Raw genomic sequence first — 115,343 nt, 5'->3', positions numbered from 1 at the left:
TTAACCTGCGGCATGGGCGTGATGACCAAGGGTTTCCTGGCACTCGCCGTTCCTGTGCTCAGCGTACTGCCGTGGGTTTTCGTACAAAAGCGCTGGAAAGATCTCATTATCTACGGTCTGCTGGCAGTAGTCGGTTGCATCGTGACTGTGCTGCCTTGGGGAATAGCGATTGCCCGGCGTGAGCCGGATTTCTGGCATTACTTCTTCTGGGTCGAACATATTCAACGCTTCGCGCAGGAGGATGCCCAACATAAGGCCCCCGTCTGGTACTACATTCCGGTATTGGTGGCTGGCGCATTACCGTGGCTCGGGCTGCTCCCCGGCGCGCTGCGTACGGGCTGGCGTGAACGGGATGTTCCGCGCAGCGCACTGTACCTGCTAAGCTGGATTATCATGCCAATCCTGTTTTTCAGCATCGCGAAAGGAAAACTGCCGACCTATATTCTTTCCTGCTTCGCGCCGCTGGCAATATTGACGGCGCGTTTCGGCCTGCAGGCCGCGCAAAAAGGCGCAACCGCGCTGCGCGTGAATGGCTGGATCAACGTTCTGTTCGGTGTAACCGGCATTGTCGCCACGTTTATTGTTTCTACACTGGGTCCATTAAAGACGCCGGTCTGGTCGCATATCGAAACGTATAAGGTGTTTTGTGCGTGGGGCATTTTTATCATCTGGACACTCTTTGGCTGGTATACGCTAAATAACCGCGAGAAGAACTGGACGTTCGCAGCGCTGTGTCCATTAGGACTGGCACTGTTGTTTGGCTTCTCCATTCCTGACCGGGTGATGGAATCTAAACAGCCACAATTTTTTGTCGAGATGACCAAAGAGTCGCTGGAGTCGAGCCGTTATATTCTCACCGACAGCGTTGGCGTCGCCGCGGGGCTGGCCTGGAGCCTGAAGCGTGACGACATCATAATGTACGGACAAACGGGCGAGTTAAAATATGGCCTTAACTACCCGGATGCCCAAGGGCGTTTTGTCGGGCGGGGGAACTTTGCCGAGTGGTTAGCGCAACATCGTCAGCAAGGAAACATTACGCTCGTGCTTTCAGTCGATAAGGATGAAGATATTAATCGACTTGCTATCCCTCCCGCTGACTATATCGATAATCAGGGGCGTCTGGTCCTGATTCAGTATCGGCCGAAATGATCTGGATAGCCTTAGTTCTCGCCAGCCTGCTCAGCGTCTGCGGTCAGTTATGTCAGAAGCAGGCGTCGCGACCCGTTCCCATTCGAGCGCGAAAACGCCACATTACGCTATGGATTGGGCTTGCTCTGGCAAGTCTCGGTCTGGCCATGCTGCTATGGCTGGCGGTGCTGCAGAACATTCCGGTCAGCATCGCCTACCCCATGCTGAGTCTTAATTTTGTATGGGTGACTCTGGCTGCCTGGAAAATCTGGCGCGAACCCGTCACCCCGCGCCACTGGCTGGGTGTGGGGTTAATCATCACCGGCATCTTTATTCTTGGGAGCGCGGTGTAATGGGCATCTTTTGGGGATTATGCAGCGTTATTATCACTTCAGCCGCCCAGTTGAGTCTCGGCTTTGCGATGGATAATCTGCCGCCAATGCTGCAGCCGCAGCAATTCATTTCTGCCGTATTCTCTCTTAGCGTCAGCGCATTTGCTCTGTATGCCGGACTGGCAGGGTATTTACTGTCGGTGATTTGCTGGCATAAAGCGCTGCACCAGCTCGCACTGAGCAAAGCGTATGCCCTGCTCAGCCTGAGCTATGTACTGGTGTGGGTTGCATCAATGATCCTGCCCGGCTGGCAGGGAATATTGTCAGCGAAAGCGCTCGCTGGAGTGCTGTGCATCATGGCAGGGCTACTGACGATTTTTTTACCTTCACACCAGCGCCAACCCTGAGATTATTTATCTTCAGACAGTCGTAACAGGCGTTCCCATTCGTCGCACATGTACTGTCTGGCATCAATTATTTTGATTAACCGTGAGGTATCGCGATTAATGCAATACAGGGCATCTTTCAGCGGTGAAAGGAGGTCTCCGGGCTTAACCCACTCGGAAGATTGAGCCTCAGCCAGCATCTTTAGCGAACCGCCGCCATCACAAAGTACGATATAGAGCCTGCCTGCTTTTTTGTGACAGCAAGACTTCTTCACATGCCATTCCATAGCGCACCTTTTGTTAAAAGATTTCACAACAGGTTACACTTAAGCAGATAAACAAAATGACAATAGCGACGCAATGGCGAAAGTGAGAAATGTAATTACTGTTTGCTTAATTTTAACAATGAAGTACTTACCCAATCTGACAGCGCACGACGAGAGATTTTAATCCCTCCGGATTTTAGTTCGGGTGGCAATGTCAGCCAGCATACCGGTTGCTGAAAGCGGGCCAGCTTATCTTTCACCCATTCTGCCAGATTGGTGTCACCCGCATTGGTGTCATACTCAACGACCGCCACCGGGCGATGACCAAACTCTTTGTCTTCTATCGGCACAATGAAAGCTTGCAGAACATGCGGATGCGCAGCAATCACGCGTTCCACCTCTTCCGGCTGTATGCCTTCCCCGCCGCTAAAGAACAGATTGTCCATCCGACCGACAATGGTTAACTTGCCGTCCTTCAACACCCCGCGATCGCGGGTGGCAAACCAGCCTTCCGCATTTACTAAAGGAATCAGTTGCCCGTTACGCCAGTAACCTTGTGCCATGCTGGCGGCACGCAGCCAGACTTCACCACCAACGATTCTGACTTCTCTGCCTGCCAGGGGTGACCCCACATCCGCCAGGCCATCCGCTTCTTTCGCACAGACCGTAGAAGCAAACTCCGTTAAACCGTAACCGCACCAGCAGCGAATCCTTTGCTCGCGCGCCTGTTCCGTCAATTCAACAGGAATTGCCGCGCCACCCAAGAGCACTGCTTTGAGCGTTACCGCCGTTTTGTTGACCAGCAGGCGCCACAGCTGCGTGGGCACCAGCGAAGCATGAGTGCATCCAGCCAGCATTTGCTCCAACGGTTGCTTGTCGCGCACGGTCATTCGTGCCCCGGCAAACAACCAACGCCACAAAATACCCTGGCCGGAAACATGAAACAGCGGCAGCGAGAGCAGCCAGTCATCTTCAGCGTCAAACGGCATTAATGACAGCACGCCCTGCGCGCTTGCCAGATGAGCCTGACAGGTATGCACCGCCGCCTTTGGCAATCCGGTAGAACCTGAGGTTAACGTCATCGTACTCAAACGCTGGGGTAACCACGCGGCGGCATGCTTGCCTGGCACTGCCTGCATCTGCAACGGATGGAGTCCCGCGAGAACATTAGCGGTCTCCAGATCCATCGCAAAACGCAGCGTTAAGTCCGGGACCAGCGCGTCAAGCAGCGATTGAGGCAGCTGTGGGTTCACAGGTAAAACCCGCGCCCCACATTGCAACAATGCCAGCCAGGCCAGCAAAGCACGCGGATGATTCCAGGCGCGAAGCAGGACGCCATCGCCCTCTTCCACGCCCTGAGCGGCAAAACCGCTGGCCAGATGGTCAACGCGCGTGCAGAGCTCGCTCCAGCTTAATACTTCATCGTTGAGGCGTAGAGCAGGCACCTCTGCACGAACCTGTCGCCAGTGACGCCACGGCCAGTCATCGAGTTGTACCAGGCCCGATATGCTTACGCTATCGGGCATTTCCCGCTGGGTCATAACAGGCGTTCCAGCGCATCAACATCGATACACGGCAATGCGCTACCCGGCCAGGTGCGTACCTGCTGGCACTGCATCAGGCTCAGGGTATCCAGCCCCGGAATGGTCTGCGGCGTCAGCCAGGCGGCAATTCGCGCCAGTTGGGTTAAGCCCAGGCTCGACTCGATCGACGAACTAATAACAGCGGTGAGACCAAGTGCATGCGCCGCTGCCACCTGTTCGCGCACTTTATCGAGACTGCCCGTCAGCGTAGGTTTGATAACCACTGCCTTGACGCCCTCTTCGGCTTCGAAGATGAAATCCGCTTCACGCAGGCTTTCATCCCAGGCAATGGCAATGCCGGTTTCACGCGCAAAAGCACGAGAGTCATCGCGGGTTTTGCATGGCTCTTCGAGAAAAGCGATGCGCCCGCGGTACTCTGGATTAACGTACTTCGCGAACTGCTGGGCTTTCAACGGCGTCCAGGCTCGGTTGGCGTCAAGTCGCAAATGCAGCTCCGGGATAGCCTCAAGCAGCAGGTTGGCGACCATACCGTCGCGAACCGCTTCATACAGTCCGACCTTAATCTTCGCTACTTTTTCACCCGGCATGTCCGCCAGTTGCAGTACCAGATCATCAGGATCACCCGTACACAGCGGTGCCGCACGGTAGTCTGCGTCTTCTGGCAATACGCCAGCCAGTTCGGCCAGCGCACAGCTTGCGCCAAAGGCGACCGAAGGCTGCTGCGGTAAGGAAGAATCCCCCTGTAGCCAGCCGTTGACCCAGGCCAGCAGCTCGGTTTGCGCCTCTTCCCAGCTCTCCTGACTGAAGCCCGGCAGCGGGGAGATCTCTCCCCACCCTTCGCGCTCGCCGTCACAAAGGCGAACGTACAGCCCGTCACGCGTTTTTAACCGCCTGTCGCGCAGAATCACCCCCGCGTCCATGGGGATCTGCCAGCGGTATACCTGCGCGCTACGCATTACGGATTCCGTTTAAATTTGCTGAAATCCGGCTGACGTTTCTGGTTAAAGGCGTTACGGCCTTCCTGACCTTCTTCCGTCATGTAGAACAGCATGGTGGCGTTACCCGCCAGCTCTTGCAGACCAGCCTGACCATCGCAGTCGGCGTTCAGTGCAGCTTTCAGGCAGCGCAGCGCCATCGGGCTGTTTTGCAGCATTTCACGACACCAGCGTACGGTCTCTTTTTCCAGATCGGCCAGCGGAACCACGGTGTTTACCAGGCCCATATCCAGCGCTTGCTTCGCATCGTACTGACGGCACAGGAACCAGATTTCACGCGCTTTTTTCTGACCGACAATACGCGCCATGTAAGAGGCACCCCAACCGCCATCGAAGGAACCGACTTTCGGACCGGTCTGGCCGAAGATGGCGTTTTCAGCCGCAATGGTCAGGTCACACATCATGTGCAGCACATGGCCGCCGCCGATGGAAAAGCCTGCAACCATCGCCACTACCGGCTTCGGACAGGTACGAATCTGGCGCTGGAAGTCCAGTACGTTCAGGTGATGCACACCGGAATCATCCTGGTATCCGCCGTAGTCACCGCGCACTTTCTGATCGCCACCTGCGCAGAACGCTTTGTCGCCAGCACCGGTCAGAATAATCACGCCAATGTTGTCATCATAGCGAGCATCCGCCAGCGCCTGGATCATCTCTTTCACGGTGACCGGACGGAAGGCATTGCGTACCTGCGGACGATTAATGGTGATTTTTGCGATACCGTCGGTGGATTTCTCGTAGAGAATGTCGGTGTAGCCTTCAGAGCAATCGTGCCATTCTACCGGTGCGTAAAGCATTGTTTCATCAGGATAGATCATAAAATGTCCTATAGTCAGCGATGCAGAATCTGAGCCAGACAGTCCACCACGCCAGCGGGATTGTCCCGATGCGCGTTGTGTCCGGCATTACGAATCACATGGCTTGGTACGGATATTTCCGCCGCCAGAGCGCGGAATTTATCGTCACGTTCACCACATAAATAATAAAACGGAAATGTGCGCGTAGTGAGTTGCGCACGTAAATCAGGTTGTACGGCTAGCGAGGTGGCCTCCAGCATCGCTGCCAGCGTATGCCCGTTATTCTGGCTACGCAGTGCGACCAGCGCTTCTCTTTGCGCCGCATTCAGCGAGGAAAAAACCGGCTGTTGATACCAGTCAATAAACACCTCGCACAACGGCTCAGCGCGAAAACGCGCAGCCCAGCGACCATCAGAGAGACGACGCTGAACGCGCGCCTCCTCACTTTGCAAGCCTGGATGTCCACCTTCAACCACCAGACCGCACAGTCCTGGCATCTCCTGACAAGCCGCCATCATCGCGACTCTGCCGCCAAGAGAGTAACCTACCAACCAGTATTTAAGTATGTTGTAACTAAGCAGCGTGTTACGCAGCAAAGCGCTTACGTCGTCGAATCCGCTCACGCTGATGTCAGCGGAGCCACCGTGTCCCGGCAGGTCGATATACAGCCGCGAATAATGCTTAAACGCTTCGCCAACCGTCTGCCATTCCCGACAATCACCGGAAAAACCGTGCAGGAAAACCAGCCAGGGAAATCCCGTCTGGCCCACTTTCGCCTGCGCGTGCAGGATCATAGATGGCTTACCTGCGCCAGCAGTTGCTGCAGGGTTTGCGCCCCATCAGTTTCGTTTACCACCAGCTCAATCACCGTTGCCGCCGGAGTACGCCAGGCGTTAGTCAGCGCGCTCTCCAGTTGCTCCCAGTTTTCCGGGCGCTGGTATTTAAGGTTAAACATGGCGGCAGCATGCTCAAAATGCACGTTCTGCGGCATCAGGTAGAACCGTTCGCGTTCGCTTGCTGGCGTCGGCAACAGGGAAAAAATTTGCCCGCCGTTATTATTGACCACTATCAGGACAAACGGCGCGGAAACCTGGCGCAATAACGCCAGCGCATTGAGGTCATACAGCGCAGATAAATCGCCGACGATAGCCAGCGTCGATTTCGCGCTGGCGCGCTGTACGCCTGCTGCCGTTGACAGCAGGCCGTCAATGCCGCTCGCGCCACGGTTGCTATAGACCGGGTAACCCGCCGGAAGCTGCGACAGCGCATCAATCAGGCGCACCACCAGACTGTTGCCCACGAACAGTTGTCCCTGCTCCGGCAAGTATTCGCGGATACGGTGGGCTAATTGCGCTTCACCAAACGCGTCGCGACGGGCTTCTACCGCCTTCCAGGCCAGTTGCGCCAGGCGTGGGATCTCCACGCACCAGGGCTGACGTTTCTCCGCCGGATGCAGCTCCAGCCAGTCGCCAACCGTCGCTACCAGCCTGCGCCCACGATGGTGAGCCGGATCAAGGCGGCCTTCGATATTATCGACAATCCAGTATTCCTGCGGATCACAGCTGGCCTGCCATTGCAGGAGCCGTTTTCCGGTCAGGCTACTGCCAAGCTGCACCACAATCTGCGCCTGCTGTAATTCAGTGACCGCTTTCGCATTCCCCAACCACAGGTCGGCGCACGGCAAAGGTTGTCCGGTTTGTGACAGAACATCGCCAATCAGCGGCCAGCCTAGCATCTGCGCCCACTGCGCAACCTTTTTGCCCTCTTCCGCGCTCATGCGGCCTGCAACAACAACGCCGCGTTTTTGTCGCCAGAAAAACCAGTCACGCTGTTTGTCGCTTTCCAGCCGACGCGCCTCACGCAGCCAGGGTTTATCATCCTGCCACCAGTCGCCAAGGCGCTGCTGCCAGTCAATCCCCGTTTCATCCATGTCGCCATACAGCGGTTCCGCAAATGGGCAATTGATATGAACCGCCCCGCTATGCAGCGCAGCTAAGGCGTTATCAATGGTGGATACCAGCCAACTAGCCGGAATGTTCTGGGTCGGGCGCGGTAAAGAGAGCGTTTGCGATGGATGCGAGGCAAACATTCCGGCCTGACGAATCGCCTGGTTAGCGCCGCAGTCGATAAGCTCAGGAGGTCTGTCAGCCGTGAGTAGAATCAGCTTTTCACCGGTCAGGCCCGCTTCAATCAACGCGGGATACAAATTTGCCACCGCCGTACCGGACGTCACAATCACAGCGACAGGCTGCCGGCTGACTTTTGCCAGACCTAAGGCCAGATGCCCAAGGCCACGCTCATCAAAATGAGTATGGTGAATAAAAGCGGGGTTTTCCGCAGCCGCCAGAGTCAACGGTGTAGAACGAGAGCCAGGGGCAATGCAGACATGCCTGACGCCGTGGCGAGTGAGTGCTTCCAGAATGACCGCCGCCCAGCGTCGGTTAAATGCGCTTACTGACATGAGATTGTCCGGTATCAATATTGCGACACAGTATAAAGAATCGAATAAATGGATTTTTGATATGAGTCGGTAATATACAACTCATTACCCTTCCATCTGTAATAAAGTGCGCAGTCCTGCCGCTTTATTGTCTATTTCTTGCCATTCCTGTTCAGGATCTGAACCACGCACGATCCCTGCCCCGGCATACAGGCGTATCACATTTTCACTAATTTTCGCCGACCGTAATGACACGCAAAACTCGCTTTGGCGCAGAGAAAGGTAACCCGCAGAACCGGCATACCACTCGCGTTCAAACGGTTCATTTTGTTGGATAAATTCACGCGCCAGCTCACGCGGAATACCTGCGACTGCCGCCGTGGGCTGGAGCTGCATCAGACAAAGCGTATCATCGGCCTGATTCAGTTCCGTCCAGATACAGCGGCGCAGGTGCTGCACTTTGCGCAGTCTAAGCACCTGCGGCGGCAGCACATCAAGAGTTTGCGTACAGCCTTGCAGACGCTGGCAAATATCTTCGACCACCAGCATATTCTCGCGCTGGTTTTTATCATCTTTCATTAGCCATTCCCCCAATTGCCAGGCCCGATGATCCTCAGGGTGGTTGGCAACGGTTCCCGCCAGCGCCTCGGTGCGCAGCGCCGTGTCACGCCGCCGATACAGACGTTCAGGGGAAGAACCAAGAAACGCACACTTTGCGGAGAACGCCATAAAGAAATGGTAGCAGTTCAGGTTTAGACGACGACTGGAAGCCATCACGGCCGCGGCGTTAACCGACTGAGAAAACTGTAAATCGGTCGCCCGCGCCAGCACGACCTTATCGAGTTGTTCCCCATTGATTGTTTGCGTGGCAAGTTTTATCAGGTCTGTCCAGCCAGTTTTATCCGGCCAGTTCTGTTCTCCCGTCAAACGCAGACGCAATGCGGGCAGCGGCTTTACGTTGGCGAGCGATGAGATAAACGCCACCGCCTTCGCGGCGTCTTCACGCAGCGACACGTCGCTAAAGAGATGTAAGCGTAAGCTCGCCACCCCAGCGCAACGTCGCCACTCCAGCCGTGGCAATAACAAATGGCCGCGCTGAGGCTCAAAGGCATTCAGGCCCCAGATACGCAGGTCAGGATTATCCTTATGCTGATGTAAAAAATGCTGGGCTAATTCGAGCGAGGAAAATGTAGCAACAGCGCCCAGTACGGCGGCTTCTTCATCGCCATTACGCTGTTGCCAGTAAAACTGGGGCCAGACGGGTTGACTGGCCAGCCATCCTAAAGCGTCAAACGCATCATTCAGTGGGAAAGGGATATCGTAAATACGAATTCCAGGTGCTGCTGGTATCTCTTGCGACAAATGACGCATCAGACTTTCCAGCGCAGTAGTGATTGAATGCACGCGGACCTCTCCCTGTTAAAAACCTCACATTATACGGGGTACTGAGCAGAAAAAGCAGTACCCCCAGTTAGGGAGTACGTACAAATGCGCTGACGGAATGGAATTTATCGCCGTGCTAACAATAATCCCATCACTAAACCGACCGTGGCGCCAACGCCGATTCCGCGCCAGGGTTTTTCATGCACATAATCATCCGCCCGGCAAACGGCTTTCTTCGCGCGGTAATAGTAGCTGTCAGAGGCGTGGCTGACGCGATTTCTCACCTCTTCTAACGCCCGCTCTGCCCGCGCTTTTAACTCAAGGTATTTTTGATCGGCTGGATCGCCGGAAGAACGCAGCACCTCCTCCAGCGTTTCACTCAATAATTCCAGATCGTCATCGATACGTGATTCATAAGAATGAAAAGACATTTTATTCTCCCTTTCTATTGACGTACCCGCTAACTATAGACAATCAGGCGTGTTTGCGCCTGTTTACGCCTGATGTGTTTCCCGCGCCATTCCGACGTGTGGAATACCGTCTTCGTCATAAATATCCGTGACCGGCACAAAGCCAAAGCGCGCATAGAATGATTGCAAATGTGCCTGCGCCCCCAGATACAGCGCCTTGTGCGGCCAATGCTGCGTACAGGAGGCCAACGTCTGAGTCATTAGCTGTTGCCCCAATTTTTCACCCCGCAGCGCTTCGCTTACAATCACCCGACCAATGACGACCGGCTCAAGCTCATCATCGCTTTTCAGAATCCTCGCATACGCCACCAGTTCATCGTTATGCCAACCCAGAATGTGCCGGTTTTCACCACTCAGGTCATCACCATCCACATCCTGATACGGACACCGTTGCTCAACAACAAATACCGCACAGCGAAGCTCAAGAATAGCGTACAGCTGCTGTGTATTGAGCTTTGCATGGTGGAGATCTTGCCAGTGAATCATAGTCTGCCCCTTTGTTGTGATAACCTGAACACCCTGCCTTATTGATGGCGAAAAGTGTAACGCGAAGATGGAATTACTATTTTTAGGCACGTCTGCGGGAGTCCCCACGCGCTCACGCAATGTAACGGCAATTTTACTGAATCTGCAACACCCGACTCAGGCGGGGCTGTGGCTTTTCGATTGTGGTGAAGGAACGCAGCATCAGATGCTGACCACGCCATTTAACCCTGGAAAACTCGAACGTATTTTTATCAGCCATCTACACGGCGATCACCTGTTTGGTTTACCGGGGCTGCTGTGCAGTCGCTCAATGGCCGGGAACGTCCAGCCACTGACGCTTTACGGACCAAAGGGATTGCGAGAGTTTACCGAAACGGCTTTGCGTTTGAGCGGCTCCTGGACCGATTATCCGCTGGATATTGTCGAAATCACCGCGGGTGAAATTGTTGATGACGGCCTGCGTAAAGTAACGGCATACCCGCTGGAGCATCCGCTGGAGTGCTACGGTTTTCGTGTTGAAGAGCACGACAAACCGGGGGCACTTGACGCCAGCGCCTTGAAGGCGGCTGGTGTTAAAGCGGGCCCGTGGTTCCAGGATTTGAAAGCCGGGAAAACCATCGTGCTGGAGGATGGTCGAGCGATTAACGGTGCCGATTTTCTCGCCCCTGCCACCAGAGGAAAATCTGTGGCTATTTTCGGCGACACAGGACCTTGCGCGTCCGCCATTGAACTGGCACGCGGTGTGGATGTGATGGTACATGAAACCACACTGGACTCCTCAATGGAGGAAAAAGCCAACAGCCGCGGTCACAGCTCGACCCGACAAGCCGCCCAGCTGGCGCTTGAGGCCGGAGTGAGACGCCTGATCATGACCCACGTTAGCTCACGCTACGATGAAAAAGGCTGTCAGCGGTTACTCGAAGAGTGCAAAGCGATATTTCCAGACACTGAACTGGCTCACGATTTCGCCATTTTCACCGTTTAATGCTCCATTTTTCCGCCTCAGTGCCGATAACAGTGGAAAGGCTGGCTTTCACACTGAGGACAGGATGAACAATTTCCAGAAAGATATTGATGACAGGACAAACCTAACCCTGTCTAACCGTTTTGAACTGCTGCTGTTTCGCCTTGGCAAATCCGTCGAGGAGCAGAAATCAGAACTGTTTGGCATCAACGTATTCAAACTGCGTGAAATCGTACCGATGCCGACATTTACGCGTCCCGCAGGTATGAAAGCCCCGTTGCTGGGTATGGTTAACATTCGCGATCAGGTGATCCCGGTGATTGATCTGCCTGCCGTCGCGGGCTGTAAGCCAGAGACCGGACTCAACATCCTGTTGATCACGGAATATGCCCGCAGCGTTCAGGCGTTTGCGGTGGAGTCGGTAGAAAACATTATGCGTCTGGACTGGCAACAGGTGCATACCGCCGAGAAAGCCGTCAATGGTCGCTACATTACCAGTATCGCCTGTCTGGACGACAACAAAGAGACTAACAATCTGGCGCTGGTGCTCGATGTCGAACAGATCCTGTACGATATTGTACCGTCGAACCACGACCTGCGCGCAACAGAGCTGAAAACCAATAAGTTCAACATTACGCCGGGTGCGGTGGCGATTGTGGCTGATGATTCCAAAGTGGCTCGCGCGATGCTGGAAAAAGGGCTTAACGCCATGGAGATCCCACACTTGATGCATGTGACGGGCCAGGATGCGTGGGAAAATATACAACAGCTATCTGAAGAAGCAGAAGCGGAAGGTAAACCAATCAGCGAGAAGATTGCGCTGGTGCTCACCGATCTGGAAATGCCGGAGATGGACGGTTTTACGCTTACCCGTAAGATAAAAACCGACGAACGCCTGAAGAAGATCCCGGTCGTTATCCACTCCTCACTTTCCGGTAGCGCCAATGAAGATCACGTACGCCGAGTGAAAGCTGATGGTTACGTGGCCAAATTCGAAGTCAATGAGCTGTCTTCAGTCATTCAGGAAGTGATGGATCGCACAGCGAAAGGCATCAGCGGCCCGCTGGTGAGCCGTCAACTTTCGGCCTGACGCCCCAGCAACTTGAAGTATGACGAGTATAGACAGGTAAAAAAAAAGAGTCTGGACATTGTCCAGACTCTTTTTCGATCACAGCATGATGAATTACATCAGCGGAGCCGCTAACTGCACGATGCTGATCAACGGTTGCGGGTAGATACCCAGCACCAGTACCAGCAGGGCAGAAATCAGCACCACAATACCGCCCGCGCTGTACTGCCAGTTGGACGGCGCATCGCGATTCAGTTGCTGCGGTGCGCTCAGGTACAGGCTCACGGCAACGCGCAGGTAGTAGTACAAACCAATCGCGGAACCCACCACCACGGCGGCAACCAACCACCACAGATTAGCCTGCACACCCACCGCCAGTACGTAGAACTTACCGATAAAGCCCAGCGTCATCGGAATACCCGCCAGAGACAGCATCATCACCGTCATCACCGCCGCGAGGATTGGACGATGCCAGAACAGACCACGGTAGGAGAACAGAGAGTCTGCATCCGGGCCGCGGTACGGGCTGGACATCAGGCTGACCACACCGAACGCACCGAGGCTGCTGAACAGATAACCGGCCAGGTAAACGCCAACCGCTTCCATCGACATCTCGCCGCTCTGCAGGGCAATCAGCGCCACCAGCAGGTAACCGAGGTGAGAGATAGATGAGTAACCAAGTAGACGTTTGATGTTGGTCTGGCTCAGCGCCATCAGGTTACCGAAGATAATAGAAGCAAAGGCAATCACACCCAGCACGATACGTACCGCTTCGCTATCACCTACCGGTGCGTACAGGAACAGACGCATCACCACGCCGAAGATAGCGATTTTGCTCGCCGTCGCCAGGAAGGTGGAAACCGGAGCCGGAGCGCCCTGGTATACGTCTGGCGTCCACAGGTGGAATGGAACCAGCGAGAGTTTAAAGCCGAGGCCAACAATCATCAGACCGAAGCCCGCCAGCAGCAGCGGTTCTTGCAGCATACCGTCGCCGAGGCTCTTACCGAGCGCGACAAACGACAGGTTGCCAGACTGCGCGTATACCAGCGCCATACCAAACAGCAGGAAGGAAGACGCTGCGGCAGACAGAATGGTGTATTTGATACTGGCTTCCAGCGAACGTTTCTGACGGAACGCATAGCCAACCAGACCAAACAGCGGAAGAGAGATAAGCTCAATACCAAGGAACAGCGCCGCCAGATGGTTAGCGTTAGCCAGCAGAATACCGCCGAGCGCGGCAATCAGCACCAGCAGATAGAACTCTTCCCGGTTGTCGTCGTAGCCTTCCAGCCACGGGTAAGCGAAGGTACAGGTGGCAAGACTCGCCAGCAGCACCAGCCCGGTGTAGAGCATGGCGAAACCGTCAACCCGCATCAGCGGGGTGACGTCCATAGCGCCCGCCTGGCCAACAAACCAGAGCGAAACCAGTGCGGCGTTAAGCCCAATGACCGACAGCGTGGCATTGAGGAAGTGATTGCGTCGCCACGCAATGGAGAGCATCACAACCACCACCGTCAAGCCGACGATCAGCAGCGGTAGCAGCGCAATCAGGTGTTGTGGAGTTATTGTCATGGCGATTTACGGCCTTGTAGTAGTAACGGAATTAACAAACCACTGCTGGATGTTGCTCATCGCAGAATGCGAGGTATCCAGAATCGGCTGCGGATAGAAGCCAAGCAGTACCAGAAGCACGACCAGCAACAGGATGATAAACAGCTCACGCAGCGACATCCCTGGCAGTTCAACACTGGCAATCTGGCTCTTCGCCTTACCAAAGTAAGCGCGATGCAGCATCGCCAGCGAGTAAACAGAAGCAAACACCAGACCAAATGTCGAGATCACGGTAATAACCGGAACCACCTGGTAGCTGCCGAACAGAATCATAAATTCGCCAACGAAGTTACCTGTACCCGGCATACCCAGCGTACACACTGCAAAGAACATTGACAGCGCAGGCAACCATTTCATTTTGCCCCACAGGCCGCCCATCATACGCATATCACGCGTGTGCAGACGTTCGTACAGCTGACCACACAGGATGAACAGACCGGCTGCGGACAGGCCGTGCGCGATCATCTGAATCACCGCACCCTGGTATGCCAGCTGGCTGCCGGTGTAGATAGCAATCAGTACGAAGCCCATGTGGGATACGGAGGTGTAAGCAATCAGACGTTTGATGTCGTACTGATTAAAGGCCATCCACGCGCCGTAGAAGATGCCGATGACGCCAAGCCACATTGCGATAGGCGCAAACTCCGCTGACGCATTCGGGAACAGCGGCAGGGAGAAGCGCAGCAGACCGTAGGCTGCGGTTTTCAGCAAGATACCTGCCAGGTCAACGGAACCTGCGGTCGGTGCCTGGGAGTGAGCATCCGGCAACCAGCCGTGCAGCGGAACCACCGGCATTTTCACCGCGAAAGCGATGAAGAAGCCCAGCATCAGCAGGTATTCCACGCCGTGGGACATCGGAGTATTCAGCAATTCTTCATAGTTGAAAGTCCACACGCCGGTCGCTTTGTAGTGCACAAACACCAGCGCCAGGATGGCAATCAACATCACCAGACCACTCGCCTGGGTATAAATGAAGAACTTGGTTGCTGCCGTGATACGCGTTTTACCGTCAGAGGCTTTATGCCCCCATAGCGCGATCAGGAAGTACATCGGCACCAACATCATTTCCCAGAAGAAGAAGAACAGGAACATGTCGATGGCAAGGAACACGCCGATTACGCCGCCTAAGATCCACATCAGGTTCAGGTGGAAAAAGCCCTGGTATTTTTCGATTTCATTCCAGGAGCAAAGTACCGCCAGAACACCGAGCAGGCCGGTCAGCACCACCATCAGCAGCGACAGACCGTCGATAGCAAGATGAATCGAGATGCCAAAGCGTGGGATCCACGGCAGGACAAACTCAGACTGCCACTGCGGAATGCCAGTGGATTGCGTCAGTGAATAGCCGCCCTGCAACCAAAGTTGCAGGCCAAGCGCCAGCGTCAGTCCCATGGTAATCAGCGCGATCCAACGCGGCACCTTCACGCCAAAGCGTTCGGTCTGCCAGCACAGAAAGCCACCGATAAAGGGAATCAATATTAGCCAGGGTAGTAACATGGCGATTTTTATTCCTTTTTAAGGCCCCTAATAGAGGCCTGATTTTCAACGAATTTGGATAAAATTCACTTTACGATCAACGCAGTACCATCAACAGAGCCAGCACAACGACGGCACCGATGCTCATTGATGCTACATACCAACGCAGATAGCCGTTCTCGCTTAACAACAGGCCTTTACCTGCAAAGCGGGAAAGGATCGCCGGAATGTTCATCATTGCGTTCAGCGGATCGCGTTTCAGCAGCCATGCAACGCCCAGGAACGGCTTGACGAACACTTTGTCGTACAGCCAGTCGAAGCCCCAGGCGTTATACCACCAGGTACCCAGCAGACGGCCTGGCGCACTGTTGGCAATCGACGTCACCAGAGTACGTTTACCCAGCCACAGCCATGCTGCGATCAGAATGCCTGCTATCGCGACGATACCGGAGGTAATTTCCAGGGTCATCACGCGACCATGTTCAAGCTCGGTCGTCGCAGGCAGTACACCCTGCAGCGGTGGCACAATCAGTGCGCCAACGAAGGTGGACAGGATCATCAGCACAATCAGCGGCAGATGATGTGTAATCCCCTTCCCTGCGTGAGCGTGAATTTGCTCTTTACCGTGGAACACGATGAAAATCATACGGAAGGTGTACAGAGAGGTCATGAACGCACCGACCAGACCTGCAACCATCAGATTAATATGACCGTTCGCCATCGCACCGGCCAGAATCTCATCCTTACTGAAGAAGCCTGCGGTAATCAGCGGCAGAGCCGACAGCGCCGCGCCACCGATCAGGAAGCAGAGATACACCAGCGGAATAGACTTACGCAGGCCGCCCATCTTGAAGATGTTCTGTTCGTGGTGACAGGCCAGGATAACCGAGCCGGATGCCAGGAACAGCAGCGCTTTAAAGAAGGCGTGCGTCATCAGGTGGAAAATCGCCGCGTCCCACGCCTGAACCCCGAGAGCCAGGAACATATAACCAATCTGGCTCATGGTGGAGTATGCGAGAACGCGTTTAATGTCGGTCTGTACCAGCGCGGCGAAACCAGCCAGTACCAGAGTGATAGCCCCGATAATCCCCACCAGATGCAGGATTTCCGGCGTCATCAGGAACAGGCCGTGAGTACGTGCAATCAGGTAGACACCGGCGGTAACCATCGTCGCGGCGTGGATCAGCGCGGAGACAGGCGTCGGACCTGCCATCGCGTCAGCAAGCCATGTCTGCAACGGCAGCTGCGCGGATTTACCCACCGCACCGCCCAGCAGCATCAGGGTTGCCCACATCAGCATGTTGTTACCATCTGCAAAGTGAGCAGGTGCCAGTTCCACCATTTCGCGGAAGTTCAGCGTGCCCAGCTCGTTGTAGAGGATAAACAATGCGAAGGCGAGGAACACGTCACCCACACGGGTCACCACGAAGGCTTTCATTGCCGCAGCGCCATTCTTCGGATCGGTGTAATAGAAACCGATCAGCAGATAGGAGCACAGGCCCACGCCTTCCCAGCCGAGGTACATCAGCAGCAGGTTATCCGCCAGTACCAGAACCACCATGCTGGCGATAAACAGGTTGGTGTAGGCGAAGAAACGGGAGTATCCCTCTTCACCGCGCATATACCAGGAGGCGAACATGTGGATCAGGAAACCCACACCGGTCACCACACTGAGCATGGTCAGCGACAGGCCGTCCAGCACCAGGTTAAAACCGATATTGAAGTCACCGACAGACATCCACGTCCACAGCGGCTGGCTGTAGGCCTGTTGACCATTAGCAAAGAAGTCAACGCCAACAAACGCGGTCACCAGCGCCGCCAGGCCAATCGACCCGACGCCCACGGTCGCGGACAGATTTTCTGACCAACGACCGCGAGAGAACGCCAGTAATACAAAGCCAATAAATGGCAGAATAATGGTTAAGGCAAGCATGTTCATCCACGCATCTCACTTACTGAATCGATGTTCAGGTTCTGGCGACGGCGATGAAGTTGCAGCAACAGCGCAAGTCCAATGCTCGCTTCCGCAGCCGCAAGGCTGATGGCGAGAATATACATCACCTGACCATCGGTCTGGCCCCAGTAGCTTCCGGCGACCACGAAGGCCAGCGCGGAGGCGTTAATCATGATTTCCAGCCCGATCAGCATAAACAGCAGATTGCGGCGGATAACCAGACCGGTTAAGCCCAGTACGAATAAGACAGCCGCGAGGATCAGTCCATGTTGTAAGGGGATCATGCGTGCTCCTCCGTTTTTCTTTTCGCGCGGTCATCGGTGCGATTGCTCAGCACTTCACCAGAACGCTCTTCGCGCCCTACGTGGAAGGCTACAACCAGACCTGCCAGCAGCAGCATCGAAGCCAGCTCGACCGCCAGTACATACGGTCCGAACAGGGAAATACCGACAGCTTTCGCGCTAATTGGCGTCCCGTCGATGCCCTGATCGTTAACACCCAGAATGGCATAAACAATAACCGCCAGCATGATGGCCGACAGAATCGCCGGTCCAATCCACACCTGCGGTTTCAGCCACTGGCGTTCCTGTTCAATTTCAGAACCACCGAGGTTGAGCATCATGACCACGAACACGAACAACACCATGATGGCGCCCGCGTAGACGATTATTTCCAGCGCCCCCGCGAAGTAAGCACCTAACGAGAAGAACACACCGGAAATCGCCAGCAGCGAAATAATCAGGTACAGCAGTGCGTGTACCGGATTGGTATGGGTGATCACCCGCAAGGTTGCGAGAATGGCTATCAGGCCACAGATATAAAAAGCGAACTCCATTGCCCCTCTCCTTACGGTAACAGGCTCTTGACGTCGATAGGCTTGGCTTCGTTCTCTGCTTCGCCCTTATCTTTGCCGTCGATTGCCATACCTGCCATCCGGTAGAAGTTATATTCCGGGTATTTACCCGGACCGGAGATCAGCAGATCCTCTTTCTCGTAAACCAGGTCCTGGCGCTTGTACTCACCCAGCTCGAAATCTGGAGTCAGCTGAATAGCCGTTGTCGGACAGGCTTCTTCGCACAGGCCGCAGAAAATGCAGCGTGAGAAGTTAATGCGGAAAAACTCCGGATACCAGCGGCCATCTTTGGTCTCTGCTTTTTGCAAAGAGATACAGCCTACCGGACACGCTACCGCACACAGGTTACAGGCAACGCAGCGCTCTTCGCCGTCTGGGTCACGGGTCAGAACGATACGACCACGAAAACGGGGCGGTAGATAGACCGGCTCTTCCGGGTACATCTGCGTTTCGCGTTTCGCGAACGCATGCAGGCCGATCATCCAGATACTGCGTACCTGGGTGCCGAAACCTACTAACAATTCTTTTAAGGTCATGGTCTTTGTGTCCCTTATTGCGCCTGCCAGAGAATGACAGCCGCCGTTACCAGCAAGTTGACGAGCGTCAGCGGCAGACAGACTTTCCAGCCGAAGGACATTACCTGGTCATAACGAGGACGCGGTAACGACGCACGAATCAAAATGAACATCATCATGAAGAACGCGGTTTTCAGCGCGAACCAGACGAATGGCGGTAAGAACGGACCATGCCAGCCACCGAAGAACAGGGTAACCATCAGTGCAGAAATGGTGACGATGCCGATGTACTCACCCACGAAGAACAGACCGAATTTCATACCGGAGTATTCAATGTGGTAACCGTCGGCCAGTTCCTGCTCGGCTTCTGGCTGGTCAAACGGGTGACGGTGACACACCGCCACGCCCGCGATGGCAAAGGTGACAAAACCAAAGAACTGCGGAATAACGTTCCAGATATCAGCCTGGTTGTTGACGATGTCGGTCATGTTAAATGAACCGGCCTGCGCCACCACGCCCATCAGGGAAAGTCCGAGGAACACTTCGTAGCTCAGCGTCTGCGCAGACGCACGCATCGCACCGAGCAGCGAGTATTTGTTGTTACTGGACCAGCCTGCGAACAGCACCGCGTATACCGCGAGGCCTGCCATCATCAGGAAGAACAGGATCCCGATGTTCAGGTCAGCAACCACCCAGTTCGGGCTCACCGGCACGATGGCGAAAGCCAGCAGCAGCGAGGTAAAGGCGATCATCGGTGCCAGGGTAAAGATGACGCGATCCGAGAATTTCGGGATCCAGTCTTCTTTAAAGAACATCTTGATCATGTCCGCAACCAGCTGGAGCGAACCGCCCCAGCCAACACGGTTCGGTCCGTAACGGTTCTGGAACAGACCGAGCAGACGACGTTCGCCAAAGCTCATGAATGCCCCGCAGGTGACCACCACCAGCAGAATCACGACCGCTTTGAGAACGCTCAGCAGGATCTCAATCAGATCGGGTGTAATCCAACTCATTGTTGTGCCTCCTGCAGATCCTCAAGACGTGCACCAGCCAGAACCGGCGCGATGCCAGGCATACCCATTGGCAAACCAACCTGCCCTGCCGTTAATCCTTCAGCGATTTCAACCGGCAGCGTAACCGTGTTGCCATCGTAGCTAAAAGATACGCGCGTACCGGCATTCACACCCAACTTCGCGGCATCAGCCGGGTTGAGTTTGATGTACGGCTGCGGCATACGGGTCTGGAAGACAGGCGCACGCTGGGACATTTCGTCACTACCAAACAGATGATAGTAAGGCGCGACACGCCACTGACCATCCTGAGCCTGGAAGCTCGCCGGAACGGTTGTGAAGTAATCCAGACCATCTGCAGAAGCTTCGATCAGACGCACGCCCGGATCGCCATGACGCAGTTTACCGCCCACTTCATCCTGGAACTTGTTCCACGCCTGTGGGGAGTTCCAGCCCGGAGCCCAGGCAAACGGAATTTGTGAACGCGGCGCAGACGGTTGGTTGTTCCCTTCCATAGAGAAAGCGAACATGGTGTCTTTGTCCTGCGGCTGACGCGGTTCGTGAACGCTGATGTTGGCGCGCATTGCGGTACGACCACTGTAGCGGTGCGGTTCACGTGCCAGTTTCTGTCCACGGATACGGAAGCTTGCATCCGGCGCGGCATCTTTAATACCCGCCAACTGCGGTAACTTCTCAACGACCGCGTCGATAACATGGTCGAGCTGCGTCCAGTCCACTTCACGACTCTGCACGGTACTGTGCAGCGAGTGCAACCAGCGCCAGCTTTCCAGCATTACGGTGTTGCTGTCGTAGTAGGATGGGTCATAGACCTGGAAGAAACGCTGGGCGCGACCTTCGTTGTTAATTACCGTACCATCGCTTTCGGCGAAGCTAGCGGCGGAAAGCACCAGATGGGCGTTTTCCATAATAGCCGTGCGCTGATGGTCAACAACCAGTACCAGCGGCGCTTTCGCCAGCGCGGCGTTCACACGCGTTGCTGAAGCATGGCGATGCAGGTCATTTTCCAACACCACAACGGCGTCAGCACGACCGGTTTCCAGCTCGGTCAGCGCGTCGTCGAGGGAACCACCGCCAATCATACCCAGCCCCATACTGTTGACAGAGCGAGCAATCATGGTGATCCCGACGTCTGCGCCACGGCCTTTCAGCGCCTTCGCCACGTTGGCAGCAGCCTGAATCACGTCGGCGCTACCGGCGTTGGTACCGGAAATAATCAGTGGTTTCTTCGCCCCGGCCAGAGCCTGAACGATGACGTCAATTTTGTTCTGCAGGTCACGGTCGATACCGTCAACCGCCGGTGCGTTGTTATCCAGTGCATGGGCGATAGCGAAACCTAAACGCGCCTGATCTTCAACCGGCGCACGGTAGGTCCATGCCGCGATATCATCCAGACGGGTGTTATCGACGTTGGTAACGAACAGCGGGTGCTTGGCGCGCTGGCCAATATTGAGGATTGCCGCAATCTGCCAGTCGGCCACTTTCTGCGCCGCCGCCATTTCACGCGCTTTACCTTTCACCGCCTGACGCACTGCCAGCGCAACGCGCGCGCCGGTTTGGGTGACATCTTCGCCCAGGACCAGAACCGCATCGTATGACTCGATTTCGCGCAGTGCCGGGGTATGAATACCGCCGTCACGCAGCACGCTCAGAGCCAGTTGCAGACGTTCCTGCTCGCCCTGGGCAATACCGGTATAGAAGTTATCCGCACCGACCAGTTCACGCAGCGCGAAGTTACTTTCAACGCTGGCACGCGGAGAGCCGATACCAATCACTTTCTTCGACTGACGCAGAATATCTGCCGCGCCCTGCATCGCCTGTTCGGCGTTCAGCGTGATCAGGTCATCGCCACGACGCTGTACCGGCTGACGCGGACGGTCTTTCAGGTTCACGTAACCATAGCCAAAACGACCACGGTCGCAGAGGAAGTAGTGGTTAACGGTACCGTTGTAGCGGTTTTCGATACGACGCAGTTCACCGTAGCGCTCGCCCGGGCTGATGTTACAACCGATAGAACACTGCTGGCAGATGCTCGGCGCAAACTGCATGTCCCATTTACGGTTATAACGCTCGGAGTGCGTTTTATCGGTGAAGACGCCGGTCGGGCAAATTTCCACCAGGTTACCGGAGAATTCGCTTTCGAGCGTACCGTCTTCCGGACGACCAAAGTAGACGTTGTCATGTGCGCCATAGACGCCCAGATCCGCACCATCGGCGTAATCTTTGTAGTAACGTACGCAGCGATAGCAGGCGATGCAGCGGTTCATTTCGTGAGAGATGAACGGCCCCAGGTCCTGGTTGCGGTGAGTACGCTTCGTGAAGCGGTAGCGACGGAAGCTATGACCGGTCATGACGGTCATATCCTGAAGGTGGCAGTTACCGCCCTCTTCACAGACCGGACAGTCGTGCGGGTGGTTAGTCATCAACCACTCCACTACGCTTTCGCGGAACTGCTTCGCTTCTTCGTCATCAATTGAAATAAAGGTGCCTTCGGTGGCCGGTGTCATACAAGACATCACCAGGCGACCACGCGTGTCTTCCGCGTTTTGATATTGCTTCACCGCACACTGGCGGCAAGCACCGACGCTTCCCAGCGCCGGGTGCCAGCAAAAGTACGGAATATCAAGGCCGAGAGACAGACAAGCTTCCAGCAGGTTGTCCGCTCCGTTGACCTCATATTCTTTGCCGTCTACATGAATCGTAGCCATAGTCAGCATGCTTCCAGTTGGCTCGGTCTAAAACCGAGCGTTAATCGAATTTCTGATCGCGATTCAGGGTTACCCTGCTATTACCAGCGCTCTTTCAGCAGGTTCGGCTGAATACCACCAATCTGATGGGTATTGCTGAAGGACTGCTTGATGCCAGCTTCGAATTCTTCGCGGAAATATTTAATGGCGCTCTGCAGCGGCTCCACCGCACCCGGTGCGTGTGCACAGAAGGTTTTACCCGGGCCGAGGAAACGACACAGTTGCTCAAGCGTCTCGATATCCCCAGGCTGGCCTTCGCCACGCTCCAGCGCGCGCAGAATTTTCACACTCCACGGCAGACCGTCACGGCACGGCGTACACCAGCCACAGGACTCGCGGGCAAAGAACTCTTCCAGGTTACGCACCAGAGGAACCATGCCAATCTCGTGATCGACGGCCATTGCCAGCGCGGTGCCCAAACGGCTACCGGCTTTACCAATGCTTTCGAATTCCATCGGCAGATCGAGGTGCGCTTCAGTCAGGAAGTCAGTACCCGCGCCGCCCGGCTGCCAGGCTTTGAACTTCAGGCCATCACGCATGCCGCCCGCGTAATCTTCGAGGATCTCGCGCGCGGTAGTACCGAAAGGCAGTTCCCACAGGCCAGGGTTCTTCACGCGACCTGAGAAGCCCATCAGCTTGGTGCCCGCGTCTTTGCTCTGCGAAATGTTCTGGTACCACTCCACGCCGTTCGCGAGGATAGCTGGTACGTTACACAGGGTTTCGACGTTGTTAACGCAGGTCGGCTTACCCCAAGCGCCAGAGCTTGCCGGGAACGGCGGCTTGGAACGTGGGTTAGCACGACGACCTTCAAGGGAGTTAATCAGCGCCGTCTCTTCACCGCAGATATAGCGCCCTGCCCCGGTGTGGACAAACAGTTCGAAGTCGAAACCGGTGCCCATGATGTTTTTGCCAAGCAAGCCGGCTTCGGTTGCTTCGGCAATCGCGCGACGCAGATGCACAGCCGCTTCGATATACTCACCGCGCAGGAAGATGTAACCACGGTACGCTTTCAGCGCAAACGCGGAGATCAGCATGCCTTCCACTAGCAGGTGCGGCAGCTGTTCCATCAGCAGACGGTCTTTATAGGTACCCGGCTCCATTTCATCGGCGTTACACAGCAGGTAACGGATGTTCATGGATTCGTCTTTCGGCATCAGGCTCCACTTCAGACCGGTGGAAAAGCCCGCACCACCGCGCCCTTTCAGGCCAGCGTCTTTTACCTGATTAACGATTTCGTCCGGTGACAGCCCGGTCAGGGCCTTACGTGCACCTTCGTAGCCGTTCTTGCTACGGTATTCGTCCAGCCAGACCGGCTGTTTGTCATCACGCAGACGCCAGGTCAGCGGATGCGTTTCGGGAGTACGGATAATGTCTTTCATTTATACCGCTCCAGCAGTTCGGGAATGCCTTCCGGGGTCAGGTGAGCATGAGTATCCTCATCGATCATCATGTTCGGCCCTTTATCGCAGTTCCCCAGGCAACAGGTCGGGAGCAGCGTAAAACGACCGTCAAAGGTCGTCTGCCCCGGCTTGATGTTGAGTTTTTTCTCAAGCGCAGCCTGGATCCCCTGATAGCCGTTGATATGGCACACCACGCTGTCGCAATAGCGGATCACGTGGCGACCTACCGGCTGGCGGAAGATCTGGCTATAGAACGTGGCAACACCTTCTACGTCGCTTGCCGGGATCCCCAGCACATCAGCGATCGCATAGATCGCCCCATCCGGCACCCAGCCACGCTGTTTCTGAACGATTTTCAGCGCTTCAATGGACGCCGCACGCGGGTCTTCGTAGTGGTGCTTCTCGTGCTCAATCGCTTCACGCTCAGCCGCACTCAGCTCAAAAGCCTCGGTTTGTGGTTGTTGATTCTCGTGCATAATTAGCGGTCCACATCTGACATAACAAAATCGATACTACCCAGGTGGACGATAAGGTCGGACACCAGGCTGCCACGTACCGCTACCGGGATCTGCTGCAGGTGCGCATAGCTCGGGGTACGGATACGGGTACGGTAACTCATGGTGCTGCCATCGCTGGTCAGGTAGTAACTGTTAATACCCTTGGTCGCTTCCACCATCTGGAAGGACTCGTTTGCCGGCATAACCGGTCCCCACGAAACCTGCAGGAAGTGGGTGATCAGGGTTTCGATATGTTGCAACGTGCGCTCTTTCGGCGGCGGCGTAGTCAGCGGGTGATCCGCTTTGAACGGGCCTTCCGGCATGTTGTTGAGGCACTGCTCAAGGATGCGCAGACTCTGGCGCAGCTCTTCAACTTTCAGCATCACGCGGGTATAGCAGTCGGACACGCCGCCGCCAACCGGGACTTCAAAGTCAAAGTTTTCGTAGCCAGAGTATGGACGCGCTTTACGCACGTCAAAATCAATACCGGTCGCACGCAGCGCAGCACCGGTACAACCCCAGTCCAGCGCTTCTTTCTTACCGTAAGCGGCAACGCCCTGCGAACGGCCTTTCAGGATGGTGTTACGCAGTGCGGCTTTCTCGTAGGAATCCAGACGTTTTGGCATCCAGTCGAGGAAGTCACGCAGCAGTTTGTCCCAACCACGCGGCAGATCGTGTGCCACACCGCCGATACGGAACCAGGCCGGGTGCATACGGAAACCGGTGATCGCTTCCACTACGTCATAGATTTTCTGACGGTCGGTAAAGGCGAAGAAGACCGGCGTCATCGCGCCGACGTCCTGGATGAACGTGGAGATGTACAGCAGGTGGCTGTTGATACGGAACAGTTCAGACAACATAACGCGAATCACGTTGACGCGATCCGGCGTGGTGATGCCAGCCAGTTTCTCAACGGCCAGTACGTAAGGCATTTCGTTAACGCAGCCGCCGAGGTACTCGATACGGTCGGTGTACGGAATGTAGCTGTGCCAGGACTGACGTTCACCCATCTTTTCAGCGCCACGGTGGTGGTAGCCGATGTCAGGCACGCAGTCGACGATTTCTTCGCCATCAAGCTGCAGCACAATACGGAACGCACCGTGAGAAGACGGGTGGTTAGGACCGAGGTTGAGGAACATGAAGTCCTCGTTTTCGGAACTACGCTTCATACCCCATTCTTCTGGTTTGAAGGTCAGTGATTCCATTTCCAGATCCTGTTTGGCTTTGGTCAGCTCAAACGGATCGAATTCGGTCGCACGCGCCGGGTAGTCTTTACGCAGCGGATGACCTTCCCAGGTATGCGGCATCAGCAGACGCGTCAGGTGCGGGTGACCTTCGATGTCGATGCCAAACATTTCCCAGGTTTCACGCTCATACCAGTTGGCGTTCGGGAACAGTTTGGTGAACGTCGGTACGCGCAGGTCGTTTTCAGACAATGCCACCTTGAGCATGATATCGCGATTGCGTTCAATGGAGATCAGGTGATAGAAAACGGAAAAATCCGCGGCAGGTAACCCTTCGCGGTGCGTACGCAGACGTTCGTCCATGCCGTGTAAGTCAAACAGCATGACGTAAGGTTTCGGCAGTCTCTTTAAGAAATCGCCAACTTCCAGTAATTGTTCACGCTTGACCCAAACAACAGGTACCCCGGTGCGAGTCGCCTGAACGGTAAAGGCATCCGGCCCAAAACGGTTGCGCAGTTCGCCAATGACCGGGTCATCAAGGTGATCCCGTGTTTGCCATACAGCGTCTTGCGCGGTTAAGTCGGTCATATTGTTCACCATTGCAAATGGTCCGTGGTGGTCGGCAGTGCTTCGCGCTATTTATGTAGTGATAAGCGAAGGAAGTGCTGCTGCCGACAGGCGCAAATTAAATCTCGTCTGGTGTACGAAGATTCGTTACAGCAATACGTTCGCCGCGTTTACGCTCGCGTTCTGACTGCATATTGGCGCGATAAACGCCCTGATCGCCAACCACCCAGGAGAGCGGACGGCGTTCTTTGCCAATGGAATCTTGCAGCAGCATCAGAGCCTGCATATACGCTTCCGGACGCGGCGGGCATCCCGGGATGTACACATCGACCGGAATAAATTTATCAACGCCCTGCACCACAGAATAGATGTCGTACATACCGCCGGAGTTGGCGCATGCGCCCATGGAAATAACCCATTTCGGTTCCAGCATCTGATCGTAGAGGCGCTGAATAACCGGCGCCATTTTGGTAAAGCAGGTTCCGGCGACGACCATCAGGTCAGCCTGACGCGGCGATGCACGCAGTACTTCCGCACCAAAACGGGCCACATCGTGCACGGCGGTAAACGAGGTCACCATCTCAACGTAGCAGCAGGAAAGGCCAAAGTTATATGGCCAAATTGAGTTTTTACGGCCCCAGTTAACCATGTCATGCAGCTTGCCCATGAACACGTTTTTGTTAACTTCTTGCTCCAGGGGGTCGGTTACGATCTCCTGTTTTTGCAGGGGGTAACGGTCGTTCTCACCGTTAGGATCTATGCGGGTGAGCGTATAATCCATCTTAATGCCTCGCGGTTAGCGTTGACGATTAGCGATACTGTTCGTTTCCGGGTTCATACGCTCGCGGCGTGAACGCGCGGGCGTCCAGTCCAGCGCGCCAATACGCACCAGATAAACCAGACCTGCCAGTAACACAAAAATAAAAATTGCAGCTTCCACAAAGCCAATCCAGCCGCTTTCACGGATAGAAGTTGACCATGCGAACAGATACAGCGCTTCAACGTCGAAGATAACGAAGAACATGGCTACCAGATAAAACTTGGCAGACAGGCGCAAGCGGGCGGTGCCGACCGAGTCGATACCTGATTCAAACGGCACGTTTTTAGATCTCGCGCGCGCGCGACCACCTAAAAACCAGCCGCCGACGAGCATCAGGCAGCACAGGCCAATGGCAACAATAAGAAAGATAGCGAATGCCCAGTGATGAGCGATGATTTCAGTGGATGTTGACATACTCATTGCTTACTCATCAAAAGTAGCGCCAAATTCTCTGCTCTTTTCGGCAGATGAACGCCACATCGATTCATGGGGAGGAATAAAAAAAACCTTACAATCACTGTGAAAAACCATTTTATACAGCTAATTGATGGGGTTTTTTACTCCTTTCTATAACCTTTTGTCAACTTTAACAAAAGTTTCCTCACATTATTTTACACCGCTCCAACTTCATTAACATAAAGTGCTATTTAGACCAATTTCGATCGCATCATCGGTCATTTTTAATGTTGTTGAATCGTGTCCGTAGTGAAGTAAAAAAGATAATACTCACCTATTTTGACAGGAATTCACCCAGATGCCTCCCCCTAAATGGGAGTATTTTCTTGATCTGTGACACGCTTTTGTTAATTCACCATAAAAAACAGCAACAATTTCTCTAGTTTTTTAACATGGAAACAATTAGTAACGCTGCTGCTTATTTTTCAGCCAGGTGTCAGGCCGTTTTTTTACCTTCTGATTTTGTTAAGTTTTAGTATAGCAAATGACATAAAGCGGCAATATTTACATAAAAAAAGAGCCACTGGATGTTTTTTCATCACCAGTGGCTCTTTTTTACACTAACATTTTAAAACGATTTTTTGTGACGAATTACTCAAAGTCGCCTTCAACAATCAGCGAGTCATCTCCCCCTTCCGGGGTAAACTGATTGTATTGCCAAGGATTTTGATACGTTTGCATCGACTTAAAGATAACTTCTGCCAACTCATTTTGCGTGGACGGATCGCAGCACAACAAATACTCAGTATCAGGCAATGGCGGTAATCCGTCGGCGGCGCCCAGTACGCGTAAATCCGGACTCATCATTTCAACAGGTCGCGCAGTGACGCCGAGCCCTGCTTTTACCGCCGCGCGAACCGCAGGTAAGGTTGAAGCAACATAAGCCAGGCGCCACGGGATCTGAGCAGCATTTAATGTCGCCAGCACGATATCGCGAAACGGGCTCGGATCGTCCAGCAGAACCAACGGTACCGGCTCACCTTTTTGCAGAATATATTCGGCAGCACAGTACCAATGCGTTGGCGAGGTACGCAGATTCAGACATTCAAAATCGCCAGGACGGTTGGTAGTCACAACCAAGTCCACTTCTTGCGACTTCAGCATATCCACCATGTAGGCGTTACGCTTGACCCTCACATCCAGCGCAAGCTTCGGATAAACCGAACTTATTCGGTTGAGCAGGAAAGGCAGTATGGTATCGGCTGATTCATCAGAAGCACCGATAGTTAACACTCCCTGAAGATTATTAAACATTAATGATGAGCATGCCTCATCATTAAAGCGCAGTATTTTTCTGGCGTAACCCAACAGTTGTATACCATGTTCGGTCAGTAGTTTGTTGCGTCCATGGCGCGCGAACAACTCTTTCCCCACGAGTTGCTCAAGACGCTGCATTTGCTGACTCACCGCAGACTGAGTTCGACATACCGCAGCTGCCGCAGCCGCAAAGGTATTCAGGTCGGCAACAGCAACGAAGGTTCTCAGCAGATCGAGGTCGAGGTTAATTATCGGACGATTTGCATTTATCATAGTTTTTCACTTACTCGCGGGTCATACCGGGTTAATGCTGTGCATTTGGAATCAAACAACTCCATTTGTAATGTGCCTCCCTCGCAGTTTCGCTTAGTGTAACCAAGTGAAAATAAGGATGTATTTGGTTTAACAAACGAAACAATTCTCTTTCCTGGCTATTTTAATTCCCGTGACATTCATCGGAATATAGCAACGAGAAAGAGCCGAATTTTTAGCTGCTGGATGATTCTGACTTAGGGAAAACATGTAAATTTTGTAAATTTAAAAAAAAAGTTAACGAACAATAATTTACACATTAAAAACTAACTTTTCAGTGTGTTAGGAACAACCAACAAACATTTGAATTATCTTAAAATTCAGACTACTTACCATTTCATGAGACTTATCTTAACCTAAAACCACTATATTTATAAGTGTTATCGTGAATAATTCCAGGCTACCAGGTGTTATGTCAGAGCAGCGGTTTTGCTATTATTGGCCCATTCAATTTAATGTCGTTTAAATATTAAATAATAATTAATTAAGAATTCTTCAATTCATTAATTCTGCTTAACAATGAATTCACACCGTATCACGTACGGATCAGGCCGATAACAGGTCCCGCAGTTAAAACCTCAGTATTTTCGAATTACCTCATCCAGCTTAGACACCCGTGACATTTCGCTTTACAGGTTTAACTTTTTTTGACCAAACAATTCACCACAACCAAACCAATAAAACAAAACATACTACCAACAAAACACATCTAGATAGATTATTATCTCATAATATTTACATTATTTAGTTGTTAACAGTTAATTATCACTTCATAGCTTTTCAAAATCTTCTACTAAAGACCCTTCAAAACTCACCGCCGTGGGAGTACATTGTGCTGGGCTGACTTCCATGGCAGGGAGTGGCATTCACAGCTAAAAAGGTCAACGTTCATGTCCCCCATTGAAAAATCCAGCAAATTAGAAAACGTCTGTTATGACATTCGCGGCCCGGTTCTGAAGGAAGCAAAGCGCCTGGAAGAAGAAGGCAATAAGGTTCTGAAACTGAACATCGGCAACCCGGCGCCATTCGGGTTTGAAGCGCCAGATGAAATACTGGTGGATGTGATCCGCAATTTGCCAACAGCGCAAGGATATTGCGACTCCAAAGGCCTTTATTCCGCCCGTAAAGCGATTATGCAGCATTACCAGGCCCGTGGTATGCGCGACGTAACCGTGGAAGATATTTATATCGGCAACGGCGTTTCTGAATTAATTGTGCAGGCTATGCAGGCATTGCTGAACAGTGGGGACGAAATGCTGGTTCCTGCTCCTGATTATCCGCTGTGGACGGCGGCGGTATCGCTCTCCGGCGGTAATGCCGTGCACTACCTGTGTGACGAATCATCAGACTGGTTCCCGGACCTGGATGATATCCGCGCCAAAATCACGCCGCGTACGCGTGGGATCGTCATCATCAACCCAAACAACCCAACCGGCGCTGTTTACTCTAAAGAGCTGCTGATGGAAATTGTTGAGATTGCTCGCCAGAACAACCTCATTATCTTTGCGGATGAGATTTACGACAAAATTCTCTACGACGACGCTGAACACCACTCCATTGCTGCAATGGCGCCGGATCTGCTGACCATCACCTTCAATGGCCTGTCAAAAACCTATCGCGTTGCCGGTTTCCGTCAGGGCTGGATGGTGCTGAACGGGCCGAAGAAACATGCTAAAGGATATATTGAAGGTCTTGAGATGCTGGCCTCTATGCGCCTGTGTGCCAACGTTCCGGCGCAACATGCCATTCAGACCGCACTGGGCGGATACCAGAGCATCAGCGAATTTATCATGCCTGGTGGGCGTCTGTATGAACAACGCAACCGCGCCTGGGAACTGCTCAATGACATTCCTGGTGTCTCCTGCGTAAAACCGCGCGGCGCGCTGTATATGTTCCCGAAAATTGATGCTAAACGCTTCAACATTCATGACGACCAGAAGATGGTGCTCGACTTCCTGCTGCAGGAAAAAGTACTGCTGGTTCAGGGAACAGCGTTCAACTGGCCGTGGCCGGATCATTTCCGCATCGTCACGCTGCCGCGTATTGACGATATTGAAATGTCGTTGAGTAAATTTGAGCGTTTCCTGTCAGGGTATCACCAGTTGTAATTAAACAAAGGCTGTCGGATGGATGACGAGTATTTGCATCTGACAGCCTTCTCTGCGCAAAATGACTCTTAGGTTGCCATCATATAAGGGTCGTTATGAAGCAGAGCCATTTTTTTGCCCACCTCTCCCGTCTGAAGCTCATTAATCGCTGGCCGCTGATGCGCAACGTGCGCACCGAAAACGTGTCTGAACACAGTCTGCAGGTTGCCATGGTTGCCCATGCGCTGGCCGCGATCAAAAACCGTAAATTTGGTGGTCAGGTTAATGCTGAGCGTATTGCTCTGTTGGCGATGTATCACGATGCGTCAGAAGTGCTGACCGGTGATCTCCCTACCCCGGTGAAATATTTCAACTCGCAGATTGCGCAGGAATATAAAGCGATAGAGAAAATTGCTCAGCAAAAGCTGGTCGATATGGTACCTGATGAACTGCGCGATATTTTTGCGCCACTCATTGATGAACATGCCTTAAGTGAGGAAGAGAGATCGATTGTTAAACAGGCCGATGCCCTGTGTGCGTATCTGAAGTGTCTGGAGGAACTCTCTGCCGGTAATAACGAATTTCTGCTTGCCAAGACGCGTCTGGAAAAAACGCTGGAGTCGCGACGCAGCGAAGAGATGGACTACTTTATGGACGTGTTTGTCCCGAGCTTTCACCTCTCATTAGATGAAATCAGCCAGGATTCTCCGCTATAAACGCATGGCCCGGTGGCGGCGAAGACATCCCCGTCGCCATCCGCCAACAACATCAAAACGGAAACAGCATCGGGATCATCACCACGCACACCGCCATCACAATGATGGTAAACGGTACGCCAATCTTCACGAAATCGCTAAAGCTGTAGTTGCCAGGTCCGAGCACCAGAGTGTTTACCGGCGAAGAGACCGGTGTCATAAAGGCTGCGGATGCTGCCATCGCAATCCCCATCGCAAAAGGATACGGTGAAACGCCCATCGACTTTGCAGCCGCCAGCGCGATTGGCGCCATCAGCACCGCCGTCGCGGTGTTGGAGATAAATAACCCGATAGTCGCACACAGCACGAACAGGCAGCCCAACATCACATACGGGCCATACCCGCCACCGACATCCATCAGCCCTTTCACCACCAAGTCGACACCGCCGGTTTTTTGTAAAGCCAGCGCGAAGGGCATCATCCCGACAATCAAAATAATGCTTGGCCAGTGAATCGCTTTATAGGCACTTTCGGCATCAATACAGCGAAATTTCCCCATCAGTAGACAAGCGATGATCGCAGCCACCGTATTGGGAATTTCATCAGTGAGCATCAGAGCAACCATCAGCACCAGACAGAAAATCGCATGCGGTGCCTGGCTATGCGCCGGAGAAGCTTCACTGACTTCCTCTGGCATATTCAGCACGACAAAATCACGCCCTTTTTGTCCCAACAGTGTGATGAGCTTCCAGTTGCCCACCACTAATATGATATCGCCCATCAGCAATGGCTCATCCACCACCGCTCCAGCCAGAGCCGTGCCATCGCGCTTCAGCCCAACGACATTCAGCCCGTAACGGGTACGAAAAGCGATTTCCCGTACCGTTTTGCCGATCAATTCCGATTCAGGGATCAGAGAGATCTCGGCCATCCCCACATCAAGCGCCTGCTCGGAGAAGTATTCGCCGCGCAGTACCATTGGTTCCAGAAACTGTTCACTGCAAAATTCACGCAGGTCGACATCGGCCGCGGACATATCAATCAGCAATACATCACGGGCGCGAAACTCAGAAACCCCGTTAACGTCGACTATTACGCGACGAAAGCGACGCCAGCGTTCCACGCCAATCACGTTTGCCCCGTAGCGCTCACGCAGCTTCAGATCATCCAGACGCTGGCCAATCATAGGAGAACCGGGACGAATCGCCAGGCGACGCGCGCGCCCGGTCAGACGATATTCTTTAATCAGATCGCGAAAGGTCCGGCGTTTCCAGCCGTCTCCCGGCTGTCTGGAATCTTCTCCCTTGAGCATAAAGCGCATCAGCAGCATATAAATTATGCCGAGAACCAGAACCACCAGCCCCAGCGGGGTAACGCTAAAAAAGCTGAACCCGTTAAGTCCTTCACGTAACAGTTCACTGTTGACGACCAGGTTCGGCGGCGTCGCCACCAGCGTCATCATGCCGCTTATCAGGCCGGCAAAGCTCAGCGGCATCATCAGGCGTGAAGGGGAAATTTCCATGCGCATGGAAACGCTTAAGACCACCGGAATAAAGATGGCGACCACGCCGGTCGAACTCATAAACGCCCCGAGCCCGGCAACGGTAATCATCAGCAACACCAGCATTTTGACTTCACTGCTGCCAGCCACCTTCACCAGCCAGGCACCCATTACCGTCGCCACCCCGGTACGCACCAGGCCGTCGCCGATAATGAATAATGCCGCTATCAAAATAACGTTAGGATCGCTGAATCCGGAAAAGGCTTCTGTGATGCTCAATGTTCCGCTCAGAACAAAGGCAATGATGACCAGCAAAGCGACCGCGTCCATACGCACTCTGCCAGTGACAAACAAGACGACGGCAATCGCCAGCAATGAGAGAACCCATATCAATTCACCGTTCACAACATATCCTTGTTAAATGAGAGGGATGGATCGATTCTGCCATAAAAAAGCCCCAACAATCTGGGGCTAAATCATGTTCAGGTATTTCTTACAACGACCACATTGCCGTTGGGCTGTTTGGTCACAGAAATATGTTCCAGACTGGTCAGCGAAAAATCGACCTCATCCAGACGCGGCGTGTCCACTGGCGCGTTGACCGCTATCACATGACACCCTGCAGCCAGTCCTGAAAGCACCCCAGCGGGCGCATCTTCCACCACCGCGCATTCCTGTGGCGCAAGACCCAGAAGCTGGGCGCCTAACAGATAGGCGTCAGGCTCGGGCTTGCCTGTTTTTACCCGCTCGGCGGTGACAAACACTTCAGGAGCAGGCAGACCCGCGACACGATGACGCGCTCGTGCGACCGGCATGGATCCGGAGGTCACAATCGCCCATGGAATACCCGCTTTATTGAGGTGGTTGAGTAAATCAACCGCTCCCGGCAGCGCTGTGATCCCCGCGGTTTCCGTCGCTTCGATCTGCTCCAGGCGGGTGAATTCCGCGGCGATCTCAGCCTCAGATTTGCCCACCATAAAGTGTCGCAGGGAGGTAATGGCCTGCTTGCCATGAATAAAGCCGAGCACCTCGGCGTGATCGAGGCCAAAACGATCGGCCCAGTTGCACCACGCGCGTTCTACTGCGGGTAAGGAATCGACCAGCGTTCCATCCAGATCAAACAGAAAACCTTTGCACTGCACGCTCGCCCCCTCAGGCATTAATGATTTGGTTAATTTCATTCGCACTCAGGTGATACTGGCGCGGGCAAGAGTGCCAGACATTTAGCATACGCTGATATTTTTCCCACATCGGGGTCTGGGCGTTGAAGCCATGCGTACCCGCATCAAAGTGGGTATAACGACCTTCGACATTAACCATAAAACGTACGTACCCGAGGTAACGGGCTTCCGTTGCGGCGTCAAAGCCAAGGAAGGTCACGCGGCGCTCATCAATAGCCTGCGCGTCCTTAAGATTAGTCCAGGACACATGTAATGCGTGATACATCTCCATAATATCGATAATCGTACGACAGGTTTCTTCCGTCAGCTCACCGAACTCACGATCCAGCTCGCGCATCTGCAAGCCGTAACCGCGTTCAATAATCGTCTGCAAACGACGATAACGCTCGGCGTTAGTGGGATCGAGCATAGTCATCATTTTGTACTGATTAGACAAAATCAGACGTTGAGCGTTGGTCATTTCCATTTGGGACTCCTGTATCACTACTACTGCGATGAAAAAAAAGAAGGCATCTTGTGCCTTCTTTTATATGCGTAATCAGGGGTCAATTACAAATCATCAAGGAAAGTTTTATCCAGTTGTTTGAAGGCGCGCTTAAGCGTGTCAGCCAGCGCCTGATAATCAGGCTTTCCTTCTACCGGAGTGAGCGCCTGCCCGGCTTCTTGCAATTTACCCCGTACTTCGTAGAACCAGTTGAGTATTGAAGGCGGCAGCGGCGTTACAGAACGTTTACCCAGCCACCACATGCCCTGCATCGGCAGGCTGAGCGCAAACAGCGCAGTCGCCACGGCCGGTCCCAACTGCCCCCCTAACGCAATTTGCCAGCATAAGGTGAAGACGGCGATAGGCGGCATAAAACGGATCGCGTAACGCGTCATGCGGATCACGCGGTTCTCTACAAACACAGGTGCGAGGCGCTTTTCCATTGGCCACGTCTTCGCATAGTGCTGCCCCCGGCGAAACAAGCTAAAAAAATTGACGGAACGATTATCCGGTGTCGACATGGCGGTTACCTCAACTTCACATATAAAAATTAAAAAATTTGTGCAAAACAACAACTACAAGGGACATCGTTCAAAACATTTTGTCTTTGATACCCACATTCAGGTATCCTGTGCCGGCCTGTAAGGCCTTTAGTCCAAAATCATTGAGTCGTCAAATTGACACATAGTATGCCATTGGCTGAAAAATACGCAAAATGACATAGACTCAAAGGTATTTATTCCATCGTGCCCAAAAAGACTATGGCGCATGATGTTAATCATAAACGTCGGTGTCATCATGCGCTACGCTCTATGACTTCCTGACGTTTTTTTAGCCACGTATCATAAATAGGTACTTCCATGTCGAGTAAGTTAGTACTGGTTCTGAACTGCGGTAGCTCCTCACTGAAATTTGCCATCATCGATGCAGTAAACGGTGAAGAATACCTCTCTGGTTTAGCCGAATGTTTCCATCTCCCAGAAGCACGTATCAAGTGGAAAATGGACGGCGGTAAACAAGAAGCGGCTTTAGGTGCAGGCGCCGCTCACAGTGAAGCGCTGAATTTTATCGTTAATACTATTCTGGCACAAAAACCAGAACTGTCTGCTCAGCTGACTGCGATTGGCCACCGTGTTGTTCACGGCGGCGAGAAATACACCGGCTCTGTGGTTATCGACGATTCTGTTATTCAGGGTATCAAAGACGCAGCCTCTTTTGCACCGCTGCATAACCCTGCACACCTGATCGGTATCGCAGAAGCGCTGAAATCCTTCCCGAATCTGAAAGACAAAAACGTGGCTGTGTTCGACACCGCGTTCCATCAGACCATGCCAGAAGAGTCTTACCTCTATGCTCTGCCATACAGCCTGTACAAAGAACACGGTGTTCGTCGTTACGGCGCGCACGGTACCAGCCACTTCTTCGTGACTCAGGAAGCGGCAAAAATTCTGAACAAACCGGTTGATGAGCTGAACATCATCACTTGCCACCTGGGCAACGGCGGTTCTGTCTCTGCTATCCGTAACGGTAAATGTGTTGATACCTCCATGGGTCTGACCCCGCTGGAAGGTCTGGTGATGGGTACGCGTTCCGGTGACATCGACCCGGCGATCATCTTCCACCTGCACGACACCCTGGGCATGAGCGTTGACCAGATCAACAAAATGCTGACCAAAGAGTCCGGCCTGCTGGGTCTGACCGAAGTCACCAGCGACTGCCGTTATGTTGAAGATAACTACGCGACTAAAGAAGACGCTAAACGTGCAATGGACGTTTACTGTCACCGTCTGGCGAAATACATCGGTTCTTACACTGCGCTGATGGATGGTCGTCTGGATGCAGTTGTCTTCACCGGTGGTATTGGTGAAAACGCAGCGATGGTTCGTGAACTGTCTCTGGGCAAACTGGGCGTTCTGGGCTTTGAAGTTGACCACGAACGTAACCTGGCCGCACGTTTCGGCAAATCTGGTTTCATCAACAAAGAAGGTACCCGTCCTGCGGTGGTTATCCCAACCAACGAAGAACTGGTTATCGCGCAAGACGCGAGCCGTCTGACTGCCTGATTTCACACCGCCAGCCTAGCTGGCGGTGCTGTTTTGTAACCCGTCTACATCGACGGTAACGAAAGAGGATAAACCGTGTCCCGTATTATTATGCTGATCCCTACCGGAACCAGCGTCGGTCTGACCAGCGTCAGCCTTGGCGTGATCCGCGCAATGGAACGCAAAGGCGTTCGTCTGAGCGTCTTCAAGCCGATCTCTCAACCGCGTGCCGGTGGCGATGCGCCAGACCAGACTACCAGCATCGTCCGTGCTAACTCTTCTCTGCCAGCCGCTGAGCCGCTGAAGATGAGCCACGTTGAATCTCTGTTGTCCAGCAATCAGAAAGATGTGCTGATGGAAGAGATCATCGCGAACTACCACGCGAACACTAAAGACGCTGAAGTTGTACTGGTTGAAGGCCTGGTCCCAACCCGTAAACATCAGTTCGCGCAGTCTCTGAACTACGAAATCGCGAAAACGCTGAACGCAGAAATCGTCTTCGTAATGTCTCAGGGTACCGATACCCCGGAACAGCTGAACGAGCGTATTGAACTGACTCGCAGCAGCTTCGGCGGCGCGAAAAACACCAACATCACCGGCGTAATCGTTAACAAACTGAACGCACCGGTTGATGAGCAGGGCCGTACTCGCCCGGATCTGTCCGAGATTTTCGACGACTCTTCCAAAGCGAAAGTGATCAAAGTTGATCCGGCTAAACTGCAAGAATCCAGCCCGCTGCCGGTTCTGGGCGCGGTGCCATGGAGCTTCGATCTGATCGCAACGCGTGCAATCGATATGGCGCGTCATCTGAACGCCACTATCGTTAACGAAGGTGATATCAATACCCGTCGCGTGAAGTCTGTGACTTTCTGCGCACGCAGCATTCCGCACATGCTGGAGCACTTCCGTGCAGGTTCTCTGCTGGTGACTTCCGCCGATCGTCCTGACGTGCTGGTTGCAGCATGCCTGGCAGCCATGAACGGCGTGGAAATCGGTGCCCTGCTGCTGACTGGCGGCTACGAAATGGACGCGCGTATCACTAAACTGTGCGAACGTGCATTTGAAACCGGCCTGCCGGTATTCATGGTGAACACCAACACCTGGCAGACCTCTCTGAGCCTGCAGAGCTTCAACCTGGAAGTTCCGGTTGACGATCACGAACGTATTGAGAAAGTTCAGGAATACGTTGCTAACTACATCAACGCTGACTGGATTGAATCCCTGACCGCGACCTCTGAGCGCAGCCGTCGTCTGTCTCCGCCAGCGTTCCGTTATCAGCTGACCGAGCTGGCACGTAAAGCCGGCAAGCGCGTTGTTCTGCCGGAAGGTGACGAGCCGCGTACCGTTAAAGCGGCGGCTATCTGTGCTGAACGCGGTATCGCAACCTGCGTACTGCTGGGCAACCCGGATGAGATCACCCGCGTTGCGGCCTCTCAGGGCGTTGAGCTGGGTGCTGGCGTAGAAATCGTTGATCCAGATGTGGTTCGCGAAAGCTACGTTGCTCGCCTGGTCGAACTGCGTAAAAACAAAGGTATGACCGAAACCGTTGCCCGCGAACAGCTGGAAGACAACGTGGTTCTCGGTACCCTGATGCTGGAACAGGACGACGTTGACGGTCTGGTTTCTGGTGCAGTTCATACCACCGCGAACACCATCCGTCCGCCGCTGCAGCTGATCAAAACTGCACCGGGTAGTTCCCTGGTGTCTTCCGTGTTCTTCATGCTGCTGCCGGATCAGGTTTACGTATACGGCGACTGCGCGATCAACCCGGATCCGACTGCAGAGCAACTGGCAGAAATCGCGATTCAGTCCGCTGAATCCGCCATTGCCTTCGGTATCGAACCGCGCGTAGCAATGCTCTCCTACTCCACCGGTACTTCTGGTGCAGGTAGCGACGTAGAAAAAGTTCGTGAAGCCACGCGTCTGGCGCAGGAAAAACGTCCTGACCTGATGATCGACGGTCCGCTGCAGTATGACGCCGCCGTTATGGCTGACGTAGCAAAATCCAAAGCGCCGAACTCTCCAGTTGCAGGTCGCGCTACCGTGTTCATCTTCCCGGATCTGAACACCGGTAACACCACCTACAAAGCGGTACAGCGTTCTGCCGACCTGATCTCCATCGGGCCGATGCTGCAGGGTATGCGCAAGCCTGTGAACGACCTGTCTCGTGGCGCGCTGGTTGACGACATCGTCTACACCATCGCTCTGACCGCGATCCAGTCTTCCCAACAGCAGCAGTAATCTGTCGAGTGTGCCGGATGTCTTATCCGGCAACACTTCTGCTTATTAAACCGGAAATAGCTTATATTTCCGGTTTTTTTATACCTGTTTTTCCCGTTGGCATATTCTGAAACATTTGCCAGGATGCGCTGCATCAATGAATAACTATTCTCCTGTTTGCATACTTATCCTCTTTTGCATTGCAACAGGGATAGTCTTTCATGTCAGCAGTAACAGAAACACAGCCAGCTAAAAAATGGGCGATGCCCGATACGTTGGTGATTATTTTTTTCGTTGCCATTTTAACCAGTCTGGCGACATGGGTTGTTCCCGTCGGGATGTTCGACAGTCAGGAAGTGCAGTATCAGGTTGATGGACAAACCAAAACCCGTAAGGTGGTCGACCCCCATTCTTTTCGAATTCTGACCAACGACGCGGGCGAAGAGCAGTATCACCGGGTGCAGTTTTTCACCACCGGTGATGAGCGCCCAGGCCTGATGAATTTTCCGTTTGAAGGGTTAACCTCCGGCTCTAAATTCGGCACTGCCGTCGGCATTATTATGTTTATGCTGGTGATTGGCGGCGCATTCGGCATCGTTATGCGTACCGGAACCATCGATAACGGCATCCTGGCGCTCATCCGCCATACGCGAGGAAACGAAGTCCTGTTTATCCCGGTGCTGTTTGTTCTCTTCTCATTAGGCGGCGCGGTGTTTGGCATGGGGGAAGAGGCGGTCGCCTTTGCCATTATTATCGCACCGTTAATGGTACGGTTAGGTTACGACAGTATCACCACCGTTCTGGTCACCTATATTGCGACTCAAATTGGATTCGCCAGCTCATGGATGAACCCGTTTTGCGTGGTCGTCGCGCAGGGGATTGCGGGCGTGCCGGTGCTCTCTGGTTCCGGTCTGCGTATCATTGTGTGGGTGGTTGCGACCCTGATAGGGCTGACCTTCACGCTGGCCTATGCGGCACGCATCAAAAAGAATCCGCTTTTGTCCCGGGTACATGAATCCGACCGTTTCTTTCGCGAACAGCAGGACGACGTTGTGGAACGACGCTTCACGCTGGGCGACTGGCTGGTGCTGCTGGTGCTGACTGCGGTAATGATTTGGGTTGTCTGGGGCGTGATCGTCAACGCGTGGTTTATTCCTGAGATCGCCAGTCAGTTCTTCACCATGGGCCTGGTAATTGGCATCATCGGCGTGGTCTTTCGCCTCAACGGCATGACGGTCAACATCATGGCCTCCTCATTCACTGAAGGCGCACGAATGATGATTGCCCCTGCCCTGCTGGTCGGTTTTGCCAAGGGCATATTACTGCTGGTCGGTAATGGAGAAGCGGGGGAAGCCAGCGTGTTGAACACGATGCTGCACAGCATTGCCAACGGCATCAGCGGGCTGGATAACGCCATCGCGGCGTGGTTTATGCTGCTGTTCCAGGCGGTGTTTAATTTCTTCGTTACTTCCGGCTCTGGTCAGGCTGCATTGACCATGCCGTTATTAGCACCCTTAGGCGATCTGGTTGGCGTAAACCGTCAGGTCACCGTACTGGCCTTCCAGTTTGGCGACGGATTCAGTCATATTATCTATCCTACATCGGCATCGCTGATGGCGACGTTAGGCGTGTGTCGGGTGGATTTTCGTAACTGGCTGAAGGTAGGCGCCACGCTGTTGGGACTGCTGTTTATTATGTCCAGCGTGGTGGTAATTGGCGCGCAGATAATGGGTTACCATTAAAAAACGATTGCCCGGCCTACACGATTTCTCGACGCTGTAGGCCGGATGAGCAGATTTTACTCAGCTTCTTCCTGCTTTTCGGCTTTCGCCCCTTCATTCTTAGCGTTGCGGGTCATCCACAGCGCCAGGGCTTTCAGTGAGTCCGGCGTAAATTCGTCGCAGCGCGCGGTAATTTCTTCCGGCGTCAGCCAGCAAACTTCACTAACCTCTTCTTCCTGAAGCGCAAACGGTCCGTGGGAAACACAGCTAAACAGCCCGCCCCATACGCGACAATTCTGGTCTTCAAAATAAAACTGCCCATGCTCGGCAAACGGCACGCCCGCAATCCCCAGTTCCTCTTCCGCTTCACGGCGCGCTGAATCCAGTAGTTGCTCGTCAGCCTGCACAACACCGCCAGCGGTGGCATCCAGCATGCCGGGCAAAAAATCTTTTGTCTCAGTACGACGCTGAACCAGAATTTTGCCCATTCCATCATGCACGACGATATACGTTGCACGATGGCGTAAGCGTTGCGCCCGCATTTGTTCCCGGCTGGATTGTGCAATGACTTCGTTGTCTTCATTCACAATATCCACCCATTCCGTACTTGCCAAACGACGCTGTTCCACCATCAGGAAACCTTCTTTTTTCTTGCGCTCTTACGGCGCGTTTATGTTTGTGGGGTAAATTACGGATTAATCTCGACCTGTGCAATAACACTTTGATCATTGAGTGCCATTACGCTGAGAACATTATCATCCAGAATCCCGTAACTTGCCGCAAAGCCCCCTTTCGGGATGCTTACCGAGCCGGGATTGAAGTGGTAAACATCCCCTTGACGCTCAGCCACGGGCAAATGTGTATGCCCATAAACCAGCACATCTCCCACGTTGAGCGTGGGCATATTTTGCGGGCCAAAAAGATGCCCGTGCGTCAAAAAGAGTCGCTGGTTTTCTGTCAGAATTTGCTGCCACGGCGCGGTCATCGGAAAATGCAGAAGCATCTGATCCACTTCGCTGTCACAATTGCCACGCACAGCGATAATCCGCGCTGCCAGCGCATTCAACCGCTCAGCAACCTGCGCAGGCGCATAGCCTTCCGGGAGCGCATTACGCGGTCCGTGGTTTAAAACATCACCCAATATCACCAGCCATTGCGCACCGCTTGCGGCAAACCGTTCAAGTACGCGTTCCGTGGCTGGCAACGAACCATGAATGTCCGATGCGAACATCAGTTTCATCACTCACTCCTCGTTGAAAAGTACCTTGTAATGATACTGGATTACGCCCCGTTTTTCAGCAGGAACGCTTCGCTGAAAGCGCGATAAAACGCTGGACTGAAGCGCGCTGCCACTGGAAGGCGGCATATTCTGCAAGCGCTTCGGGAACCTCATCGCCGTTAAGGACCAGACGATTCAGCATTAGTGCTAAATCGCAGTCGGCAATACACCATTCGCCAAATAAATTCTGCTTACCGTGGCTCAATAAATGGCTCGCAGTGGCGAACAATTTCTCCGCACTGACTTTTCCCGCTTCGCTTAACGGACCTTTTTTCACGCCAGCAAAAACCACGTCCGTTGAGCGTTCTTCACGGATAGGCATCAGATCGCTGCGGATCCACGCCTGAACCTGGCGCGCCCGCGCGCGCTTTTGCACATCGTGTGGGTAGATTCGCTCCCACTGCGGCGGCGCAAAACTCTCTTCCAGGAACTCAGTAATCGCTGATGATTCGCTCAGCTCGAAACCGTCGATTTCAAGCACCGGCACGCGCCGCGTTAACGCATACCCTTGCCATGAAGGTTGCAAGTGTTCGCCGCTGTTGAGATCAACGGTTTTCAGCGTAAAAGGCAGTCCTTTCTCTTGCAGAGCGACATAAACAGACAGCACGTAAGGGGAGAAAAAATTGGCATCTGACCACAGCGTAATTGCAGATTTGCTCATAATGTCCTCTGAAATGTATTGGCTTGCCTTCAAAATATAGAGTCTTTCTCTCACTGTCACTTGATGAAAACTCACGCACGCCAACAGGCTCTATACTTGTTATGACCCGGTTCATGACAAAACGGACGCTGAAAATGATCGATCTCTATTACACTCCATCGCCAAACGGTCACAAAATCACGCTGTTTCTTGAAGAGGCGCAGCTGCAATACCGTCTGATTCATGTCGATATCAGCAAAGGTAGCCAGTTTCACCCTGATTTTCTGCAAATCTCACCAAACAATAAAATCCCGGCCATTATCGACAGTGCCCCGGTAGACGGCGGAAAGCCCATCAGCCTGTTTGAGTCCGGAGAAATTTTACTCTATCTGGCAGAAAAGAGCGGTAAGCTGCTGAGCGGTGAGTTACGTGAACGCCACACTACGCTGCAGTGGTTGTTCTGGCAGGTCAGCGGCCTCGGACCCATGCTGGGTCAGAATCATCATTTTAGCCACTACGCCCCACAAACGATTCCCTACGCCATTGAAAGATACCAGGTTGAAACCCAGCGCCTGTACAACGTGATGAATAAACGTCTGGAAACGTCCCCCTGGCTGGGGGGCGATCACTACAGCATTGCCGACATTGCCTGCTGGCCGTGGATCCACGCCCATCAGCGTCAGCGCATCGACCTCGACAACTACCCGGCGGTCAATAACTGGCATGAACGCATCCGTACGCGTCCCGCAACGGAACGCGCCATGCAACAAGCACAAAGTGAGAAGCGGTGACGCGATTCGGTTCTCGTGTATCATGCAAAGGTTCATACATGGAGGAAACCTGCAATGTCACAACCTGACGCAATTATTCGTATAAAAAACCTTCGTCTGCGCACTTTTATCGGCATCAAAGAAGAGGAGATCCTTAACCGCCAGGATATCGTCATCAACATTGCCATTCACTATCCGGCAGACAAAGCCCGTACCAGCGAAGATATCAACGACGCGCTGAATTATCGCACTATCACCAAGAGCATCATTGCCCACGTGGAGGGTAACCGCTTCTCATTGTTAGAAAAATTAACTCAAGATGTGCTCGATATCGCACGCGAACATCACTGGGTCACTTATGCTCAAGTAGAGATAGATAAACTTCACGCATTACGTTACGCCGACTCAGTCTCTATGACGCTGAGCTGGCAGCGCTAAAACATAACCCGGGAGGCGACATGCAGATTCTGATTACCGGCGGTACTGGCCTGATTGGACGTCATCTGATCCCCCGCTTGCTGGAGCTGGGGCATCAGATAACCGTAGTGACCCGTTCTCCTGATAAGGCCCGTCAGATTCTCGACTCCCGGGTTACGCTGTCCAAAGGGCTGGAAGAGCGGCAAAATCTCAATGACATTGATGCCGTCATTAACCTTGCCGGAGAGCCGATTGCGGACAAGCGCTGGAGTGCCCAGCAAAAGGAACGCCTGTGTCAGAGCCGCTGGGTCATCACGCAGAAGCTGGTCGATTTAATCAATGCCAGCGAGACACCGCCCGCAGTGCTAATTTCCGGTTCCGCTACCGGTTACTACGGCGATTTAGGCGAAGTAGTGGTCACAGAAGAAGAGCCGCCGCATAACGAATTTACCCATAAGCTGTGCGCCCGCTGGGAGCAAATTGCCAGCACCGCGCAAAGCGACAAAACCCGCGTGTGTATGCTGCGCACCGGCGTGGTACTGGCCTCTGCTGGCGGCATTCTGGCGAAAATGGTCCCGCCGTTTCGTCTTGGCTTAGGCGGACCAATTGGCAACGGACGCCAGTATATGGCCTGGATCCATATTGATGATATGGTCAACGGAATTCTCTGGCTGCTGGATAACGATCTGCGCGGTCCCTTCAATATGGTTTCACCGTACCCGGTGCACAATGAGCAGTTTGCCCACGCGCTGGGCCACGCTCTGAACCGCCCTGCCATTCTGCGCGTTCCCGCCACCGCAATGCGGTTGCTGATGGGAGAATCTTCAGTGCTGGTTCTCGGCGGGCAGCGAGCGTTGCCAAAACGCCTGGAAGCGTCCGGTTTCGCGTTTCGCTGGTACGATTTAGAAGAAGCGCTGGCGGATGTCATTCGATAACCCCTAAGCGCTATTCACGGTCGCCGTTGTGGTGGTAAGGTTATAGGCCAGATTTCTGCAATGGCGACGTTATGGCGATAATTTCGACTCCCCGACTTACCCTCTCTTTGTTTCAGTTTTCTGACTGGTCATTTTTCCAGAAACTACGTGAATGTCCTGAAGTCATGCGCTATATGGGCAACATCGCCCCGGCGAAAGATACGCGTCTGTTATTCGCCAGACGCCTTGCCGCACAGCACACTTTTGTCATCCGCGAGCACAACAACCCGACGCCGCTCGGCGATATTGGTCTGCAAATCAGCCATCTCTACCCGCACGAAGCCGACCTCGGCTACGCCATCTTGCCACAGGCGCAGGGGAAAGGTATTGCCAGCGAAGCCGTACGCGCGGTGTGCCAGTACGCCTTCGAGCACGCGGCGGTCACAGCGATAAATGCTTACGCACTGGCGGATAATAAGGGCTCAATACGGATTCTGGAAAAAACGGGGTTCGTGCGTACGCAGGTGCTGGAAAAGGCGTATGAGATTGATGGTATCGCCTACGACGACTGGGTTTATCGTCTGGAGTGCGACGCGCTAAAATCCCAGGCCCGGAAAGCGTAGCGCCTCCGGGCAGGTGACTTACTTCAACGAACCTTTGAGGAACTGCTGCAAACGCGGACTTTGCGGATTACCAAATACCTGTTCCGGATCGCCCTCTTCTTCAATCTTCCCCTGATGCAGGAAAATCACGTGCGTGGAGACATGACGGGCAAACCCCATTTCGTGGGTCACGACCACCATGGTTTTTCCCTCTTCGGCCAGTTGTTGCATAATGCGCAGCACTTCGCCCACCAGCTCCGGGTCAAGCGCCGACGTGGGTTCATCAAACAGCAACACTTCCGGTTCCATCGCCAGCGCACGAGCAATGGAGACACGCTGCTGCTGACCACCGGACAGATGCACCGGATATTTGCCCTGAGCGCGCTCATCAATACCCACTTTCGCCAGATACTTCACCGCACGTTCGCGAGCTTCCTGCTTGCTCAACCCCAACACCTGGATCGGCGCTTCCATCACGTTTTCCAGCACCGTCATGTGGCTCCACAGATTAAAGTGCTGAAAGACCATCGTCAGTCGCGTGCGCAGCAAGCGCAGCTGATTTTTGTCTGCAACCTTAAGCTGGCCGTCTTTGTCGCGTACCAGACCAATGTTCTGACCACTCACCACAATCGACCCGGCGCTCGGTTTCTCGAGAAAGTTAATGCAGCGCAGGAAGGTACTTTTACCGGAACCTGACGAGCCAATAATACTGATAACATCACCCGCATTGGCCTGCAGCGATACCCCTTTCAGCACTTCATGTTCGCCGTAGTGCTTATGTAAATCGATAACGTTTAATTTATTTTCAGACATCGTGTTACTCGAATCATTTAGAGGATACATGCTGCAACCAGCGTTTTTCCGCTTTACGGAACATACTGATCAGGACATACGAAATAATCAAATACAGAACAGCGGCAATACCGAAGGCGGTAAACGGCTGATACGTTGCCGAGTTGATATCGCGGGCGATTTTCAACAAATCAGGCACCGTTGCGGTAAATGCCAGCGCCGTGGAGTGCAGCATTAAAATAACTTCATTGCTGTAAGCCGGCAGCGCAATACGCAGCGCGGAAGGCAAAATAATGCAGCGATACAGTTTAAATGACGAGAAACCGTAAGCGCGCGCGGCTTCAATCTCACCATGGGGTACGGAACGAATAGCCCCGGCGAAAATCTCCGTGGTATAGGCGCAGGTATTCAACGTCAGCGCCAGCACGGTGCAATTTAGCCCACTGCGGAAAAACGCGTTGAGGAAGTCCGTGCCTTTGACTATCTCCAGCGTATACATCCCGGAATAAAACACCAGCAACTGGACGTACAGCGGCGTCCCACGAAAAATATAGGTGAACAGCCAGATGGGAAACTGGATAAATTTATTACTGGAAACACGACCAATTGCCAAAAACAGCGCCAGTATCCCGCCCATCACCACCGACGAAATCAGAAGCCACAGGGTGATAGCCACGCCGGTGTAGCGATATCCGTCGGTCCACAGCAGGGACTTCCAGTATTCCTGAATAATCTCAATCACAGGTCAGCCCTCTTCACACCCACAGAATAGCGGCGCTCAAGGTACAGCAGCACACCATTAGAAACAGTGGTAAACACCAGATAGATGACCCCGCACACTACGGCAAAATAGAACGGCTCCCAGGTACTTTTTCCGGCAAGCTGAGTGGCTTTCACCACGTCTTCCAGGCCGAGCAACGATACCAGCGCCGTGGCCTTAAGAATGACCTGCCAGTTGTTGCCAATTCCCGGTAAGGCATAGCGCATCATCGCCGGGAACATAATGCGGCGAAATATTTGTGAACTGGTAAAACCGAATGCCGTCGCGGCTTCAATATGTCCTTTTGGCACGGCCATAAATGCGCCACGAAATGTTTCGGTAAAATAGGCTCCGTAGATAAACCCGAGCGTAATAATACCCGCGACCATCGGATCGATATCAATCTGGCTGATACCAATTGCATCGGTAAGGGTATTCAGCGCGATTTGTAATCCGTAAAAGATGAGCAGCATTAAGACCAGATCGGGCACGCCGCGGATAAGCGTTGTGTACCCTTCGAAAATAAGCGCCAGCGCCCGGCTTTGCGACAGCTTTGCTGCCGCGCCGACAAGGCCTATCAGAACCGCCAGTACCACCGAGCTAAGTGCCAGCTCCAGCGTAACAATTGCGCCCTGTAAAATAACACCTGAAAAGCCATACAACATGCTGCCTGTCCTGTCGTGTGTGGTGGAGTAATAAGCCTCTTTTGATTTCAGACAAATCGTTAAATGCCGGATGGCGGCTCTGCCTTATCCGGCCTACAAAATTGCTGTAGACCGGATACGCGCAGCGCCATCAGGCATAAATTCAACTCGTCAAAAATCTACGGGCTTTATCAGCACCTGCGGTGATTAACCGCCGTAAACATCAAAATCGAAGTACTTTTTCGCCAGCTTCTCGTAAGTACCGTCAGCTCGCATCTCGGCAAAGGCTTTGTTCAGTGCTTCGCGCAGTTCGTTATCATCTTTGCGCAGCCCCATACCGGTACCCACGCCGAATAACTTCTCATCTTTTACAGATGGGCCGCCGAATTTGTAATCTTTACCGACCGGCTGTTTCAGGAAGCCTTCGCTGGCTGCGACTTCATCCTGGAATGCAGCATCAATACGCCCGGCAGTCAGGTCAGAATAGATATTGTCTTGCCCCTGATAAGAGACAATTTCAATGCCTTTTGGCGCCCAGTGCTCGTTGCCGAAGGTTTCCTGAGTCGTGCCCTGCAGCACGCCAACACGTTTACCTTTCAGCAACTCAATGGTTGGTTGAATCGCAGAATCTTTAGCGACAACCAGACGCGAGTCGGCTGCATAAAGCTTGTCGGTAAAGGCGATTTCCTGCTGACGTTTTTCAGTGATGGAAAGCGAGGACATAATCGCATCGATTTTCTTCGCTTTTAACGAAGGGATAAGCGCGTCCAGCGGGTTTTCCACGAAGGTACATTGTGTATTGATACGTTTGCACAGCTCTTTAGCCAGATCGATATCAAAACCGACTAATTCACCCTGTGCATTTTTCGATTCGAACGGCGCATAAGTAGGATCGGTACCGATACGAATTTTTTGCGGAATGGCTGCAAATGCTGCGGTAGCACTGGAGAAAGCCAGGACCAGAGAAAGAGACAACACCAGTTTTTTCATAACTATCCTCAACAGACTGTCTTTTATAGGGGATCTTTACAGGACCAGGTGCAGTTATCGTGCCATTAATCGGGCCGACAAGGCAAAGCATTCTACCCTGTCGGCGGTATTTATTTGCATGAAAAGCGCTTAAGTATGCACTCATGCTTATTAAGACAGCGACAAAAGCACCAAAACAGTGCACTGAATTTATTATGCACCGTAATGGTTACCCGCAATGGTGCAGTCCATTCCCCGCTGCGGCGTATTAATCGCCGTAGACATTGAAGTTAAAATACTTGCTCGCCATTTTGTCGTAGGTGCCGTCTTTGCGCAGTTCGCCCAGCGCTTTATCGAAAGCAGCTTTCAGCTCTGCATCATCTTTGCGCAAGCCAATCCCGGTGCCGTCACCAAAGTATTTTTTATCTTTCACCGACGGACCAGCAAAAGCGTAGTCCTTACCGGCAGGCTGCTTCAGGAAGCCTTCGCTGGCCGCGACTTCATCCTGCAACGCCGCGTCCAGACGACCCGCTGTCAGGTCAGAATAGATAAGGTCCTGGTTCGCATAGGCCACCACATCTACGCCTTTGCTGCGCCAGTTGTCATTAGCATAGGCTTCCTGAGTCGAGCCTTGCAGTACGCCAACATGTTTACCTTTGAGGGAATCAAGAGTCGGTTGAATTGGGGAACCTTTCGCGGCGATCAGACGTGAGTCTGCTGCGTAAAGTTTGTCTGAGAACGCAATCTCTTGCTGACGCTTCTCAGTGATTGAAAGCGAGGAGATGATGGCATCAATTTTTTTCGCTTTCAGCGACGGGATCAGCGCGTCAAAGTCGCTGGCTACCCAGGTACATTTGATCTGCATGCGCTTACACATCTCATTTCCCAGATCGATATCAAAGCCGACAAAGTCGCCTTTGGCATCTTTAGAGGAAAAAGGTGCGTACGTTGTATCTGTACCAATACGAACCGTCTGCGGAAGTGCTGCGTAGCTGGCCGCGGTGGCGGAGAGTCCTACCAGCAAAGACAAAGCAAGAACCGTCTTCTTCATACATAACCCTCAAGTGGCGTAATTTTATTATGTTTTACGTTGTGTTGTGTGTTTGCAGACTTTTTCATGCAGGTCTTATGCCATTTTCGCGTCGATGAGGATATTCGACGTTAAATATGTTAATAAAACGTTGCAATAATGTCCTGATTTTGAAGATAGCAGGTCTGACGGTTGAACCGCAGCGTTTCGTTGAGTTTTAACGAATTAAATGTTGAGGATATGATCGCGGTTACAAAATTGCCCTGAAACAGGGCAACGGATGTTTCTTTGCACGCTGATGGAACGGTTTTACGCCCCTTGCCAGCGGGTGAACAGATCCTGTGGAAGGGAGATATCAAACTGGTCGAGTACGCGGTTAACTGTTTGATTAATCACATCATCTAGCGTTTGCGGGCGATGATAGAATGCCGGGACTGGCGGCATAATCACCGCGCCAATTTCTGCCGCCTGCGTCATCAGTCGCAGATGCCCCAGATGCAGGGGCGTTTCACGCACGCACAGCACCAGCGGGCGGCGTTCTTTCAACACCACGTCTGCCGCACGGGTAAGCAGCCCATCGGTGTAACTGTGGACGATGCCTGAAAGCGTTTTGATTGAACAAGGTAATATTACCATTCCGGCGGTCTGAAAAGAGCCGGAAGAGATACTAGCGGCGATATCGCGCGTATCGTGATTTACATTCGCCAGTGCCTGCACGTCGCGTACAGAGAGGTCTGTTTCCAGCGCCAGCGTCTGTCGGGCAGCAGCACTCATCACCAGGTGGGTTTCCACATCAGTAACGTCACGCAAAACCTGCAGCAGGCGCACGCCATAAATCGCGCCACTGGCACCGCTAATCCCTACAATGAGTCGTTTCATTTTTTCGCCCTTACTTGTTTCAGGGCTGACTTTGCAGGTTTTTATGCGCAGTTGCAAGTCAGTCCACTCTATGTGTCCTGACCTGCAACAGAACATTATCCTTCGTTATGCATCTCGAGGTTTTCCGCTTCGTTCTGACGCAAAATTGCTTTGGCATCGTCATTACGCAGGGAGTCAAGGAAATCGAGATATTGCTGGTCGACGTCTTTGGTGACGTACACGCCATTAAACACTGAACATTCAAACTGCTGAATATCCGGGTTCTCAGCGCGGACCGCTTCAATCAGATCGTTCAGATCCTGGAAGATAAGACCGTCTGCACCGATTATCTGGCGAATCTCGTCCACTTCGCGACCATGAGCAATCAGTTCCGTCGCCGTAGGCATATCGATACCATAAACGTTCGGGAAGCGAATTTCCGGGGCCGCAGAGGCCAGATACACTTTCTTCGCTCCGGCTTCACGCGCCATCTCGATAATCTGTTCCGAGGTGGTACCGCGCACGATGGAGTCATCCACCAGCAGCACGTTTTTATCACGGAATTCCGCACGGTTGGCGTTCAGCTTACGGCGCACGGATTTACGGCGCAGCTGCTGGCCGGGCATGATAAAGGTACGACCCACGTAGCGGTTTTTCACAAAACCCTGACGGTACGGCTTACCGAGAATACGGGCAATTTCCAGCGCGATATCGCAGGAGGTTTCCGGAATCGGGATCACCACGTCAATGTCCAGATCTTCCCACTCGCGAGCAATTTTTTCGCCAAGCTTGGTACCCATATTTACACGGGCGCTGTAAACGGAAATCTTGTCGATAAAGGAGTCAGGACGTGCGAAGTAAACGTATTCAAACAGGCACGGATTGCTGACCGGGTTATCGGCACACTGGCGAGTAAACAGCTGACCTTTTTCGGTGATATACACCGCTTCGCCAGGTGCCACATCGCGCAGGAATTCAAAGCCCAGCGTATCCAGCGCCACGCTCTCGGAGGCCACCATATACTCGGTACGACCATCCCCGATATCGCGTTTACCCAGTACCAGCGGACGGATACCGTTAGGATCGCGGAAGGCAACCATACCGTGGCCAATAATCATCGCCACGCAGGCATAGGCGCCGCGGATCTGGCGGTTGGTTGCCGCAATAGCAGCAAAAATATTATCGGCTTCCAGCGGATAATGGCGGAAGTTATCCAGCTCGCTGGCGAAAATATTCAGCAAAATTTCAGAGTCTGAAGTGGTATTGATGTGGCGGCGCTTTTCTTCAAACAGCTTTTTACGCAGCTCATGCGCATTGGTCAGGTTGCCATTATGGGCAAGCGTGATGCCATACGGTGAGTTGACGTAAAAAGGTTGAGCTTCGGAGGCGCTGGAGCTGCCAGCCGTTGGGTAACGCACATGACCGATGCCCATATTGCCCTGCAAACGCTGCATATGGCGCGCTTCAAAAATATCGCTCACCATTCCGTTTGCTTTACGCAAGCGGAAGCAGTTGTTGGCATCAATGGTGATGATGCCTGCGGCATCCTGACCACGATGCTGGAGCACCGTTAACGCGTCATAAATCGACTGGTTTACCGGCATAACACCGGCGATACCGACAATACCGCACATACGTCTTTTCCTCGTTCAGCAACAACCCAAAGTTTATACTTTGGGCAAGAAACTTGACGAGCTTTGCAGATAGTCAAAGAACCATCTGATGATGAAACTGAACTGCGGGATCAGCTGCGACTTGCTCCAGTCTTCACTTTTCGACAGACCTGTAAAGGTATCGAGAAAGAACAGTATGGCGGCGACGATCAGCGCTCCTCGCAGAGCACCAAAGCAGATCCCCAACACCCTGTCGGTACCCGACAGGCCTGTTTTCTCTACCAGTTGGCCTATCACAAAGTTAACGATAGCGCCGACGATAAGTGTCGCGATAAACAGTATCGCGATAGCAATCCCATTTCGAACGAGTTCGTCTTCAAAGCCCGTAAACCAGACAGACAGGTAAGTGTAGTAATGGCTGGCGACAAAGAAAGCACAACCCCAAGTCACCAACGATAATGCTTCACGAACAAAGCCACGGATCAGGCTAACCAGACAGGAAAAACCAATCACCGCGATAATGGCGTAATCAATCCAGACCATAAGTGTCCCACGATTTAACGCCCTGTCGTCCTGTTCGGGGCGCATTCTAACAGAAAAAGAAAACGTTTGCGTAGGGATTTCCTTTCCACGCGTAAATAAAAATGGCGCTGAAAAAATCTTCAACGCCATACCGTTTTATGCCTCTTCGGGCACTGCCGGATAGCGGTAAAAACACCCTATCCGGCCTGAATTAAGAGCAACGCCGTGAACAGCGCAATCCCTTAATTAGGGGTGTACCCCATCACTACGCCACTCAGACCGGAGATCTTCTGCAGCTCGCCCAGCGAGTTCTTCAGCTTATCTTTGGAGGCGTCAGGTCCTACGAGAATACGGGTTATTTTACCCTGCACCGGCGTTGACGGGGAAGTATATACCCGGAAGCCCGCGCCACGAAGTTTACCCACGATCTCATTGACCTTATCCGCATTTTTCAGCGCACCGAGCTGTACAACGTAGGCTTTGCCGGTTGGAGCTGGCGGTTCCACCGCGGCCGGTTTCGGCGCTGGAGCCGGTGCTGGCGTCGGAGCGACGGCAACCGGCTGCGGCTTCGGTTTGGGTTTCGGCTGTTCTACAGGCGCGGGGACAGGATCTAACTCCGCGCTGTTTGCCGTCGTCAAACGTGATGGATCCAACGATGGCGCGGCAGCATCACCCGCGCGCACCTCTTCTGCCGCCCCTTCCGGCGGCTGCGTCGGCAGCGCCTGCGTGGCTGCAGGCATCATGTCTGGTTCATCGCGATCGCCGGGTTTCGGCACCAGCGGGATCGCCGCAAACTCATCCTGATAATGCTTTTTCTGCCCGTCAAGCAGCCCGGGGAGCACAATCACCCCCAGCGCGACCAGCACAATTGTGCCGACTAATCGATTCTGAAACTTACTCGCCACCGCTTCTCCCCACGTCTATCACTTCCATGACATGTGCGACAGTGTGAAACGATCCACACACCAACACGGTATCTTCTGGCTTCGCCTCAGCTAGCGCCGCAGACCATGCCTGCGCCACGCTGTCATAGGCGTAGCCTTTGCCCAGATGCTCCAGCAGTTGTTCTGCAGTAGCACCACGCGGCCCTTCCAGGGGCGCACAGTACCAGGCGTCAACCACGCTTTTTAACCAGGCTAACGTACCGGCAATATCTTTATCATGTAGCATACCGATAACCGCAAGTACACGCCCGCTTTTCACTAATTTTTTCAGACGGCCGGTCAGATACTCCGCCGCATGCGGGTTATGGGCAACATCAAAAATCACCCGCGGCGACTCGCTCACAATCTGGAAGCGCCCCGGTAAAATCGCCTGTTCAATACCGTCACGAATGGCCTGCTCGCTGACGTTAAGCCCGCTTGCGCGCAGTGCTGCCAGTGCGGTAGCGGCGTTAGGTTGCGGGACCTGCGGCAACGGCAGGTGCGCCAACGTGCCGTGACTGTCCGTAAAGGACCAGTCGTTCTCCGTGACCGCATAGCGCCAGTCCACGCCGCAGCGTTGCAAAATCGCCCCGCTCTCTTGCGCAACATCGGCGATGGTGTAAGGCATTTCCGGTTCACCGACGATAGCCGGTTTCTCTGCACGGAAAATTCCCGCCTTCTCACGACCAATGCTTTCGCGATCCGGGCCCAGCCAGTCAGTATGGTCAAGCGCAATGCTGGTGACCACCGCAACATCGGCATCCACGATATTGGTAGCGTCAAGGCGACCGCCTAACCCAACTTCCAGGATGACGACATCCAGTTGGGCCTGTTTAAACAACCAGAGCGCCGATAACGTACCGTATTCAAAGTAGGTCAGGGAAATGTCGCCACGCGCGTCTTCAATCTCAGCAAACGAGGCGGTATGCGCTGACTCCGGCAGTTCACGTCCCTGCACGCGTACGCGTTCCGTGTAGCGCACCAGATGCGGCGAACTGTAAACGCCAACTTTATAACCTGCTGCGGTCAGCACAGATTCCAGCGTACGACAGGTTGTGCCTTTCCCGTTGGTTCCCGCCACCGTAAAAACAAATGGCGCGGGTTTCAACACACCCAGTTTGCGCGCCACCTGACTTACGCGTTCCAGGCCGAGATCGATGGTTTTACTGTGCAGGTTTTCCAGATAAGAAAGCCACGATGCCAGGGGCGACGCGGCTTGAGGAATACGTTTATTGTCCATGATGGCTGTAGATTCTTTACGTTGAGAAAAGCAAAAGGGCAGCACCAACCGGCCTGCCCTTTTTTACACGTTGTTTTTCACGTTGCAGATGCGTTGGCTGTGCTCGCTCACCCGAATCACTTACCTGTGTAAGCTCATCGGGATTAACTCTCTTATCGCCTGCCTGCAACCCGAAACCCATAGAGTAAACTATCAGGCCTCTGATTCCTGATCGGGAACCGGAGGTACCACCTCGCCTTCACGCGGCTCATCCGGATTCGGCGTAGGAAGATTCATCAGCTTCGCCAGAATGCTTGCCAGTTTCAGGCGCATTTCCGGACGGCGGACGATCATATCGATAGCGCCTTTTTCAATCAGGAACTCGCTACGCTGGAATCCCGGCGGCAGTTTCTCACGTACGGTTTGCTCGATAACACGCGGACCAGCAAAGCCGATCAGTGCTTTCGGTTCTGCAATGTTGAGATCGCCCAGCATCGCGAAGCTAGCAGAAACACCGCCCATTGTTGGATCGGTCAGTACAGAAATATACGGTAAACCGCGTTCCTGCATTTTCGCCAGCGCAGCAGAGGTTTTCGCCATCTGCATCAGAGACATCAGCGCTTCCTGCATACGCGCCCCGCCAGAAGCGGAGAAGCAGATCAGCGGACAGTTATCTTCCAGCGCCTGCTCAACGGCACGGACAAAACGCGCGCCGACCACAGAGCCCATGGAGCCGCCCATAAACGCGAACTCGAATGCAGCAGCAACGACCGGCATACCGTGCAGCGTGCCTTTCATTACCACCAGCGCATCTTTCTCGCCAGTTTCTTTCTGCGCAGAAGCCAGTCTGTCTTTGTACTTTTTGGAGTCACGAAACTTCAGCACATCTTTCGGCTCAAGCTCGCTACCCAGTTCCACAAGAGAACCTTCATCTAACAGGCTATGCAGGCGATTGCGCGCCGACATGCGCATATGATGGTCACACTTCGGACAGACCTCAAGATTACGTTCCAGCTCAGCACGGTATAAAACCTGACCGCAGCTATCACACTTGGTCCACACCCCTTCAGGAATGCTTGCCTTGCGGGTGGGAGTAATGTTGCTTTTAATTCGTTCAATCCAGCTCATTGGTGACCTTTCTGCCTGAACCCTAGTCAGCTTTGTTATAAGGGGCGCATAATGCCATTTTTGCCCCTAACAGACCATGAATGTTGCACATTAAAACATAACAGCCCGAAACTTTGGATAAAAAAGTGGTCGAACCGCTGAGTTACTTTCTATTTTGCAGCCCGTGACGCAGCGCGTTTATGGCGAATCACTTCAATTATGCCCGGCAATACGGAAAGGACGATGATCGCCACAATCAGTAATTTCAGGTTTTCCTGAACGATCGGTAGATCGCCGAACAGATAGCCTGCATAGGTGAACAGCAATACCCACAGCAGCGCGCCTGCGACGTTATACATCGCAAAATGACGGTAGGACATGTGTCCCATACCGGCAACAAACGGTGCAAATGTACGTACAATAGGTACGAAACGCGCGAGGATAATCGTTTTGCCGCCATGACGCTCGTAGAACGCATGGGTTTTATCCAGGTAACTGCGACGGAAAATTTTAGAGTTCGGGTTACTGAAGAGTTTTTCACCGAACAAACGGCCAATCGTGTAGTTCACCGCATCGCCGATAATCGCCGCCACAATCATCAACATCACCATCAGATGAACATTGAGATCGTTAGTTGGCAGCGCAGAAAGCGCGCCAGCGACAAACAGCAGCGAGTCTCCCGGCAGGAACGGCGTCACCACCAGCCCGGTTTCGCAGAACAGGATCAGAAACAGAATCGCGTATACCCAGATACCGTATTCCGCAACCAGCTCCGCCAGATGCACATCAATGTGCAGGATAAAATCGATAAGAAAGTAAATCAGGTCCATAGTTTTGCCTTTATACGACTCAAATTAGTCCGCCAGAAATAGCGGGCCCATAGGCGGTTTTGGCAGGTCGAACCGTTCCGGGTAATCTACTGCAACCAGATACAGTCCTTCCGCTTTCGCCGTTGCCGCTGCCAGCGTTCTGTCCTTCGCCGCTAGCAGTTCTGCTATCCAGCTCTCCGGCTGGTTGTTGGCGCCTACTTCCATCAGGCTGCCGACAATATTCCTGACCATATGATGTACAAAGGCATTCGCTTTAATATCCACCACCACATATGCACCAAAACGTTCAACGTTAATGTGCATCACGTTACGCCACGGTGTGCGCGACTGACACTGCACCGCCCGAAACGAAGTAAAATCATTTTCGCCAATCAAACACTGGGCCGCACGATGCATACGCTCAGCGTCCAGCGGTTCATAGTAATGGGTTACCCCTTTACCTAAAACCGCAGGGCGCAACCGATGATTGTAGATGATGTAGCGATAACGGCGAGCCGTGGCGCTAAATCGGGCATGGAAATCATCGGGTACAGCTTTCACCCAGCGCACAGCGATGTCACCAGGTAAATTCGCATTTACCCCCAGTGTCCAGGCTGCATCTTTACGCTGGGCAGTCGTTTCAAAGTGCACGACCTGCCCTGTGCCATGAACGCCCGCATCCGTGCGTCCCGCACAAAAGACAGTGATGCGTTCATTCGCCACCTGAGAGAGCGCTTTTTCCAGTTTTTCCTGAACGCTACGCACTTCGTTCTGGCGCTGCCAGCCATAATATTTGCTGCCGTCATACTCAATGCCCAGCGCAATTTTATGGGTTGACGGCTGTTGCAGGTCAGACATTAGTACAGGTACTCCTGCACCAGTTTTTCCGCAATTTTTACCGCCATCAACGCACCGCCAAAGCGTACGTTGTCTGCCACAGACCAGAACTGAACCTGTTCCGGCATCCCATAATCGTTATGCACACAGCCAACTGAAAGGTGCGGAGTACCTGACGCATCACCAACCTGCGTCGGGATATAGGTCTCTTCTGACAACACTACGTCCTCACCGCGTGAAAACGCATCACGTGCTTCTTCCGCCGCCAACGGACGCAGAGCTTCAAAATTCACCATCTGTGCGTGGCCATAAAATACCGGCGACTGCACGATGCTGGCGGAGATAAGTAGCCCGTCGTCCTGCATAATTTTGCGCACTTCATCGACGATACGACGCTCTTCGCGCACACTACCTTCGCGATCCGGCAGCAGCGGCAGCATGTTGAACGCCAACTGACGACCAAAGAAATCGTCATCGTCAATCGGGATGCCGTTCAGTAGTTTCGCGCTCTGTCCGGCAAGCGCATCTACGGCTTTTTTACCGTGAGCGGAAGCAGAAATAATATTGGTCACCGTAATACGTGACAGCCCGCCGTCATCAATTAGCGGCTTCAGCGCAGACAGCAGTTGGCTGGTCAGGCTGGAAGGAACCGCAATCACATTGCGGTTGCGGTAATCCGCCAGTATGAACGGGTTAACGTCCGGAACCACCAGCGGAACGTCCGGCTCAAGCGCGAACAGGCCACTGCTGTCGATAACCAGGCAACCGGCATTGGTCGCTTCTTCCACCCATGCGGCGGTGGCTTCAGCGCCCGCAACAAAAAATGCCAGTTGCGCCTGCGTCCAGTCAAAGTCTACAACGTCCTGAACAAGGACCGATTTACCGTTAAAACGCAGATGCTCACCCGCGCTTTCATTACGCGCCAGCGCATAAATTTCACCGACCGGGAACTGGCGTTCAGCCAGCGTATCGAGCAGGGCTTCGCCTACGGCGCCCGTTGCGCCCAGAATGGCAATATTCCAGCCTTCAGACATGGTGATTTACTCCAGAAATACGTAAGCGTCCCTGTCGCATTATTCGACAGGGAGCATTAAGAAGACATTAATGTGCCGGGTGATAAACAGCGTTAAAACCTAGCTTACACAGCAAGGCAGCAGCCGTTGCGTCGTCACACATCACGTATAAAGACGACCATTCACGGCGCTCAAGATAATTTTTACGCAGCTTATCAAACTCACCCGGAATTCCAGCGACTTTACGCAGCGGCGCATCATCGCGGCGCACATCATACACTAAATGCACCAGCCTTTTCAGCGTTGGCTGATCTAACGGGCCATGCAGAGTGATACGACCAAATTCCGGCGCAGGTAACAGGGTATTGAGCGCAACGTGTTGTTCGCGACCAATAAACTTGCTAAAAGCCTCAAAGACCTGCGTGGTGCCGCGCGCTTTTCCTTCCAGGGTATACCCGGCAATGTGCGCCGTGCCGATATCGGCTTTCTCCAGCAATGCCACATTGAGATCCGGCTCCCCTTCCCAGACATCCAGCACGACGCTCAGCGACTGCCCGGCATTCAATCGGTTCAGCAATGCCGTATTGTCGATGACCGGCCCGCGGCAGGCGTTGATCACAATGGTGCCCGGCTTCAGCCGGCTAATCAGCGCATCATCTGCCAGGTGCAGCGTTTTGTACGGTCCGTCTTTAAACAGCGGCGTATGGAAAGTCAACACATCGGCTTGCTCTACCAGTTCGTCGAGCGAGCGGAAATCTCCCTCGTCACCGCGATCGGCTCGCGGCGGATCGCACAGCAGCGTGCGGATCCCCAGTGCTTCCAGACGTGCCTGCAAACGTCCGCCCACATTGCCCACGCCTACGATGCCTACAGTACGATCGCGTAACGCAAACCCGTCGCGCTCCGCCAGCATTAGCAACGCTGAAAAAACATATTCTACGACCGCAATCGCGTTACAGCCGGGCGCTGCGGAAAAGCCGATCTTCGACTGCGCAAGCCAGGCTTCATCCACATGGTCCGTGCCTGCGGTTGCCGTGCCGACAAATTGAACCGGTTTTCCGCTAAGCAGTGATTCATTTACTTTCGTCACCGAGCGCACCATTAAGGCATCCGCATCATCCAGTTCGGCAACGGGAATCGGGCGACCGGGAACCGCTTTGACCTCCCCCAAACGACTGAACAGTTCGCGGGCATAGGGCATATTTTCATCAACGAGGATTTTCACGTCTTTCGCACCTGTTTGAGAACGAGAGTTAACCGGGCAAGTGTGCCATAATCTCGCCGCCAGGCATACTGCGAGACCTGGTCAGCACAGATTTAAGGAACAGAGATGATGCAGCCCATTTCAGGTACACCCGCACGCCCTCCCGGCGAAGGCCAAAATGCCCCTTCTGCTGCGGGTGAACAACCGTTATCCACGCAACAACGTACCGTGCTGGAACGACTGATTACCCGTCTGATTTCACTCACCCAACAGCAAAGCGCCGAGGTGTGGGCCGGAATGAAGCACGATCTGGGCGTCAAAAGTGATACACCGCTGCAATCACGTCACTTTCCTGCCGCGGAGCAAAACCTGAATCAGCGGCTGGGTGTTGCTCAGCAAAATCATGCTAATCGTCAGGTTCTCTCACAGCTCACTGAATTACTGAGTCAGGGAAATAACCGCCAGGCGGTAAGTGATTTTATCCGTCAGCAGTATGGGCAAACGGCGCTCAGCCAGCTCACGCCTGAGCAGTTGAAGAACGTGCTCACGCTGCTGCAACAAGGGCAGCTTTCTATACCGCAACCGCAACAGCGCCCGGCCACCGATCGTCCGTTATTACCCGCAGAGCACAATACGCTAAACCAGTTGGTTACCAAACTGGCGGCGGCCACGGGAGAGTCAGGTAAGATGATCTGGCAGTCAATGTTAGAGCTGTCTGGCGTAAAAAGCGGTGAGCTGATCCCCGCCAAACAGTTTACTCATCTGGTCACCTGGCTGCAGGCGCGCCAGACGCTCAGCCTGCAAAGCGCCCCGACGCTACAAACGCTCCAGGCAGCCCTGAAGCTGCCATTAGAGCCGAATGAGCTGACGGCAATAAAAGAGTACGCGCAGCAGACGTATCAGATCCAACCACAAACGATTCTGACCACGGTGCAGGTGCAGGACTTGCTGAATCAAATCTTCCTGCGCCGCGTAGAACGGGAACGCGAGCTAAACGATCCGCGCCATCTTCAGCCTATTTACAGCCCGTTCGCGCCGATGATTGAAACGGTTAAATCTCTGTCGGCACGACCGGGACTGCTGTTTGTCGCGTTAATGATCGCATTAGCCATTTTCTGGCTGGTCGCTTAACCTTTGCGCAGCGTAAGCAGCGTCACGACAATCCCCACCACGGCGGATATCGCTCCGGCAAGGAATACCGAGGGATAACCGTACGCGGTGGCCAGCACCCCGGCGACCGGGCCGCTTATGCCGTAGGAGATATCCTGAAACGCGGCGTAACCGCCCAGCGCCGTACCGCGAACCTGCGCGGGCACTCGCTTCACAACCTCTACGCCCAATGCCGGGAAGATAAGCGAACATCCTGCCCCGGTTAATGCCGCCCCGAGCAGCGCAATCCATGCTGATGGGGCCTGCCACAGCAGAATCAGCCCCGCGGTTTCAACCAGTAAGGAGACAACGGCTACCTTCACGCCTCCGAACCGATCCGGCATCCAGCCAAACAGAATGCGCATCAACACAAACGCCCCGCCAAACGCGGTCAGGGTGAACCCCGCCATCGTCCAGCCGTTGCTGACAAAATAGAGTGAAATAAACGTACCGATCACCGCAAAGCCAACGCCCTGCAGCGCCAGGCCCAGGCCCGGTTTCCAGATAAGCCCTACCACGCTCCATAACGAAGGGCGTTCTCCTGCATGAGCAGGCACTTTGCGAACGGTGCCGTTGAATGCCCATGCCAGCAGCGGTAATACCATTGTCGTTCCCGCCAGCGCCGCAAAGCCAAAGTGGCTATGGATCAGCAAGCCCAGCGGTGCACCGGCGGCCAGCGCACCGTAAATCGCCATCCCGTTCCACGACATCACCTTACCCGAGCGTGTTGGACCGACCAGCCCAAGCCCCCAGGTCAGCGTTCCGGTGAGCAGTTGGCTTTCGCCAAAACCGAGGATCAAACGCCCGACGATTAACAATGCAAATTTTACAGGGACAGAGACAGGCAATAGCGCGGCTAACAACCACGCCGCGCCCGCCACCCCACAGGCAAACATCCCCTGTAGCGCCGAACGTTTGGCGCCATATTGATCGGCTAAGCGCCCGGCGTAGCCGCGCGTTAATACCGTTGCCAGAAACTGTACGCCTACGGCGATACCAACCATGGTGTTGCCATAGCCCAGCTCCTGATGCACAAACAGAGGAATAACGGGCAAAGGTAGGCCGACCGTCATATAGGTCAGGAAAACTGCAAAAGCGATACGAAACAGCGAAAAGTTCGCCGAAGGTGTTTTTTCTTGTTGGGTTACAGCTGTCATGCGTTACTCCAAAATGCAGAGTAAGGCGAGGAATGTCCACGCCCCCTCTACCTGACTTTCAGGATTAAGGTGCGTTGGATAACGTTAAACGCTTACGCATTATCAGATAGATAATGTTGAGTGCGAAGTCTGCCTGTGAGCCACTAAATTTGTCAACCCTGAAATCTCACCAGGTTGGTTCATGGTAAAGACGACTTTTCGTCTTTACCATGAACCAACCTTTTGCCATTAATTTCTTTCCTTTCTGCCTGTGGAATAAAAAGTTTTCCTTTTGCGCGAAATTTCAGTTTTATTCTGGCAATATTCCAGTGACAAAAAAGAAAGTTACGTTATTTTGTTACTCTGGTTTATACCCTGAAAAAATATCGGCACCGATAACACATTTCCTTAGGATTACAGAATGGAACACTAAAGCCAAGACTGGCATCGTGCAGATATTGAAAGTGCACTGGAAAAAAGAATCACGCTCAGAGATCTTTCTCGTGCGGCTGGATTATCACCCGATTCACTGCGCAATGTATTTACCCGAAGCTGGCCCAGAGCGGAACAGTTCATTGCGCAGGCGCTCGAAACCTCGCCAGACGTGATTTGGCCAGCATGCTATCCACGCCAGCAGCCAGAGGATAAAACAAGTAATACTGAATATTAAATAGATCACTCGTAATTTATCGAGCATATAAATTAATAAATATCCCAGCTTAATATATTGAGAATATTAATAGCACTATTTGCCATTTCCAATTGCGTAAATACTGTTAAAGCATCACGTAATTGCTATTACGTATGTTATTAACAGGAGTAGTTATGAGTTGGGATAAAAAGGTGGCGGTCAATTACGCCAAATCGCACGCGAGTTCATATTCACAAGGGCGCGGTGCGGAATATACCCGCAAAGCCGTCATACACCATTTACAGGAAGAAGTAATGAAAGCCTTTCCACTGATTGTTCTCATCCTGCTGATTTGTGGCTGTACCCCTTCTCACCGTGACAGCACGCAGGATGTGAAACAGTTCTATCTTTCGTGGATGAAGAACTACACTCAGGATCCGGATGCGCCCCGCGAAACATCAGCATTACTGCAACGCTATGTCGCCAAAGAGGTTATCGGGCGTCTGGCGCTGATTGATACGCTTTATGAGCAGGAGATCGTGCAAGCGGACTACTTTATGTATGTGCAGGATTACGCACCGGCATGGATCCCGCTGTTGCGGGTTGGACAGGCGCAGCCATTCCTCGGCGGTGAAAAACTGAACCTGCAGTTAGGCACTGAGTCAGCCCCTATTCAACTGGAGGTATATACCCGTTGGGAGGAAGGACGGTGGAAAATTTATCGTGTCCGGGACGCGGGTCGTCATTACGAGCAGCCCATTTACAATGCCGGAGAGATTACGCGAGCCAGAGCATGGTCCGCTGAGATCGCGCCGGAATACGAAAAAATGCCGAAGTAAACACAGTAAAAAGGGAGCCTGTTGGCTCCCTTTTTTCGTATTCAAGCTGAGACTTACGCCTTCAGCTTACGCATAACCAGCGTAGCGTTGGTGCCGCCAAAGCCGAAGCTGTTGGACATCACGGTGGTCAGCGCCTGCTCGGTCGGTTTGGTCACGATGTTCAGACCTGCCGCCTGCTCATCCAGCTCTTCAATGTTGATGCTTGGCGCGATAAAGCCATGTTCCAGCATCAGCAGAGAGTAGATAGCTTCCTGCACGCCAGCCGCGCCCAGTGAGTGACCGGTCATCGCTTTGGTTGCGGAGATTGCCGGGCTGTTGTTGCCAAACACTTCGCGGATTGCGCCCAGTTCTTTCACGTCACCAACCGGAGTCGAGGTACCGTGAGAGTTCAGGTAGTCGATCGGCGTGTCTACACCGTGCATCGCCATCTGCATGCAACGTACTGCGCCTTCGCCAGACGGAGCAACCATGTCTGCGCCATCGGACGTTGCGCCGTAACCGACGATTTCCGCATAGATGTGCGCGCCACGTGCCAGAGCGTGCTCTAGTTCTTCAACCACGACCATACCGCCGCCGCCAGCAATAACAAAACCGTCGCGGTTTGCGTCATAGGTACGGGAAGCTTTTGACGGATCGTCGTTGTATTTGGTAGACAGCGCGCCCATTGCATCGAATTCACACGCCATTTCCCAGCACAGCTCTTCGCCGCCGCCAGCAAAAACGATGTCCTGTTTGCCCAGCTGAATTTGTTCTACCGCGTTACCGATGCAGTGCGCAGATGTCGCACAGGCAGAACTGATGGAGTAGTTTACGCCGTGGATTTTGAACGGCGTTGCGAGGCAGGCAGAAACGCCGGACGCCATCGCTTTGGTGACCACATACGGGCCAACCGCTTTCAGACCACGTGGGCTACGCATTGCGTCAGCGCCGAACACCTGAAAACGTGGGGAGCCGCCGCCGGAACCTGCAATCAGGCCAACGCGCGGGTTGTTCTGGTAATCTTCTGCAGCAAGGCCGGCATCAGCCACTGCCTGCTCCATCGATAGGAATGCATAGATGGATGCGTCGCTCATGAAGCGCACTACTTTGCGGTCAATGAGGCCAGTGGTATCCAGTTTTACGTTGCCCCAAACGTGGCTACGCATGCCGGAGTCCTTCAGCTCCTGAGAGAAAGTGATCCCTGAACGTCCTTCACGCAGAGATGCCAGGACTTCCTGCTGGTTATTACCGATGCTGGAAACGATGCCCAAGCCAGTAATCACTGCACGTTTCATTCAATACCTCTGTAAGTCGCACTATTTTAAAGTTTCGAGTGGCACAATAGCGTACACTTGTACGCCGAACAAGTCCGATCAGCCATTTTATGTGGAAATTTGCGCAGCCAGGCACTCATCGCTAAGATCGGGGCACAGCCTGTCAGACGAGTAACTTACGTGAAACAATACGCTATACAACCTGCCAACCTTGAATTCAACGCTGAGGGTACACCTGTTTCCCGAGATTTTGACGATGTCTATTTTTCTAATGATAACGGGCTGGAAGAGACACGTTACGTCTTTCTCGGCGGTAACCATCTCGCACAACGATTCCCTGCGCATTCACGTCCTCTCTTCGTGGTGGCAGAAAGCGGGTTTGGCACCGGACTTAACTTCCTCACGCTCTGGCAGGCATTTGCCGATTTTCGCGATACCCACCCAGAAGCTACCCTGGAAAGATTACATTTCATCAGCTTTGAAAAATATCCGCTGACGCGTGAAGATCTCACCTTAGCCCACCAGCACTGGCCAGAACTTGCCCCGTGGGCCACGGCACTGCAAGAACAATGGCCGCTGCCGCTGGCGGGATGTCATCGCCTGCTGCTTGATGATGGGCGCGTCACGCTGGATCTGTGGTTTGGCGATATTAACGAACTGACCAGTACGCTGGATGACTCTCTGAATCAAAAGGTGGACGCCTGGTTCCTGGACGGTTTCGCACCGGCAAAAAACCCGGATATGTGGACGCCAACGCTGTTTAACGCGATGGCCCGACTGGCTCGTCCCGGCGGGACGCTGGCAACCTTTACATCGGCAGGCTTTGTACGTCGGGGGTTGCAGGAAGCCGGATTTACAATGCAAAAATGTAAAGGCTTTGGGCGCAAACGCGAAATGCTCTGTGGCGTGATGGAACAGACTCAGGCGCTCACGTCCTCGGCGCCATGGTTTGCGCGTACGGGAACAGATAAGCGCGAAGCCGCCATTATTGGTGGAGGAATTGCTAGCGCATTGCTGTCACTGGCGTTATTGCGCCGCGGCTGGCAGGTCACGCTGTATTGCGCCGACGATAAACCTGCCGGGGGCGCATCCGGTAATCGCCAGGGGGCGCTCTACCCCCTACTTAGCAAACATGATGCAGCCATTAATCTCTTTTTCCCCACTGCGTTTACCTTCGCCCGTCGACTGTATGACGCCCTCCCCGTTGAGTTTGCGCATGACTGGTGCGGCGTGACGCAACTCGCGTGGGATGAGAAAAGCCAGCAAAAAATCACCCAGATGCTGTCCCTTGAACTGCCCGCTGCGCTCGCCGTCGGGGTTGACGCACAGCAGGTTTTACAAACAACAGGTGTGGAAACCGGATGCGGCGGGATTCAGTATCCGGCCGGAGGATGGCTGTACCCGGCGCAGTTAACCGCCGCGGTACTGGACTATGCAACAACCCTGGGATTACGCACCCGCTACCAACATACGCTGGCCTCACTGACTCGCCAGACAGCAAGCTGGCAATTGCAGTTTTCCAGTGGAGAAACCGCCTCTCACGCAGCAGTCGTTCTGGCTAACGGTCATCGCATTAGCGGCTTTGAGCAAACGCAGCCGCTACCGGTGTACTCCGTGGGCGGTCAGGTGAGTCATATTCCCACCACACCTGCACTTTCAGCGCTACGTCAGGTGCTGTGCTATGACGGCTACCTCACGCCGCACAACCCGCAAAATCAGCAGCACTGCATTGGCGCCAGCTATCATCGTGGGAGTGAAGAGACAGCGTATCGCGAGGACGATCAGCAACAAAACCGTCAACGCTTAATCGACTGCTTCCCGAACGCTATGTGGGCAAAAGAGGTAGACGTTAGCGACAATGCCGCCCGCTGCGGGGTGCGCTGCGCCACGCGCGATCACATGCCAATGGTCGGCAACGTCGCGGACTATGACGCCACGCTCAGCCAGTACACCACACTTGCTGCAGACAAAGAGCACGCCGTAAGCGCGCCGGTTTATTCCGATTTATTTATGCTGGGCGCGCTGGGATCGCGCGGGCTGTGTACTGCCCCGCTGTGTGCAGAAATTCTGGCTTCGCAAATGAGCAATGAACCGATTCCCATGGATGCCAGCACGCTGGCGGCGCTAAATCCAAATCGTCTGTGGGTCAGGAAGTTATTGAAGGGTAAAGCGGTGAAATAAAAGGATGGGGTGCCATCTCGTCATGGCCTGATGACGCTACGCTTATCAGGCCTACAAACACCCCAACAAGGTTGGCCGGATAAGACACCAGAGCGTCGCCATCCGGCACAATTTACCGCAATTATTGTGCAGTAGCCTTCTGGAACAGAGTGTCCCACATTTCTTTCACTAACGCCTGGTCACGCGGCGATAGTTCGCCTGCGCTGATGGCTTTTTCCAGGCTGCTGGTCACATTGGCGTACAATGCCTCAGCGGAATGGTCCTCGCCAGCGTCCAGTTCGGCCACGGCCAGCGTCAGGTGTCCACGCAAATAGCCACTGGCAAACAACTCATCATCGCTGGCGTGCTCTACCATATCGTCGATTAATGCCAGAATGCGTGATTCAAACTCCGCGATCATCTTCTTTCCTCATTGTAAACGTGGCAGCGACTTCAGTTGAGCGCTTCGGGCCACGGGAATAGTTCCGCCTTAAGTTCAGGCGTGTGATAATAATTCTGTAACGCGTTAATGAAGCGCGCCGGACGTTCAGGGATCCCCTTTTCCAGGTACTCCATCACCTGAGCATGGACACGGCGCTGGAATACCACGCGATCCGGTTCAAAGTCCCCTTCAAGGTTGTCGCAACTGACGTTAAACGGGTAGCCCGCCGCCATGCAAAACAGCCAGTCAAACGCCTGCGGCTTCACTTCCACATCTTCAAACTGGCATTGCGTCTTCGCGTCGCGTCCGTCCGGACAGTACCAGTAACCGAAGTCGACCAGTTCACGCCGCGCCTTACCGGCGATGCACCAGTGTGAAATTTCGTGTAACGCGCTGGCGTAATAGCCATGCGCAAAAACGATACGGTGATACGGTAATTCCGCATCCGCAGGAAGATAGATCGGTTCGTCATCGCCTTTAATCAGACGGGTATTAAATTCATCGGCAAAGCAGCCGTTAAAAATCTCAATTAACTGTTCGTAGTGATGGGTATTATTCATTAGTTCATCCCCAGCCAGTGGAGAATCTCCTGTCCATGATTATCATAAAGTAGCTTGGCGCTCATCACGGCGGAGACAATGACGATCATTGGCCGAATGAGTTTTTGTCCTTTACTGAGCACCAGCCGTGAGCCCATCCGTGCGCCAATAAACTGGCCAATGAGCATCACAAATCCGGTCGCCCAAATCACTTTGCCGCCGAGGGCAAACAGCAACAGCCCGCCGATATTCGATGTGGCATTTAATACTTTGGCGTGGGCCGTCGATTTCGCCAGGTTGTAGCCGCACAGCATGACAAAGGCCAGCGCGTAGAACGACCCCGCAGCCGGACCAAAAAAGCCATCGTAAAAGCCGACGCAGCCCCCGGCCACCAGCGCGAAAGGCAACCCATGCAACCGACGCTGTCGGTCCTCCTCCCCCACTTTCGGCATCAACAGAAAGTAAAGACCAATACAGATAACCAGAACCGGCAGGATCTGGCGCAGAATATCTGACTGCACGTGCTGAACCAACAGCGCGCCGCTCATTGAGCCGATAAAAGTCATGAAGATATTGAGCTTCTGATCCGCCAGATTAACCACGCCCCGGCGAATAAAATAGAGGGAGGAAGAGATAGATCCTCCACAGGCCTGCAGCTTATTGGTGGCCAGCGCTTGCGCGGGTGGCATCCCAGCCGCCATCAATGCCGGGATAGTGAGTAAACCACCGCCTCCGGCCAGAGAATCAATAAAACCTGCCAGCATCGCCACGAAAAAAAGCACACCTAACAGCAGTGGCGACACCATAAACAGAGAGGCAAAATGATCCATTAGAGTACATGCTCGTCCAGTAGCGCCTGGCAGGAAGGCGGCAACGGCGGCGGTGTCTTCTTCTCAGGCTTGGTGGTTCCAGGTTTCGGAGGTTCGAACCAGCTTTGCAGCTCCGCGCCGCAGCCGTCACCCGGTGGTGGTAACGGTTGATCTTCGCACTCAAGACTGTCGGCAGGACAACGCAACCGTACGTGCATATGCGCACGATGCTGGAACCATGGCCGCACTTTACGCAACCAGTCCCTGTCGGTCCCTGCATCCAGACAAAGTTGCTGCTTAATCGCCGGATTCACGAAAATACGCGTGACTTCATTATCTTTTGCCGCCAGCCTGATCAGGCTGAAAATCTCCGGCTTCCAGAGTGACGGCACGACACGTTTGCCATCCTGTGAGACCAGATCTAACGCCTGCGGCCGCAGCAGTTGCGACTGAGTCCAGCGGGTTTTCGGCAATTGCAGGAAAATATCTACATCCAGTCCCGTCTGGTGGCTGGCGTGACCGCCATTGAATCGCCCACCGGCCGGCATGCCCATATCGCCGATTAACACCGTACCCAGCCCCAGATTGTTGGCCTGATTACTCAGACGCTGGATAAACATCACCAGATCCGGATGGCCAAAGTAACGGCGCTGATCGGTGCGCATCACCTGATAGTGTTCTGACTGTACAGGCAGCGTATCTGCGCCAACAATACAGCCGTTGGAGAACGCGCCGATAGACTGCGCGCTGCCTGCAACCGGATGGGTAATTTTCTGCCAGGGCGTCGCCGCCAGACAGGCGGTGCTGGCAAACAGAGCCAGCGCCGCAAGTGCCGTTTTTTTCATCTCTTACCAGCGTGGAATATCGGTCTTCACGTCCGCATTTTGCGCCCGCTGACGCAGCAGGTGATCCATCAACACGATCGCCAGCATCGCTTCGGCGATTGGCACGGCGCGGATCCCAACACACGGATCGTGACGACCTTTGGTGATCATTTCGACTTCTTCACCAAAGCGATTAATAGTGCGCCCTGGAACGGTAATACTGGAGGTCGGTTTCAGCGCCATATGAGCAATGATTTGTTGCCCACTGCTGATCCCACCAAGAATGCCGCCCGCATGATTACTCTGGAAACCTTCTTTGGTGATTTCATCACGGTTCTGGCTGCCGCGCAGTGCAACAACGTCAAAACCGTCGCCAATCTCAACACCTTTAACGGCGTTAATGCTCATCAGCGCGTGAGCGATATCAGCATCCAGGCGGTCAAATACAGGTTCGCCGAGACCCGCTGGTACGCCGCTTGCAACCACGGTCACCTTCGCTCCGATGGAGTCGCCCTCTTTCTTCAGCCCACGCATCAGTTCGTCCAGCGCCTCGAGTTTATCCGGATCTGGACAAAAGAACGGGTTAAGCTCCACCTGGGACCAGTCTTTGATCTCCAGCGGAATATCCCCCATCTGCGTCAGACAGCCGCGAATTTCAACGCCGAATTTTTCCGCCAGATATTTTTTGGCAATCGCTCCGGCCGCAACGCGCATCGCCGTTTCACGTGCGGATGAGCGTCCGCCGCCACGGTAGTCACGCAGGCCATACTTCTGCTCATAGGTATAGTCGGCGTGTCCTGGACGAAAAACGTCCTTAATCGCGCCGTAATCCTGTGAACGCTGATCGGTATTTTCGATCAACAGGCCAATGCTGGTGCCGGTGGTAACGCCCTCGAACACACCGGAGAGGATTTTCACCTGATCCGGCTCACGACGCTGCGTAGTGTAGCGCGATGTGCCCGGACGGCGTCTGTCGAGATCGTGCTGCAGGTCAGCTTCTGTCAGAGAAATGCCCGGCGGAACACCATCGACAATACAACCGAGCGCCAGCCCGTGTGATTCACCGAAAGTGGTTACGCGAAAGAGTTGCCCAATTGTGTTTCCTGCCATCACGGCTCCGTTATGAGTGTTGTGTATGTGCGCGTGTATTTAGTCTTTATAAATGCTGAAGTGCTCGCGAGCAGCAACTAACTGCTCTTTGGTCAGCATGAATACACCTTCACCGCCGTTGTCGAACTCCAGCCAGGTGAACGGTACATCCGGGTATTGCTCTATCAGATGTACCATGCTGTTTCCGACTTCACAAATCAGAATACCGTTATCTGACAGGTAGTCCGGAGCGTTACCCAGAATGCGACGGGTAAGTTTTAGTCCATCGCTGCCGGACGCCAGACCCAGCTCAGGTTCATGACGATATTCGTTTGGCAGATCGGACATATCTTCCGCATCGACATACGGCGGATTGGTCACAATCAGGTCATACTGGACTTTCAGCAGATCGCGGAACAGATCGGAACGGATCGGCGTAACATGATGGATCAGGCCGTGCTCTTCAATATTGTGTTCGGTCACCGCCAGCGCGTCGGTGGAAATATCCACCGCATCCACTTCGGCCTCCGGGAAAGCATAGGCGCAGGCAATGGCAATACAGCCGCTGCCGGTACACATATCAAGGATATGCTGTGGCTGCTCATTAATAAGGCCCGCAAAGCGGTTATTAATAAGCTCGCCAATTGGCGAACGTGGCACCAGCACGCGTTCATCAACATAAAACTCATGCCCGCAGAACCAGGCTTTGTTGGTCAAATAAGCGACCGGAATGCGCTCGTTGACGCGGCGAATCACGCGTTCAACAATGCGATGGCGCTCGCTGGAAGTCAGACGCGCGGTACGCATATCTTCTGGAATATCCAGCGGCAGATAAAGTGACGGCAGCACCAGTTGTACGGCCTCGTCCCATGGGTTATCCGTGCCATGGCCATACCAGATGTTCGCCGCGCTAAAACGGCTGACCGCCCAACGCAACATGTCCTGAATGGTATGCAGTTCACTCACTGCTTCATCGACGAAAATTTTATCCACGTATTCCTCCAGGGCATGCTCGTATTAATTTCGGCGGCTAGTTTGCCACGAAGACGGCGATAAATCAGCATTCACACAGGGCCTGAGCGCGAAAATTGCGTTTTAAGCGATCGGATGCCCGCCGAGTCGGGTTAAACTAACGAAAAATAAAAGATGAGACTCTCGAATGAAAAAGAAAACATCGCTCAGCGAGGAGGATCAGACGCTGTTTCGCCAGCTGATGACCGGCACGCGTAAAATTAAACAGGACACCATTGTTCACCGACCGCTACGTAAAAAAATTACCGAGGTTCCGGTTAAAAGGCTGCTGCAGGAACAAGCTGATGCCAGTCACTATTTCTCGGACGAGTTTCAGCCGCTGCTAAATACGGACGGCCCGGTAAGATATCTGCGTGCCGACGTCAGCCATTTCGAACTAAAGAAAATGCGCCGTGGCGATTACTCCCCAGAGCTGTTTCTCGATCTGCACGGGCTGACCCAGCAGCAGGCCAAACAGGAGTTAGGCGCGCTGATTGCCGCCTGTCGTCGTGAGCATGTGTTTTGCGCCTGCGTGATGCATGGCCACGGAAAACATATTCTTAAGCAGCAAACACCGCTCTGGTTGGCGCAGCATCCGCACGTGATGGCCTTTCATCAAGCGCCAAAAGAGTACGGTGGCGACGCCGCGCTGCTGCTGCTGATTGAAGTGGAAGAGTGGCAACCACCCGAACTTCCCTGATGCAGAAAAACAGAAAGAGCCGCTTTTGCGGCTCTTTGATTTTCCGGATGACGGCTGTGCCTTATCCGATTCCAGGCTTTTTAAATTGCTTTTGCCATTTTCAGGTTACACGGGCTCATCTGCCAGTTAAAAGTACCCTTCCCGCTCTCATCAAGCGTTACGCTGGCAATCGCTGATGTGGTAAACATCGGCGGTGTTTCTCCTGGGCAAAGTTCAGACACCAGATACCCCACTAAAGGTAAGTGAGAGATGACCAGCGCCGTGGCGATACCTTCATTGGCCAGAGCCTGTAAATAGGCGCTGACCAGACCGACATCGCCGCAGGGAGTCAGCTCCGGCAAAACATCCACACCGGTTGGCAGGTTCATACACTCCCCCACCACATCCAGCGTTTGTTCGGCTCGTAGGAACGGGCTCACCAGAACACGTTCGATATCCACTTTTTGACCTTTCAGCCAGTTCGCCATCAGGCGAGATTCGTCACAACCACAGGAGGTTAAAGGACGAACCGAATCACTGGCGGCATCGAGGGCTGCGTCGCCGTGACGCATGATAAAAACTTGCATATTGCACCGCTTTTGTTAACCAGAATCACCGACACCTTTATCCACAGCCCCTATTGACCGTGGTAACGATGTGGTGGCCGGCATTGTGCCTTATCCATTCACCGAATGAAACGCTGTTTTTTACCTCAACGGCGTAAGTATAGTCAATCTCTGTTTACATTTTGAGCGCGCCCCATACATTCAGTGCGGATTCATCCTACCTTTGACCTCATGAATTCAGGTCAGTTTCCCCATTACTCCAGAATCTTTCACCGCGTTCCGCCATCTGCAATAACTGTTCACACGGCGTAAACCGCGAGCCGTATTGCGTGGTCAGTCGTTGCAGAGCAGCAACCACTTCACCCGCGCCGAGCGAATCCATATACCGGAACGGGCCGCCGAGGAAGGGCGGAAAACCAATACCAAATACAGCGCCGATATCGCCATCACGCGCGCTGCGGATAATCTTCTCATCGAAACAGCGTGCTGCTTCATTGAGCATTAAGATGACGCACCGCTCGGCGATCTGCGCGGCGGTGAGTCGGCCCTGCCCCTGGACGCCAATAAGCGTATAAATTGCAGGGTCGACCTGTTTTTTGCTTTTACGCCCTTTCGCTCCATAAAGATAGAAACCCCGACCATTTTTTCTACCTTTGCGATCGTCATTCAAAATTGAAGCAACAACATTTGCAGGTGCGCTAAAACGTTCTCCATATGCAGCCTCAAGCACTGGTATAATTTTAGTGCCCGTATCAATTCCGACCTCATCCAAAAGTTGGATTGGCCCGACCGGAAAACCAAACTTAACCAGCGCGGCGTCAATGGCTTCAACCCGCTCGCCTTCGGTCAGCATACGAATAGCTTCGTTAATGTATGGCGCTAAAATGCGGTTAACATAAAATCCGGCCTTATCTCTGACCACTATCGGAGTTTTGCCCTGCTTTTTCGCCAGTTTAACGGTTGTGGCAATTGTCTGCTCAGAGGTCGTGGCATGCGGGATAACCTCGACCAGCGGCATTTTTTCCACCGGGCTAAAGAAGTGCAAACCAATTACTTGTTGAGGCCTGGCAGCGTTCGCCGCAATATCGCCAATCGGCAAAGATGAGGTGTTAGAGGCAAAAATGGTATGAGATGCGCAATTTCGTTCAACTTCTGCCACCATCTGTTGTTTTAACGCCAGATCTTCAAATACGGCTTCAATAACCAGATCGCGATGAGCGAAGCCACGGTAATCGGTTGATCCCGAAATCAGCGCCAGCTGTTTATCACGCTCGCTGGCTTTGATATGACGGCGGCGAACCTTCGTTTCAAGCTGATCCCAGCTGTACTTCAGCGCGTGGTTGATTCCCTTGGCATTTATATCTTTGATACGCACTGGCAAGCCGCCTTTACAGGCCGTCACATAGGCAATACCGCCCCCCATCAGACCGCCGCCCAAAATGCCTACACTGTTTAGCGGGCCGGGCTTCACATCACTTCCGGGATCCTTTTTCACATCGGTGTTGGCAAAAAAGATGTGCCGCAGCGCCTGAGACTGAGATGTCATCGCCAGTTCGCCAAACGCGCGGGCTTCGGCGTCGTAACCGCTGCTGCTGCCTTGCGCCAGGCCGGTTTCGATGACCTCAAGGATACGTTCTGTTGCAGGGTAGTTGCCCTGCGTTTTTTGCGCCGTCTTTTTACTGGCCATGCGGAATAACAGCGCCCGCCCCAGCGGCCCCGCTAGCACACGCTCTCGCACCGGCAGAGTTCGGTGTGCGGGACTGTCCTTTTTGGCCAGTTCTACGGCCGCTTCCAGCAAAATGGTATGCGGTACAACTTCATCCACTAAACCCACTTTCAGCGCCTGTTTTGCGCGTAGTTGTTTTCCGGTGAGGATCATATCCAGCGCGGTACTGACGCCAATCAGACGGGGCAACCGCTGGGTACCGCCAGAGCCAGGCAGCAGACCAAGCTGCACTTCCGGTAAACCCAGTACGGTTTTAGCATCATCGGTACAAATACGATTGTGGCACGCCAGCGCCATCTCCAGGCCACCGCCGAGACAGGCGCCATGAATTGCGGCGATAACGGGGATCGGCAAGGCATTAATTTCCGCCATAATCTGCTGCCCCTGGCGTGCCAGCGTTTCAGCTTCCTGCGCGCTGCGACAGCGACCAATCATGTTGATATCCGCCCCAGCAATGAAGTTATCGGGTTTCGCCGAAATGAACACCACGCCGCGTAATGCTTTGTTATCGCGAATTTGTTTCAGAATGACCCGAACCTGGGAGGCAAATTCCGCCTTCAGGGTATTCATTTTCTCTCCGGGCACATCAATGGTAACAACAGCGACGTTATCCAGACGTACGTTTAGCGTAAAAGCCGATGCCATTTCCATTATTCCGCCTCCAGAACCATTGCCGCACCCAGACCACCTGCAGCACAGGCTGTCACTAAACCAAAACCACCGCCACGACGTCGTAACTCATGGAGGGTTTGGGTGATCATGCGAGCACCGGTGGCGGCGAAGGGGTGTCCATAGGCAATCGATCCGCCCAGCACGTTAAATTTACTGTCATCGACCTCGCCCGTGGCATGCGCCCTGCCCAGCACTTCGCGGGCAAAACGTTCGCTACCCAGCAGTTGAAGATTCGCCAGCGTTTGTGCGGCAAATGCTTCATGCATATCGATCAGGGTTAAATCAGCCATGGTCAGACCCGCTCTCTCCAGGGCAAGCGGCGTTGACCACGCCGGCCCCAACAGCATGTCCTGCCAGACATCGATGGCGGTAAAGGCAAAACTACGCAGGTATCCCAGCGGCACCAGCCCCAACTCTTTCGCACGCGATTCCGTCATCATAATCACGGCGGCTGCGCCGTCCGTTAGCGGGGTACTGTTCGCCGCGGTAACGGTGCCGTGCTTTCGGTCAAAGGCCGGACGCAGTTTGGCGTAATCGGCCAGCGTAGAGTTGCCGCGAATATTGTTATCTTCTGAAAAAGGATCTTTGAAAGGTGGCGCGTAGGTGGTCATCACCTCATCTGCCAGTTTTCCTTCAGACCACGCCTGAGCGGCGCGCTGATGAGAACGGTGCGCCAGGGCATCCTGTTGCTCTCGCGTAATCCCATAAGTTTTGGCCATTTGCTCGGCCGTATCCCCCATGCGTAAACCGGTGGAATACTCGGCGACGGCTGGCGGTACGGGCATCAGGTCACGTAAGCGCAGTCGGGAGAAAAGTTTAAGACGCTGACCGGTAGTCCGGGCCTTATTGACATCCACCAGCACCCGCGCCAACTTTTTGCTAACGCCAATAGGCAGAACTGACGAGGAGTCCGCACCGCCGGCAATTCCTGCGCGGATAGTCCCCGCCATCAGGCTTTCCGCGACATTCGCCACCGCCTGGAAGCTGGTGGCGCAGGCTCTGCTTACGCTGTAGGCATCGGTGTGCACATTCATCCCGGTTCCCAGCACGATTTCACGAGCAATATTTGGGGCTTCGGGCATTTGCACCACCTGGCCAAAGACCAGTTGCTCAATCACATCAGCAGAAATTTCGCTGCGCGCCAGCAGCTCGCCAACGACCATTTTCCCCAAATCTACGGCGGGAATGCCATGAAACGCGGTTGCCTGGCGGGCAAATGGCGTACGCAATCCGCTTACGATGGCGATGCGATCGCCCTGGCGGGTAACCAGCGGTAAAGCCTGACTCATAACACTCCCCTGTAAAAAATAAAAATAAGTGGTCTGACCTGATCACAGTCTTAACCAATTTTTTACATTTAGCCAAGCAGGGAGAAAAGAAAGTGGGAGCTATGACACAGTGAATAATCACTGACAGTGACGAAAAAGCCCTTGCTACCGGGTAACAAGGGCTTTTAAAGAAGGGATTAACGCAGACCCAGTTGGAAGATCAGCGTTTCAGCTTCACAGGCAAAAACAAAGTCGATATCCAGACGCACACCTTCAGACTCTTCAGTAAAGGTCGAGGTGATTTGGCAAGGCTCAGATTCCACGCCACGCGCCTTCTCAGTCAGAGCGGCCAGCGTTTCTTCTGCCTCTGCACGATTCGCGAACACACGGCTGTATGACGCGGTGCAATCGGAGTTGTCCATGATGGTGCCAACATCCATACAGCAGCAAACCGGGGTTTCATCAGCACTGCATTTACTCATTGTAGATTTCCTCTGTATTCGCACCTGTGGTGCCAGATAAACGATGGGGATATTTTACGCTCCCATTATTCGCCTCTCCAGTCGTTAATTGTATGAAATGGGATAAGTGACCGAAATCACACTTAAAAATGATCTAAAACAAAAATCACCCAAACAGGTGAGTGTGCATACCCGCAATTTTGCCAGCTGGATCGCGTTTCCGAGATCAGAATTGAAAATATTTATAAACATACTTGCAACATTTCATCTGGTCAGACCTATACTCTCGGCACTGGTCTGATTTCTAAGTTGTACCTCAGACCCTACACTTCGCGCTCCTGTTACGGTATGTAACATTGTTTGTATAAAAATAAATCAATGAGGTTATGGTCATGAGCCAGAAAACCCTGTTTACAAAGTCTGCTCTCGCAGTCGCAGTGGCAATTATCTCCACACAGGCCTGGTCTGCAGGCTTTCAGTTAAACGAATTTTCTTCCTCTGGCCTTGGCCGGGCATATTCGGGTGAAGGCGCTATTGCAGATGATGCAGGTAACGCCAGTCGTAACCCGGCGCTGATTATGATGTTTGACCGCCCTACTTTTTCAGCGGGTGCGGTGTATATCGATCCAGACGTGAATATTTCCGGTAAATCGCCATACACCGGTCGCAGCACCGATGCGGACAACATCGCGCCTACGGCGTGGGTTCCCAATGCTCACTTCGTGATGCCGATCAACGAACAGTTTGGTTGGGGGGCTTCTGTCACGTCAAACTATGGCCTGGCAACCGAATTTAACGACAACTACATCGTCGGCGAATACGGCGGGAAGACCGATCTTAAAACGGTCAACCTGAACCTGAGCGGTGCCTACCGTCTGAATGATAGCTGGAGCTTTGGCGTTGGTTTTAATGCCGTCTATGCCGATGCAAAAATTGAGCGTTATTCCGGTGAACAAACTGCTGCATTGCCAAAAGTCAGCCAGAAAATTGCCAGCCTGAAAGGTGACGAATGGGGTTACGGCTGGAACGCCGGAATTTTGTACGAGCTGGATAAAAATAACCGCTACGGTTTAACGTATCGGTCTGAAGTCAAAATCGACTTCGATGGCGATTACAAGAGCGGCATCCGCACCCAGGCCAACGCGTTACCTGGCGCAGGCACGGCGTTCCCTTGGGGAACCACCAACGCCACCGTCCCAGGTTCTCTGACGCTTAACCTGCCGGAAATGTGGGAACTGTCGGGTTACAACCGCGTTGCACCACAGTGGGCTATTCACTACAGCATGGCTTACACCAGCTGGAGTCAGTTCCAGGAGCTGAAAGCAACCGGCACCAACGGGCAGACGCTGTTCTATAAAGAAGAAGGGTTCAAAGATTCTTACCGCATCGCGCTGGGTACGACTTATTACATGGATAAAAGCTGGACCTTCCGTACCGGTATCGCCTATGACGATAGCCCGGTTCCTGCGAGCAAGCGTTCCATCTCCATTCCAGACCAGGACCGTCTGTGGCTGAGTGCGGGTACCACTTACGCCTTCAATGATGACGCGTCCATTGACGTAGGCGTTTCTTATATGCACGGCCAGAAAGTGACCGTCAAAGAAGGCCCGTATACTTTCGATTCTGAAGGTAAAGCCTGGCTGTTCGGTACCAACTTCAACTACGCATTCTGATTTTCTTCAGATATAAAAAAGGTGAGCTTTTTAGCTCACCTTTTTATTTTCAACCTTCCTTACTCGGAATCGATCTCTTTTAAATCGTCCTGAATATCTTTCGCGTTCGGGTTTTCTTCTGGTTTGAGTTTGCCACCGTTCGCAATAAAGTCATGACGCTGGAAGTAAGCTTCTCGCACCATGATGTAAGGGTCGGAAGATTGACGCAGCAGACCGTCGGAATCAAGCAGTTGCGCGCGGGTTTCAATCCCTTCAACCGTCCATTTACCTATCGACAACGGCCAGGTCAGCCAGGACAGTACCGGATACAGCGTATCCACCATGTCGCCGCCATCATCACGCAGCGTGAAGCTGCCGTAGAATGGAAGCTGCATATACGGTCCATAACCAACGTCATAGTGGCCTAACGTACTACCAAAACGGTGTGGTTCAACGCGCTGTAACTTCGGATTAGCCATACCCGCCACGTCGATAAATCCGCCCATACCTAACAGGGTGTTCAGGAAGAAACGGGTGAAGTGCACCATCCCCTGATAGGGGTCGCCTTGCAGGAAGTAGTTGACCATAACGGCCGGCTCTTCAAGGTTGCCGGTAAAATTGCTCAAACCGTTACGCGCCGGCTGCGGGACATAATCACGCCAGGCAACTGCCACCGGTCGAACAACGTATGGATCTAAAACATTAAAGTTGAAGTTGTACATGGTGCGGTTGAACCCTTCAAATGGGTCCGAACGCCCCTGCTGTTCAGTACCAGAGCTCGCACACCCCACCAAAAGTGTGGTTCCCAGCGCAAGCGCCGACAGGCGAAGCTTCATAAGTGTCTCCCTGTGTATTATGGCTATCGCTGATTGCCATCCATGACGGAACGATGACGTATCCGCCTGTTTAGATGTGAGCGATTGTAACAGCACGTCAAATGATGTCTATATACCCTGTGTTACTGATTTGATCATAGCCTGGTAATGCGTACTCCGCGGCGGCTCTATTCTAGCTACCCCAATAAAAACAAACGTTACCATTTTTGCTATCTCAGACTTTCTCCCGCTGATTTTCGGACAAAAGCCGCTACGCTTTAGCAATACGTGCTAATTCAGGATTCGGCTATGAATGACATTGAGAACGAAAAGATTGATCGGCACAGCGACGAACTCCAGGTCGACAGTGACGAAAAGCTAGAGGGTAAAAAGATTGAGGTCGATGAGGACAGACTCCCCTCCCGCGCCATGGCGATCCATGAACATATCCGCCAGGATGGGGAGAAAGAAATGGAGCGCGACGCGATGGCGCTACTGTGGTCAGCCATCGCTGCGGGACTCTCGATGGGCGCCTCGCTACTGGCTAAAGGAATTTTTCATGTGCAACTGGAAGGTGTGCCTGGAGGATTTTTGCTGGAGAACCTCGGTTATACCTTCGGCTTTATAATTGTCATTATGGCTCGCCAGCAACTGTTTACCGAAAATACCGTCACCGCCGTCCTGCCGGTAATGCAAAACCCTACGCTCGGCAATTTTGGCCTGCTGATGCGCCTGTGGAGTGTGGTTCTGCTAGGTAATATTATTGGCACCGGGGTTGCGGCATGGGCGTTTGAGCATATGCCGATTTTTGATGAAGAAACCCGCGATGCTTTTGTCAAAATCGGCATGGATGTGATGAAAAACACGCCAACGGAGATGTTTTCCAACGCCATCATTTCTGGCTGGTTAATTGCCACAATGGTATGGATGTTTCCCGCCGCCGGTGCGGCAAAGATTGTGGTTATTATTCTGATGACCTGGCTGATTGCGCTGGGCGATACCACGCACATCGTCGTCGGTTCGGTGGAAATTCTCTATCTGGTCTTTAATGGCACGCTGCACTGGAGTGATTTCTTCTGGCCCTTTGCTCTCCCTACGCTCGCCGGGAATATCTGTGGCGGGACGTTTATCTTCGCGCTGATGAGCCACGCGCAGATCCGCAATGATATGAGCAATAAACGCAAAGAAGAAGCCAGGTTACAAGCCAGGCGGGATGAGCAAAAGCAGAAAAACCAGAAAAAACAGGCTTGAATGGTGACGGTTTGAGCAGTTGGGCGGCCTGAGGCTTACCGTTGTGAGTAAAAAACGCTATACTCGTGCCGCTTGGGTCCCTTAGTTAAATTGATATGCAGACTTACATATACAACTTATTGTTATTAATGATTTTTACAACGAAATAAAAACAAAATAAGTACACTTACGTGTACACAGAAATTCAAACAAATTGCTATACAGACCTTTAAATGATTGGCCTCAGAGGCTCGTAAACTGACACTATCTCTGCCGTAACTTTACCCAGCACGATAATCCCTTCCTGGCCCTCTACGTCGATTGTCGCGCCGTCTGAAGTAATAATATCTGTTCAAAACAATTTCCCCAGCCGTGGGAATTCACCTATTTGGAAAGCAACCGTGTCGCCATTTACAGGTGTTAGTGAGTTATCGGCTAGCACAAAACCTTCCGGCGTTTAAATCAGGATCATATTATTGCGGTGAGGCATGAGCACGTCGTTAAGGTCGATTCGGCGCTCAATGTAATCCTGAGCCGATGATGGAAATCCCATAATTACCTCACATACCCCATGTTGCGTAACACCCAGATCTTATTTTCACTTTCCTCTGTAACGAGCTCGAAGAAGAAGTTTTGATAATACCTTATCCATCTGTTGCACTTCTGCAGTGTCCTGGCGTGGTTGGCATCATCCAGCAGCTTCTAGAATGCCGCAGTGGTACCAACCTGCCGCCCCCTGCTGTCTTTCTTTATGGCACCAACCAACGCCGCGTGTATGTCACTCTCTCGCGCCATGATAAATCCCTCTTGAAAAATACTGTACAAATAAACAGTAATATCGCTCAGTGGATTTGATCAAACCGAAGTGACCCACAGATTTGTAAAGGTACTGAGTAGTAAGGGATTTTTGGTTGGCGGCTTCGGTTAAAGGTGACTGACCTCAAATTACCCACCCCGTAGCCTGCTCAGAGAGGCGCGGCTGAGTCATTGCCGGTCGCCGATTTTTTTACGTATCATACAAACCTCACATGACACGCATTCATAAATGTCTTAACTGATTGTTGACCTTAAGCTTCAATCAAGTATGTTGTGCACCATAAATTTAGCATGAGAAATACAAGGAATGATGATGAATCATAGGCTTGAAGCCATTAAAAAAAGGCTTGAAGGTGAAATGGCTATCGCAGTTTTTTTCGCGGTTGCCTTATACGTAGCATGGTGCTTTTTAATTCAGAATCATGGAGATAACTTTCTTGGGTCAGACTCGTTCATAATCGTCAGCAAGATACATGAATTTATGTCTTTACGCTGGTTTGAGCAAACCTATACGTCACAGTTAGGTATCCAGGGAATATTATTGGCTGGGGTGCATGACCTGCTTCCGGACGTAAGCACTCAGAAAATTAGTTTAGTAGCTGCTAGCATTATATCTGCAGTTACTGCCATCACTTTTTCGATGGCAGTTCCCAAAATATATCGTCTTGCGGGAACTCCGGGCGTAGTGGCTTACTGGCTCGCATTAGCTTTTTCTCCCTGGACGCTAACATTCTCATATTCACTTTATTGGGTCCCTTTCACAATCATATTGCCATTCATGCTCATGCTTAATAAAGGTCAGCTTTGGCATCAAGATTACGGCATAAAGGCTTTCACCATCGTATTTCTGGCGATGTTGCTGAAATGTCTATGTGGTTATGAATATATCACTACGGTGACCCTCTTCGCCTGCGCGGGCTATGTTTTTTCATGTGCAGCTAATGGCAAAGAAGTTAAAATAAAGTACTTAGCCCTAATATTTTCTGCCTGTGTAGCAGGCTTTATTGCTGCACTCGCCTTACATGTTGTTCAGCTCCATCATATAAATGATTCGCTAGGTTTTAACACGATCCTTAATCGTGCTGAAACTCATACTGGTGCGAATAGTGATGATAAAAAAGCTGATATCCTGATCGCCCATTTAGCATCACGGCCCGGCAATGACGCACTGATATCAATACTGTCATCGGATTTAATCAATCATAAATTCCTATTCGCAGTAACCGCATTCAAGGAATACTTCTATCTGCCAGCCGTTCAGGTTGCAGGGATTTCACTGCCCTTTAAGTTTTTTGCTCTAATTTCTTCACTGGCTTCTCTCGTCTGGCTGCCTCGTCTGTTCATGAAGGACAAGACTGCTACTAAAAAACAATCGGTTCTATCCTTTGGCGCGCTACTAATAGTCGCTGGCGTATTCTCATGGCAAATTCTTGCTTGGCGTCATATGGTTCTCCACTACCATTTAAACGGCCAGCTTTTTGCATATGGTATTGTGCCACTAGCAGCAGTCACTGTAGGGTTGGTTATAAGCAGGCTATTGGAAAGCAGAATGGATTCACTGAAGCCTTCTCTAATATATCCAGAGTTACTGCTGATTGTTGTTGCTATCTGCGGCTTTTCATACAATCCCAATCCTACGGTTGAAGATGTTCAAGCTTGCAGCATAACTTGCGGAAAAGTAATAGGTAGTGTCGATTTAGTAACGACAACCGATACACTGACAGAGATGGATCGCGGGATGGGTCTTCCTTCAACTCAAATCACCATATCTGGCTGGGCCTCATCACTGAGTGGAGAAAAAACTAAAGTTTACGTATTAATTAAAAACAATCTAGTCGGTGAGATTGAACCTGATACTGACAGACCTGATGTAACTGCTGCAGTACCGGGTGCAAACCTGCGCTCAGGATTTTCGTTTAATTACATTGCATCAGGAGATGTATCTAAAAAGGATATTCATGTAATTGCTCCAGATGGTAATGGTAGAATGATTAGCCTTTGAAAACTAGCCCGGTTTTGGACTGACCCCATAAAGTTGGACAGTTCATGTTAAGCGGCTTTCAGAGCCTGGGTTCGGTATTCTACCGGACTCAGGCCTTTTAATTTCAGGCTTATTCGTTCGTTGTTGTAGTAATGGATATAGCTCTCTATCGCCTTCCTTAGTTCGCTGACACTGCTGAACTGACTCAGATAAAAACATTCCGATTTCAGCGTCCCGAAGAAGTTCTCCATCACCGCATTTTCCAGACAGTTCCCTTTACGCGACATACTCTGCGTCATGCCCTTCGCCTTTAACCTGGCCTGATAACCTTCCATTCGATATTGCCAGCCCTGATCCGAGTGCAGCAGCGTGCTATCTTCCGGGCTGAGCTTCAGGAACGCATCGTGCAGCATCGTATTAACCATCTCCATCACCGGCCTTTCCGACAGGCTGTAGGAGATAATCTCCCGGTTAAACAGGTCAAGAACCGGTGACAGGTACAGCTTTTTACCCTGTACCGAGAACTCAGTAACATCTGTAACCCATTTTTCGTTGGCTTTTGACGCGCCGAAGTTCCGGTTCAGTATATTGGGCGCTGCCCTGCCTGTTTCGCCTTTCCAGGAACGATATTTCTTCACCCTTATCAGGGACCGGAGCGACAGCTCTGCCATCAGTCGTTGCACTGTTTTATGGTTCACCAGCAGCCCCTGTTTTTTCAGCGAGAGCGTGATCCTGCGGTAGCCATAACGTCCTTTGTGATAGTGGTAAATCTCTCTTATTTTATCTTTCAGTCCGGCATGCCTGTCCATGCGCTTTAGCGCGTTCATATTGTGATACCACGTGCTGCGGGACATACCCGCGGCACGCAGAAGATCACTGAGCGCATACTCCAGCCTTAGCTCACTGATTATTGCGGCTTTTTGCCGTTTTTCTCGCTTTGAACTAAGGCCTTCAGCTTTTTTAGGTAGGCATTCTCTGCACGCAGGTAACGGAGTTCAGCCCGTAGTTCTTCGGGCGATAACGTTTCCAGTGCAGCATCGGTAAGTGGAGATGATTTTTTAGGTTTTGTCATGTCCTTGCTCCGGCCCTGTTTTATCCTCAGAAGTCCTTTCTCACCAGCATCCTGGTAAACATTAACCCAGTGCCGGACAACGGTTTCGGTTGAGATATTAAACCGTGCGGCGGCCTCGCGCATGGAAAGTTCTTCAGCGAGTACAGTCCGGACTACAGCAATCCGGAACGACGGTGAATGGCGGTCATTTTTCCAGGTAATACCATCAATACCGTGAAGTTGCCAGGCTCTTACCCAGCGTCGCACCGATGTTCTTTCAACACCAAAACGTTCAGCGGTACGATGTGTGCCATCGAGTCCGGCAAGGTAATGATTAACTACAGCTAATCTGGTTTCGAGGGAATATTTTGGCTTTGCCATAAAAAACTGCACCTTAGTCAGTTGGGTGTCCAACTTTTGGGGTGCAGTCCAAAACAGAGGGCTTTTTTTTCTCCCAGTTTTAGTCCGGAAAGGCTCTGTGTCGGTGTTCTTAGAATGATGAGTGCGACTCAGTTATTTGCTCTTTATATGGAAAAAGGTGCGCGCGTGAGAAAAAGTAAAAACTTAATTGGATTATTACTCCTATCCTTTGCCATAATTTTTTCATTTACATCTAGACTTGATGATTTCAAAAATGAAAAAGGATACTTCAATATTTAGGCTACTTATCACTCATTAATGATAATTAAATCATTTGATGAAAATCCTGTTTCATCCCACTTATTCCTACCTATTATGACGTTCGGTGGTGATGTTAATAAAAAAATACCTCGGGGCGGAGCTATACCAACAAAGGATAAACGAGGCAATTTCATTTATACATCTTTCCCCGGTTTTGGCTTTGCGCTACCATATCTTTTTTTAAATTCACTCACGTTCAACTGTCCATTATAAACCTTCAGATCTTCAACATATTGATACAACTAACAACGGTAGCTTTTTTTTGCAACTTTATTTAAAATATCAAAATCAGAATACAGATCTATTATTGCGGCGATCTCATGCTTTCCCTTGCTTCTGTCCAGCGAAGCCCTAAGCAGTAACGGATTAGTTTATTGGCCCCACTCCCTGAGTCAGGTTTTAATCGCATTAATAATGCTGTGTATAGCTTTGCGCACAGAATCAAAGAGATTATATCAATCCATAACCATCGGATTGATAATACTTTTTTGGATTTTGACTGAATGGACGGGATTGGTTTTTGCTGCATTTTCTTATCTGATTCTTTTTTACACAAAATCATTTCGAGACAGAGAGCTAGCAGTTAGTATCGCAATCTTCTCAATTTTAGCTGTAATTATTTATTTTCTTCAGTTTAATTATCTTACTGATATTAAAGGAATTTATTGAGCGATCACTATATCGCTTTCAGGTAAGAAGCGGCGCTAGCACTGTTAACTTCACGTTTTACGAATTATTTGGAAGCTACATTAAGTCCTTTGGTTTTTACCTGTTTTTTATCGCAGTTGCAATTGCTATCCCAAAGGGAATTAGAAATAACCGACTACTTCAGTTACTAATGGTACTATCCTTGGTCATGATGATTGAGAACATCATTCTTGCCCAACATGCTTATTTTTACACCTTTGACAGACTCAAACTCGGATTTTTCATAGGTTTGTGTATTTTCCACACTTTTAGTAACGTTACGATTAGGTTAAGAGTCATCAATATATTGCTATTAGTTTCTGCTTCAATTTTCTCTGTCAATTCTTATAGAAGTTCCGTATTAGACTTTGGCGGATGGGTTGAAATGCAAGATCGGAATACAAGGATAGCAAGAAAAACTCTTAATGTTGAGAACTTTGAATACGCTTCAATCTTCAATGACACAATAGTAAGAGCATATCTGAATCTTTTATTACATAGTTCTGTAAATGAGTACACTCCTGATGCAAGTCAAATCAATACTTTAATTGCTAAAAGCGATTGCCCAGTGATTATTATTCATGGGCACAATAAGTTTAGAGACATAGAAGAAATCATTTCAGTTGATGTTTACACTAGGAATGGGTTGGAAATTATCAAGTAAATCACAGGGGCCATACTGGCCCCTTATATTATAATGGTTTAACGGACCATTCCTGCTCTACTGTTTTTGAATCATCAACCCGGTTAAGTAATACACGATATTTCTTCCAAAGCAAAAGTGAGGACGCCTCGTCATCTGTTGCCATATCAAGTTCAACAGCATCCCGGAGAATTGATATCTGTAGTGGTTTACTGAATTTGGCCACCTGAACAGAGGTGATATGCTCATCTCAGAACAATACAGGTGTCCCAATGAAAAAAAGAAATTTCAACTCAGAGTTTAAACGCGAATCCGCTCAACTGCTCCTTGACCAGAACTACACCGTTGCAGCTGCGGCCAGTGCTATGGATGTTGGTCTTTGATGGGTAAAGCAGTTGCGGGATGAACGACAGGGTAAAATGCCAAAAGCCTCTCCTGTTACCCCGGAACAGATCGAAATACGCGAACTGAAGAAAAAGCTACAACGCATTGAAATGGAAAACGACATATTAAAAAAGGCTACCGCGCTCTAGATGTTAGACTCCCTGAACAGTTCTCGTTAATCGGGAAACTCAGTGCGCAGTATCCTGAGGCCACACTCTGCCACGTGTTCGGGGTTCATCGCAACAGTTACAAATACTGGAAAAATCGCCCTGAAAAGCCAGACGGCAGACGGGCTGTATTACGCAATCAGGTTCTGGAACTGCATGACATCAGCCATGGCTCTGCTGGTGCAAGAAGTATCGCGACCATGGCAACGCTGAGAGGCTTCCGGATGGGACGATGGTTTGCTGACAGGCTCATGAAAGAGCTGGGGCTGGTGAGTTGTCAGCAGCCCACCCCCCGGTATAAACGTGGTGGCCATGAACACATCGTTATCCCGAATCACCTTGAGCGACAGTTCGCAGTGACAGAGCCTAATCAGGTCTGGTGTGGCGATGTGACGTATATCTGGACGGGCAAGCGTTGGGCTTACCTTGCTGTTGTTCTCGATCTGTTCGCAAGGAAACCGGTGGGCTGGGCAATGTCATTCTCACCGGACAGCAGGCTGACCATCAAAGCGCTGGAAATGGCGTGGGAAACTCGCGGCAAACCAGTCAGAGTGATGTTCCACAGTGACCAGGGTAGCCACTATACAAGCAGGCAGTTCCGGCAGTTACTGTGGCGTTACTGGATCAGGCTGAGTATGAGCCGACGCGGAATCTGTCGGGATAACAGTCCGATGGAACGCTTCTTCCGGAGTCTGAAAAGCGGGTGGGTGCCGGTGACAGGTTATATAAACTTTAGCGATGCAGCTCATGCGATCACAGACTATATCGTCGGGTATTACAGCTCACTAAGGCCGCATGACTATAACGGAGGGTTACCCCCAAACGAATCGGAAAGCCGATACTGGAAAAACTCTAAAGCGGTGGCCAGTTTTAGTTGACCACTACATATAGCCGCAGAAAGGTAGAGAAATGGATTTGTGATGGAGGAATTAACCGAGCTTTTTAACGTGCCAGAAGATTTTATCTGCGTACAGCTCATAAGCCTTTCTTTGATCTTCCAGACAGTCGTGTTTGTTGTACACAGCCATGACGCCACCAAATTAATGCCCCAGCATTTTCTCAGTGACATGGGGCATGATCCCCTCGCTTGACAAGTTAGTCACCAAAGAACAGCGGAAGTCGTGGGTGCGCCATTCAGGGATATCAATCGTCTCTGTCAGTTTCCGCATGTACCGATTAGAGGAAGACCGGTCGATAGCTTTATCAAGCTCCTTCCCTGGGAACAAAACCTTATTCCCACTGTTAAGAAGGCGTTCAACCATAGGCTTCATTTGTTCGAAGATCGGACGCCTGATGATGTTCCCCATCTTTGAATGTTCAGATGGAGTGGTCCATATCCAATCTGTGGTGTTGAATTCAGCGCATTAGCTAGGCGCCCCCAAAGTAACAGCATCTGATGCAATAGCCTGTTGGATGTGACAATCTTGCTGTTCTCAAGCACCAGCCATATTTTTGCCAGTTCGCTGTAGGTCAGAACTTGATCACCAACATCAGGCTTCTTACTAATATTTTGACACTCAGTTTGTGATTTCGCATGAGGGTATTAGCTGTCGGCTTATGCACCAGTGAGTGACTGACCGGAGTTGAAGCAACAGAACGCGGGCTTTCTTCTTGTTCAGCTTTTCTTGTTTATCAAGAAACTACACCCATGCTGATACGGGGATGTTAGCAACAGGTACATCCTTAAACTCGTTGTACATGGTGTTGTACACAACCGATTTGTACAGCACTTGGGTATTGTGCTTGAGGCCTTTAACATACTTCTCCCACCAGTTGTCCAAGCACTCATTCAGAGTGAGCTCACCAGTGCTCCCGGCAAAATAGGTTTTTGGGTTTACCCCCTTCGTGTACAATCCACGCATCTCACCTACGGCAATGCGGGCATCTTTCAGTGATGTTGAAGGATAGCGACCGACAGTGAGACGCACAGGTTTTCCATTCCAGCGATAACGGTGCTGAAATGTAATTGTACCAGACGGAGTGATGCGAACGCTCAGGCCGTCACCATCAGTAGTTCCGCTGGTCCGTTGTAAGCTTTGCCATTGATACTTCTTAATTTGGTGTCACTCAGCGCCACTGTAATTTCCTGTACACACTCTTTAAAGCATTCTGTACTCAATGTGTACTCATTGGCAAGTGAACGAAGCGATGTTAAAGGTGAACAGTGGGAAACCGAGCGAAACAAAATAGAGCATAACGCTTGTAAAAAACTGAGGTTTTACGATAGGATGCGAGCCGTAGGCACAATTTCAGAACTTCCGCGAACAACGTCCCCTTAGTTAAATGGATATAACGAGCCCCTCCTAAGGGCTAGTTGCAGGTTCGATTCCTGCAGGGGACACCATGAACACTTCTCAAAAAGTCCAACGCAGTACATAACTCATTGATTTAAATCAAAACCACTTAATTTATTTGTCCAGTAAAGTGCCATTATTTCTAATGGAATCTATACATTTTTGCGTATAACATTGTGTATAACTGAGTTCGATCTTTTTTCTATACACATGCTGCTATCTGACATCCAAATAAAAAGAGCAAAACCGAAGGACAAACCCTATACGCTTAACGATGGTATGGGGCTATCGCTCCTCATCGACACTGCGGGTAGTAAAGGCTGGCGTTTTCGCTATCGCTTTGCTGGTAAGCCTAAGATGATTTCCTTCGGCGTATATGGCGATGTGTCGTTGGCACAAGCACGTGCTAAACGTGATGAAGCGCGTTCGATGTTAGCCAAAGGGATCAACCCAAGTGAAGCCAGAAAGGCAGATAAGATTGCTTTGCAGTTCGCGCATGAGAACAGTTTTGAGTCTGTAGCCAGAGAATGGCACTCATCGAAAAAAAACACCTGGTCAGAGGGGTATGCAAAAGAGGTTCTCAACTGCATGGAAAAGGATATTTTCCCTTTCATCGGCCAACGCCCAATTGAGCAGATTGAACCACTAGAGCTGCTAACCGTCCTGCAAAAAATAGAGAAAAGAGGTGCGCTAGAGCAAACCAGCAAGATCCGCCGCCGCTGTGGTGAAGTGCTTCGTTATGCTGTTGCCACTGGTAGAGCAAAGTATAATTTTGCACCCGATTTAGCTATCGCACTCAGCAAACCTAAAACTCAACACTTCCCGTTCCTGACTGAAAGCGAGTTGCCCAAGTTCGTCAATGCTCTGGATAACTATCAGGGCAGTTTAGTCACCAAATACGCCACGCAGCTGTTGATGCTAACAGGCGTGCGAACAATTGAACTACGTACAGCGGAATGGGCTGAGTTTGATTTAGATAATGCCTTATGGGAGATCCCCAAAGAACGGATGAAGAAACGCCGCCCCCATCTGGTTCCGTTATCTACTCAGGCGATCAACATCCTGAAAAAGCTGCAAGAAATAACTGGGAATTACAGCCTCGTTTTCCCTGGGCGAAACGACGTCAGGAAACCAATGAGCGAAGCCAGTATCAACAAAGTGATAAAGCTGCTTGGCTATCATGGTCGGTTAACGGGTCACGGCTTCAGGCATACCATGAGTACTATTTTGCATGAACATGGTTTTGAAAGCGCCTGGATTGAAATGCAACTTGCGCATGTTGATAAGAACTCCATTCGAGGAACTTACAATCATGCGCAATATTTAGACCAAAGACGAAAAATGCTTCAGTGGTACGCAAATTATCTTAACTGTTGAATAAGAAGATCGATTTCATCGATAAAAGCCAATAAAATGCGTTGAAGTGCTTCCGCTTCCTGGAAGTTTTTCATTCCTTTATATTCCTTAACTGCACTCGACATAAGTTCTACAAAATCATGTCCTCTGATACATAATCGAGGGTCACAATCTAATTTATCTAACCATTCACCATACAGATCCACGAATTCTGCTTCTCTACTCTTCAGACCAAAGGATATCAGGTTTTTATTAATATATCCGCTAAAATCAAATATAAGCGTGCTATTTTTTGATGAAAGAGATTTTTTTATATCACACCATTTACCATTAATATGAAGCTTACGATCAGCAAGTTTAATGCTGTAAAGTTGTTTGAGTACTGTTAAAAATGAAACGTAAAACACTTCCCAATTATTAATTTTGCTATTAGAAACATCTACTAATATTCGCTTAACAAGTTGCTCAGAAAAGAAGTACATTTCAAGAGAACTAAAATCAGTCCAAATAAGCTGAGGGACGTCTTCAATTGCATCAAACCAATGATCTAAATCCTTATCAACCAAACATTTGTAACTATTACAATTCAACTCCTCCAACTCTTTTGCTAATGCAATAACTCTCTGTTTATTTCCATCTGTCAATCCATATTTTTCAAGAATTTCAAATGGAATATCTACACTATCAATCTCATATGAAACAATTGATTTTTCGTCATTTTTTTCACACCAAGAGTTCAAAACCAATTTATCAAAAACTCCCTCCACATAAACATCACGAAGAGTTGGCTCAACAAAATAGCGAGTTTTAATATCTTCTATAGTTCTTCTTGGTAAATCAGGCATTTTTATTTTCCAATTTAACCACGCGATGACGATGCTGGGAAATAATCTCTAAAGAATGTGATGCAAATATAAATTGAATATTTGCCCCATCGGTTATATCCAGCAGGGAATTGATAATTATGCGTTGCCACTTGATATTTAAAGAAATCTCAGGCTCATCAATCATAAATATGCTCGGTGTATCTCTCGCTACTAATACATAGCAAAAAAGTAATAACAACTGCTGTTCCCCGGAAGAAAGCTGAGCCGGCTGCAGAACATCCCCAAATCTATTAATTATCAAGAATCCTTGGCTCAACTGAAAGCGAATTTCCTTATCAGTTAACAATCCATTGATTGTGGAAATAAATTTATTCAATATTTTGTATATAGATCTAACACCAGCTAATCGCCCTTCTAAACTTTCAATGTAAGGCTTTAATAACTCAGCTGATAATGCTCTCTTGGAGTGTGATGCGGTGGATAATATTTTTTCAAACTCAGACATTTCCAAAAATGATGTTAATTCATATTTTGCCAAGTCTTGTGTTTCAGAACCTATTTTTTTTAAATTACTTCGTAAGATATCAATGTCATCATCTTGAAAAATAACTTCGGTTCGGTCTGTACTTGAAACTAATTGTTTGAGAATTCTAACATATGTAGAATGAACATTATCAGTCCCCTGATTTGTACCTTGAACTGCTTTTCTCGCTATCCACTTTGTTGCAGCACTCAATGCCTGACTAAGAGCTATCTCTCTTGATCGCAAAACAAGATCATTTATTCTTTTCGGGGTCCCCATTCTTACAGCTTGGCGTAATTCCACTTCATCATCAGGATCACTAATAGTATCACCATCTAAACGCCTATCCGCATTTAAAATGAATGTGATCGGTGTGACTTTTTTAAGCATTTCTATATAAAGACGCTCACTTGTAACTTTTCTAAGTGGATCTTTTACTGTAGATTTCTTAACTTGCCTCGGCAAGAGTTCAATAATATCCCGATCATGAAAGTATACAACCTCATCATCAACAATAACTCTTCGTGATTCGTTAGAACTTTTTCTATAATTCCATCTAGCAATTACTTCCTTACCCTTTAATATATCTAACACCATCAAACTATCTTCACTTTTTTGTGATTCATGTTTGGCTGTTAGTATATAGCCAGATGTAAGTTCCACTTTCAATAATGAAAAACTCGTACGGTAAAGGGCCGTACGATGCCCACTTCTATTATCCGGTGAAAGCAAATGGAATGCCAATCTTAAGAGTGTACTTTTCCCGACACCATTGTCACCATATAGAATTACAGCACTACTATTAATTTTTTCACTATCGAAGTCATAAGTATATAAACCAAATAACTTTTCAACATAAATAGACTTTATCAACTGCTGATCCATAAATTCTTCCTTAAAATTAAGTTTCTAAACATAATCATCCACACAACCAAGCTATCTAACATTCAAAACAATATGATATTTAACAAATTTTCTAGAGTACATGTCAACTTTACAACACTCTAGGGAAGGTGCGAACAAGTTCCTGATATGAGATCATCATATTCATCCGGAGCGCATCCCAGAGGGACATCATGAGCCATCAACTCACCTTCGCCGATAGTGAATTCAGCACTAAGCGCCGTCAGACCCGAAAAGAGATTTTCCTCTCCCGCATGGAGCAGATTCTGCCATGGCAGAATATGACCGCTGTCATCGAGCCGTTTTATCCCAAGGCGGGCAATGGCCGACGGCCCTATCCGCTGGAGACCATGCTGCGTATTCACTGCATGCAGCATTGGTACAACCTGAGCGACGGTGCCATGGAAGATGCCCTGTACGAAATCGCCTCCATGCGCCTGTTTGCCCGATTATCCCTGGATAGCGCCCTGCCGGATCGCACCACCATCATGAATTTCCGCCACCTGCTCGAGCAGCATCAACTGGCCCGTCAATTGTTCAAGACCATCAATCGCTGGCTGGCCGAAGCAGGCGTCATGATGACCCAAGGCACTTTGGTGGATGCCACCATCATTGAGGCACCCAGCTCTACCAAGAACAAAGAGCAGCAACGCGATCCGGAGATGCATCAGACCAAGAAAGGCAATCAGTGGCACTTTGGCATGAAGGCCCACATTGGTGTCGATGCCAAGAGTGGCCTGACCCACAGCCTAGTCACCACCGCGGCCAACGAGCATGACCTCAATCAGCTGGGTAATCTGCTTCATGGAGAGGAGCAATTTGTCTCAGCCGATGCCGGCTACCAAGGAGCGCCACAGCGCGAGGAGCTGGCCGAGGTGGATGTGGACTGGCTGATCGCCGAGCGTCCCGGCAAGGTAAAAACCTTGAAGCAGCATCCGCGCAAGAACAAAACGGCCATCAACATCGAATACATGAAAGCCAGCATCCGTGCCAGGGTGGAGCACCCGTTTCGCATCATCAAGCGGCAGTTCGGCTTCGTGAAAGCCAGATACAAGGGGCTGCTGAAAAACGATAACCAACTGGCGATGTTATTCACCCTGGCCAACCTGTTTCGGGTGGACCAAATGATACGTCAGTGGGAGAGATCTCAGTAAAAACCGGAAATAACGCCAGAAATGGTGGAAAAAATAGCCTAAATAGGCTGATTCGATGTGTTTGCGGGAAAAAAATCGGCCCAGATCCGCGAAATTTTAATCAGCGAGTCAGCTTGGGAAGAAATGACCTGCTTATTCGCACCTTCCCTAGCTCGCAAATTCTTGGCAATTATGACCAAAATCGCACTACACCGCACCCGCCTGCGGTTTTCATATCACTAAAATTTTTCAGTTGGGATTTTTTACAAACGATACCGCCAGCCCACGCCAGTGCTGGGGATGTGCATCGAAACAGGAACTGAAAAGAATGAAAAGAAATTCAGTTTTTTTCAGTTTTGCTGTCCATCGCATCTGTGGCTTGAATACGCAACACTTTGATATTAAATGGATAATTAATTTTAGGTGTGGTTTTTTGTGAAGGGATATGAAAAGAGAAAAACATAACAATCTGAAAAATAATAATTTTATGTCCGTATAAACTGAAACCCTGTGTTCAGGTTTCGGGAACGGATCGGCCATTCCCGACGCATACTTTACCCATTCTTTTGCGCAGCCAGCAGCAACTTTAAAGCCTTTTCCCGCTCCTCGGGTGGAATGGCATCAATTAGCTCTTTAACCCTCCCCTGCCCGTTCAGCGCGCTTGGACTAACGGAATGGGAGAAAGCAACATTCATCACAAACGAGTGGCCGCACTCCACATTAGAGCAATAGCAGTACACATCGTACAGTTGTGGGTGTTTCCTGTTTGTTTTACCTATCCGCGCTACTGCCTGACATGTGGGGCAGTACATTCTCATCATCTTCATCGTTCTGTGCCCTATACTGTTGCCCGCCAGAGAAAGGGATTTGAGTCCCTACCTCTTGTTCTGAACGTGTAACACTGGTAACACGTGTAATGCTATTGATTTAAAAGGATTTAATCTGTTACCAGTTAGCAAAATCAAGAGGTAACGCGTGGTAACACACCATTTTTTGTTACCAGTGTTACCAGTCAGTATTTTTGACTGGTAACACTGAAGAACCGCATCAGTAACGGGTGTTACCTCTGTTACCAGTGTTACCTCATAAAAATAAGACTCACGCGATAATTACTCAGGTTCGGCGCTTCCTAGTACCTGTGTATTGAACTGGTACACACGTTTAAGCCCTATTTCTGGCAGGCGAATACTGTTTTGCGTCCGGCCATCTTCACCGGGTTTCAGCCAGCCCGCGTCCACACACAACCTGGCCACCTTACGCGAGTCAAATCCCTTACAGATCTCCTTCCAGCCTGACGGGAGAACGTAGAACGTCACAACCGGCTCCGTTACGTTGTCTCCTTTATCGACTTTTCTGAATCCCATCATTGAAACAGGCCGGTTCCTGTCGTCATTCCAGTCAGCAAACCGACTGAACTGATTACGCGTCATGAAGTCCCGTACCTGTTCAAGTGCCGCTTTATCTTCCTGATTAGCTGTATGGCCCCGGTCAGCCATCCATGCAGCCAGACAACGTTGAGCGGCACGAAAGGCCTCTCCCTCCGGCCATCCTGTGATGCCCGCTTTTGTGGCCAGTTCCCCGGCCATCGCAACCAGAGCAAAACGGGTAACAGCCCGGCCAACCTGATTCCCGGCATTTTCCGGCGTCAGCCTTCGGGTGTACTCTTTCAATAAGGCTTTCGCCTGGCTGGTCAGTTCCGGCAGATCAGCGGTCAGGCAATGAAGCCAGTCGCGGAATGGCGCACCATGATAATGCGCTACGTGCTGCTCAAGATGCTCAGCCAGGGTTTTCCCGCTACTGAAACCATGAAGTTCTTCAAACACGCCATATTTGCCCGAATCGCTTGGGATCTGGATCATTCTGACCTCAACCCCGGCATACGTACGTTCCCCGGCGCTTGCCGCATGTTCCACCAGTGACAGTTCTCCGGTGGACAGAAACAACAGATTCCAGCGGTTGGTTTCCCTTACCGAACCATCTGTTCTGGCTCTGGCTTTGCCCTGCCCGTTAGCCAGCATATAAGCGATATTCCCCGCCTCCCTGCCGTCAACCTCCCGGATTTCATCCAGCATCAGCGTGGCATCATTACGGCGGCTCGCCGTTCCTTCTAAAGCATTCCCCGTCGCCCGCCACGTATGCCAGAAATCTGTTCCACCACATACTGAAGCAGCCACTTTCATCGTCATGGTTTTACCGTCCGTTGATTCCCCTTTGAGGTGATAACCTCCACCGCCGATACCAACCAGTTTCAGAAGGGGGGCAGCAAATGCCAGACTCACCGCAAAGGCAAGACGGGCATTCTTTATGCAGTAACGGCTTATATTTTCACGCCAGTCCTCTGATGTGCCGCTGACACGAAAATCACGCCCCTGCACACTCGATGTTTGTAAGATGACTGACTGGGCTTCACGCCCTATCACTTCATCCTGGAGAACGTAAACCCCGCCGTGCCAGCCCGTTTTATTCACACAGGTTACTTTTCTGTCCGGTTTACACAGTGAGATATATTCCATCAGGAATGCTCTGGCCATGCCGTTAATGTTGATGTACGAAAGTCCGTTAACCAGCAGAACGCGGCGCAGCTCTTCCCCGCTGCCACCCAGCATCTCCATCGGCATTGCCCATTTACGGCTGTTTCCGTTGGTATCTTCCCATTCCAGCAAACGCCCGTAATTACTCCCATCAGCATCACTGGTGATTGCCGTCACCCGCAACGGACTGCAAATTTTGATATTACGTATCTCCGTATCGCCATCAGACTTATTAACCAGCTTGTCGTACCACAAATATTCTTTTGTCAGCCGGAACCCTTCTGGTAAACGGGTCTGCCCTTTGCCATGCAGCGTCATTTCTTCCCGAAAGGCATCTCTCGCCCGTTCTTTCCCCACTTCCTGCCGATAATCATCCCAGTCAGCCTTATGGCGTACCGGAGGGAGCGTTACCCAGCCATCCACCGCTTTGGCGGCTTTCTCTGCCTGAATACGCCCGGTGTTTTCTTTGCCGTCAGCCAGATCATTATCTCCGGCCAGAATGATCCGGGTTTCTGGCCAGCGTTTTCGGATCTGCTCCGTCACCTTCAGTAAATTGGTGGCAGCGACAGCCGCCACGATCCATCCTTCTGTCAGCAGACTGACGGTAAGCGCTGTGGCAAAACCCTCAGTGATAATCACCTGTTCAGGTGTTTCAGCGGGTATATCGGTCAGGGCAATAAATGCGCCAGACAGCTGGCTACCGGGCAGCAGACTTTTATCCCCGTCAGGATTGATAAGTTGACCACCGGTAATATTCCCGGAAATATCCGTCAACGGCAGCAGTAATGAACCGGAGGAAAATGTTATTCCGGCCAGATTCAAAGGCTGTGACAGCAAGGGAAGTGAATACCCGTGTAAGCCCTTGTTTGTCAGATAGACCGGCTCACCATTGCAGGACTGCTGTCTGAGTCTGGTATATCGCTCCGCGCCCGCTTCTTTTCCTGCGGCCTTTTTCCTGGCTGGCAAAGCGGGCCTCTCCTGTATTTCTGGTAATGCAAGCGCCTCAGATACCATCCCGGCGACTTCTTTTATCTTTCTTCCTGTCACCAGACGAACCAGATCAAGACCATCGCCATGACCGCACTGATTACAAAACCACGTCCCACGCCCCGCTTTATCGTCCAGCCGAAAGCGATCTTTTCCACCACAGGCAGGGCAAGCCCCATGATGTCCTGCGGACGGTACTTTAATACCTAATGCTGACAGGATATAAGGCCAGCGCCCAATTGCAGCCCCGGAAATCGAGGATACAGACTGTGTTTTCACAGCAGCACCTCCTGACCTTCCGGCTTCACAAATTCAAAACCTTCGGGTATTTCGCCATCAGGTGCACCGAAAATAATATCCCGGTAAACCTCACGCATCTCTGTGACACCAAAAACTGACAGGCGAATATCTTCTGACATAAAGCCCGGTTTAAGCATTTTTTCCAGTTTCTCTGCGGCCAGTATGCAACCAGCATCAGCCCCAAACTCATTCACCCAGGGCATTTCAATATGGTAAATAATATTGCTCACCACTTTTTCGTGGGTGAGTTCTATTCGTTCGCCATCTTCAATATAAACAGGTTCGTAATGAACACGCTCCATTAAGGAAATGAATGCATCAGCAATGTAGTACCGTAAGACTGCTGTTCGTAAAGCATGCGCCTTAAAATTTTGATTATTATTCATCGCGCATCTCTCCCTTAATTGTGCTGGTTTCCTTAACAACGCCATCCAGTTGTTCGGCAATACAGGCCACTAAAGCCGCAGCGCCTTCCGCTGAAACAGTTCTCGCGCCATTCACTGTGGGAACGGACAGGACCTCTGCAAGAAACTCACTGGCCAGTGCCGCCCGTAACAGACGACTCTCACCCAGTTCGCTCAATATGCAGCCTTGCTTAAAATTCATGGATTTCATGCAACCACCTCCCCGGCACTTTTCACAGGGATACGGGCAGCAAAGCTCAGGATAAATTCAGTGGCAAGTTTAAGGCGTGCAGCATGCTCGCAGTCTGCGATTACACGCACAGGACGTGGACGGGCATCACGGTCTGTACGGCGGACAGCCAGAAAGACAAAGGTAAATTCAGGGTGAGATAAAGCAGGGACTGTAGCCATAATGGCAACCTCCTTCAGATAGCGGGTAACGCTACCACCGGAGTTCCTACGCTCATGGGTGGTAGCCCAGACGGGGGTAGGAATACCGGCTCTGAAGGATACCGGCCAGCCCGAAAGCTGCCCCGCCTGGACTACCATAATACTGATGATGTGGCGTAAAAAATAAAAAAATACAATCAGCCACCACACCATAAATTTTAGGTGAGTCAAAGCTGCGACACAAAAAAACACGCCTGGCGCGTGTAGTATCGCCTTCAGATAACACGGGTTCCTACGCCCGGCTGCCGATTTTGCGACAACCTTTAAACTATATCCCGCGCATTCCTGGTGAGGCAAGAAATTTATAACCGAAAACTGATCATTGCCTGGATTAATTAACGCTGGCATGCTTAAGCCTCTGCTTAAAAATAGTTCTTCATTTTTCCTGATGCTGTAAACGAGACCCGCCTCTGAGCGGGTCTTTCTGTCGCTAAGTCAATCCGCAAACGTCAGGGCGCGCTCATCGACAGCCGCGTACAATTCAGGTTCACCGAGTGCATAGCCTTCATTGCGCAGGTAGGAATGCACGTATTCGCTGTTTTCATCATCAAACTCAGCACGAAACCAGCGTGTTATCGCCTGAGTGTAAATATGCAGATTATCCAGCGTTGTTACTGCCAGACGCTTACCCGGCATAAACGGGGGAATAAACGCAAAGCGGCCAGCAACAGAACTTGTAGCCATCTGTGCAGCATTCACATCAGCCGGGCGGTCTGCGGCATTAAATAACTTCAGGCGTTGATGTGCTGCCAGCTCTGCCCCAACCAGTACAACCAGACGGGGATCTTCACGAAACTGCTCAGCAATAAGCTCTGTAATCAGATGGTTGGCCAGCGCATCAATATTTTTCCAGGTGCCAGACTCTCCCAAAGTGACAGGCTCAGAGATGATTTGCTTCCCGTTCCCGTAGGCTTTCGCCAGTGCATGCCAGCCAATATTGACATCCTCTCCTTTTTTATTGATTTCCGGGTTTGTAGTATTTGCAATCGACACACCATTGAAACCGACCCGCAGCATGTCCAGCGCATATGCCTGGGCAAAAAAGCTCTCAACCGTTTTCTCAAACTCATCCGGCACGCCGGTATGGTAAATATGAGACATATCGGAATAGCTGATCCGGGCGCAGGTATCCGTCTCTGTCAGAAAAAACTCCGTACCATTGACTGCCATTTTTTTGTGGAAACGGCCACCATCCACACGTCCGGTATGTAGTTCACTGGCACCAATATTGACGGCATTACCTGACACGGCGTTAACATCACGTAGCGTGATATTTTTAATAAGCCACCCGGATTCCAGAATTGAGGTACGCAGTATATTTTCAGTGGGTTCGCTTAATGCAAAGCGTCTTTTTGATTCCTCCTGATAGTTAGTGCCAGTAACGAATTTATTATGATAACGACGTGCTGCGTCCGGCCTTTCAGTTTTGAAGGCATACATAGTTTTTTACCTTTTTTAGTATTTAAGAAAAGATTTTATTTTTGTACTCAGTAACCCGATTGTATTTCATTATATGTTCAACATAATCCCGGTCACTTACGACTGAACGTAATACATAATTATCTGCTCGATAGTACTCCCTGTAAGCCATAGCTCTTGCCATTCCACCGTTATTTAATACATAACGATCAGTTGGAACGCTACAACGGCTAATAATTTCATTCACAGAATCAGACAAAGATTTGAGTGAATATGTAATAAATTTAATATCACGAACAACGTCACCGTCATTAAACACAGAAATAAAATCAGCAGGGATCTGGCCGGATTGAGGAAATATGCTCAGTAAACGCTTCTCAACTCCCTTACCAATGTAGTTAACTTCATCGGCCAGTACGCCCGGTAAAAGCTTGATTGTGCTCAGTCGGCTATGTTGCTCATTCAGCCGGGAAACAGCCTGATGGTAACACCGTTCAACATCCGCGCGTTCAGCATGCCCCGTTTTATTCGTTTTGGCTTCAGCAATGCTACTGACGCCGTTTTTTGAGAATGTACTTTTCCATGCAACTTCCGCATTTGTCACTTCACGCTGCCGGAAAGATAACTCTTCCTCTTCCTGACGACACAACTGGGCATAACGGCTTAGGAGCAGGTTGATCTCATTCGCCACAGCTTCCGTATCAGGTACTGTTAACCCTGTAAGTGAATACAGCTTTTCACCTTTAGCGCGCAGCTTATTCAGTGAATAGATTTCGATAATACGCACAATACAGGCCGTGTCGCTATGAGTTTCTTTAAATGGGCTTACTTTGTAACTGTCTAACACCGACACATGTTCGTTCTTAATTGATGCCAGTTTTTTCTTAAAAACATTGTCAATCATATAATTGCCACCTCAATTTAGGAGTTTAATTTTCTATTGAGAATATTCTTCTCTATCCATTCATTAACTTCATGCTCCACCCATGCAACAGAACGAGAACCGATAGAAACTTGGTTCGGAAATTCATCATTCTTTATCTTTAGATAAATTGTTGACTTGGGTAAGCCAGTCAAATTAATCACTTCTGATATTCTCAGAAGTCTATAGTTTTTTTGGGGTGCGTTTTCCCGAGGCAATAAGCTCATGGCTATGTCCTTCACATTAGATATTTATACTAAGACTTAATTAGTCTCTATTGGGTGTATATATACTTGCACAGAAGAATTAATACGTAAAGAATGACACTTTCAAAATTATTCAAATAATTTGAATGGTGAATAATGGTGAATAATAGTGAATGTTAGGGAATATTACTGAGTGACAACCTTTGCCAGTGCTTGTTAATCCCTGATAATGATGAAATTTGATGAACAATATATGTAACAATTTGTAAATAAAAGGCTACATTGGCTGGGCTGGGCTGGGCTGGGCTGGGCTGGGCTGGGCTGGGCTGGGCTGGGCTGGGCTGGGCTGGGCTGGGCTGGGCTGGGCTGGGCTGGGCTGGGCTGGGCTGGGGAAAATACACCTAGTCCATAAAAAGTACTAATTTTTTCTTATGTGTATAACTAAGTGTATAGAATTTTAATTCCAGTATTTATATATTCATAAAAATCAACTCATTAATTCATCAATCTCATTCCTGCAGGGGACACTTTTAATTAAATGCATCCGGCTAAATCCTTTCATTTACCTGTCAGTTCATCCCTGAGCCAGGCGATAAAACGGCACATTCCTCACCGTTGCAGTAAGATTGTCGGACACCATTGTCTGCTCAGTAGCTATCCGCATCCCTGATTTTCTCAGCCTCAGTACGTCAGCAGCAATACGTTGGCTGCCAAACCAGAAAAGCCCGTCCAAAGCAGTGACATCAAGGCCTGATTCCAGTGCCAGCTTCAGACGCTCACGCGGTGCTTTTACCGTTTTAGCAATTTGCTGATATGGCGCTTCGCTTGAACCTGCACGATTAATGCGTCGAATACGATGCGACAGGCGGTACTGAAATTCATCCGGTATCCCGCAGAGACTCGCTTTCAGGCTGTAAACACAACCAAAGCGTTTGCCGTTAAAGATTACGTTTTTCTGACTAAGCTGTAGCTCTTCACGAACGCTGGCAATCAGTTGCGGGGTACGGAGTAATAACAAACGGAAAGGCAGCTCAAAGCTGGTCACATAGTCCACATTCAATAAAGCAATACGCAGACGCTCTTCCGGACCCGCCTTCATTTCCCGACATTCAGCAATAACATCAGCCCACTGGCCAGCCAGACGGGAACTTTCAGTCGCCTCAGTAAAGCTGTATTTTTCAGTCTGATAATCAATACGTTCGGTCACTCGGAATTCCCTTCTGGCCACATCTCGGTATTGGTTGCTCACTTTACCAGCGACAGACTGCAACCGGAAGCCTGCGAGTATGGTCAGTGGAATGATAGAAACTTCTGCGGAAACGCTTCATTTATTGATAAATCAATCATTAAAAATATATTTTGACTAAAATCAATTAACCAAAATTATGGTTATTGAAGTATAGCCATGATTAATCTTTAGCCAGTTTGTCAGGAATAAGTTCTCCATAAACAGGCTGATTAATACCGGTAATGAGAAACATTATCGGAAATGATTCATCACTCAGAAAAAAGGAATTTATTCATATGTTCAGAATCAAGACCAGTATCGCTACTTTGACCCTTTGTACCTTACTGACAGCTCCCGCATGGGGAGACGCGCAATCGCCGATAAGGCTGGTGATCCATGGTGGTGCCGGTACCATTACAAAAGATACCATCACACCAGAACAGGAAAAGCAGTATACAGAAAAACTCACTGAAGCTCTGAATGCAGGTTATACGGTTCTGAATAAAGGCGGTAGCAGCCTGGAAGCCGTTCAGAAAGCGATTAATGTGATGGAAGATTCTCCTCTCTTCAATGCAGGTAAAGGTGCCGTGTTTACCCACGATGGCCGCAATGAACTGGATGCGTCCATTATGGATGGGAAAACCCGAAAAGCCGGTGCCGTTGCCGGTGTAACCACGGTTAAAAACCCAATTAATGCGGCGTATGCCGTTATGACTCAAAGCCCGCACGTACTCATGGTCTCGACAGGCGCGGATAGCTTTGCAAAAGAACAGGGACTCGCAACCGTTGATCCTGCTTATTTCAAAACAGATTTTCGCTGGCAGCAATTACAGAATGCAATCAAAAAAGAAAAAGTGCTCCTTGATCACGATGGAAAGAGCGCTGCCCTGTTCGCTGATCCAATGATGTATGACTATAAATATGGCACTGTCGGCGCTGTTGCTCTGGATAAAGACGGTAATCTCGCTGCCGGAACGTCTACAGGCGGAATGACCAACAAACGTTACGGACGTGTGGGGGATTCACCTATCATTGGCGCAGGAAATTATGCCGACAATGAAACCGTGGCGGTATCCGCAACCGGCTCAGGAGAAATGTTTATCCGCACGCTGACCGCGTATAACATTGCAGCCCAGGTGAAATACCGCAATACCCCTTTAAAAGACGCAGCGCAGAATGCTCTGGATGAAGTTAAGGCGCTGAATGGCAGCGGTGGAGTAATTGTGCTTGATAAAGCCGGTAATTACACCATGTCCTTCAACTCTGAAGGTATGTACCGGGGAACCATAGGCGATGACGGAAAACCCGTTGTAGCCATTTATCGTTAATACTATTTCCCCGCCAGGGGATGAACCGACCCGGTATGTTGTCCGGGTCGGTTAAACGGCGTCAGGTCAGACAACAAAACGATTGACCAGATCCTTCATGGTGACAGACAGATTGTCCAGGCGCTGGCTGTCGCTTGCGGCCTGAGAAACCAACGCCGCGTTTTGCTGCGTGACCTGCTCCATAGGTCGCAGTGCCAGGTTAATCTGAGTTACCCCTTGCGATTGTTCCGTCGCTACACGAGCGATATCCGCAATATATTGCTTCATGCTGGTGGTATTGTCCGCCGCGGCTTCTAGCGCGGTAGCGGACGCCGTAACCCGCTCAACACCCTCACTAATTTTTACCATATTCTGCGCGACCAGCTCGCGGATCTGATTAGCTTCTTTGGCACAACGCTGCGAAAGATTCCGCACTTCACTGGCGACAACCGCAAACCCCCTGCCCATCTCTCCTGCCCGTGCAGCTTCCACTGCCGCATTCAGCGCCAGCAAGTTAGTCTGAAACGAAATATCGTCAATCGAGGTCACAATATTCGAGATTTTCTCACTGGAAGAGCGAATATCCCCCATGCTCTGATTTGCCGCACTGGCGACGTTACTGGCCTGGCGGACCTCTTTTTCCAGCCTGATTGTCAGATGCTCCGCTTCGCGGGCATTGTCCGCCGTTTGCGTAATCGTCGTGGAGAGCTGTTCCATACTGGCCACCGCTTGTACTATTGATGCTGCCTGTTCATCCGTGCGTTGGGCCAGGTCCTGATTACCCACCGTAATACTGCTGCTGGCATCGGATAAAACCACGGAGCCTTGTTTAATCTCCTGGACGATATGCTGAATACTTTCCAGCATCGTGTTATAGGCGCGATTAAGTGAGGAAAGCTCATCTTTCCCTGGGGTCGCCAGTCGTTGAGTCAGATCGCCGTTCATACCCGCAATCTTGCGGAGCGTGTCACTAAATTGACGATGCATATTGATAGCGATTGCCCCTGCGAACGCCAATGATGCCAGGAGCGCTAACAAGCTGACAATCATATATATTTGCCAGTTTTTTCGTGCATCCTGCGCGAGTTTTTCCGCATTCGCTAACAGAAGATTCGCCGTCACATCTTCTATCTGCCGCATCACTTCAATACGCTGGGTTTGAACCTTGAACCAGACAGTAGGATCGACATCAAATCCACCGTTCGCGGCATGACTAAACGCGGTTTCGCGTAATGAGAGGGCTTTTGACGCTTCTGTGGACTGTAAGCGGCTTTCCAGCATGGCCGCCTGTTCCGGAGGGCTCAGACGCAACGATTGTGCCAGCCAGACGTTCTGTTTACTGACGACATCACTGAGTTGATGTAACTGCCCCTCGGCGAAATGACCGGAGGAAAAGATATTTGACAGCAGCGCGCGTTCAATACCTGCTTGTTCTTTCAAATTCAGCAAGTTGTAGTAGGCGGCGAATGCGTTCGCCATCTCGCCTGAATCCGTCAACTGTCCCAACCTGCCCACAAAACTCAGCACATCAGCAATGACATTAGTATAAAACTTAACGACATCGGAGGCCGGAAGCCCCAATCGCGTGACGTTTTCCCGGATGGTGGCAAGCGACAGAATGTTTTTCTTAAACGTGGTGACAGAATTGGCGGCATCCCCTTCTGGTAATGCAGTATCGGACAGTGAACGCACAAAGACCTCGATCTCGCGATCGGTTAAAGCCCGCTGCGCGGTTAACTCATCTTTGAACGTCTTCCCTTCAGCCCCCAGAAATCCGACGCTCATTCCCCGTTCTTTTTGCAGCTCATGCACCACATTTCCGGCACTACGCGCGAGCGCTGTCAGTTGAGCAATATTTTCCATCTGCCGTTCTGTCTCAATGCGCGTCAATATTCCTGAACCAGCAAACCAACATAACGCCAATAATAGTGGTTGTAGCGCGATTATTAACTTCATTTTCATCGGCATTCGATAAACCCACCACATGCCACTTCCCTCCATTGTCCATATTTTCATTATGGTTATCGGCGCAATGAGGCTGCACTTTAAATTTGATCAAGAGACAACTGATTGTTTTTTAGATTAAATACCTGCCAAAATAACTCTATTTGATTATGATGATCAGGATAAATCACTGAAATATTTATTTTTATGATATCTATTCTCAAGATAGTTAAATCATTCAGCATATTATTTCTTATTAAAAAACGAGTTAACTATCAACACGATTCGGAAAGGGAGTAAGACACAGAACGGTGACGCCTACTGGAGATAACCGTCGTGGCACGGCCATTTTCTGGCATCCCGCCGAACGTTAAGGTTATAATCCTGACAACGATTTTATTGGATTAGAAGCGACGATGACAAAACTTACCCTACAAGAACAGATGCTTAAGGCAGGTCTGGTCAGCAGCAAAAAAGTGGCCAAAGTGCAAAGAACGGCGAAGAAATCGCGCGTTCAGGCTCGCGAAGCCAGAGAAGCGGTTGAAGAGAATAAAAAAGCGCAAATTGAGCGCGACAAGCAGCTCAGCGAACAGCAGAAACAGGCCGCGCTGTCTAAAGAATATAAAGCCCAAATCAAGCAACTGATTGAAATGAATAAAATCACCATTACCCGTGGCGATATTGGTTACAACTTTACTGATAATAACCTGATCAAAAAAGTCTATGTTGATAAGGTGACTCAGTCTCAGCTGATCAAGGGCCGTCTGGCCATTGCCCGACTGACGGCTGAAAGCGGCAACGATAGCGAATACGCCATTATCCCGGCTGTCGTCGCCGACAAGATTGCGCAGCGCGATGCAAGTTATATTGTTTTAAATTGCGAGCTGAGCCAGGAAGCGAAGGACGAAGACGATCCGTATGCTGATTTTGTCATCCCTGATGATTTGATGTGGTAAGAAAAACAACCAGATAATCACCCGGACTTCCGTTGCCTATTTCGGTGAACGCCAACGCCGCCACCGAAATACTTCGACGTCCCTTCGCCCCCAATTCTGTCGACTAAAACTTATAGTGTTCTTTGCTCAGCCCGTATTTTCTCATGCGTAAATACAATTTTTTACGCGGGATTTGTAAATACTCCGCCACTTCATTAATGCGCCCCTGATGAATATTTAGCGCTTCAGTAATGATCTGTCGCTCGTACTCTTCAACCCGCCGATCGAGCGGTGTTGGTTCAGGCAGATGCAGCTGCGGATTCGCGGTTTCAGCCAGCGGGAGTAGCCCAACGGCAAAAAGCTCGGCGGCATTCGCCAGTTCCCGGACATTACTTAACCACACGCGGCGCCGCATGCCTTTCAGTAACTCCCCTTCAACCTCGGGCACGGGATGGTTCAGGCGCAGACAGGCTTTCTGCAGGTAATGACGAAACAGCGGCTCAATATCATCCGGACGCTGTGACAGCGGCTGACAACCGATTTGCGTCATCGCAAAACAGTAATAGAGTTCGGCCACAATCTGGTTGGTTGCCGCCAGTTCCACTAACGATGTGTCACCAATGCCTATCAGACGAAACGGACGCCGCTCCTGGCTTTGCAGATGCACCATATGGTGCTGCTGTTCACGTGTCAGGCACTCAATATGGCTCAGGACCAGCGTTCCTCCTTGCGCCTGTGCAATAAGGTCATTGAGTAGTCCCGCGTTCCCGGGCGTTAGTTCACCGCGGATAAACGGCCCATCAGCGCTGCGCCCAAGCTGATGCAAATACCGGGCTCCGGTCATACGTCCTGTCCCCGGCTCGCCATAAAACCAGACGGCAATATCCGTTTCCGCCAGGTGTTGCAGACGTTGACGATACTGATTGACCCAGTCACTGTAGCCGAGCAGTTCAACCTGAAGCTTTTGCTGGCAATAATGGCGACGGGCAATCACGGATTGTCTCTGACGCAGCGCATCCTCTACCAGCGACAGCAGTTTGCCGGGGTCGACCGGTTTTTGCAGAAAGTCCCATGCGCCTTTCTTTACTGCCTCCACCGCCATCGGGACATCGCCATGCCCGGTGATAAGCAGAATAGGGAGCTGATTATCATCCTGATGAAACAACGTCATTAGGTCTATTCCATTGCAGCCAGGCATACACACATCGCTCAGAACAATCCCCGGCCAGTCGGCTTGCAGCCAGTTTCGGGCATCAAAAGGGTTATTGCATGCATAGACACGGTACCCCTCTTGTTCAAGCAACAGAGTGTAAGCGTCGAGAACATCGGCATCATCATCAATCAGCAGAACAGAATAGTCATCACACAACATCGTTTACATCCGTCAGATTAAATTGCAGAACGACGCAGGCATTACGCCCCGGTGTCGACGCCAGGCGCAGCTCGCCGTTCATTTGCCCCATTAACGATACACAAATCGATAAGCCAATACCGAGCCCCACATCCTTACTGGTGGTAAACGGCTTTAACAGTGATGGCAATAACGCCTCAGGCCAGCCGGGGCCGTTATCGCAGACAAAGACGCACAATCGGCTGCCCTCAGCCTGCCAGTGAACCTCTATTTGCGCGCCAGTCGGACTGGCATCCAGCGCATTTGCCAGTACGTTTACCAGCACCTGCTGAATACGCACTTCATCACCTGTCACCCATACACTCTGGGCTGGAAGCGTCAGCGTACCCTGCTGTGGCTTATGCCGCATAGCCAACAGTTCCCAGGCGGCGCTGAATGTTTGTCGCAGATCGACCGGATGCAAAGGCGCGCCCGGCTCGGCCCGACGTGCAAACTGACGCAGCGAACGGATAATGGCATCAATACGGGTAATCAGCCCCTCCGCTTTGGTTAACGTACTTCTGGCCTGAGCGGATTGTCCTTGTTCAATTGCCCTTCCCGCCGTAAACAGGTACATCGACAGCGCATTCAGCGGTTGGTTAATCTCGTGCGCCAGCGTGGTCATGGTCTGTCCAACCACTGCCAGTTTTGCCGTCTGGATCAGTTCATCCTGCGTTGCCCGGAGATCGGACTCTATCTCCTTGCGCTCTGTCACTTCCTGCTCCAGCTGATTTTTTTGCGCACTCAACTGGCCCAGAGTATGGCGCAGCAATCCTGCGATGCGCCCGAGCTCATCGCGCCCATAAACCGGGATGGTGGCATCCGTTCTGCCAAGACCAATTTGCACCACGGCCTGGTTGAGTGCGGTAAAACGCTTCACCAGACGCGAACGAATAAAGTAATGGTTGAGCCCCCAGGCGAGAAGTAGCGCCAGCAGCGTCGCCAGCAGAATAAGTCCACCGCTGACGCGAACAATTTGTTCCAGCCGCTGGTTAAACATCTGCATTTGCTGATGGCTACTCCCCAACTGCGCCTCAAGTAGTGTTCGAAAGCGCCCGAGCGTTGCCTCTCTGGCATGGTTGGCATCAACGAGCGCTTTTTGCGCGGCGACATAATCGCGCATGGTATCGGGCATTTTATTTTTCATCATCCCGATTTCCAGTAACTCATCAATGGTTTGCCGCAGGGTGATAGTACTGGGCCAGTCATCGAGGGTACGGATATTTTCATCCGCCGTTTTCTTCAGGTTCTCCAGATAGCGGATATGATTCTCCACCAGCATTCCGTCGTCGCTACCCGACTTCAGTTCATTGAGCCTGTCGCGTAAATCATCCACGATCTGATTTTCAATTCTTGCCAGGGTGTAAACCTGCTGCTGCTCGTTTTGTACCTCTCTGGCACGTTTGAGATACTGCGCTGCATCGCCGTTTTTGGCCTCAATTTGATCCAGCAACGTCCCCTGCTGCCAGGTAAAATCCTGCACCAGCGAATTCAGCTCGGTAGTAAAATCATCATGTAGCCAGTCGATGCGCGCGGAGAGTTCACTCACCTTTTCGCGCACGAGGAACATGTTGTAGAGCACCCGGTCCAGCTCCGCCATCAGCGCCCGACTGTCTTGCAAAATCACCGCCAACTGCTGTTGTTCTGCCGATTGTAATCCCCGGCTCAGCACCTCAATTTTGTCCAGATGAGAAATAATTTGATTGCGCAGTTGCAGCCTTACCGTGGTGTTGGGGGCCAACAGGAATTCATTAAGCTGATCCACAACCAGGTTGAGATTTCCTTCTATCAAAAAAGCGGAATGTACGCGCGGGAAGTAATCATCAAGTGAATAGCGTATCTGCGAGCTCTGCTCATGCCAGGAGTACAAACTGACGCAGCTTACGCTCAACGTCAGTAATGCGCCCGTCAGAAACGCTCCCCGCAGGCTGCTGCTGATGCTGAGCTGGCGCAGGCGTTGCAGTATCGAACCACCTTTCATTTTAACTCTTCCAGTTTGGATATCGCCTGACGCTGATTTTTAAGAAACCAGAGCTGCCACTCCATCATCTGCTGTTCGGCTACGCTTTTATTCTCAAATTGCGCAAGCCAGGCCTCATCTTCACTACTTCTGGCATCTATCGGGACGCTGGTCAGTAATGCTCTGATTTCGGGTAGCGGGCGTTTCAGGCGCGCTTCCGCACTGTATAGCGCCCGCCAGGCATCTTTCAGCTGCGCGAGTCGAAAACTGATGGCGGTATCAAACATCCGCTGCACCAGCTGTTGCCGCTTAAGGATCAGCCGATAATTAAGCGCGGGCTGGCTCATCAAAATAGCCTGCTGAGCGGCGCGTGGGTTATCAGGCGCGAGCTGCGTGACCGGATATTTCCCCGTGTTCGCATCCGCAAGGATCCGCTGTCCTTCCGGGCTTAACAGATAGCGGATAAAGCGACGCGCTTCGTTGGGGTGCTGGCTATTCTTGAGTACGGCAACATAGGTGGGTGACACCGCCGAGCGAGGGAAATAGGTAAAAGTAAGGTGCGAATCGTTAAGCAACAGGTTGGCATAGTTATCAATGACCGGCCCCGCCACGCCCAGACCGCTCTTAATTTTGTCGGCCACGCCAAAACTGCGTGATGAAATCGTTACCAGATTACCGGCGCTGGCCAACAGCGTCGCCCAGCCCTCTTCCCACCCTTTCTGTTGCAGCAGCGACTCAACCATCAGGTGGTTGGTATCGGAACGCGACGGGCTACTCATCAACAGCGCGTTCTGATATTTAGGCTGCGTTAAATCCCCCCAGTCGGCAGGCGGCGGAAGATGCCGCGCCGCCAGCGCAGAACGATTAATCAACAGGCCAAACCCTGATATCGCCACAGCCACGGAGGTCGAGCGAATCGAGTCTGGCACCAGCCGCTGGCTTTCAGGCAGCGCATTATCGAAAGGCGCCAGCTTCTGATGCTCCTGAAGATGCTGCAACAGCATGGGTGATGAGGTCAAAATCAGATCGACGTTTTCTGCATTCGCAGTATCCAGCAACTGTTCCAGCGAACCGCTGGTCCGGTTTAACGTGCGAATCATCACTGACCCTGGCTCCGTCTGCCAGCGCTGGATAATCCAGGCCGTGGCCCCTGGGGAAAAGGTGGTCGCCATCACCAGCTCTTTACCCAGGACCTGGCAGCTCGCCGACAGCGACATAAAACAGAGCAAGAATGCCCAAAAACGCCCCCGGCCCAACAGTCTGTTTGTGATCCCGTTCATAAATACCAACATGTACAAAAAATAATATTGAGACAAAACTTACCCGTTTATCACCGCTGGGGGGGAGAATAAGGTTATTCGTAGAATAACCAAACGGAAAGTGACGACATCAGTAAAGAATACCCGAAAATGCAGCCTGAATTTGTTAATACCCGCACACGCCGATGATAAAAATGCCCGTGAAAGAATAGAATTGAAAATCCATTATTAAAAAAGAGTCAAAATCTGCCACGCCGCCCGCAAATTGAGTCAATAGTGACACATTTCATCAACTTGAGTTTCTTCGCCGTCTATTTCACTCTTCACTGCGAAAAATCCTGATATTCACATCAATAAAAAATTAGGTGATGATATGTTATCAATATTTAAGGCAGGACCAGCGGCGAATAAAGTCCCGGCGGAGAAAGTCCAGGCAACTTATGGCCGATACCGCATTCAGGCATTACTCAGCGTATTTCTTGGCTATCTTGCGTACTATATTGTGCGCAATAACTTCACGCTCTCGACTCCATACCTGAAGGAGCATCTGGATCTCAGCGCTACGCAGATTGGTTTACTCAGCAGCTGCATGCTTATTGCCTATGGGATCAGTAAAGGCATTATGAGCAGTCTGGCAGACAAGGCCAGCCCGAAAGTCTTCATGGCATGCGGCCTGATCCTGTGCGCTATCGTCAACGTAGGCCTGGGGTTCAGTACCGGATTCTGGATATTCGCCGCGTTGGTCGTTTTCAACGGTTTGTTTCAGGGGATGGGCGTTGGCCCTTCATTTATTACCATCGCTAACTGGTTTCCACGTAAAGAACGTGGACGCGTTGGCGCATTCTGGAATATCTCACACAACGTTGGCGGTGGTATTGTCGCCCCGATTGTTGGCGCCGCTTTTGCCATTTTGGGGAGCGAACACTGGCAAAGTGCCAGCTATATTGTTCCGGCCTGTGTTGCCGTACTGTTTGCTTTTATTGTGCTGATGCTGGGGAAAGGTTCACCACGCCAGGAGGGTTTGCCGGCTCTGGAACAAATGATGCCGGAAGAAAAAGTCGTATTAAATTCCCGACACGCTGTCCAGGCGCCAGAAAATATGAGTGCCTTCCAGATCTTCTGCACCTATGTATTGCGTAATAAGAATGCCTGGTATGTTTCACTGGTAGACGTCTTTGTCTATATGGTGCGTTTTGGTATGATTAGCTGGCTGCCAATTTATTTATTAACCGAAAAACATTTCTCGAAAGAGCAAATGAGCATAGCTTTTCTGTTTTTCGAATGGGCGGCAATTCCTTCCACATTACTGGCGGGTTGGCTCACCGATAAACTGTTTAAAGGCCGTCGCATGCCGCTGGCCATGATCTGTATGGCGCTGATTTTCGTCTGCCTGATCGGTTACTGGAAAAGTGAATCGCTGCTGATGGTCACTATTTTTGCCGCCATCGTGGGTTGCCTGATTTATGTTCCGCAGTTCCTGGCCTCCGTTCAGACCATGGAAATCGTCCCCAGCTTCGCAGTAGGTTCTGCGGTAGGGTTACGCGGATTCATGAGCTACATTTTTGGCGCATCGCTGGGAACCAGCCTGTTTGGCGTGATGGTCGATAAAATGGGATGGCATGGCGGCTTCTATCTGTTGATGGGCGGGATTGTCTGCTGCATCCTGTTCTGCTACCTCTCCCATCGCGGCGCGCTGGAACTCGAACAACAACGGAAAAACGCTCAGCAAGAGGAAGCGTCACTCCAGTTGGCTGATGCCCGGTAACCGATTTGAGTCTCGCAAAAAGTGCCAGCGATGCTGGCACTTCAATACATTCAGATAAAGAATAAATAGCTCAACGTGATAATTTATTGCTTACCGTAACCCACCATAAAGCGGATGATCAAACCGCATGCTGGGGCAAGAAAAAGGAATAATCCGGTAACCATCTCGTTACCATTGGTCAACTGCATAGTAAAAACGTAAATTAATGCCGTGAGTATGGCCATGCCGATAAAAGCACTTATTGACGCCGCAGCCCCCATAACCTGCCAGATATAGCAACTGACGCTCAGAATGCTCAACGCGAGAAAGATCCAAAAATAGAACATAGCGATACCTCCTGTTTGCCGTAAAAATTTACGTAAGTCCTTACACTCCCTTGAGTTTATATTCTAAGACAATTCCCAATGGTTCGCAATTTAAGCAACATTTTCGTTACAAAAATCACTCAATCGCTGACTAATAATTTATTCGACTGCCGTTTATTTAATCGTCATAAAAACAACGCATTATATATCGACTCATTTTTGACCTTAATCGCCGTAAAAACATTTACGCATCTTGAGTAATTATTTCTGGCTGACATTAATATTCGGGTGTACATTGAGCGTCCGATCATTCATGCCCCTTCCTGGTTTTGTCCTGACTCAGTTTTACACTCTTTACAGGAACCAATGTCGTTCATGGCGGCCTAACGATCAGTACAGACTGTAAAGCGGCAGACTAAAGAATCTTCGCGATACACCTATTTCGTATCAACAACAGGTGCTTATGTTCCCCCAATGTAAATTTTCACGCGCGTTTTTGCATCCGCGCTACTGGCTCACATGGTTTGGCGTCGGTGTGCTCTGGTTACTGGTACAGCTTCCCTATCCGGTATTGTGTTTTCTTGGTACCCGTACAGGAACGCTGGCTCGTCCATTTTTAAAGCGCCGTGAATCTATTGCTCATAAAAATCTCGAACTCTGTTTCCCAAATCTGTCGCAAGAAGAAAGAGACAAACTGGTCGATGAGAACTTCCGTTCACTCGGCATGGCCCTGCTTGAAACGGGTATGGCCTGGTTCTGGCCGGATCGCCGGGTACGCAAATGGTTTGATGTAGAAGGGCTGGACAACCTGCAACGCGCACAGATGCAAAACCGTGGCGTGATGGTGGTAGGCGTACACTTTATGTCACTCGAGTTGGGTGGTCGCGTAATGGGACTTTGCCAACCGATGATGGCAACCTATCGCCCGCACAACAATAAGTTGATGGAGTGGATCCAAACCCGCGGTCGTATGCGCTCCAACAAGGCCATGATCGGCAGAAATAATCTGCGCGGTATTGTCGGCGCCCTGAAAAAAGGGGAAGCGGTATGGTTTGCCCCCGATCAGGACTACGGTCGTAAAGGGAGTTCATTCGCCCCCTTCTTTGCAGTCAAAAACGTCGCGACCACCAACGGTACTTACGTGCTGTCACGGTTATCGGGCGCAGCGATGCTGACCGTAACCATGGTGAGAAAAGCAGATAACTCCGGTTACCGCCTGTTCATCACGCCAGAAATGGAAGGTTATCCAACAGATGAAAGCCAGGCAGCGGCGTATATGAACAAAATTATCGAAAAAGAGATCATGCGCGCGCCCGAGCAGTATCTCTGGATCCACCGTCGCTTCAAAACTCGCCCGATGGGTGAAGCCTCGTTGTACATCTAAAAAGAAAGGCCGAAAGGCCTTTCTTTTTTTCTGCGCCTGAATTACTTCACGCCCCACTTGTTCTGTAATTCAGCCATTCGCTCATTGTAGTTACGGGCTATACACGCTGGCTTATCCTGCTCTTTCCAGCATTCGTTACGCCCTTTCACCCAGCCGCGTTGCTCTGCTTTGAGCGTCGGGTTATTACTCGATTTCACCAGCGCCTGCTTGTAGGCCCCGTTCAATGCCAAATCCATGGCTGAGAGCGAAGGACTTTGACAGATAACCTCTTCGATACTGCCCTTTGCTACCGCAGAACAGGAAAAAGAAGGGCCGTTACTGGTCGATTTCTTTGCCCCTGAAAAGTCGATATTGTCTTCAGGCAGGCAAATCCCGTGCTTACGATTAGGCCCGGTCCAGGAAACGTCCGGATTCCCGTCATCTTTACGGGAGATAGACACGGTATTGTTACCGCTTTTTG

General features: G+C 51.4%; 107 protein-coding genes, 1 tRNA gene and 3 pseudogenes (2 of these 111 only partly in view). 33 read left to right on the top strand and 78 right to left on the bottom strand.

Features of this window, described 5'->3' with window-relative positions; all coding sequences use genetic code 11:
• The 3 genes in view from arnT to arnF are tightly spaced (each overlapping or abutting the next) and all read left to right on the top strand, a layout consistent with a single transcriptional unit that may run on beyond the window.
• Positions 1–1,149: the 3' portion of a lipid IV(A) 4-amino-4-deoxy-L-arabinosyltransferase gene (arnT, locus tag HVZ39_RS08320; RefSeq protein ID WP_181633456.1), read on the top strand. Its footprint begins 510 nt before the window's first position; only the last 1,149 of its 1,659 coding nucleotides appear in the window; the start codon falls outside the window, past its left edge; the stop codon is at positions 1,147–1,149.
• The gene (gene arnE / locus HVZ39_RS08315; RefSeq protein ID WP_181633455.1) at positions 1,146–1,481 is read left to right on the top strand and encodes a 4-amino-4-deoxy-L-arabinose-phosphoundecaprenol flippase subunit ArnE; all 336 of its coding nucleotides are present in this window, start codon (positions 1,146–1,148) and stop codon (positions 1,479–1,481) included. The genes arnT and arnE overlap by 4 nt, the downstream gene beginning before the upstream one ends.
• Positions 1,481–1,867 carry a 4-amino-4-deoxy-L-arabinose-phosphoundecaprenol flippase subunit ArnF gene (gene arnF / locus HVZ39_RS08310; protein ID WP_181221399.1) on the top strand — a complete coding sequence of 129 codons (387 nt, stop codon included), beginning with the start codon at positions 1,481–1,483 and terminating at the stop codon, positions 1,865–1,867. Before arnE ends, arnF begins: the two co-directional genes overlap by 1 nt.
• A gap of 2 nt (positions 1,868–1,869) precedes the next feature.
• Here the strand turns inward: arnF and pmrD are convergent, their stop codons facing one another.
• The 9 genes from pmrD to HVZ39_RS08265 all read right to left on the bottom strand — a co-directional run bounded on the left by pmrD (position 1,870) and on the right by HVZ39_RS08265 (position 10,227).
• Positions 1,870–2,133: a signal transduction protein PmrD gene (gene pmrD / locus HVZ39_RS08305; RefSeq protein ID WP_103928404.1), complete on the bottom strand. Its 264-nt coding sequence runs from the start codon at positions 2,131–2,133 to the stop codon at positions 1,870–1,872.
• Between the two features lie 95 nt (positions 2,134–2,228).
• Complete coding sequence (menE, locus tag HVZ39_RS08300; RefSeq protein WP_181633454.1) at positions 2,229–3,653, bottom strand: o-succinylbenzoate--CoA ligase; 1,425 nt, start codon at positions 3,651–3,653, stop codon at positions 2,229–2,231.
• Positions 3,650–4,612: an o-succinylbenzoate synthase gene (gene menC, locus HVZ39_RS08295; RefSeq protein WP_181633453.1), complete on the bottom strand. Its 963-nt coding sequence runs from the start codon at positions 4,610–4,612 to the stop codon at positions 3,650–3,652. The genes menE and menC overlap by 4 nt, the downstream gene beginning before the upstream one ends.
• Positions 4,612–5,469 carry a 1,4-dihydroxy-2-naphthoyl-CoA synthase gene (gene menB / locus HVZ39_RS08290; protein ID WP_003027671.1) on the bottom strand — a complete coding sequence of 286 codons (858 nt, stop codon included), beginning with the start codon at positions 5,467–5,469 and terminating at the stop codon, positions 4,612–4,614. Before menB ends, menC begins: the two co-directional genes overlap by 1 nt.
• Before the next feature lie 14 nt (positions 5,470–5,483).
• On the bottom strand, positions 5,484–6,242 hold the full coding sequence (gene menH, locus HVZ39_RS08285) for a 2-succinyl-6-hydroxy-2,4-cyclohexadiene-1-carboxylate synthase (RefSeq protein WP_181633452.1): 759 nt from the start codon (positions 6,240–6,242) through the stop codon (positions 5,484–5,486).
• Entirely contained in the window at positions 6,239–7,909 is a 1,671-nt protein-coding gene (gene menD, locus HVZ39_RS08280; protein WP_181633451.1) for a 2-succinyl-5-enolpyruvyl-6-hydroxy-3-cyclohexene-1-carboxylic-acid synthase, read from the bottom strand. Before menD ends, menH begins: the two co-directional genes overlap by 4 nt.
• Before the next feature lie 84 nt (positions 7,910–7,993).
• On the bottom strand, positions 7,994–9,292 hold the full coding sequence (gene menF, locus HVZ39_RS08275) for an isochorismate synthase MenF (protein ID WP_181633450.1): 1,299 nt from the start codon (positions 9,290–9,292) through the stop codon (positions 7,994–7,996).
• A gap of 104 nt (positions 9,293–9,396) precedes the next feature.
• A complete protein-coding gene (elaB, locus tag HVZ39_RS08270; RefSeq protein WP_003027683.1) occupies positions 9,397–9,702 on the bottom strand; it encodes a stress response protein ElaB in 306 nt (101 codons plus the stop codon).
• Positions 9,703–9,765: 63 nt separating this feature from the next.
• The gene (locus HVZ39_RS08265; protein WP_181633449.1) at positions 9,766–10,227 is read right to left on the bottom strand and encodes a GNAT family N-acetyltransferase; all 462 of its coding nucleotides are present in this window, start codon (positions 10,225–10,227) and stop codon (positions 9,766–9,768) included.
• Between the two features lie 67 nt (positions 10,228–10,294).
• Here HVZ39_RS08265 and rbn point away from each other — a divergent pair, with 67 nt between their 5' ends.
• Together rbn and HVZ39_RS08255 are read left to right on the top strand one after the other, a co-directional pair.
• On the top strand, positions 10,295–11,212 hold the full coding sequence (gene rbn / locus HVZ39_RS08260; RefSeq protein WP_181633448.1) for a ribonuclease BN: 918 nt from the start codon (positions 10,295–10,297) through the stop codon (positions 11,210–11,212).
• A 64-nt stretch (positions 11,213–11,276) separates the two neighbouring features.
• Positions 11,277–12,281, top strand: a complete 1,005-nt coding sequence (locus HVZ39_RS08255; protein ID WP_181633447.1) for a chemotaxis protein — start codon at positions 11,277–11,279, stop codon at positions 12,279–12,281.
• A 93-nt stretch (positions 12,282–12,374) separates the two neighbouring features.
• Here HVZ39_RS08255 and nuoN read toward each other — a convergent pair whose 3' ends face one another.
• The 14 genes from nuoN to lrhA all read right to left on the bottom strand — a co-directional run bounded on the left by nuoN (position 12,375) and on the right by lrhA (position 28,898).
• Positions 12,375–13,832, bottom strand: a complete 1,458-nt coding sequence (nuoN, locus tag HVZ39_RS08250) for an NADH-quinone oxidoreductase subunit NuoN (protein ID WP_016153830.1) — start codon at positions 13,830–13,832, stop codon at positions 12,375–12,377.
• Between the two features lie 6 nt (positions 13,833–13,838).
• Positions 13,839–15,368, bottom strand: coding sequence for an NADH-quinone oxidoreductase subunit M (nuoM, locus tag HVZ39_RS08245; protein ID WP_016153831.1), 1,530 nt, complete (start codon positions 15,366–15,368; stop codon positions 13,839–13,841).
• A gap of 76 nt (positions 15,369–15,444) precedes the next feature.
• Positions 15,445–17,286: an NADH-quinone oxidoreductase subunit L gene (gene nuoL / locus HVZ39_RS08240; RefSeq protein ID WP_016153832.1), complete on the bottom strand. Its 1,842-nt coding sequence runs from the start codon at positions 17,284–17,286 to the stop codon at positions 15,445–15,447.
• Complete coding sequence (gene nuoK, locus HVZ39_RS08235) at positions 17,283–17,585, bottom strand: NADH-quinone oxidoreductase subunit NuoK (protein WP_006683663.1); 303 nt, start codon at positions 17,583–17,585, stop codon at positions 17,283–17,285. The genes nuoL and nuoK overlap by 4 nt, the downstream gene beginning before the upstream one ends.
• A complete protein-coding gene (gene nuoJ / locus HVZ39_RS08230) occupies positions 17,582–18,136 on the bottom strand; it encodes an NADH-quinone oxidoreductase subunit J (protein ID WP_016153833.1) in 555 nt (184 codons plus the stop codon). The genes nuoK and nuoJ overlap by 4 nt, the downstream gene beginning before the upstream one ends.
• 11 nt (positions 18,137–18,147) lie before the next feature.
• Entirely contained in the window at positions 18,148–18,690 is a 543-nt protein-coding gene (nuoI, locus tag HVZ39_RS08225; protein ID WP_005129470.1) for an NADH-quinone oxidoreductase subunit NuoI, read from the bottom strand.
• 14 nt (positions 18,691–18,704) lie between these two features.
• Positions 18,705–19,682 carry an NADH-quinone oxidoreductase subunit NuoH gene (gene nuoH / locus HVZ39_RS08220; RefSeq protein ID WP_016153834.1) on the bottom strand — a complete coding sequence of 326 codons (978 nt, stop codon included), beginning with the start codon at positions 19,680–19,682 and terminating at the stop codon, positions 18,705–18,707.
• On the bottom strand, positions 19,679–22,405 hold the full coding sequence (gene nuoG, locus HVZ39_RS08215; protein WP_032931989.1) for an NADH-quinone oxidoreductase subunit NuoG: 2,727 nt from the start codon (positions 22,403–22,405) through the stop codon (positions 19,679–19,681). The genes nuoH and nuoG overlap by 4 nt, the downstream gene beginning before the upstream one ends.
• Positions 22,406–22,485: 80 nt before the next feature.
• Positions 22,486–23,823, bottom strand: a complete 1,338-nt coding sequence (nuoF, locus tag HVZ39_RS08210; protein ID WP_016153836.1) for an NADH-quinone oxidoreductase subunit NuoF — start codon at positions 23,821–23,823, stop codon at positions 22,486–22,488.
• Complete coding sequence (gene nuoE, locus HVZ39_RS08205) at positions 23,820–24,320, bottom strand: NADH-quinone oxidoreductase subunit NuoE (RefSeq protein ID WP_003028069.1); 501 nt, start codon at positions 24,318–24,320, stop codon at positions 23,820–23,822. The genes nuoF and nuoE overlap by 4 nt, the downstream gene beginning before the upstream one ends.
• 2 nt (positions 24,321–24,322) lie before the next feature.
• Positions 24,323–26,125, bottom strand: a complete 1,803-nt coding sequence (gene nuoC / locus HVZ39_RS08200; protein WP_016153837.1) for an NADH-quinone oxidoreductase subunit C/D — start codon at positions 26,123–26,125, stop codon at positions 24,323–24,325.
• Positions 26,126–26,210: 85 nt separating this feature from the next.
• Complete coding sequence (gene nuoB / locus HVZ39_RS08195) at positions 26,211–26,873, bottom strand: NADH-quinone oxidoreductase subunit NuoB (protein ID WP_003028075.1); 663 nt, start codon at positions 26,871–26,873, stop codon at positions 26,211–26,213.
• A 15-nt stretch (positions 26,874–26,888) separates the two neighbouring features.
• Positions 26,889–27,332, bottom strand: a complete 444-nt coding sequence (nuoA, locus tag HVZ39_RS08190; RefSeq protein ID WP_003028077.1) for an NADH-quinone oxidoreductase subunit NuoA — start codon at positions 27,330–27,332, stop codon at positions 26,889–26,891.
• A gap of 627 nt (positions 27,333–27,959) precedes the next feature.
• The gene (lrhA, locus tag HVZ39_RS08185) at positions 27,960–28,898 is read right to left on the bottom strand and encodes a transcriptional regulator LrhA (protein WP_016153838.1); all 939 of its coding nucleotides are present in this window, start codon (positions 28,896–28,898) and stop codon (positions 27,960–27,962) included.
• Between the two features lie 929 nt (positions 28,899–29,827).
• Between lrhA and alaA the strand changes: the two genes are divergently transcribed.
• Together alaA and yfbR are read left to right on the top strand one after the other, a co-directional pair.
• Positions 29,828–31,045, top strand: coding sequence for an alanine transaminase AlaA (gene alaA, locus HVZ39_RS08180; RefSeq protein WP_005129483.1), 1,218 nt, complete (start codon positions 29,828–29,830; stop codon positions 31,043–31,045).
• Positions 31,046–31,140: 95 nt separating this feature from the next.
• Positions 31,141–31,740 carry a 5'-deoxynucleotidase gene (gene yfbR, locus HVZ39_RS08175; protein ID WP_003028083.1) on the top strand — a complete coding sequence of 200 codons (600 nt, stop codon included), beginning with the start codon at positions 31,141–31,143 and terminating at the stop codon, positions 31,738–31,740.
• A gap of 52 nt (positions 31,741–31,792) precedes the next feature.
• Here yfbR and HVZ39_RS08170 read toward each other — a convergent pair whose 3' ends face one another.
• The 4 genes from HVZ39_RS08170 to yfbV form a co-directional block, all read right to left on the bottom strand.
• Entirely contained in the window at positions 31,793–33,625 is a 1,833-nt protein-coding gene (locus HVZ39_RS08170) for an SLC13 family permease (protein WP_151222471.1), read from the bottom strand.
• A 77-nt stretch (positions 33,626–33,702) separates the two neighbouring features.
• On the bottom strand, positions 33,703–34,380 hold the full coding sequence (locus HVZ39_RS08165; RefSeq protein WP_181633685.1) for a sugar phosphatase: 678 nt from the start codon (positions 34,378–34,380) through the stop codon (positions 33,703–33,705).
• The gene (locus HVZ39_RS08160) at positions 34,373–34,867 is read right to left on the bottom strand and encodes a YfbU family protein (protein ID WP_016153841.1); all 495 of its coding nucleotides are present in this window, start codon (positions 34,865–34,867) and stop codon (positions 34,373–34,375) included. The genes HVZ39_RS08165 and HVZ39_RS08160 overlap by 8 nt, the downstream gene beginning before the upstream one ends.
• 83 nt (positions 34,868–34,950) lie before the next feature.
• Positions 34,951–35,406 carry a terminus macrodomain insulation protein YfbV gene (gene yfbV / locus HVZ39_RS08155; protein ID WP_016153842.1) on the bottom strand — a complete coding sequence of 152 codons (456 nt, stop codon included), beginning with the start codon at positions 35,404–35,406 and terminating at the stop codon, positions 34,951–34,953.
• Positions 35,407–35,745: 339 nt separating this feature from the next.
• On the opposite strand from yfbV, the gene ackA reads away from it, so the two are divergent.
• From ackA to yfcC, 3 genes are all read left to right on the top strand, one after another.
• On the top strand, positions 35,746–36,948 hold the full coding sequence (gene ackA, locus HVZ39_RS08150; protein ID WP_016153843.1) for an acetate kinase: 1,203 nt from the start codon (positions 35,746–35,748) through the stop codon (positions 36,946–36,948).
• Between the two features lie 75 nt (positions 36,949–37,023).
• Entirely contained in the window at positions 37,024–39,168 is a 2,145-nt protein-coding gene (gene pta / locus HVZ39_RS08145) for a phosphate acetyltransferase (RefSeq protein ID WP_016153844.1), read from the top strand.
• 200 nt (positions 39,169–39,368) lie between these two features.
• Positions 39,369–40,889, top strand: a complete 1,521-nt coding sequence (gene yfcC, locus HVZ39_RS08140; RefSeq protein ID WP_181633446.1) for a putative basic amino acid antiporter YfcC — start codon at positions 39,369–39,371, stop codon at positions 40,887–40,889.
• Between the two features lie 56 nt (positions 40,890–40,945).
• Here yfcC and yfcD read toward each other — a convergent pair whose 3' ends face one another.
• The 3 genes from yfcD to yfcF are packed head-to-tail and all read right to left on the bottom strand — an operon-like array spanning position 40,946 to position 42,808.
• A complete protein-coding gene (gene yfcD / locus HVZ39_RS08135) occupies positions 40,946–41,500 on the bottom strand; it encodes an NUDIX hydrolase YfcD (protein ID WP_006683645.1) in 555 nt (184 codons plus the stop codon).
• Between the two features lie 56 nt (positions 41,501–41,556).
• Positions 41,557–42,108 carry a phosphodiesterase gene (gene yfcE / locus HVZ39_RS08130; protein WP_181633445.1) on the bottom strand — a complete coding sequence of 184 codons (552 nt, stop codon included), beginning with the start codon at positions 42,106–42,108 and terminating at the stop codon, positions 41,557–41,559.
• Positions 42,109–42,163: 55 nt separating this feature from the next.
• Positions 42,164–42,808 (bottom strand): glutathione transferase, encoded by a 645-nt coding sequence (gene yfcF / locus HVZ39_RS08125; RefSeq protein WP_016153847.1) that lies wholly within the window; start codon positions 42,806–42,808, stop codon positions 42,164–42,166.
• 134 nt (positions 42,809–42,942) lie between these two features.
• Between yfcF and yfcG the strand changes: the two genes are divergently transcribed.
• The 4 genes from yfcG (at position 42,943) to HVZ39_RS08105 (ending at position 45,511) form a co-directional block, all read left to right on the top strand.
• Positions 42,943–43,578 carry a GSH-dependent disulfide bond oxidoreductase gene (yfcG, locus tag HVZ39_RS08120; RefSeq protein ID WP_016153848.1) on the top strand — a complete coding sequence of 212 codons (636 nt, stop codon included), beginning with the start codon at positions 42,943–42,945 and terminating at the stop codon, positions 43,576–43,578.
• A 54-nt stretch (positions 43,579–43,632) separates the two neighbouring features.
• Positions 43,633–43,995 (top strand): dihydroneopterin triphosphate 2'-epimerase, encoded by a 363-nt coding sequence (gene folX / locus HVZ39_RS08115; RefSeq protein WP_016153849.1) that lies wholly within the window; start codon positions 43,633–43,635, stop codon positions 43,993–43,995.
• Between the two features lie 20 nt (positions 43,996–44,015).
• Positions 44,016–44,909 (top strand): TIGR01777 family oxidoreductase, encoded by an 894-nt coding sequence (locus HVZ39_RS08110; protein WP_016153850.1) that lies wholly within the window; start codon positions 44,016–44,018, stop codon positions 44,907–44,909.
• A 71-nt stretch (positions 44,910–44,980) separates the two neighbouring features.
• Positions 44,981–45,511: a GNAT family N-acetyltransferase gene (locus tag HVZ39_RS08105; RefSeq protein WP_016153851.1), complete on the top strand. Its 531-nt coding sequence runs from the start codon at positions 44,981–44,983 to the stop codon at positions 45,509–45,511.
• 18 nt (positions 45,512–45,529) lie between these two features.
• Here HVZ39_RS08105 and hisP read toward each other — a convergent pair whose 3' ends face one another.
• The 15 genes from hisP to pdxB all read right to left on the bottom strand — a co-directional run bounded on the left by hisP (position 45,530) and on the right by pdxB (position 59,811).
• On the bottom strand, positions 45,530–46,303 hold the full coding sequence (hisP, locus tag HVZ39_RS08100) for a histidine ABC transporter ATP-binding protein HisP (RefSeq protein WP_043017062.1): 774 nt from the start codon (positions 46,301–46,303) through the stop codon (positions 45,530–45,532).
• A gap of 13 nt (positions 46,304–46,316) precedes the next feature.
• Positions 46,317–47,024, bottom strand: coding sequence for a histidine ABC transporter permease HisM (hisM, locus tag HVZ39_RS08095; RefSeq protein ID WP_181633444.1), 708 nt, complete (start codon positions 47,022–47,024; stop codon positions 46,317–46,319).
• Positions 47,021–47,707, bottom strand: coding sequence for a histidine ABC transporter permease HisQ (locus HVZ39_RS08090; RefSeq protein ID WP_016153853.1), 687 nt, complete (start codon positions 47,705–47,707; stop codon positions 47,021–47,023). The genes hisM and HVZ39_RS08090 overlap by 4 nt, the downstream gene beginning before the upstream one ends.
• A gap of 186 nt (positions 47,708–47,893) precedes the next feature.
• Positions 47,894–48,676, bottom strand: coding sequence for a histidine ABC transporter substrate-binding protein HisJ (gene hisJ / locus HVZ39_RS08085; RefSeq protein ID WP_181633443.1), 783 nt, complete (start codon positions 48,674–48,676; stop codon positions 47,894–47,896).
• A 247-nt stretch (positions 48,677–48,923) separates the two neighbouring features.
• Positions 48,924–49,706, bottom strand: a complete 783-nt coding sequence (argT, locus tag HVZ39_RS08080; protein WP_006683634.1) for a lysine/arginine/ornithine ABC transporter substrate-binding protein ArgT — start codon at positions 49,704–49,706, stop codon at positions 48,924–48,926.
• A gap of 288 nt (positions 49,707–49,994) precedes the next feature.
• Positions 49,995–50,564 carry a UbiX family flavin prenyltransferase gene (locus HVZ39_RS08075; RefSeq protein ID WP_019077299.1) on the bottom strand — a complete coding sequence of 190 codons (570 nt, stop codon included), beginning with the start codon at positions 50,562–50,564 and terminating at the stop codon, positions 49,995–49,997.
• A gap of 95 nt (positions 50,565–50,659) precedes the next feature.
• Entirely contained in the window at positions 50,660–52,177 is a 1,518-nt protein-coding gene (gene purF / locus HVZ39_RS08070) for an amidophosphoribosyltransferase (RefSeq protein ID WP_005129677.1), read from the bottom strand.
• A 33-nt stretch (positions 52,178–52,210) separates the two neighbouring features.
• A complete protein-coding gene (cvpA, locus tag HVZ39_RS08065) occupies positions 52,211–52,699 on the bottom strand; it encodes a colicin V production protein (protein ID WP_005129678.1) in 489 nt (162 codons plus the stop codon).
• Positions 52,700–52,920: 221 nt separating this feature from the next.
• The gene (gene dedD / locus HVZ39_RS08060) at positions 52,921–53,583 is read right to left on the bottom strand and encodes a cell division protein DedD (protein WP_016153857.1); all 663 of its coding nucleotides are present in this window, start codon (positions 53,581–53,583) and stop codon (positions 52,921–52,923) included.
• Complete coding sequence (folC, locus tag HVZ39_RS08055; protein WP_032947118.1) at positions 53,573–54,841, bottom strand: bifunctional tetrahydrofolate synthase/dihydrofolate synthase; 1,269 nt, start codon at positions 54,839–54,841, stop codon at positions 53,573–53,575. The genes dedD and folC overlap by 11 nt, the downstream gene beginning before the upstream one ends.
• A 192-nt stretch (positions 54,842–55,033) precedes the next feature.
• Positions 55,034–55,948: an acetyl-CoA carboxylase, carboxyltransferase subunit beta gene (accD, locus tag HVZ39_RS08050; RefSeq protein WP_016153859.1), complete on the bottom strand. Its 915-nt coding sequence runs from the start codon at positions 55,946–55,948 to the stop codon at positions 55,034–55,036.
• A gap of 149 nt (positions 55,949–56,097) precedes the next feature.
• Positions 56,098–56,757 carry a DedA family protein gene (locus tag HVZ39_RS08045; RefSeq protein WP_016153860.1) on the bottom strand — a complete coding sequence of 220 codons (660 nt, stop codon included), beginning with the start codon at positions 56,755–56,757 and terminating at the stop codon, positions 56,098–56,100.
• Between the two features lie 24 nt (positions 56,758–56,781).
• A complete protein-coding gene (gene truA, locus HVZ39_RS08040) occupies positions 56,782–57,594 on the bottom strand; it encodes a tRNA pseudouridine(38-40) synthase TruA (protein WP_016157050.1) in 813 nt (270 codons plus the stop codon).
• Positions 57,594–58,607 carry an aspartate-semialdehyde dehydrogenase gene (locus tag HVZ39_RS08035; RefSeq protein WP_181633442.1) on the bottom strand — a complete coding sequence of 338 codons (1,014 nt, stop codon included), beginning with the start codon at positions 58,605–58,607 and terminating at the stop codon, positions 57,594–57,596. The genes truA and HVZ39_RS08035 overlap by 1 nt, the downstream gene beginning before the upstream one ends.
• A gap of 67 nt (positions 58,608–58,674) precedes the next feature.
• The gene (pdxB, locus tag HVZ39_RS08030) at positions 58,675–59,811 is read right to left on the bottom strand and encodes a 4-phosphoerythronate dehydrogenase PdxB (RefSeq protein ID WP_016153863.1); all 1,137 of its coding nucleotides are present in this window, start codon (positions 59,809–59,811) and stop codon (positions 58,675–58,677) included.
• Positions 59,812–59,919: 108 nt separating this feature from the next.
• Here pdxB and flk point away from each other — a divergent pair, with 108 nt between their 5' ends.
• Complete coding sequence (gene flk / locus HVZ39_RS08025) at positions 59,920–60,921, top strand: flagella biosynthesis regulator Flk (protein WP_016153864.1); 1,002 nt, start codon at positions 59,920–59,922, stop codon at positions 60,919–60,921.
• Here flk and HVZ39_RS08020 read toward each other — a convergent pair.
• On the bottom strand, positions 60,918–62,096 hold the full coding sequence (locus HVZ39_RS08020; protein ID WP_181633441.1) for an MFS transporter: 1,179 nt from the start codon (positions 62,094–62,096) through the stop codon (positions 60,918–60,920). The genes flk and HVZ39_RS08020 overlap by 4 nt on opposite strands.
• A 436-nt stretch (positions 62,097–62,532) precedes the next feature.
• Between HVZ39_RS08020 and HVZ39_RS08015 the strand changes: the two genes are divergently transcribed.
• The 3 genes and pseudogenes from HVZ39_RS08015 to HVZ39_RS08010 all read left to right on the top strand — a co-directional run bounded on the left by HVZ39_RS08015 (position 62,533) and on the right by HVZ39_RS08010 (position 63,545).
• Positions 62,533–62,745: a helix-turn-helix domain-containing protein gene (locus HVZ39_RS08015; RefSeq protein ID WP_249419343.1), complete on the top strand. Its 213-nt coding sequence runs from the start codon at positions 62,533–62,535 to the stop codon at positions 62,743–62,745.
• A gap of 155 nt (positions 62,746–62,900) precedes the next feature.
• Positions 62,901–62,996 (top strand): annotated as a pseudogene (locus tag HVZ39_RS26590) (hypothetical protein); the annotation flags it as partial.
• 24 nt (positions 62,997–63,020) lie between these two features.
• Positions 63,021–63,545 (top strand): YbjP/YqhG family protein, encoded by a 525-nt coding sequence (locus HVZ39_RS08010; protein WP_047358791.1) that lies wholly within the window; start codon positions 63,021–63,023, stop codon positions 63,543–63,545.
• A 53-nt stretch (positions 63,546–63,598) separates the two neighbouring features.
• Here HVZ39_RS08010 and fabB read toward each other — a convergent pair whose 3' ends face one another.
• A complete protein-coding gene (gene fabB / locus HVZ39_RS08005) occupies positions 63,599–64,819 on the bottom strand; it encodes a beta-ketoacyl-ACP synthase I (RefSeq protein WP_016157055.1) in 1,221 nt (406 codons plus the stop codon).
• 159 nt (positions 64,820–64,978) lie between these two features.
• On the opposite strand from fabB, the gene mnmC reads away from it, so the two are divergent.
• Positions 64,979–66,979 (top strand): bifunctional tRNA (5-methylaminomethyl-2-thiouridine)(34)-methyltransferase MnmD/FAD-dependent 5-carboxymethylaminomethyl-2-thiouridine(34) oxidoreductase MnmC, encoded by a 2,001-nt coding sequence (mnmC, locus tag HVZ39_RS08000; protein ID WP_181633440.1) that lies wholly within the window; start codon positions 64,979–64,981, stop codon positions 66,977–66,979.
• 121 nt (positions 66,980–67,100) lie between these two features.
• On the opposite strand, the gene HVZ39_RS07995 is transcribed toward mnmC, so the two are convergent.
• Genes HVZ39_RS07995 through prmB form a run of 6 tightly spaced genes read right to left on the bottom strand, consistent with a single transcriptional unit; the run spans position 67,101 to position 71,654 of the window.
• The gene (locus HVZ39_RS07995; RefSeq protein WP_016157057.1) at positions 67,101–67,379 is read right to left on the bottom strand and encodes a YfcL family protein; all 279 of its coding nucleotides are present in this window, start codon (positions 67,377–67,379) and stop codon (positions 67,101–67,103) included.
• A 32-nt stretch (positions 67,380–67,411) separates the two neighbouring features.
• On the bottom strand, positions 67,412–67,960 hold the full coding sequence (locus HVZ39_RS07990; RefSeq protein WP_047358771.1) for an elongation factor P hydroxylase: 549 nt from the start codon (positions 67,958–67,960) through the stop codon (positions 67,412–67,414).
• Positions 67,960–68,769, bottom strand: coding sequence for a sulfite exporter TauE/SafE family protein (locus HVZ39_RS07985; RefSeq protein WP_016153874.1), 810 nt, complete (start codon positions 68,767–68,769; stop codon positions 67,960–67,962). Before HVZ39_RS07985 ends, HVZ39_RS07990 begins: the two co-directional genes overlap by 1 nt.
• Complete coding sequence (mepA, locus tag HVZ39_RS07980) at positions 68,769–69,593, bottom strand: penicillin-insensitive murein endopeptidase (protein ID WP_016153875.1); 825 nt, start codon at positions 69,591–69,593, stop codon at positions 68,769–68,771. The genes HVZ39_RS07985 and mepA overlap by 1 nt, the downstream gene beginning before the upstream one ends.
• A 3-nt stretch (positions 69,594–69,596) precedes the next feature.
• Positions 69,597–70,682, bottom strand: a complete 1,086-nt coding sequence (aroC, locus tag HVZ39_RS07975; protein ID WP_003028170.1) for a chorismate synthase — start codon at positions 70,680–70,682, stop codon at positions 69,597–69,599.
• A gap of 39 nt (positions 70,683–70,721) precedes the next feature.
• The gene (gene prmB, locus HVZ39_RS07970; RefSeq protein WP_016157058.1) at positions 70,722–71,654 is read right to left on the bottom strand and encodes a 50S ribosomal protein L3 N(5)-glutamine methyltransferase; all 933 of its coding nucleotides are present in this window, start codon (positions 71,652–71,654) and stop codon (positions 70,722–70,724) included.
• A 166-nt stretch (positions 71,655–71,820) separates the two neighbouring features.
• Here prmB and smrB point away from each other — a divergent pair, with 166 nt between their 5' ends.
• Entirely contained in the window at positions 71,821–72,372 is a 552-nt protein-coding gene (smrB, locus tag HVZ39_RS07965; RefSeq protein WP_016157059.1) for an endonuclease SmrB, read from the top strand.
• An 80-nt stretch (positions 72,373–72,452) separates the two neighbouring features.
• On the opposite strand, the gene sixA is transcribed toward smrB, so the two are convergent.
• The 4 genes from sixA to HVZ39_RS07945 form a co-directional block, all read right to left on the bottom strand.
• Positions 72,453–72,938 (bottom strand): phosphohistidine phosphatase SixA, encoded by a 486-nt coding sequence (gene sixA, locus HVZ39_RS07960; protein ID WP_003028179.1) that lies wholly within the window; start codon positions 72,936–72,938, stop codon positions 72,453–72,455.
• A 208-nt stretch (positions 72,939–73,146) separates the two neighbouring features.
• Positions 73,147–75,294, bottom strand: a complete 2,148-nt coding sequence (fadJ, locus tag HVZ39_RS07955) for a fatty acid oxidation complex subunit alpha FadJ (RefSeq protein ID WP_181633439.1) — start codon at positions 75,292–75,294, stop codon at positions 73,147–73,149.
• Entirely contained in the window at positions 75,294–76,604 is a 1,311-nt protein-coding gene (gene fadI / locus HVZ39_RS07950; RefSeq protein ID WP_016153879.1) for an acetyl-CoA C-acyltransferase FadI, read from the bottom strand. Before fadI ends, fadJ begins: the two co-directional genes overlap by 1 nt.
• A 176-nt stretch (positions 76,605–76,780) precedes the next feature.
• Positions 76,781–77,065: a YfcZ/YiiS family protein gene (locus HVZ39_RS07945; protein ID WP_003834838.1), complete on the bottom strand. Its 285-nt coding sequence runs from the start codon at positions 77,063–77,065 to the stop codon at positions 76,781–76,783.
• A 371-nt stretch (positions 77,066–77,436) separates the two neighbouring features.
• On the opposite strand from HVZ39_RS07945, the gene fadL reads away from it, so the two are divergent.
• The gene (gene fadL, locus HVZ39_RS07940; protein ID WP_016157062.1) at positions 77,437–78,717 is read left to right on the top strand and encodes a long-chain fatty acid transporter FadL; all 1,281 of its coding nucleotides are present in this window, start codon (positions 77,437–77,439) and stop codon (positions 78,715–78,717) included.
• A 59-nt stretch (positions 78,718–78,776) separates the two neighbouring features.
• On the opposite strand, the gene mlaA is transcribed toward fadL, so the two are convergent.
• Entirely contained in the window at positions 78,777–79,532 is a 756-nt protein-coding gene (gene mlaA / locus HVZ39_RS07935) for a phospholipid-binding lipoprotein MlaA (RefSeq protein WP_003028190.1), read from the bottom strand.
• A gap of 288 nt (positions 79,533–79,820) precedes the next feature.
• Here mlaA and HVZ39_RS07930 point away from each other — a divergent pair, with 288 nt between their 5' ends.
• Entirely contained in the window at positions 79,821–80,762 is a 942-nt protein-coding gene (locus HVZ39_RS07930; protein WP_047416338.1) for a formate/nitrite transporter family protein, read from the top strand.
• A 1,102-nt stretch (positions 80,763–81,864) separates the two neighbouring features.
• Positions 81,865–83,559 (top strand): hypothetical protein, encoded by a 1,695-nt coding sequence (locus tag HVZ39_RS07925; RefSeq protein ID WP_181633438.1) that lies wholly within the window; start codon positions 81,865–81,867, stop codon positions 83,557–83,559.
• Positions 83,560–83,606: 47 nt separating this feature from the next.
• On the opposite strand, the gene HVZ39_RS07920 is transcribed toward HVZ39_RS07925, so the two are convergent.
• Positions 83,607–84,970, bottom strand: a protein-coding gene (locus HVZ39_RS07920) for an IS3 family transposase (protein ID WP_181633437.1) whose coding sequence is annotated in 2 segments (ribosomal slippage) — positions 83,607–84,493 and positions 84,493–84,970 — 1,365 coding nt in all. Because the reading frame shifts where the segments join, the coding sequence is not laid out codon by codon here.
• A 1,156-nt stretch (positions 84,971–86,126) separates the two neighbouring features.
• On the opposite strand from HVZ39_RS07920, the gene HVZ39_RS07915 reads away from it, so the two are divergent.
• A complete protein-coding gene (locus tag HVZ39_RS07915) occupies positions 86,127–86,621 on the top strand; it encodes a hypothetical protein (RefSeq protein WP_181633436.1) in 495 nt (164 codons plus the stop codon).
• Between the two features lie 28 nt (positions 86,622–86,649).
• On the opposite strand, the gene HVZ39_RS07910 is transcribed toward HVZ39_RS07915, so the two are convergent.
• Positions 86,650–86,766 carry a tail fiber assembly protein gene (locus HVZ39_RS07910; protein ID WP_346011480.1) on the bottom strand — a complete coding sequence of 39 codons (117 nt, stop codon included), beginning with the start codon at positions 86,764–86,766 and terminating at the stop codon, positions 86,650–86,652.
• A gap of 106 nt (positions 86,767–86,872) precedes the next feature.
• Here HVZ39_RS07910 and HVZ39_RS07905 point away from each other — a divergent pair.
• Positions 86,873–88,029, top strand: a pseudogene (locus HVZ39_RS07905) (IS3 family transposase).
• Positions 88,030–88,080: 51 nt separating this feature from the next.
• Here HVZ39_RS07905 and HVZ39_RS07900 read toward each other — a convergent pair.
• Positions 88,081–89,228: pseudogene (locus HVZ39_RS07900) on the bottom strand (integrase family protein).
• Between the two features lie 192 nt (positions 89,229–89,420).
• Between HVZ39_RS07900 and HVZ39_RS07895 the strand changes: the two are divergent.
• A tRNA-Arg gene (locus HVZ39_RS07895) sits at positions 89,421–89,495 on the top strand.
• A gap of 160 nt (positions 89,496–89,655) precedes the next feature.
• Positions 89,656–90,822: a tyrosine-type recombinase/integrase gene (locus tag HVZ39_RS07890; protein ID WP_181633683.1), complete on the top strand. Its 1,167-nt coding sequence runs from the start codon at positions 89,656–89,658 to the stop codon at positions 90,820–90,822.
• Here HVZ39_RS07890 and HVZ39_RS07885 read toward each other — a convergent pair.
• Both HVZ39_RS07885 and HVZ39_RS07880 read right to left on the bottom strand, forming a co-directional pair.
• On the bottom strand, positions 90,807–91,646 hold the full coding sequence (locus tag HVZ39_RS07885; protein WP_181633435.1) for a DUF4435 domain-containing protein: 840 nt from the start codon (positions 91,644–91,646) through the stop codon (positions 90,807–90,809). The two genes, HVZ39_RS07890 and HVZ39_RS07885, sit on opposite strands and share 16 nt — an antisense overlap.
• A complete protein-coding gene (locus tag HVZ39_RS07880) occupies positions 91,639–93,036 on the bottom strand; it encodes an AAA family ATPase (protein ID WP_181633434.1) in 1,398 nt (465 codons plus the stop codon). The genes HVZ39_RS07885 and HVZ39_RS07880 overlap by 8 nt, the downstream gene beginning before the upstream one ends.
• A gap of 191 nt (positions 93,037–93,227) precedes the next feature.
• On the opposite strand from HVZ39_RS07880, the gene HVZ39_RS07875 reads away from it, so the two are divergent.
• The gene (locus tag HVZ39_RS07875; RefSeq protein ID WP_000019445.1) at positions 93,228–94,208 is read left to right on the top strand and encodes an IS5-like element ISKpn26 family transposase; all 981 of its coding nucleotides are present in this window, start codon (positions 93,228–93,230) and stop codon (positions 94,206–94,208) included.
• 533 nt (positions 94,209–94,741) lie between these two features.
• On the opposite strand, the gene HVZ39_RS07870 is transcribed toward HVZ39_RS07875, so the two are convergent.
• From HVZ39_RS07870 to HVZ39_RS07835, 8 genes are all read right to left on the bottom strand, one after another.
• Positions 94,742–95,014, bottom strand: coding sequence for an ogr/Delta-like zinc finger family protein (locus HVZ39_RS07870; RefSeq protein ID WP_000783295.1), 273 nt, complete (start codon positions 95,012–95,014; stop codon positions 94,742–94,744).
• A 282-nt stretch (positions 95,015–95,296) separates the two neighbouring features.
• A complete protein-coding gene (locus HVZ39_RS07865; protein WP_181633433.1) occupies positions 95,297–97,984 on the bottom strand; it encodes a DUF927 domain-containing protein in 2,688 nt (895 codons plus the stop codon).
• The gene (locus HVZ39_RS07860; RefSeq protein WP_181633432.1) at positions 97,981–98,391 is read right to left on the bottom strand and encodes a hypothetical protein; all 411 of its coding nucleotides are present in this window, start codon (positions 98,389–98,391) and stop codon (positions 97,981–97,983) included. Before HVZ39_RS07860 ends, HVZ39_RS07865 begins: the two co-directional genes overlap by 4 nt.
• A complete protein-coding gene (locus HVZ39_RS07855) occupies positions 98,384–98,620 on the bottom strand; it encodes a hypothetical protein (protein WP_000839712.1) in 237 nt (78 codons plus the stop codon). Before HVZ39_RS07855 ends, HVZ39_RS07860 begins: the two co-directional genes overlap by 8 nt.
• Complete coding sequence (locus tag HVZ39_RS07850) at positions 98,617–99,207, bottom strand: host cell division inhibitor Icd-like protein (RefSeq protein ID WP_181633431.1); 591 nt, start codon at positions 99,205–99,207, stop codon at positions 98,617–98,619. The genes HVZ39_RS07855 and HVZ39_RS07850 overlap by 4 nt, the downstream gene beginning before the upstream one ends.
• Before the next feature lie 87 nt (positions 99,208–99,294).
• Positions 99,295–100,299 (bottom strand): P2 family phage major capsid protein, encoded by a 1,005-nt coding sequence (locus tag HVZ39_RS07845; protein WP_181633430.1) that lies wholly within the window; start codon positions 100,297–100,299, stop codon positions 99,295–99,297.
• Between the two features lie 22 nt (positions 100,300–100,321).
• Positions 100,322–101,182 carry a hypothetical protein gene (locus tag HVZ39_RS07840; protein WP_181633429.1) on the bottom strand — a complete coding sequence of 287 codons (861 nt, stop codon included), beginning with the start codon at positions 101,180–101,182 and terminating at the stop codon, positions 100,322–100,324.
• A gap of 17 nt (positions 101,183–101,199) precedes the next feature.
• Positions 101,200–101,427 carry an AlpA family transcriptional regulator gene (locus tag HVZ39_RS07835; RefSeq protein ID WP_031602044.1) on the bottom strand — a complete coding sequence of 76 codons (228 nt, stop codon included), beginning with the start codon at positions 101,425–101,427 and terminating at the stop codon, positions 101,200–101,202.
• Between the two features lie 261 nt (positions 101,428–101,688).
• Here HVZ39_RS07835 and HVZ39_RS26780 point away from each other — a divergent pair, with 261 nt between their 5' ends.
• Positions 101,689–101,811, top strand: coding sequence for a hypothetical protein (locus HVZ39_RS26780; protein WP_256434479.1), 123 nt, complete (start codon positions 101,689–101,691; stop codon positions 101,809–101,811).
• A 169-nt stretch (positions 101,812–101,980) separates the two neighbouring features.
• On the opposite strand, the gene HVZ39_RS07830 is transcribed toward HVZ39_RS26780, so the two are convergent.
• Positions 101,981–102,613, bottom strand: a complete 633-nt coding sequence (locus HVZ39_RS07830; protein WP_080858939.1) for a DNA-binding protein — start codon at positions 102,611–102,613, stop codon at positions 101,981–101,983.
• Positions 102,614–102,930: 317 nt separating this feature from the next.
• On the opposite strand from HVZ39_RS07830, the gene HVZ39_RS07825 reads away from it, so the two are divergent.
• A complete protein-coding gene (locus tag HVZ39_RS07825; protein WP_080858940.1) occupies positions 102,931–103,962 on the top strand; it encodes an isoaspartyl peptidase/L-asparaginase in 1,032 nt (343 codons plus the stop codon).
• A gap of 66 nt (positions 103,963–104,028) precedes the next feature.
• Here HVZ39_RS07825 and HVZ39_RS07820 read toward each other — a convergent pair whose 3' ends face one another.
• A complete protein-coding gene (locus HVZ39_RS07820) occupies positions 104,029–105,927 on the bottom strand; it encodes a methyl-accepting chemotaxis protein (RefSeq protein WP_181633428.1) in 1,899 nt (632 codons plus the stop codon).
• Positions 105,928–106,301: 374 nt separating this feature from the next.
• Between HVZ39_RS07820 and HVZ39_RS07815 the strand changes: the two genes are divergently transcribed.
• Positions 106,302–106,841 (top strand): DUF2058 domain-containing protein, encoded by a 540-nt coding sequence (locus tag HVZ39_RS07815; RefSeq protein ID WP_016157066.1) that lies wholly within the window; start codon positions 106,302–106,304, stop codon positions 106,839–106,841.
• A gap of 103 nt (positions 106,842–106,944) precedes the next feature.
• On the opposite strand, the gene pgtA is transcribed toward HVZ39_RS07815, so the two are convergent.
• The 3 genes from pgtA to pgtC are packed head-to-tail and all read right to left on the bottom strand — an operon-like array spanning position 106,945 to position 111,387.
• Positions 106,945–108,192, bottom strand: a complete 1,248-nt coding sequence (gene pgtA, locus HVZ39_RS07810) for a two-component system response regulator PgtA (RefSeq protein ID WP_181633427.1) — start codon at positions 108,190–108,192, stop codon at positions 106,945–106,947.
• A complete protein-coding gene (gene pgtB, locus HVZ39_RS07805; RefSeq protein WP_170973721.1) occupies positions 108,182–110,176 on the bottom strand; it encodes a two-component system sensor histidine kinase PgtB in 1,995 nt (664 codons plus the stop codon). The genes pgtA and pgtB overlap by 11 nt, the downstream gene beginning before the upstream one ends.
• Positions 110,177–110,187: 11 nt before the next feature.
• Positions 110,188–111,387, bottom strand: coding sequence for a phosphoglycerate transport regulator PgtC (gene pgtC / locus HVZ39_RS07800; protein ID WP_155849802.1), 1,200 nt, complete (start codon positions 111,385–111,387; stop codon positions 110,188–110,190).
• A 415-nt stretch (positions 111,388–111,802) separates the two neighbouring features.
• Here pgtC and pgtP point away from each other — a divergent pair, with 415 nt between their 5' ends.
• Positions 111,803–113,194: a phosphoglycerate transporter PgtP gene (gene pgtP, locus HVZ39_RS07795; RefSeq protein ID WP_016153890.1), complete on the top strand. Its 1,392-nt coding sequence runs from the start codon at positions 111,803–111,805 to the stop codon at positions 113,192–113,194.
• An 83-nt stretch (positions 113,195–113,277) separates the two neighbouring features.
• Here pgtP and HVZ39_RS07790 read toward each other — a convergent pair whose 3' ends face one another.
• Positions 113,278–113,520, bottom strand: a complete 243-nt coding sequence (locus HVZ39_RS07790) for a DUF2545 family protein (protein WP_016153891.1) — start codon at positions 113,518–113,520, stop codon at positions 113,278–113,280.
• A 442-nt stretch (positions 113,521–113,962) separates the two neighbouring features.
• Here HVZ39_RS07790 and lpxP point away from each other — a divergent pair, with 442 nt between their 5' ends.
• Positions 113,963–114,883: a kdo(2)-lipid IV(A) palmitoleoyltransferase gene (gene lpxP / locus HVZ39_RS07785; protein ID WP_019077327.1), complete on the top strand. Its 921-nt coding sequence runs from the start codon at positions 113,963–113,965 to the stop codon at positions 114,881–114,883.
• 41 nt (positions 114,884–114,924) lie between these two features.
• Here the strand turns inward: lpxP and HVZ39_RS07780 are convergent, their stop codons facing one another.
• Positions 114,925–115,343, bottom strand: partial view of a lysozyme inhibitor LprI family protein gene (locus tag HVZ39_RS07780; RefSeq protein ID WP_016153893.1) — the 3' portion only. 196 nt of this gene lie beyond the right edge of the window; 419 of the gene's 615 nt are visible here — the last part of the coding sequence; its start codon lies off the right edge, out of view; its stop codon occupies positions 114,925–114,927.

It is taken from the genome of Citrobacter sp. RHB35-C21, assembly GCF_013816515.1.
In the GTDB taxonomy this organism is placed as follows: Bacteria; Pseudomonadota; Gammaproteobacteria; order Enterobacterales; family Enterobacteriaceae; genus Citrobacter; species Citrobacter braakii.
This window is presented reverse-complemented; position numbering and strand designations above follow the sequence as displayed.

What these genes read in the sequence shown, in the direction of transcription:
- HVZ39_RS07825 (WP_080858940.1), top strand. Translation starts at nt 102,931, where the DNA reads ATGTTCAGAATCAAGACCAGTATCGCTACTTTGACCCTTTGTACCTTA.
- nuoN (WP_016153830.1), bottom strand. Translation starts at nt 13,832, where the DNA reads ATGACAATAACTCCACAACACCTGATTGCGCTGCTACCGCTGCTGATC.
- fabB (WP_016157055.1), bottom strand. Translation starts at nt 64,819, where the DNA reads ATGAAACGTGCAGTGATTACTGGCTTGGGCATCGTTTCCAGCATCGGT.
- alaA (WP_005129483.1), top strand. Translation starts at nt 29,828, where the DNA reads ATGTCCCCCATTGAAAAATCCAGCAAATTAGAAAACGTCTGTTATGAC.
- HVZ39_RS07990 (WP_047358771.1), bottom strand. Translation starts at nt 67,960, where the DNA reads ATGAATAATACCCATCACTACGAACAGTTAATTGAGATTTTTAACGGC.
- HVZ39_RS07870 (WP_000783295.1), bottom strand. Translation starts at nt 95,014, where the DNA reads ATGAAGATGATGAGAATGTACTGCCCCACATGTCAGGCAGTAGCGCGG.
- menH (WP_181633452.1), bottom strand. Translation starts at nt 6,242, where the DNA reads ATGATCCTGCACGCGCAGGCGAAAGTGGGCCAGACGGGATTTCCCTGG.
- fadI (WP_016153879.1), bottom strand. Translation starts at nt 76,604, where the DNA reads ATGAGTCAGGCTTTACCGCTGGTTACCCGCCAGGGCGATCGCATCGCC.
- yfbV (WP_016153842.1), bottom strand. Translation starts at nt 35,406, where the DNA reads ATGTCGACACCGGATAATCGTTCCGTCAATTTTTTTAGCTTGTTTCGC.
- nuoF (WP_016153836.1), bottom strand. Translation starts at nt 23,823, where the DNA reads ATGAAAGACATTATCCGTACTCCCGAAACGCATCCGCTGACCTGGCGT.
- pmrD (WP_103928404.1), bottom strand. Translation starts at nt 2,133, where the DNA reads ATGGAATGGCATGTGAAGAAGTCTTGCTGTCACAAAAAAGCAGGCAGG.
- mlaA (WP_003028190.1), bottom strand. Translation starts at nt 79,532, where the DNA reads ATGAAGCTTCGCCTGTCGGCGCTTGCGCTGGGAACCACACTTTTGGTG.
- yfcG (WP_016153848.1), top strand. Translation starts at nt 42,943, where the DNA reads ATGATCGATCTCTATTACACTCCATCGCCAAACGGTCACAAAATCACG.
- hisP (WP_043017062.1), bottom strand. Translation starts at nt 46,303, where the DNA reads ATGTCTGAAAATAAATTAAACGTTATCGATTTACATAAGCACTACGGC.
- HVZ39_RS07915 (WP_181633436.1), top strand. Translation starts at nt 86,127, where the DNA reads ATGATGATTGAGAACATCATTCTTGCCCAACATGCTTATTTTTACACC.
- argT (WP_006683634.1), bottom strand. Translation starts at nt 49,706, where the DNA reads ATGAAGAAGACGGTTCTTGCTTTGTCTTTGCTGGTAGGACTCTCCGCC.
- nuoJ (WP_016153833.1), bottom strand. Translation starts at nt 18,136, where the DNA reads ATGGAGTTCGCTTTTTATATCTGTGGCCTGATAGCCATTCTCGCAACC.
- HVZ39_RS07790 (WP_016153891.1), bottom strand. Translation starts at nt 113,520, where the DNA reads ATGTTCTATTTTTGGATCTTTCTCGCGTTGAGCATTCTGAGCGTCAGT.
- accD (WP_016153859.1), bottom strand. Translation starts at nt 55,948, where the DNA reads ATGAGCTGGATTGAACGAATTAAAAGCAACATTACTCCCACCCGCAAG.
- menE (WP_181633454.1), bottom strand. Translation starts at nt 3,653, where the DNA reads ATGACCCAGCGGGAAATGCCCGATAGCGTAAGCATATCGGGCCTGGTA.
- truA (WP_016157050.1), bottom strand. Translation starts at nt 57,594, where the DNA reads ATGTCTGACCTGCAACAGCCGTCAACCCATAAAATTGCGCTGGGCATT.
- yfbR (WP_003028083.1), top strand. Translation starts at nt 31,141, where the DNA reads ATGAAGCAGAGCCATTTTTTTGCCCACCTCTCCCGTCTGAAGCTCATT.
- yfcC (WP_181633446.1), top strand. Translation starts at nt 39,369, where the DNA reads ATGTCAGCAGTAACAGAAACACAGCCAGCTAAAAAATGGGCGATGCCC.
- HVZ39_RS08105 (WP_016153851.1), top strand. Translation starts at nt 44,981, where the DNA reads ATGGCGATAATTTCGACTCCCCGACTTACCCTCTCTTTGTTTCAGTTT.
- fadJ (WP_181633439.1), bottom strand. Translation starts at nt 75,294, where the DNA reads ATGGAAATGGCATCGGCTTTTACGCTAAACGTACGTCTGGATAACGTC.
- HVZ39_RS07945 (WP_003834838.1), bottom strand. Translation starts at nt 77,065, where the DNA reads ATGAGTAAATGCAGTGCTGATGAAACCCCGGTTTGCTGCTGTATGGAT.
- HVZ39_RS08035 (WP_181633442.1), bottom strand. Translation starts at nt 58,607, where the DNA reads ATGTCTGAAGGCTGGAATATTGCCATTCTGGGCGCAACGGGCGCCGTA.
- fadL (WP_016157062.1), top strand. Translation starts at nt 77,437, where the DNA reads ATGAGCCAGAAAACCCTGTTTACAAAGTCTGCTCTCGCAGTCGCAGTG.
- yfcF (WP_016153847.1), bottom strand. Translation starts at nt 42,808, where the DNA reads ATGAGCAAATCTGCAATTACGCTGTGGTCAGATGCCAATTTTTTCTCC.
- HVZ39_RS08160 (WP_016153841.1), bottom strand. Translation starts at nt 34,867, where the DNA reads ATGGAAATGACCAACGCTCAACGTCTGATTTTGTCTAATCAGTACAAA.
- HVZ39_RS08045 (WP_016153860.1), bottom strand. Translation starts at nt 56,757, where the DNA reads ATGGACCTGATTTACTTTCTTATCGATTTTATCCTGCACATTGATGTG.
- nuoB (WP_003028075.1), bottom strand. Translation starts at nt 26,873, where the DNA reads ATGGATTATACGCTCACCCGCATAGATCCTAACGGTGAGAACGACCGT.
- HVZ39_RS08020 (WP_181633441.1), bottom strand. Translation starts at nt 62,096, where the DNA reads ATGACAGCTGTAACCCAACAAGAAAAAACACCTTCGGCGAACTTTTCG.
- menB (WP_003027671.1), bottom strand. Translation starts at nt 5,469, where the DNA reads ATGATCTATCCTGATGAAACAATGCTTTACGCACCGGTAGAATGGCAC.
- HVZ39_RS07930 (WP_047416338.1), top strand. Translation starts at nt 79,821, where the DNA reads ATGAATGACATTGAGAACGAAAAGATTGATCGGCACAGCGACGAACTC.
- rbn (WP_181633448.1), top strand. Translation starts at nt 10,295, where the DNA reads ATGGAATTACTATTTTTAGGCACGTCTGCGGGAGTCCCCACGCGCTCA.
- HVZ39_RS07910 (WP_346011480.1), bottom strand. Translation starts at nt 86,766, where the DNA reads ATGGCAACAGATGACGAGGCGTCCTCACTTTTGCTTTGGAAGAAATAT.
- arnF (WP_181221399.1), top strand. Translation starts at nt 1,481, where the DNA reads ATGGGCATCTTTTGGGGATTATGCAGCGTTATTATCACTTCAGCCGCC.
- HVZ39_RS08090 (WP_016153853.1), bottom strand. Translation starts at nt 47,707, where the DNA reads ATGTTGTATGGCTTTTCAGGTGTTATTTTACAGGGCGCAATTGTTACG.
- folX (WP_016153849.1), top strand. Translation starts at nt 43,633, where the DNA reads ATGTCACAACCTGACGCAATTATTCGTATAAAAAACCTTCGTCTGCGC.
- ackA (WP_016153843.1), top strand. Translation starts at nt 35,746, where the DNA reads ATGTCGAGTAAGTTAGTACTGGTTCTGAACTGCGGTAGCTCCTCACTG.
- elaB (WP_003027683.1), bottom strand. Translation starts at nt 9,702, where the DNA reads ATGTCTTTTCATTCTTATGAATCACGTATCGATGACGATCTGGAATTA.
- flk (WP_016153864.1), top strand. Translation starts at nt 59,920, where the DNA reads ATGCAGCCCATTTCAGGTACACCCGCACGCCCTCCCGGCGAAGGCCAA.
- hisJ (WP_181633443.1), bottom strand. Translation starts at nt 48,676, where the DNA reads ATGAAAAAACTGGTGTTGTCTCTTTCTCTGGTCCTGGCTTTCTCCAGT.
- pgtA (WP_181633427.1), bottom strand. Translation starts at nt 108,192, where the DNA reads ATGTTGTGTGATGACTATTCTGTTCTGCTGATTGATGATGATGCCGAT.
- HVZ39_RS08110 (WP_016153850.1), top strand. Translation starts at nt 44,016, where the DNA reads ATGCAGATTCTGATTACCGGCGGTACTGGCCTGATTGGACGTCATCTG.
- HVZ39_RS07925 (WP_181633438.1), top strand. Translation starts at nt 81,865, where the DNA reads ATGATGATGAATCATAGGCTTGAAGCCATTAAAAAAAGGCTTGAAGGT.
- menC (WP_181633453.1), bottom strand. Translation starts at nt 4,612, where the DNA reads ATGCGTAGCGCGCAGGTATACCGCTGGCAGATCCCCATGGACGCGGGG.
- mepA (WP_016153875.1), bottom strand. Translation starts at nt 69,593, where the DNA reads ATGAAAAAAACGGCACTTGCGGCGCTGGCTCTGTTTGCCAGCACCGCC.
- nuoK (WP_006683663.1), bottom strand. Translation starts at nt 17,585, where the DNA reads ATGATCCCCTTACAACATGGACTGATCCTCGCGGCTGTCTTATTCGTA.
- nuoH (WP_016153834.1), bottom strand. Translation starts at nt 19,682, where the DNA reads ATGAGTTGGATTACACCCGATCTGATTGAGATCCTGCTGAGCGTTCTC.
- nuoM (WP_016153831.1), bottom strand. Translation starts at nt 15,368, where the DNA reads ATGTTACTACCCTGGCTAATATTGATTCCCTTTATCGGTGGCTTTCTG.
- HVZ39_RS08075 (WP_019077299.1), bottom strand. Translation starts at nt 50,564, where the DNA reads ATGAAACGACTCATTGTAGGGATTAGCGGTGCCAGTGGCGCGATTTAT.
- HVZ39_RS08165 (WP_181633685.1), bottom strand. Translation starts at nt 34,380, where the DNA reads ATGCCTGAGGGGGCGAGCGTGCAGTGCAAAGGTTTTCTGTTTGATCTG.
- HVZ39_RS08010 (WP_047358791.1), top strand. Translation starts at nt 63,021, where the DNA reads ATGAAAGCCTTTCCACTGATTGTTCTCATCCTGCTGATTTGTGGCTGT.
- HVZ39_RS07845 (WP_181633430.1), bottom strand. Translation starts at nt 100,299, where the DNA reads ATGTATGCCTTCAAAACTGAAAGGCCGGACGCAGCACGTCGTTATCAT.
- HVZ39_RS07875 (WP_000019445.1), top strand. Translation starts at nt 93,228, where the DNA reads ATGAGCCATCAACTCACCTTCGCCGATAGTGAATTCAGCACTAAGCGC.
- HVZ39_RS08255 (WP_181633447.1), top strand. Translation starts at nt 11,277, where the DNA reads ATGAACAATTTCCAGAAAGATATTGATGACAGGACAAACCTAACCCTG.
- HVZ39_RS07880 (WP_181633434.1), bottom strand. Translation starts at nt 93,036, where the DNA reads ATGGATCAGCAGTTGATAAAGTCTATTTATGTTGAAAAGTTATTTGGT.
- HVZ39_RS07855 (WP_000839712.1), bottom strand. Translation starts at nt 98,620, where the DNA reads ATGAAATCCATGAATTTTAAGCAAGGCTGCATATTGAGCGAACTGGGT.
- HVZ39_RS07820 (WP_181633428.1), bottom strand. Translation starts at nt 105,927, where the DNA reads ATGTGGTGGGTTTATCGAATGCCGATGAAAATGAAGTTAATAATCGCG.
- HVZ39_RS07885 (WP_181633435.1), bottom strand. Translation starts at nt 91,646, where the DNA reads ATGCCTGATTTACCAAGAAGAACTATAGAAGATATTAAAACTCGCTAT.
- lrhA (WP_016153838.1), bottom strand. Translation starts at nt 28,898, where the DNA reads ATGATAAATGCAAATCGTCCGATAATTAACCTCGACCTCGATCTGCTG.
- yfcE (WP_181633445.1), bottom strand. Translation starts at nt 42,108, where the DNA reads ATGAAACTGATGTTCGCATCGGACATTCATGGTTCGTTGCCAGCCACG.
- menD (WP_181633451.1), bottom strand. Translation starts at nt 7,909, where the DNA reads ATGTCAGTAAGCGCATTTAACCGACGCTGGGCGGCGGTCATTCTGGAA.
- nuoI (WP_005129470.1), bottom strand. Translation starts at nt 18,690, where the DNA reads ATGACCTTAAAAGAATTGTTAGTAGGTTTCGGCACCCAGGTACGCAGT.
- HVZ39_RS07840 (WP_181633429.1), bottom strand. Translation starts at nt 101,182, where the DNA reads ATGATTGACAATGTTTTTAAGAAAAAACTGGCATCAATTAAGAACGAA.
- lpxP (WP_019077327.1), top strand. Translation starts at nt 113,963, where the DNA reads ATGTTCCCCCAATGTAAATTTTCACGCGCGTTTTTGCATCCGCGCTAC.
- nuoA (WP_003028077.1), bottom strand. Translation starts at nt 27,332, where the DNA reads ATGAGTATGTCAACATCCACTGAAATCATCGCTCATCACTGGGCATTC.
- yfcD (WP_006683645.1), bottom strand. Translation starts at nt 41,500, where the DNA reads ATGGTGGAACAGCGTCGTTTGGCAAGTACGGAATGGGTGGATATTGTG.
- pgtC (WP_155849802.1), bottom strand. Translation starts at nt 111,387, where the DNA reads ATGTCGCTGTCGGCGAGCTGCCAGGTCCTGGGTAAAGAGCTGGTGATG.
- nuoG (WP_032931989.1), bottom strand. Translation starts at nt 22,405, where the DNA reads ATGGCTACGATTCATGTAGACGGCAAAGAATATGAGGTCAACGGAGCG.
- HVZ39_RS07860 (WP_181633432.1), bottom strand. Translation starts at nt 98,391, where the DNA reads ATGAATAATAATCAAAATTTTAAGGCGCATGCTTTACGAACAGCAGTC.
- arnE (WP_181633455.1), top strand. Translation starts at nt 1,146, where the DNA reads ATGATCTGGATAGCCTTAGTTCTCGCCAGCCTGCTCAGCGTCTGCGGT.
- HVZ39_RS07995 (WP_016157057.1), bottom strand. Translation starts at nt 67,379, where the DNA reads ATGATCGCGGAGTTTGAATCACGCATTCTGGCATTAATCGACGATATG.
- HVZ39_RS07835 (WP_031602044.1), bottom strand. Translation starts at nt 101,427, where the DNA reads ATGAGCTTATTGCCTCGGGAAAACGCACCCCAAAAAAACTATAGACTT.
- aroC (WP_003028170.1), bottom strand. Translation starts at nt 70,682, where the DNA reads ATGGCAGGAAACACAATTGGGCAACTCTTTCGCGTAACCACTTTCGGT.
- HVZ39_RS07850 (WP_181633431.1), bottom strand. Translation starts at nt 99,207, where the DNA reads ATGCCAGCGTTAATTAATCCAGGCAATGATCAGTTTTCGGTTATAAAT.
- cvpA (WP_005129678.1), bottom strand. Translation starts at nt 52,699, where the DNA reads ATGGTCTGGATTGATTACGCCATTATCGCGGTGATTGGTTTTTCCTGT.
- folC (WP_032947118.1), bottom strand. Translation starts at nt 54,841, where the DNA reads ATGGACAATAAACGTATTCCTCAAGCCGCGTCGCCCCTGGCATCGTGG.
- sixA (WP_003028179.1), bottom strand. Translation starts at nt 72,938, where the DNA reads ATGCAAGTTTTTATCATGCGTCACGGCGACGCAGCCCTCGATGCCGCC.
- purF (WP_005129677.1), bottom strand. Translation starts at nt 52,177, where the DNA reads ATGTGCGGTATTGTCGGTATCGCCGGTGTTATGCCGGTAAACCAGTCG.
- HVZ39_RS07815 (WP_016157066.1), top strand. Translation starts at nt 106,302, where the DNA reads ATGACAAAACTTACCCTACAAGAACAGATGCTTAAGGCAGGTCTGGTC.
- nuoL (WP_016153832.1), bottom strand. Translation starts at nt 17,286, where the DNA reads ATGAACATGCTTGCCTTAACCATTATTCTGCCATTTATTGGCTTTGTA.
- HVZ39_RS07890 (WP_181633683.1), top strand. Translation starts at nt 89,656, where the DNA reads ATGCTGCTATCTGACATCCAAATAAAAAGAGCAAAACCGAAGGACAAA.
- nuoE (WP_003028069.1), bottom strand. Translation starts at nt 24,320, where the DNA reads ATGCACGAGAATCAACAACCACAAACCGAGGCTTTTGAGCTGAGTGCG.
- nuoC (WP_016153837.1), bottom strand. Translation starts at nt 26,125, where the DNA reads ATGGTGAACAATATGACCGACTTAACCGCGCAAGACGCTGTATGGCAA.
- HVZ39_RS08265 (WP_181633449.1), bottom strand. Translation starts at nt 10,227, where the DNA reads ATGATTCACTGGCAAGATCTCCACCATGCAAAGCTCAATACACAGCAG.
- smrB (WP_016157059.1), top strand. Translation starts at nt 71,821, where the DNA reads ATGAAAAAGAAAACATCGCTCAGCGAGGAGGATCAGACGCTGTTTCGC.
- HVZ39_RS07985 (WP_016153874.1), bottom strand. Translation starts at nt 68,769, where the DNA reads ATGGATCATTTTGCCTCTCTGTTTATGGTGTCGCCACTGCTGTTAGGT.
- pgtP (WP_016153890.1), top strand. Translation starts at nt 111,803, where the DNA reads ATGTTATCAATATTTAAGGCAGGACCAGCGGCGAATAAAGTCCCGGCG.